This window comes from Paenibacillus sp. Leaf72 (assembly GCF_001422685.1).
Classification (GTDB): Bacteria; Bacillota; Bacilli; order Paenibacillales; family Paenibacillaceae; genus Pristimantibacillus.
In genome coordinates, this window is record NZ_LMLV01000033.1 from 115,344 (window position 1) to 230,686 (window position 115,343).

General features: G+C 47.3%; 88 protein-coding genes, 1 tRNA gene and 1 riboswitch (2 of these 90 cut by a window edge). Of the genes, 21 read left to right on the forward strand and 68 right to left on the reverse strand.

The window, feature by feature from the left end:
* The 3 genes in view from ASF12_RS27875 to ASF12_RS27885 are tightly spaced (each overlapping or abutting the next) and all read right to left on the reverse strand, a layout consistent with a single transcriptional unit that may run on beyond the window.
* Positions 1 to 212, reverse strand: the beginning of a protein-coding gene (locus ASF12_RS27875) for a hypothetical protein (protein WP_056041707.1). It extends 394 nt beyond the left edge of the window; the window shows 212 of its 606 coding nt (coding positions 1-212); it begins with the start codon at positions 210 to 212; the stop codon falls past the left edge of the window.
* On the reverse strand, positions 161 to 1,330 hold the full coding sequence (locus tag ASF12_RS27880; protein ID WP_056041709.1) for a glycosyltransferase: 1,170 nt from the start codon (positions 1,328 to 1,330) through the stop codon (positions 161 to 163). Before ASF12_RS27880 ends, ASF12_RS27875 begins: the two co-directional genes overlap by 52 nt.
* Positions 1,327 to 2,742: an aldehyde dehydrogenase family protein gene (locus ASF12_RS27885; protein ID WP_081419093.1), complete on the reverse strand. Its 1,416-nt coding sequence runs from the start codon at positions 2,740 to 2,742 to the stop codon at positions 1,327 to 1,329. The genes ASF12_RS27880 and ASF12_RS27885 overlap by 4 nt, the downstream gene beginning before the upstream one ends.
* Before the next feature lie 240 nt (positions 2,743 to 2,982).
* Between ASF12_RS27885 and ASF12_RS27890 the strand changes: the two genes are divergently transcribed.
* The gene (locus ASF12_RS27890) at positions 2,983 to 4,497 is read left to right on the forward strand and encodes a phytoene desaturase family protein (RefSeq protein ID WP_056041714.1); all 1,515 of its coding nucleotides are present in this window, start codon (positions 2,983 to 2,985) and stop codon (positions 4,495 to 4,497) included.
* A 187-nt stretch (positions 4,498 to 4,684) separates the two neighbouring features.
* Here ASF12_RS27890 and ASF12_RS27895 read toward each other — a convergent pair whose 3' ends face one another.
* Positions 4,685 to 6,664, reverse strand: a complete 1,980-nt coding sequence (locus ASF12_RS27895; protein WP_056041716.1) for an AraC family transcriptional regulator — start codon at positions 6,662 to 6,664, stop codon at positions 4,685 to 4,687.
* A 388-nt stretch (positions 6,665 to 7,052) separates the two neighbouring features.
* On the opposite strand from ASF12_RS27895, the gene ASF12_RS27900 reads away from it, so the two are divergent.
* Together ASF12_RS27900 and ASF12_RS27905 are read left to right on the forward strand one after the other, a co-directional pair.
* Positions 7,053 to 7,982 (forward strand): tyrosine-type recombinase/integrase, encoded by a 930-nt coding sequence (locus ASF12_RS27900; protein ID WP_327204954.1) that lies wholly within the window; start codon positions 7,053 to 7,055, stop codon positions 7,980 to 7,982.
* Between the two features lie 43 nt (positions 7,983 to 8,025).
* Entirely contained in the window at positions 8,026 to 9,024 is a 999-nt protein-coding gene (locus tag ASF12_RS27905; RefSeq protein WP_056041718.1) for an ATP-binding protein, read from the forward strand.
* Positions 9,025 to 9,029: 5 nt separating this feature from the next.
* Here ASF12_RS27905 and ASF12_RS27910 read toward each other — a convergent pair whose 3' ends face one another.
* From ASF12_RS27910 to ASF12_RS27980, 15 genes are all read right to left on the reverse strand, one after another.
* Positions 9,030 to 11,531, reverse strand: coding sequence for a tetratricopeptide repeat protein (locus ASF12_RS27910; protein WP_056041720.1), 2,502 nt, complete (start codon positions 11,529 to 11,531; stop codon positions 9,030 to 9,032).
* A gap of 412 nt (positions 11,532 to 11,943) precedes the next feature.
* Positions 11,944 to 14,718 (reverse strand): alpha-mannosidase, encoded by a 2,775-nt coding sequence (locus ASF12_RS27915; RefSeq protein WP_056041721.1) that lies wholly within the window; start codon positions 14,716 to 14,718, stop codon positions 11,944 to 11,946.
* Entirely contained in the window at positions 14,718 to 18,014 is a 3,297-nt protein-coding gene (locus tag ASF12_RS27920; RefSeq protein ID WP_056041723.1) for a beta-galactosidase, read from the reverse strand. Before ASF12_RS27920 ends, ASF12_RS27915 begins: the two co-directional genes overlap by 1 nt.
* Positions 18,011 to 19,330, reverse strand: a complete 1,320-nt coding sequence (locus ASF12_RS27925) for a glycoside hydrolase family 125 protein (RefSeq protein ID WP_056041726.1) — start codon at positions 19,328 to 19,330, stop codon at positions 18,011 to 18,013. Before ASF12_RS27925 ends, ASF12_RS27920 begins: the two co-directional genes overlap by 4 nt.
* Positions 19,331 to 19,357: 27 nt before the next feature.
* Positions 19,358 to 20,275 (reverse strand): carbohydrate ABC transporter permease, encoded by a 918-nt coding sequence (locus ASF12_RS27930; protein ID WP_056041728.1) that lies wholly within the window; start codon positions 20,273 to 20,275, stop codon positions 19,358 to 19,360.
* A 71-nt stretch (positions 20,276 to 20,346) separates the two neighbouring features.
* On the reverse strand, positions 20,347 to 21,255 hold the full coding sequence (locus ASF12_RS27935; protein ID WP_056042068.1) for an ABC transporter permease: 909 nt from the start codon (positions 21,253 to 21,255) through the stop codon (positions 20,347 to 20,349).
* A 108-nt stretch (positions 21,256 to 21,363) separates the two neighbouring features.
* Positions 21,364 to 22,839 (reverse strand): ABC transporter substrate-binding protein, encoded by a 1,476-nt coding sequence (locus ASF12_RS27940; RefSeq protein WP_056041730.1) that lies wholly within the window; start codon positions 22,837 to 22,839, stop codon positions 21,364 to 21,366.
* 127 nt (positions 22,840 to 22,966) lie between these two features.
* Positions 22,967 to 24,493, reverse strand: coding sequence for a response regulator transcription factor (locus ASF12_RS27945; protein ID WP_056041732.1), 1,527 nt, complete (start codon positions 24,491 to 24,493; stop codon positions 22,967 to 22,969).
* Positions 24,486 to 26,306, reverse strand: a complete 1,821-nt coding sequence (locus tag ASF12_RS27950; RefSeq protein WP_056041734.1) for a sensor histidine kinase — start codon at positions 26,304 to 26,306, stop codon at positions 24,486 to 24,488. Before ASF12_RS27950 ends, ASF12_RS27945 begins: the two co-directional genes overlap by 8 nt.
* A 401-nt stretch (positions 26,307 to 26,707) precedes the next feature.
* The gene (locus ASF12_RS27955; protein WP_056041735.1) at positions 26,708 to 27,409 is read right to left on the reverse strand and encodes a class I SAM-dependent methyltransferase; all 702 of its coding nucleotides are present in this window, start codon (positions 27,407 to 27,409) and stop codon (positions 26,708 to 26,710) included.
* A 72-nt stretch (positions 27,410 to 27,481) separates the two neighbouring features.
* The gene (locus ASF12_RS27960) at positions 27,482 to 28,252 is read right to left on the reverse strand and encodes an ATP-binding cassette domain-containing protein (protein ID WP_056041737.1); all 771 of its coding nucleotides are present in this window, start codon (positions 28,250 to 28,252) and stop codon (positions 27,482 to 27,484) included.
* A complete protein-coding gene (locus tag ASF12_RS27965) occupies positions 28,245 to 29,312 on the reverse strand; it encodes an ABC transporter ATP-binding protein (protein ID WP_081419094.1) in 1,068 nt (355 codons plus the stop codon). The genes ASF12_RS27960 and ASF12_RS27965 overlap by 8 nt, the downstream gene beginning before the upstream one ends.
* Positions 29,313 to 29,317: 5 nt before the next feature.
* On the reverse strand, positions 29,318 to 30,136 hold the full coding sequence (locus tag ASF12_RS27970; protein WP_056041738.1) for an ABC transporter permease: 819 nt from the start codon (positions 30,134 to 30,136) through the stop codon (positions 29,318 to 29,320).
* On the reverse strand, positions 30,133 to 31,074 hold the full coding sequence (nikB, locus tag ASF12_RS27975) for a nickel ABC transporter permease (protein ID WP_056041740.1): 942 nt from the start codon (positions 31,072 to 31,074) through the stop codon (positions 30,133 to 30,135). The genes ASF12_RS27970 and nikB overlap by 4 nt, the downstream gene beginning before the upstream one ends.
* Before the next feature lies 1 nt (position 31,075).
* The gene (locus ASF12_RS27980; protein ID WP_235533307.1) at positions 31,076 to 32,704 is read right to left on the reverse strand and encodes an ABC transporter substrate-binding protein; all 1,629 of its coding nucleotides are present in this window, start codon (positions 32,702 to 32,704) and stop codon (positions 31,076 to 31,078) included.
* 167 nt (positions 32,705 to 32,871) lie between these two features.
* Positions 32,872 to 33,069: riboswitch (cobalamin riboswitch) on the reverse strand.
* A gap of 129 nt (positions 33,070 to 33,198) precedes the next feature.
* On the opposite strand from ASF12_RS27980, the gene ASF12_RS27985 reads away from it, so the two are divergent.
* From ASF12_RS27985 to ASF12_RS27995, 3 genes are all read left to right on the forward strand, one after another.
* Positions 33,199 to 34,317 carry an NADH-dependent flavin oxidoreductase gene (locus tag ASF12_RS27985; protein ID WP_056041742.1) on the forward strand — a complete coding sequence of 373 codons (1,119 nt, stop codon included), beginning with the start codon at positions 33,199 to 33,201 and terminating at the stop codon, positions 34,315 to 34,317.
* A 279-nt stretch (positions 34,318 to 34,596) separates the two neighbouring features.
* Complete coding sequence (locus tag ASF12_RS27990; protein WP_056041743.1) at positions 34,597 to 34,908, forward strand: ArsR/SmtB family transcription factor; 312 nt, start codon at positions 34,597 to 34,599, stop codon at positions 34,906 to 34,908.
* 86 nt (positions 34,909 to 34,994) lie between these two features.
* Positions 34,995 to 36,098, forward strand: a complete 1,104-nt coding sequence (locus ASF12_RS27995) for an NADH:flavin oxidoreductase (protein ID WP_056041745.1) — start codon at positions 34,995 to 34,997, stop codon at positions 36,096 to 36,098.
* Between the two features lie 339 nt (positions 36,099 to 36,437).
* On the opposite strand, the gene ASF12_RS28000 is transcribed toward ASF12_RS27995, so the two are convergent.
* Genes ASF12_RS28000 through ASF12_RS28025 form a run of 6 tightly spaced genes read right to left on the reverse strand, consistent with a single transcriptional unit; the run spans position 36,438 to position 48,369 of the window.
* Entirely contained in the window at positions 36,438 to 37,178 is a 741-nt protein-coding gene (locus ASF12_RS28000) for a nucleotidyltransferase family protein (protein WP_056041747.1), read from the reverse strand.
* A 27-nt stretch (positions 37,179 to 37,205) separates the two neighbouring features.
* Positions 37,206 to 38,390 carry a GHMP family kinase ATP-binding protein gene (locus ASF12_RS28005; RefSeq protein ID WP_056041750.1) on the reverse strand — a complete coding sequence of 395 codons (1,185 nt, stop codon included), beginning with the start codon at positions 38,388 to 38,390 and terminating at the stop codon, positions 37,206 to 37,208.
* A 52-nt stretch (positions 38,391 to 38,442) separates the two neighbouring features.
* Complete coding sequence (locus ASF12_RS28010; RefSeq protein WP_056041752.1) at positions 38,443 to 39,309, reverse strand: hypothetical protein; 867 nt, start codon at positions 39,307 to 39,309, stop codon at positions 38,443 to 38,445.
* Positions 39,299 to 44,872, reverse strand: coding sequence for a non-ribosomal peptide synthetase/MFS transporter (locus ASF12_RS28015; protein WP_056041753.1), 5,574 nt, complete (start codon positions 44,870 to 44,872; stop codon positions 39,299 to 39,301). The genes ASF12_RS28010 and ASF12_RS28015 overlap by 11 nt, the downstream gene beginning before the upstream one ends.
* A complete protein-coding gene (locus tag ASF12_RS28020; protein ID WP_056041755.1) occupies positions 44,865 to 46,196 on the reverse strand; it encodes a glycosyltransferase family 4 protein in 1,332 nt (443 codons plus the stop codon). The genes ASF12_RS28015 and ASF12_RS28020 overlap by 8 nt, the downstream gene beginning before the upstream one ends.
* Positions 46,197 to 46,203: 7 nt before the next feature.
* A complete protein-coding gene (locus ASF12_RS28025; RefSeq protein WP_081419096.1) occupies positions 46,204 to 48,369 on the reverse strand; it encodes an HAD-IIIC family phosphatase in 2,166 nt (721 codons plus the stop codon).
* Between the two features lie 296 nt (positions 48,370 to 48,665).
* On the opposite strand from ASF12_RS28025, the gene ASF12_RS28030 reads away from it, so the two are divergent.
* A complete protein-coding gene (locus ASF12_RS28030; protein ID WP_056041759.1) occupies positions 48,666 to 49,055 on the forward strand; it encodes a VOC family protein in 390 nt (129 codons plus the stop codon).
* Between the two features lie 2 nt (positions 49,056 to 49,057).
* Here the strand turns inward: ASF12_RS28030 and ASF12_RS28035 are convergent, their stop codons facing one another.
* The 11 genes from ASF12_RS28035 to ASF12_RS28085 form a co-directional block, all read right to left on the reverse strand.
* The gene (locus ASF12_RS28035) at positions 49,058 to 50,689 is read right to left on the reverse strand and encodes a pectate lyase (protein ID WP_162241942.1); all 1,632 of its coding nucleotides are present in this window, start codon (positions 50,687 to 50,689) and stop codon (positions 49,058 to 49,060) included.
* Positions 50,690 to 50,938: 249 nt separating this feature from the next.
* The gene (locus tag ASF12_RS28040) at positions 50,939 to 51,859 is read right to left on the reverse strand and encodes a nucleoside hydrolase (protein ID WP_056041763.1); all 921 of its coding nucleotides are present in this window, start codon (positions 51,857 to 51,859) and stop codon (positions 50,939 to 50,941) included.
* A 27-nt stretch (positions 51,860 to 51,886) separates the two neighbouring features.
* Complete coding sequence (locus ASF12_RS28045) at positions 51,887 to 53,404, reverse strand: ABC transporter substrate-binding protein (RefSeq protein WP_056041765.1); 1,518 nt, start codon at positions 53,402 to 53,404, stop codon at positions 51,887 to 51,889.
* Between the two features lie 79 nt (positions 53,405 to 53,483).
* Positions 53,484 to 54,368 carry a carbohydrate ABC transporter permease gene (locus ASF12_RS28050; protein WP_155973508.1) on the reverse strand — a complete coding sequence of 295 codons (885 nt, stop codon included), beginning with the start codon at positions 54,366 to 54,368 and terminating at the stop codon, positions 53,484 to 53,486.
* A gap of 36 nt (positions 54,369 to 54,404) precedes the next feature.
* Entirely contained in the window at positions 54,405 to 55,274 is an 870-nt protein-coding gene (locus tag ASF12_RS28055; RefSeq protein ID WP_143088637.1) for an ABC transporter permease, read from the reverse strand.
* Positions 55,275 to 55,468: 194 nt separating this feature from the next.
* Positions 55,469 to 57,103 (reverse strand): response regulator transcription factor, encoded by a 1,635-nt coding sequence (locus tag ASF12_RS28060; protein ID WP_056041767.1) that lies wholly within the window; start codon positions 57,101 to 57,103, stop codon positions 55,469 to 55,471.
* Positions 57,104 to 57,133: 30 nt separating this feature from the next.
* Positions 57,134 to 58,870 (reverse strand): sensor histidine kinase, encoded by a 1,737-nt coding sequence (locus ASF12_RS28065; protein ID WP_056041769.1) that lies wholly within the window; start codon positions 58,868 to 58,870, stop codon positions 57,134 to 57,136.
* A 470-nt stretch (positions 58,871 to 59,340) separates the two neighbouring features.
* Entirely contained in the window at positions 59,341 to 61,140 is a 1,800-nt protein-coding gene (gene uidA, locus ASF12_RS28070; protein ID WP_056041771.1) for a beta-glucuronidase, read from the reverse strand.
* A gap of 68 nt (positions 61,141 to 61,208) precedes the next feature.
* Complete coding sequence (locus ASF12_RS28075) at positions 61,209 to 62,561, reverse strand: ABC transporter substrate-binding protein (protein ID WP_056041773.1); 1,353 nt, start codon at positions 62,559 to 62,561, stop codon at positions 61,209 to 61,211.
* A 27-nt stretch (positions 62,562 to 62,588) separates the two neighbouring features.
* Positions 62,589 to 63,419, reverse strand: a complete 831-nt coding sequence (locus ASF12_RS28080) for a carbohydrate ABC transporter permease (RefSeq protein WP_046229276.1) — start codon at positions 63,417 to 63,419, stop codon at positions 62,589 to 62,591.
* A 13-nt stretch (positions 63,420 to 63,432) separates the two neighbouring features.
* On the reverse strand, positions 63,433 to 64,386 hold the full coding sequence (locus ASF12_RS28085) for a carbohydrate ABC transporter permease (RefSeq protein ID WP_327204955.1): 954 nt from the start codon (positions 64,384 to 64,386) through the stop codon (positions 63,433 to 63,435).
* Between the two features lie 188 nt (positions 64,387 to 64,574).
* Here ASF12_RS28085 and ASF12_RS28090 point away from each other — a divergent pair, with 188 nt between their 5' ends.
* Positions 64,575 to 66,380 carry a sensor histidine kinase gene (locus tag ASF12_RS28090; RefSeq protein WP_056041775.1) on the forward strand — a complete coding sequence of 602 codons (1,806 nt, stop codon included), beginning with the start codon at positions 64,575 to 64,577 and terminating at the stop codon, positions 66,378 to 66,380.
* Positions 66,373 to 67,977: a response regulator transcription factor gene (locus ASF12_RS28095; protein ID WP_056041777.1), complete on the forward strand. Its 1,605-nt coding sequence runs from the start codon at positions 66,373 to 66,375 to the stop codon at positions 67,975 to 67,977. Before ASF12_RS28090 ends, ASF12_RS28095 begins: the two co-directional genes overlap by 8 nt.
* A 122-nt stretch (positions 67,978 to 68,099) precedes the next feature.
* Here the strand turns inward: ASF12_RS28095 and ASF12_RS28100 are convergent, their stop codons facing one another.
* From ASF12_RS28100 to ASF12_RS28140, 9 genes are all read right to left on the reverse strand, one after another.
* Positions 68,100 to 69,038 carry a glycoside hydrolase family 43 protein gene (locus ASF12_RS28100; protein ID WP_162241943.1) on the reverse strand — a complete coding sequence of 313 codons (939 nt, stop codon included), beginning with the start codon at positions 69,036 to 69,038 and terminating at the stop codon, positions 68,100 to 68,102.
* A 13-nt stretch (positions 69,039 to 69,051) separates the two neighbouring features.
* Positions 69,052 to 69,501 carry a MarR family winged helix-turn-helix transcriptional regulator gene (locus ASF12_RS28105; RefSeq protein WP_056041780.1) on the reverse strand — a complete coding sequence of 150 codons (450 nt, stop codon included), beginning with the start codon at positions 69,499 to 69,501 and terminating at the stop codon, positions 69,052 to 69,054.
* Positions 69,502 to 69,711: 210 nt separating this feature from the next.
* Complete coding sequence (locus ASF12_RS28110; RefSeq protein WP_056041782.1) at positions 69,712 to 70,380, reverse strand: NAD(P)H-dependent oxidoreductase; 669 nt, start codon at positions 70,378 to 70,380, stop codon at positions 69,712 to 69,714.
* Positions 70,381 to 70,619: 239 nt separating this feature from the next.
* Positions 70,620 to 72,887, reverse strand: a complete 2,268-nt coding sequence (locus tag ASF12_RS28115) for a helix-turn-helix domain-containing protein (protein ID WP_056041783.1) — start codon at positions 72,885 to 72,887, stop codon at positions 70,620 to 70,622.
* A gap of 210 nt (positions 72,888 to 73,097) precedes the next feature.
* A complete protein-coding gene (locus ASF12_RS28120; RefSeq protein ID WP_056041785.1) occupies positions 73,098 to 74,615 on the reverse strand; it encodes an extracellular solute-binding protein in 1,518 nt (505 codons plus the stop codon).
* Positions 74,616 to 74,652: 37 nt separating this feature from the next.
* Positions 74,653 to 75,534: a carbohydrate ABC transporter permease gene (locus ASF12_RS28125; RefSeq protein WP_056041787.1), complete on the reverse strand. Its 882-nt coding sequence runs from the start codon at positions 75,532 to 75,534 to the stop codon at positions 74,653 to 74,655.
* A 21-nt stretch (positions 75,535 to 75,555) separates the two neighbouring features.
* On the reverse strand, positions 75,556 to 76,464 hold the full coding sequence (locus ASF12_RS28130; protein WP_056042076.1) for an ABC transporter permease: 909 nt from the start codon (positions 76,462 to 76,464) through the stop codon (positions 75,556 to 75,558).
* Between the two features lie 379 nt (positions 76,465 to 76,843).
* Positions 76,844 to 77,002: a type ISP restriction/modification enzyme gene (locus tag ASF12_RS36700; protein WP_162241946.1), complete on the reverse strand. Its 159-nt coding sequence runs from the start codon at positions 77,000 to 77,002 to the stop codon at positions 76,844 to 76,846.
* 826 nt (positions 77,003 to 77,828) lie between these two features.
* Positions 77,829 to 80,594 carry an adenosylcobalamin-dependent ribonucleoside-diphosphate reductase gene (locus ASF12_RS28140; protein WP_056041792.1) on the reverse strand — a complete coding sequence of 922 codons (2,766 nt, stop codon included), beginning with the start codon at positions 80,592 to 80,594 and terminating at the stop codon, positions 77,829 to 77,831.
* Between the two features lie 302 nt (positions 80,595 to 80,896).
* On the opposite strand from ASF12_RS28140, the gene ASF12_RS28145 reads away from it, so the two are divergent.
* From ASF12_RS28145 to ASF12_RS28155, 3 genes are all read left to right on the forward strand, one after another.
* Complete coding sequence (locus tag ASF12_RS28145; RefSeq protein WP_081419099.1) at positions 80,897 to 82,747, forward strand: SNF2-related protein; 1,851 nt, start codon at positions 80,897 to 80,899, stop codon at positions 82,745 to 82,747.
* Entirely contained in the window at positions 82,740 to 83,939 is a 1,200-nt protein-coding gene (locus ASF12_RS28150; RefSeq protein ID WP_056041794.1) for a YqhG family protein, read from the forward strand. The genes ASF12_RS28145 and ASF12_RS28150 overlap by 8 nt, the downstream gene beginning before the upstream one ends.
* 178 nt (positions 83,940 to 84,117) lie before the next feature.
* Entirely contained in the window at positions 84,118 to 85,014 is an 897-nt protein-coding gene (locus ASF12_RS28155) for a hypothetical protein (protein WP_056041796.1), read from the forward strand.
* On the opposite strand, the gene ASF12_RS28160 is transcribed toward ASF12_RS28155, so the two are convergent.
* On the reverse strand, positions 85,005 to 85,199 hold the full coding sequence (locus ASF12_RS28160; protein ID WP_056041798.1) for a YqzE family protein: 195 nt from the start codon (positions 85,197 to 85,199) through the stop codon (positions 85,005 to 85,007). The two genes, ASF12_RS28155 and ASF12_RS28160, sit on opposite strands and share 10 nt — an antisense overlap.
* A 179-nt stretch (positions 85,200 to 85,378) precedes the next feature.
* Between ASF12_RS28160 and ASF12_RS28165 the strand changes: the two genes are divergently transcribed.
* Positions 85,379 to 86,116, forward strand: coding sequence for an N-acetylmuramoyl-L-alanine amidase family protein (locus ASF12_RS28165; protein ID WP_235533308.1), 738 nt, complete (start codon positions 85,379 to 85,381; stop codon positions 86,114 to 86,116).
* Here ASF12_RS28165 and ASF12_RS28170 read toward each other — a convergent pair.
* Positions 86,069 to 87,013 (reverse strand): divergent polysaccharide deacetylase family protein, encoded by a 945-nt coding sequence (locus tag ASF12_RS28170; protein WP_235533309.1) that lies wholly within the window; start codon positions 87,011 to 87,013, stop codon positions 86,069 to 86,071. The genes ASF12_RS28165 and ASF12_RS28170 overlap by 48 nt on opposite strands.
* Positions 87,014 to 87,216: 203 nt before the next feature.
* Between ASF12_RS28170 and ASF12_RS28175 the strand changes: the two genes are divergently transcribed.
* The 3 genes from ASF12_RS28175 to ASF12_RS28185 all read left to right on the forward strand — a co-directional run bounded on the left by ASF12_RS28175 (position 87,217) and on the right by ASF12_RS28185 (position 89,012).
* Entirely contained in the window at positions 87,217 to 88,047 is an 831-nt protein-coding gene (locus ASF12_RS28175; RefSeq protein ID WP_056041802.1) for a hypothetical protein, read from the forward strand.
* 231 nt (positions 88,048 to 88,278) lie between these two features.
* On the forward strand, positions 88,279 to 88,848 hold the full coding sequence (locus ASF12_RS28180; protein WP_155973511.1) for a hypothetical protein: 570 nt from the start codon (positions 88,279 to 88,281) through the stop codon (positions 88,846 to 88,848).
* An 80-nt stretch (positions 88,849 to 88,928) separates the two neighbouring features.
* Positions 88,929 to 89,012 (forward strand) — tRNA-Leu (locus ASF12_RS28185).
* Positions 89,013 to 89,098: 86 nt separating this feature from the next.
* On the opposite strand, the gene ASF12_RS28190 is transcribed toward ASF12_RS28185, so the two are convergent.
* Positions 89,099 to 90,109 (reverse strand): LLM class flavin-dependent oxidoreductase, encoded by a 1,011-nt coding sequence (locus tag ASF12_RS28190; RefSeq protein ID WP_056041805.1) that lies wholly within the window; start codon positions 90,107 to 90,109, stop codon positions 89,099 to 89,101.
* Between the two features lie 365 nt (positions 90,110 to 90,474).
* Here ASF12_RS28190 and ASF12_RS28195 point away from each other — a divergent pair, with 365 nt between their 5' ends.
* A complete protein-coding gene (locus ASF12_RS28195) occupies positions 90,475 to 90,891 on the forward strand; it encodes a MarR family winged helix-turn-helix transcriptional regulator (protein WP_155973513.1) in 417 nt (138 codons plus the stop codon).
* 169 nt (positions 90,892 to 91,060) lie between these two features.
* On the opposite strand, the gene ASF12_RS28200 is transcribed toward ASF12_RS28195, so the two are convergent.
* From ASF12_RS28200 to ASF12_RS28230, 7 genes are all read right to left on the reverse strand, one after another.
* Positions 91,061 to 92,251 carry a Ger(x)C family spore germination protein gene (locus tag ASF12_RS28200; protein WP_056041808.1) on the reverse strand — a complete coding sequence of 397 codons (1,191 nt, stop codon included), beginning with the start codon at positions 92,249 to 92,251 and terminating at the stop codon, positions 91,061 to 91,063.
* Complete coding sequence (locus tag ASF12_RS28205; RefSeq protein ID WP_056041810.1) at positions 92,244 to 93,347, reverse strand: GerAB/ArcD/ProY family transporter; 1,104 nt, start codon at positions 93,345 to 93,347, stop codon at positions 92,244 to 92,246. The genes ASF12_RS28200 and ASF12_RS28205 overlap by 8 nt, the downstream gene beginning before the upstream one ends.
* A gap of 26 nt (positions 93,348 to 93,373) precedes the next feature.
* Positions 93,374 to 95,026 (reverse strand): spore germination protein, encoded by a 1,653-nt coding sequence (locus tag ASF12_RS28210; RefSeq protein ID WP_056041812.1) that lies wholly within the window; start codon positions 95,024 to 95,026, stop codon positions 93,374 to 93,376.
* Positions 95,027 to 95,175: 149 nt separating this feature from the next.
* Positions 95,176 to 95,358, reverse strand: coding sequence for a hypothetical protein (locus ASF12_RS28215; protein ID WP_056041814.1), 183 nt, complete (start codon positions 95,356 to 95,358; stop codon positions 95,176 to 95,178).
* A 142-nt stretch (positions 95,359 to 95,500) separates the two neighbouring features.
* Positions 95,501 to 95,857 carry a HesB/IscA family protein gene (locus ASF12_RS28220; RefSeq protein ID WP_056041816.1) on the reverse strand — a complete coding sequence of 119 codons (357 nt, stop codon included), beginning with the start codon at positions 95,855 to 95,857 and terminating at the stop codon, positions 95,501 to 95,503.
* 1 nt (position 95,858) lies between these two features.
* On the reverse strand, positions 95,859 to 96,791 hold the full coding sequence (locus tag ASF12_RS28225; protein ID WP_442952560.1) for a transposase: 933 nt from the start codon (positions 96,789 to 96,791) through the stop codon (positions 95,859 to 95,861).
* A gap of 219 nt (positions 96,792 to 97,010) precedes the next feature.
* Positions 97,011 to 98,411: an MFS transporter gene (locus tag ASF12_RS28230; protein WP_056041819.1), complete on the reverse strand. Its 1,401-nt coding sequence runs from the start codon at positions 98,409 to 98,411 to the stop codon at positions 97,011 to 97,013.
* Positions 98,412 to 98,580: 169 nt separating this feature from the next.
* Here ASF12_RS28230 and ASF12_RS28235 point away from each other — a divergent pair, with 169 nt between their 5' ends.
* Positions 98,581 to 99,243: a helix-turn-helix transcriptional regulator gene (locus ASF12_RS28235; RefSeq protein WP_056041821.1), complete on the forward strand. Its 663-nt coding sequence runs from the start codon at positions 98,581 to 98,583 to the stop codon at positions 99,241 to 99,243.
* Positions 99,244 to 99,324: 81 nt separating this feature from the next.
* On the opposite strand, the gene ASF12_RS28240 is transcribed toward ASF12_RS28235, so the two are convergent.
* The 12 genes from ASF12_RS28240 to pelA (ASF12_RS28295) all read right to left on the reverse strand — a co-directional run bounded on the left by ASF12_RS28240 (position 99,325) and on the right by pelA (ASF12_RS28295) (position 111,694).
* Positions 99,325 to 99,633, reverse strand: a complete 309-nt coding sequence (locus ASF12_RS28240; protein ID WP_056041823.1) for a hypothetical protein — start codon at positions 99,631 to 99,633, stop codon at positions 99,325 to 99,327.
* A gap of 251 nt (positions 99,634 to 99,884) precedes the next feature.
* The gene (gene cntE / locus ASF12_RS28245; protein ID WP_056041825.1) at positions 99,885 to 101,075 is read right to left on the reverse strand and encodes a staphylopine family metallophore export MFS transporter CntE; all 1,191 of its coding nucleotides are present in this window, start codon (positions 101,073 to 101,075) and stop codon (positions 99,885 to 99,887) included.
* A gap of 62 nt (positions 101,076 to 101,137) precedes the next feature.
* Positions 101,138 to 101,881 (reverse strand): ABC transporter ATP-binding protein, encoded by a 744-nt coding sequence (locus ASF12_RS28250; protein WP_056041827.1) that lies wholly within the window; start codon positions 101,879 to 101,881, stop codon positions 101,138 to 101,140.
* Entirely contained in the window at positions 101,868 to 102,689 is an 822-nt protein-coding gene (gene cntD, locus ASF12_RS28255; RefSeq protein ID WP_056041829.1) for a staphylopine uptake ABC transporter ATP-binding protein CntD, read from the reverse strand. Before cntD ends, ASF12_RS28250 begins: the two co-directional genes overlap by 14 nt.
* Before the next feature lie 4 nt (positions 102,690 to 102,693).
* Entirely contained in the window at positions 102,694 to 103,587 is an 894-nt protein-coding gene (cntC, locus tag ASF12_RS28260; RefSeq protein WP_056041831.1) for a staphylopine uptake ABC transporter permease subunit CntC, read from the reverse strand.
* Entirely contained in the window at positions 103,588 to 104,520 is a 933-nt protein-coding gene (gene opp1B, locus ASF12_RS28265) for a nickel/cobalt ABC transporter permease (RefSeq protein WP_056041833.1), read from the reverse strand.
* 26 nt (positions 104,521 to 104,546) lie between these two features.
* Positions 104,547 to 106,181: a staphylopine-dependent metal ABC transporter substrate-binding lipoprotein gene (cntA, locus tag ASF12_RS28270; RefSeq protein ID WP_056041835.1), complete on the reverse strand. Its 1,635-nt coding sequence runs from the start codon at positions 106,179 to 106,181 to the stop codon at positions 104,547 to 104,549.
* Between the two features lie 31 nt (positions 106,182 to 106,212).
* On the reverse strand, positions 106,213 to 107,526 hold the full coding sequence (locus ASF12_RS28275) for an opine metallophore biosynthesis dehydrogenase (RefSeq protein ID WP_056041837.1): 1,314 nt from the start codon (positions 107,524 to 107,526) through the stop codon (positions 106,213 to 106,215).
* 46 nt (positions 107,527 to 107,572) lie between these two features.
* Positions 107,573 to 108,370, reverse strand: a complete 798-nt coding sequence (locus ASF12_RS28280) for a methyltransferase domain-containing protein (RefSeq protein WP_056041839.1) — start codon at positions 108,368 to 108,370, stop codon at positions 107,573 to 107,575.
* Positions 108,371 to 108,397: 27 nt separating this feature from the next.
* Entirely contained in the window at positions 108,398 to 109,228 is an 831-nt protein-coding gene (locus tag ASF12_RS28285) for a hypothetical protein (protein WP_056041841.1), read from the reverse strand.
* Positions 109,229 to 109,507: 279 nt separating this feature from the next.
* Positions 109,508 to 110,527, reverse strand: coding sequence for a DMT family transporter (locus tag ASF12_RS28290; RefSeq protein WP_235533310.1), 1,020 nt, complete (start codon positions 110,525 to 110,527; stop codon positions 109,508 to 109,510).
* A gap of 216 nt (positions 110,528 to 110,743) precedes the next feature.
* Entirely contained in the window at positions 110,744 to 111,694 is a 951-nt protein-coding gene (pelA, locus tag ASF12_RS28295) for a pectate lyase (protein ID WP_056041843.1), read from the reverse strand.
* Positions 111,695 to 111,963: 269 nt separating this feature from the next.
* On the opposite strand from pelA (ASF12_RS28295), the gene ASF12_RS28300 reads away from it, so the two are divergent.
* The 3 genes from ASF12_RS28300 to ASF12_RS28310 are packed head-to-tail and all read left to right on the forward strand — an operon-like array spanning position 111,964 to position 114,417.
* Positions 111,964 to 112,755 (forward strand): helix-turn-helix domain-containing protein, encoded by a 792-nt coding sequence (locus ASF12_RS28300; protein WP_056041845.1) that lies wholly within the window; start codon positions 111,964 to 111,966, stop codon positions 112,753 to 112,755.
* The gene (locus tag ASF12_RS28305) at positions 112,752 to 113,387 is read left to right on the forward strand and encodes a GNAT family N-acetyltransferase (protein WP_056041847.1); all 636 of its coding nucleotides are present in this window, start codon (positions 112,752 to 112,754) and stop codon (positions 113,385 to 113,387) included. The genes ASF12_RS28300 and ASF12_RS28305 overlap by 4 nt, the downstream gene beginning before the upstream one ends.
* A 25-nt stretch (positions 113,388 to 113,412) precedes the next feature.
* Positions 113,413 to 114,417 (forward strand): alpha/beta hydrolase family protein, encoded by a 1,005-nt coding sequence (locus ASF12_RS28310; protein WP_056041849.1) that lies wholly within the window; start codon positions 113,413 to 113,415, stop codon positions 114,415 to 114,417.
* 128 nt (positions 114,418 to 114,545) lie between these two features.
* Here ASF12_RS28310 and pelA (ASF12_RS28315) read toward each other — a convergent pair whose 3' ends face one another.
* Positions 114,546 to 115,343, reverse strand: partial view of a pectate lyase gene (gene pelA, locus ASF12_RS28315; RefSeq protein ID WP_056041851.1) — the 3' portion only. The gene runs 153 nt beyond the window's last position; the window shows 798 of its 951 coding nt (coding positions 154-951); its start codon lies off the right edge, out of view — the gene reads right to left on this strand; the stop codon is at positions 114,546 to 114,548.

A 115,343-nucleotide genomic window follows, 5' to 3' on the forward strand; every position in this document is an offset into this window, starting at 1 on the left:
TCCGCTTTGCGCACTGTCCCGCCTGCTCCTGCTCCTGCTTCTGGTCTTGCAAACCAGCGCTCTGGCAAGCTCGTATGAAAATAGGAGACGCCGAGATGGACGAGCAGCCATCCGCCAATATTCAGAGCGAGCACAGCCAGCGACGGCAATGCCTGCGCGCTCATAGCTTGCCTCGTTCCCGGCTGCCCATTGAAACGACTCGCCTTTTCCAAGAAACCTTCCTCCTAATGAAGGTCGAGAACAGCGAATAAGCGAAAAATAACAGAAACAAACTGAGCGGCAATGGGTACAGCAGTGCTGTCCAGCCCTTAAAACTCCCGGTTTTGCGCAGCCATAGCCCGAGCTGCAAGCTGTATGCCGCATAGCAGGCGACGCCTGTTCCCAGCAGCCAATAATCCGCCTCGACCTGCCCCCCAATTGAAGCAAGCATAAGGGTCACAGCCGATACGGCTCCGGCCAGCCACAGCGATACAGCGCAGGCTACGAAGGGCGCGTTCGATGCAGCGCCTGCTGCGAAGCTTTTGCTCCAGCCGCGGAACATGCTGTTCAGGCCGTCCGGGTACATTCTAAAGGAAATTTTTTCGCAGCCCATAAAATTGGACACCGGCATTTGATCAGAGCTAAAGGCTCGCCCCAGCTCGAAATGCTCCAATACTTTGCCCCGTACTGCCTCATGCCCGCCGATGCGGAAATAGTCATCCCGGCGGCATATGAGGCAAGGCCCAAACGCTCCCGCCCGGCTGTCGCCGTCGCCAACCGAAGCGATGACAATCAGATTGAAGAAAGCAGACAGCTGCTCATAAGCACGCTCCATTCGGTGGTAAGGCTGCACCGATACGAGTCCGCCAGCCTCCTTCTGGCTGGCGGCCAGCAGTTGTAAAGCATCCTTTTCCAGTTCCACATCCGCATCCAGAAAAACAAGCAGCTCGCCTTGCGCTGTTTTGGCTCCCGTCCAGCAAGCCCAGCTTTTGCCGATCCAGCCGTCTGGCATCTCCTCCGCCCGAATGACAAGGGCGCCATTCGCGGCAGCAAGGCTTGCCGTTGCATCCTCCGAGCCGTCATCGACAACGATTACTTCTACATGACTTAGCTTCTGCCGCTGCAAGGCGTGCAGCAGCTTGCCGATATTAGCCGCTTCATTGCGTGCCGGAATGATGACAGAAATGGAGATCGGAACAGCGCTATTTTTCATGCCTGCTCCGTTCGCATCATCTGCCCCATTCCATTCATCTCCCTCATGAATGTCCCAATCCGGCAGCCGGCTTACCCGATTTTGCAGCAGCAGGCCGCACAGCCAGCCGAAAACAGCCCAAATGATCGAGAAACTCATCGCTTCCCCCTCCTTCTCCCGTACATATAGCCAATTGCCTGCTTTAGGCCGCTAAATGCCTGCTCCCGGTAAGGAAACCAATTGATTTGCGAGCTTCTGCGCCCAGCATTGACCATGACCGACTTTGAGCGGCAAAAGGCAAGCAGCCCTTCTTCGCCATGCGTACGGCCGAAGCCGCTCGCCTTCACCCCGCCAAAGGGCAAATGCATGTTGCCAATATGCCTTACAACGTCATTAATCGAGCAGCTTCCCGTCTCCAGCCGGGCTGCGAACGCTAGCCCTTTTTTTCGATTAGCCGTAAAAATGCTTGCGCTAAGCCCATAAGGCGAAGCATTTGCCAGCCGGATTACTTCCTCCTCTGACTGAAAGGCCATAATCGGCAGCAGCGGGCCGAAAATTTCCTCCTGCATAAGCTGCATCTCCTCCGTCACTCCGGTGAGTACGGTCGGCGGAAACAGCGGCGGCTCCGCTCCGGGCGGCAGCCCTCCTGCCGCAATGCTGGCGCCTTTGGCTACAGCATCGTCCAGCAGCCGTTTCACTTTATGCCAGCCTTCTTCCGTGGCTAATGCTCCAATCTCGGACCAAGAACCGCCTTCGGCTTGCCTTAGCTCCCGCGTATAAGCGACGACCGCGGCCAGAAAGGCTGCATAAATGCTTTCATGAACGTAAACCCGTTCCACGCTAATACATACCTGCCCGCTGTGCAAAAAAGCACCCCATACCGCTGCGCGAGCGGCTCTCTCTATGTGGGCATCGGAACATACGATCATCGGGTCCTTGCCGCCAAGCTCCAGCACGCAAGGAATGAGCTGCGCCCCTGCTCGCGCCAGCACACTGCGCCAAGCCGCTTCGCTTCCGGTAAACCATAGCTTGTCAGGCCGTGCATCAATTAAGCGCTCCGCTTCCGCCTTCCCGCCTTCAACCAATTGAAGGACACCTGGCGGAAATGCAGCTTCCTCGATTAGCGCAGCAATGCGCTTGCTTAGCAGCGGCAGCTTCTCCGATGGCTTGAGCAGCACCGTATTCCCTACAGCAGCTGCCGCGAGTGCCGGAATGAGCGTCAATTGAAGCGGGAAATTCCACGGGGCAATGATAGCCGCCACGCCGCAAGGCTCATATGTAATGTGCGAGGAGGAGCCTGCGAGCCACAGCGGGGTGCGAACGCGGCGGGAACGCAGCAGCTTGGTCGTATTTTTTTCATAATAAGAAATAGCTTGAATGACCGTCAGCAAATCCGTCGTCAGCGCATCCATCGGGGTCTTGCCTGCCTCTTGGCCAAGCAGCGCAATCCACTCGTCCAAATCGCGAACGAGCAGCTGCCGCACCGAGCGGATATGCTGAATTCTATCCCGCACAGGAAGCGCCCTCCAGCTCGGAGCTGCTGCGCGGGCAGCAAACATTTCTTGCATCATTTAATCCCCCCAGCAAGGGCCGCCTTTATACGATTGGCAAAATGATCCTAGCAGGTTTTAATTCGCCAATAATGGGCAACACCTTAAATACAGGACCTACAGGAATGTAACTGCTAGATTTGAAGCTAGCTAACTATTAATTAACCCTAAGGTATATTATAAAACATCTTTTTCGTTTATATAACCAAGTTTTTAAAAATATCCATTTGGCTTTAGTAAACAGGGAGGCGGAAACGAGCGATGAGTAAAAAAATCGTAGTAATTGGCGGAGGCTTGGGCGGCCTATCCGCTGCCATCAGGCTAACGGTTGACGGCAATCATGTCACCGTCCTGGAACAGCAGGAACGTGCAGGCGGCAAGCTGAATATCCGCTCGGGCAAAGGTTTTTCCTTTGATACGGGCCCGTCGATTTTGACGATGCCCTGGGTGCTGGAGCAGCTGTTTGCTAGTGCGGGCAGACGTCTGGAGGACTATATGACGCTGGAACGGGTGGAGCCGCAGTGGCGGACTTTTTTCGAGGATGGATCGCAGCTTGACGTGACTGGCGATCTGCCAATGATGCTGGAGCAGCTTAGCAGCGTAGCGCGAGAGGATGCCAAGGGCTTTCTGGCCTATTTGCAATACTGCCAGCAAATGTATGAGCTCAGCATGAAGAGCGTCTATGGAAAAAGCCTCAGCGGCCTGCAGGACTTGCGGGGGCAGCATAGCATGAAGGAACTGCTGGCGATGGACCCGCTTCGCACGATGCATCAGAGCACGAGCCGCTTTTTCAAAGACAAGCGCTTGCGCCAGCTGTTTGATTTTTTCATTATGTATATTGGTTCATCGCCTTATGCAGCCCCAGCCGTGCTTTCTCAGCTCATCCATGTGCAGCTTGGACTCGGCATTTATTACGTCAAGGGCGGCATGTATAATATTGCGCTGGGCATGCTGAAGCTGCTGGGCGAGCTTAGCGTGGAGGTGCGGACGAATGCGCCTGTCGCAGCAATCAATACGCTGGGCAAGGCAGCAACGGGCGTTACACTTGCAGATGGCACGGTGCTTGCCGCCGATCTCGTCGTCTCCAATTTGGAGGCGATTCCGACCCATCGCAAGCTGCTCGGCCACCATCCGGGAGCTGCCGCAGCGACAGGCGGCATGAGAAAATATGCTCCAACCGTATCCGGCCTCGTGCTGCTGCTTGGCATCGATAAAACCTATGACCAGCTGCGCCATCACAACTTCCTGTTCTCGCGCAATCCAGAGCGGGAGTTCCAGGATGTGTTCGTCTCCGGCATCCCTTCGCCTGATCCGACCGTCTATATTGGGGTGTCCAGCATTTCCGACTCGACACAGGCGCCTGAGGGACAGCAAAATTTATTCGTGCTCACCCATGTTCCCCCGCTTAAGCCAGGCGAGGATTGGGAGATTTACAAAGAGACGTACCGCGAGCTTGTGCTGGATAAGCTGGAGCGAATGGGACTGGATGACCTGCGCTCGCACATTACGTTCGAATACAACTTTACGCCTAATGATTTGGAGCAGCTTTATGGCGCCAACGGTGGTTCAATCTACGGCGTTGTCACCGACCGCAAGCTGAACGGCGGCTTCAAAATTCCGAGCAAAAGCGAGCTGCTGGACAATTTGTATTTCGTCGTCGGCTCCACTCATCCCGGCAGCGGTGTGCCGATGGTTACGTTGTCGGGCCAGCTTACAGCTGACCTTATTAAAGAGCGGGCGGATAGCCGCTCTGGGGGCAGGACAACAGCTGGGTAGCCATTTTAAAATGACCGCTGTAAAATGGGAAAGAAGGTATCTCCCCCTAGCGCAAGCTTTGGGGAAGATACCTTCTTTTTTTCGAAATGAAAGGGTCATCATCTGTTAATTATTTTTACCGCCATCCATTGGCAATCGATTAAGCTGAAACGCTTAATTACTTTTGAGCTGCTCCGTTCACTTGTGTTCAGTTGTTTTCCCCAGCAGCAGCAGTCAGGCTATCGACAATAATCGGCAGCATGGCTTCCAGTGTGATAGGATCGTTAAAGGCTGCAGAATCCTTGTCGAGATAAAACACCCGATTATTTTTAATTGCAGGAAGCCCCTTCCACAAATCGCTATCATACATAGGGCTTGTATCAGCGGTTCCGGTCGCATCCGGTGATGTAAAGATATAGTCGCCAGCAAACTCAGACAGCTTCTCAAGCGATATTTCCGCCCAACCAAGCTTCAGATCGAATGCTGGAGGGGCCTGCAGCCCGAATTCATCATATAAAATTTCTGTTCCCCTGCCATAGCCTTCACCATAGACATACACACTTTTATCATACTGGCTGAGGACAGATACGGTTTGGTCACCGACTGCCTTTATAACCTGTGGTTTATATTCGGCAATTTTTTGTTCCCAAGCATCGACCCATTGTTGGGCTTTATCGATACGATTCGTTAATTTACCGAATTCAAGCAATTGCTCTTTATAGTTTTTCTTACCGTATTCTATCGTTACGACTGGCGCGATTTTACTCATGTCTTCCAGTTTATCTGTACCTTTAATAGCAATGATAAGATCTGGATTTAAGGTGATAATCTTTTCAACATCAAAAGCAGCCGGAGATCCAATATCCTCTACATCGTCGATCTGTCCTTTATAATAAGGATTTCCCATCGTCATTGTTGGCGCTCCAACCGGATTAATGCCAAGCGCCATGAAATATCCAACGTAGGCATGGGTCAAAACAACTATTCTTTGCGGGTTTCGGGGGATATCGACCTCGCCATCTGCACCTGTGTACGTTACCGTTGCTGAAGCTGTCGAGTTCTGATTTGTGTCCACCTGTCCATTGTTACCACTAACTGCTGCGCTCGAGGCTGAACCAGAATTTGCAACAGAGTTGGTACTGTTCACTGACCCTGAGCATGCGCTTAGAAGTAGAGTAAAACTAAGCAGCAAAGTTAAGGCGGTTGATTGTTTTCTGTTTCTGATCAATTCAAAAGCTCCCTTGTTTGTATATTGATAATGGTTATCACTGCGCTTATTAATATACCGTTTAAGCTTATGAGGAACAATGGATGATTTAAGCATGAGGGATGGATTATGCTGCTTAGTATTCAAATCAAGATAGGTTTGACGATAGTGAACAGGAGATTGTCCGGTTTGTTTTTTGAAGATGCGGCTAAAATAATACACATCCGTATAGCCGATGTTTAAGGCTATTTCTTGCAGCGTTGCTTCTGTACTTTCAAGCAGGCTTTTGGCTCTGGTAATCCGCAAGCGAATCATATATTCAATGGGGCTGCATGCCGTGCGCTGCTTGAACATTCGCGATAAATGGCTGGGACTGCAATCCAGCATCGATGCCAGCAATTCCATCGTCAACGGCTCAGTATAATGGTCATGCAAATATTTTAGCAATTGCTCAGCCGGGTCTGCCCGAATGATTCGAACATCCTGTTCGCGCAGTTGGCTTACAAGCTCATATACGAATTGATAAAACAATGTCCTTGCATGCAGCAGCTCAAGATCACCGGGCGTCAGCCACTCTTGGGCCGTTCGCTCCAGCTTCTCATACAACGACAATGGATACAAAGGAGCATAACCATATTGAATCTGCAAAGGATTTCCTGCGGTCATGATACTGCGAATTTCAGGGTTTGCCTGTGGCGGAAACCAGGCTTTGTACAATATAAGATAATATTCGAACCGCCCTTCCTTTGGCTGTATGTTCAGGCACATTCCTTTGCCGCCATGCAGCACAAACATGCCGCTCACGGCATAATCCACATCATCAAGCGTAATTTGTGCTGAACCGCGAATAGCAAAAAGAAACCCGTTGGCAGGCAGCAGATATGACCTAAGCTCACCGTCACTGGTTATATTTATATGTCTGACATCCATCAGCTTAACTGAAGCAGACGTCCAAATTAACATATGTTCGTTTAATTTCACTCCGTCACCACCCGTTGCTGTTACGTCGATGATTTTTCGACTTCTCCCTATATACTACTGATAACGATTCTTATGTGCAATGATATTAATGAGAGTCCACTAGCGTCCGCCAAAAACAATAGCGCCTCCTACCCATGCTGCCCCCTAGCCAGAGATATTCTCTTTTTCGTTCACCTTGGATCGTCAAGCTATACAAGCATTAAACGAATATACAAAAAGGCATTTCCCTAGAGAAAGCTTCTGGGGAGATACCTTTTTTTCAGGAGGAATTTATTTTACTTGCTCTGCTAAATTTCCGATTTGAGCGATACATTCCTATGGCTAAACGACAGAAGGCTATGCGGGGTGTTACAATAGCAAAATCGACAACTAGCGGAGGAATGCAACTTTGAACGTCACCGATCTATCTGCCTATGCACAATCTTATTTGCAGCAAATTAAGATGGAACGCAATTTAACCGACAAAACGATAAAGGCCTATTATTATGATCTAAGCGACCTCATTAAATGGATTAGCGATTCCGCCCAAGGCGATATCGAGCCCCAGCATGTCAATTCGTATTTCCAATCGTTGCAGGCTAAGCAAATGAAAGAAACGAGCATTAAACGTAAGCATTTTACCATAAAAGCTTTTATCAAATATTTGACTACACAAGGTGTTGTCTTTGAATTACCTAGTGCCATTGGCAGATCCAGCTTCAAGCTTTCAAAGCGGATTCCCAAAACTTTAACGATAGCAGATGTGACTACCTTACTACAAACGACAGAGAAAGAAATGCTAAATCCACGCACTAATTATCGCAAAATTATGAGCAGCCGCAATTCCGCCATTATAGAGCTCCTATTTGCCACAGGAATACGCATTGGGGAGCTAGTTGGCATTCAGCTTGAGGATCTTAATCTTCAAGAGCAAACGCTGCTGATTTACGGCAAAGGCCGAAAAGAACGCCTGCTCTACATAGCAAGCCATGAGGTGATTCATAAGCTGGAGCGCTGGCTATCGCTTCGGTCACAGCTGGAACCTAAAGCAAAAGCTTTTTTCATTAACAAATACGGCAATGCTTTATCCATCTATGCGATTGAGGATATTTTTTATAAGTACAGGGATATAGCGAAAATCAATGAAAAAGCAACACCGCATTACTTGCGTCATACGTTTGCTACTCACTTGCTCAATAACGGCGCCGATTTGCGCTCCGTCCAAGAAATACTCGGCCATTCCAGCGTCAGCACCACCGAAATCTACACCGAAGTGTCCATCGAACGTAAAAAACAAGTTCTAACTAAATATAACCCTCGAAATAGCCTTGAAATCTGAGAAAAAACCTCCTAATAACTATAAATTATTTGGAGGTTTTGTTGTGTTTCAAATCGAACTAGTTTGTGATTTTAGAGAATCATTTCCTTCGAAATTCGTTGATGGTGTAGAAGTTTTTAATGATCATCCAAAAAAAGACAGTGTACTTGAAATACTTGATGCCATTAATGAGATAGGGTACCCTTGTAATATTTTCGGTGGAGTTCCTGAACTACTAAAAGCTAGTCAAAACAATAATCGTTATGAAGATAAAATATTTATTAATCTTTCTGATGGACTCAATCAATCCTACAGTCGAGTTCAGGTACCCATGTTGTGTGAGATCCTAAAAGTAAAATATAGTGGTTCTCCTCCCTTTGTAGCAGCCCTTATGAACAATAAACATTACTCAAAGCTTGCATTAAATGAGCTTGATGTCCTTATTCCAGCCGGTTTTCTCATAAATAAACATACCCAATTGAAGGCTGAGCTTTTTAAGCGCTTGAATTTTCCAATTATAGTAAAACCTAATACAGAAGGTTCCTCTCTAGGCATCACTTTAAAAAGTGTTTGCGATACTATTGAAGAAGCGCACTTGCAAATCGAAAATTTGTTAGCAGAATTTGAAGAGGTTCTTATAGAAGAATATATTGCCGGATATGACGTTACTAATCTAGTTATAGGTAATAAAAATGATATCAAATTAAATGAAGTTATTGTCATTCAATCACATCAGGGACTTATTAATTATAGAGAAGTATTTGGAATATATGAAAAAGCTAATAAGCTGTCCACACGCTTAATTGGAGAGGAAGTATTTTCTTCTGAACAAGTCACAAAAATTCAATTAACGTCTGAAAAAATTGCTGCACATATTGGTGCTATAGATATTTGTAGAATTGATTATCGTGTTACAGATTCAGGTGATATATACTTCCTAGAAATTAATTCAGTTCCAAGGATTAGTACAAGCAGTGAAGTTGGTTTTATTTGCAGTAAAAGAAACATTTCCTTTAAAGATGTCTTACAATATTATATAGAATCAGTTTTAAGCAGGTTCTAAAAACTTCAATCATGTGTAAATGTAATAAACCAAGGTTCAAAAATAGCTTCTGCACAATATGTACCCCCAGTTTCACTGGTAGTGTTTATACCAGCAAAGTGGGGGGACAATTCTTTAATGAGTTGATTCGCTCTATAAGCTGTAGACGTGTTTTTCGCATATGCGTAACCCATTTCAATACATTCCTTAGCCAGATCAATTTTGCCTAACTGTTTATTTATAATCGCCAAGTTTATGCATATCTTTCTTATGATAGTAGAATCTATAACATTTCCTGATTTGATTATTTCATAGAGCTTATCGGTCTCTGTCCCAGCCTTTTCATATTCTTTCTCTTGGCTGTAACAAACAGCTAAATGAGTTTTTATAGTCAACTCGGCGTACCTTGAATTGTTCCAGAATTTTGCTTTGTTCAAATACTTAATTGCTTCAGCATATTTTCCTTTTACCATTGAGCAAATAGCAAGATTGTTTAACGGGTATGATATTTCGTGAATTTTGATTGGCGAAAGCAACTCAATTGACTTGTTAAAAGCATCACAAGCTTCCTTAGATTTGTTTTGTTTGAACCATTCAAAACCCTTATTGTTTTGTATAAATGCTTTCTCAACGCTATCTTGATTAAGTTCAGCAATCTTCTCAGCAGCCTCTAAAAAATCAATAGCTTTATTGCCGCTATAGAAGTTTATACATGTTCTTAATAAATAACCAGTTGCTCTACTCTGCATACGCTCTTCTGTTAAGTTTAATGCTATGTCATTAAATATTTTCAAGGCGCCTTCCCGACCATCGGGCGTCTCTAGTAATGCTAGTTGCTTCATGTTTAGTGACATGATTTCCTTTTCTTGTTCCCCTTCAGCATTATTTAAAGCTTGCTGAAAATAATTAATTGCTACTTGTTTATTCATCAGCATGTTTTCAGTCTTTCCATAAAAATAATAATAATTGTAACGAAGTTTTATTTCTAGAGATTCTGCATCTATGAAATTAAATATATCTTTTGCATCAGCATATTTACCATTTTCATAATAACAAGTAGCAATTTCAAGTAAGTTCTCACTCGTAAAGTTTCTAAAATGGGCTTTTAGTCTGTCAAATATTAATATAGCATCGTTAAACTGGTTATTTTGAAACCTGCTTAAACCATAATTAAGATTTATCTCCTCCCAATTGCTTACTTCGCCCCTAAATGCATGCCATGCAATTAGATAGCTAATATCGTCATTCGATAAATTATTTTCCGTCAAAAATACAACATTCGTTTCTAAGAAATTATATAAATGGAAATTTACTAGAGGTTGGTAAATAGGACTCTCTAATCGCATTATCAATGCTCGATAAATTAAATCATGTTCTATTCGCACTTTTTTCACATTATTTTCAATTGAGATATTAATAATTTTAGTGTTGCTTAATTTTTCTAAAGACATCAAAAAATCTATATGTGTTATTTCACTCATTTTAAACAGTTTTTCGTTCAGAAAGCGTGTAATTTCCTCTAACACGTTAGTATTAATTATTTTTCCAAACCCAAGAATCCCTCTTAAGATCATCTTTTCTACTTCTGATAGCTTATCTACATCAAGAGATGTAGTTTTCTTTGATATAATTTCTTTGAATTTTTCAGCTACAATTCTTGCATTATTTTTCTCTACGGACCCTGTAATGCCGTCATGATAATATAAGTTGCGTAGTGTTGACCGTAATTTTTCCGGTGAACCTTCACATGCAGAAAAAAGAGCGGATAGATCTTCATCATCAGTATGATTTAAATCAAAAATATGAAGCAGTATCTCATTAAAATATTCTTGATTAGTGAACGGATTTATTTTTAAATGTTCAAGTTTAATTTTCTCAATAAGTATTTTGGAAATATCAGTTCTTTCATTGAATTTTTCGTTTGTTGTGGTGAGCAGGAAGCAAATTTTAGAATTACCTATGTATGAACCAAGCAATTCTGAAATAATTTCTAATGACTTACTATCACAATTCGTAAAGTTATCAATGTATATAATCATGTTTCCATCAGAGAGGATATGATTAATATAATTTTGTATTACTATAAATCCTGATTGATGTTTTTGTTTTTCGCTTTCAACAAATGCAATAGTTTTATCAAAAACAAAATTCAACAAACCATCTATATCTACTTCTATTCCTTTTGTTTTAAAAAATATACTAATAACATTTTTTGTAATATCAAGGGCGGAAGTGTAATTGTTTTTGATAAAATCCTTAAAGGACATCTTTGTGCTCTCTTGGAGTAAACTTAATAATTGTTTAAGACAGTTAATATTTTGGTCTGCACTAGACAGATCAAGCCGAATTATTTTTTGATTCGATACTTTTTTTAAAGTATGTTCAATCAAATAGGATTTTCCTACTCCGCTAGGTCCAGAAAGCCACATTACATTTGAGGATAATTCATGATTATAAAAAGATTTTAGTTTTTCTTGTTCTAATTTTCTATTTACAAATTTAAAATTGAAAAACTTTGTGTTATCCAAATAAACACCCCTTAAACAATGTTTTCAAAACTCAAAACCTCCAAATAATTTATAGTTATTAGGAGGTAATCAGCCCGACTGCCTCCTCCTTCTCAACCTGTTAAAGTTAAAAGTAGTGAATTCGGCCTAACTACACCCCATATGTTACAACTAACGACAAAATTTACTCTTTATTCCTAGATTATAAGTCACATTTCTTCAATTGTTTGTCGTTTTATGTCGTATCATAAAAATATTCCTTATGTACGTAATCTGCTATTTCCACTCCTTCTCAACCTATCTCATTCTTCTTCGAAAAAACTCATCCAAACTAATAGTTTTCTCAAAACAGCACAAAAAGGCCCTTATGCCTCAACACTACAGGCAATAAGGGCCTTCCTTCTAATCTTTTTGAATCCTAATGTCTGATTTGTTACAGCTTAAACCCAACCGTCACAATCTCACAAGGACCAACCGCCAAGGCTGCCCCCTGCTCTGCGCTCACTTCAATCGCTTCCCCTACGCGCTCCAGCACATCGCTCTTATAAAGCTGCTTGAACGCATCAGCATTGCCGCCGCCAAAGCCCGTATCCGACAAGCTCAGCTCTGCCGCCTGCTGCTTCATATTAAACCAGCGCAGCACAGCATCGCCGGACTGCTGGCTTACTTTCAGCGAGGAGAATGCCACGCCTTCGCCTTCCCAAGCAAGCAATCCGCCAACTGGTGCAAGTACGCCTGCATGAACCGCTGTCTGGCTTACCGTCCAAGGCACTTGGAACTGGTACGCCTGCGCATAAGCACCTGATGAAGCGCCATCGCCGTTATGCGGAATGATCGACAAACGGAAGCTTTGCTCGCCTAGGCACTGTGCTTCTGGTGTAGGGAATACGCCCCAGTCGCCAAGCTCGGATACCGAACGAAGCAGCGTAACTGCAATCGTATTGCGGCCATCGCGCAGCACTTCGTATTCGTTCAAGCCAAGGTTCGCTACAACAAGTCCGCCCTGCTCGCCGCTCACATCAACAAAAGCTTGCTGATGCTGCGTATTGCTCGGATTTTCCCATTCTGCCGAAGGCTCATTGTCACGCACAGCTACTTCAAAAATCGAGTCCACATGATGAACCGCTGTCTCTACATCCGTCGGGAACAATACGCGCACGCGATGATCCTTCGCCTGATTATTGAACGAAGCTTGTAAGTCTAGGCTTCTGGAGCTGCTGGAAAGCGCAATAACCGTCTTAATCGTCAACGGTACCATGTCCGCAACACGCTGTGCTTTGCGCTCAGGGTAATAAACAGCTTCCTGCTTCTCAATTTCAAACGTTTCATCGGCAGAAGCCGGAACCGCCCATTCATGTACAATTTCATAAGCTGTACGGTAAGCACTTTGCTCCACCAGACGAATCGCTGCTTTCACGCCTTGCGTCGTAATCGCCTGCTCGCCATCCGGCTGCTTGTACATATATTCATTGCCGATATCGCCTGTGTTCTCATAGACGCCAAGACCGCGATACACTTGACCGCTCTGCTTGTCCGTCAAATCGAACGAACCATCTTCACCGATGGCGACATGCAGCCATTCATTTTCCAGCACGGCCGAATCCGCACTCTGAGCCGCTGCAACCGCAGTCGCTTCGCTCGCTGGCGCTGCATCAGCTCCAGCGCCATTGCGCACCCATGCGTAAGACGACAGTCCAAGCGCCGGCACGTTCACCGCATCAAACGTCAGCTTAACTCGGCGGCACATATAAGGCTGGCGGAATTTGTCATCCGGCAAATCATAGCCAAATTGCAGCCCCAAATCCTGCACAAAGCAAGCAACTGCTGCGCCGTTATGGTCTACAAGAACTCTGCCTGAAATATCTACGGCATTCATCCGGCGGTTAACCTCTGGAAGCGGCAAGCCTTCACGGAAATACAGACGTTCAACATCAAGCTCAATTTCAACAACACCGCTGCGATCCCAGCCTGTCGTATTATAAACAACGAACGGCAGCGCAGCTTCGCCATAAGAAGCGAATACCGATGTATCCACCGCTTCGGCAATTGCCTGCGTACTATCCGCAACAATCGTTTCAGCAACATGGCGGCTCTTGTCAAAACGAGTGACCATCTCGCGGTGAACCTCATCCACACTGCAGCCGCAAATGCTGTCATGCGGATGGTTTTGCATTAGCGTTTTCCACGCATACGTAAACAGATGATGCGGGTATTCCTGTCCAAGCTTGTGCGCAATCGTCGCAAGCGGCTCCGCTACCTTTTCGAGCATCGCTTGGCCAAGCTGATTCATTTGCTTCAAATAAACACGAGCCGAAGCCGTGTTCACAAGCGTAGACCAGCCATCCGTACGTTGGCTGCGCAGCTCGCCCTTCACGACCGAAAGCTCGCGATCTAGACCGCTGTTTACCGCTGCCAAATAATCTTCAAAGTTGGAGTGGATAAAATCCGTATCCGGGTACAGCTTTCTTGCGGTCGCCAGCGCCGCGGAAAGATCCTGTTGAATAGGCTGATGATCACAGCCGTTCATGAACAGCAGCTCGCCAGTAGCCGCATACTTCTCGGCTTCCTCCAGCTTTTTGTCCCAATAGATTTTCGCCTCTTGCTCGTCTACCGGAACCTCCATGCCGTTGCAATACCAGTTGGCAAAAAGAATGCCCAATACGCGCGAGCCGTCAGGACCTTCCCATTGCAGCTCGGAGAATGAGGACTCATAGCCCGTATCCGCTACTGTATTGTTAAAGCCCGTTGGCTTCACGCCTCTGCCAAATACCGCATTATCAATGCCTGCTTGACGCAAAATTTGCGGCGCCTGGCCGATGTTGCCGAAGGTATCCGGGAAATAGCCGACCTTCGCAATGATGCCGTAACGGCTCGCATCCTGATGGCCGAGCTGCAAATTGCGCAAGTTCGCTTCGCTGCTCGTCAGGAAGGCATCCTGCAAAATGTACCAAGGGCCGATCGGAATACGTCCTTCTTTAATATATTTTTCAAGGCGTTCCCGATTTTCCGGGCGTACCTGCAAATAATCTTCGAGAATGATCGTCTGGCCGTCCAAATAAAAGCTTTTGAAATCGGGGTCCGTATCCAGCGTATGAAGCAGCGTATCCATCAGTTTAACGAGGAGCACATGATGCTTCTCATACGGCAAATACCATTCGCGATCCCAATGTGTGTGGGAAATAATGTGGGCCTTTCTTTTAGAAGCCATTACTGCGCACCTCTTCTTTCTTCATGTTGATCGGGCAGCGAAACCGCTACCTCTACTTGATGCGGGCGATAGACGGCGAGCAGCTTACCGCTTGCATCCGTTGCGAACAGCACAGAGCGTTCCTTTTCCAGTGAAAAAGCGTACCGCCCCTCCGTCGCCGGGTCTTGCACTTCAATCCTCGCATCGAATCCAGATTCGGATACGAATACGAATAGCGCGCCGCTCTTAAATGTAAGCTTGCGCCCATAAACGCCAGGCAGCTGGCCGCCTTGCAGCCAATTCAGCTCCTGCTCGCAGCCTGCCGAGTCAAGCGCATAGCGATACAGCTCCTTAATCGGCTCCGTTCGCTCGTTCAGCTCCAGCGGCAGCGGACTCCATAACAAGCGTCCCTTGCCTACGGCCAGCTCAACCAGTTGGTCGCCATCATTTGCTGCTCGATGAACAGCGGAAGCATCACCGGCAGCCGCTTCACTCGAAGCAGCACTGCTAATCGGAACCTCTTTCCATACTTCGGCTATCCGGCGATTGCCATATGAAACAGGAAAAGTGGCTTCGCCAATACGCAGCTGTTCCTCGCGCTGCACATTGCGCAGCTCCGCCCTGCCAAGCAGCCCAGAGCAGCGATCGCTCGCTTTCCAGTAAGCGTCCAAGCTTATTGGTCCCATCCATAATAACGTAACGCCCGCTCGCTCTACAAGTGCAATAAGGCGACCAAATGCGGCATCCTCCAAGTTATGCGCACTCGGCACAATGAGCAGCTTCGGCGGATTCGCCTCCAGCTCCTGCAGATGATATTCCGAAGCGCCGCGGAATGGCGTATTCAGCTCATAAGCAAGGACCCGCGTCGCGCGCGTTGTCGCATCAAACGCCAGCTTCCGATTGGAGAAGTCGTTGGAATACGGGAACAATACCGCCGTATCCTCCAGCTGGCGATCCACGAATAAATCTCGAATTTGCTCCATAAAGCTGCCAAAATCATACGATACATCCGCTTCCGGCTTTTCCGTTCCATCCGCCCGCAGCGCGCCGATATGCGATTCATTGGCATTGTCCATATAGAAGTTCGTATTCCAAATCCACTGTACGGCCCCAGCGCCGCCTGTCGCAAAAGCATACGCATATTTGCGCTCCAGCAGGCTGTGAAGCTCAGCTTCCGAACGCTTCGCTCTGCCATCTGGCGTCTCCACATACATAATGCCGGTTTCCTGCACCACATTCGGTTTGTTCGCTGTTTTTGCAAACAAGCTGTCCCACACGAGATTGTCGTTGAGCCACCAGGAGTGAACTGTCGTATAATCAGCGGCTTCCTCGTAGAAAAATGGCGAAGGACGCTGTGCGCCAAGCGCCTCATCCTGGCCGACCGTTACCATATGGTTCGGACATTCGTCTTTGATCGCCTCATACAATTGCTTCGCCCAGCGATTGTGCATGTCCATCGAGAACAGCACATAATCGAGCCAGCGCGTGCCATTTTTCCCTTGGTGCATGTCCTGCACATCGAAGTTGATTTCTTCCGGCTCCGGCGGCACAGCCGCTTCATAGCTAGGCAGCTGCTCCGGGGACATATTCCACTGCTCTTGGAGCCGTGCAAGCGATCCATGACGCTTTTTCAGCCAAGCGGTATAAGCCTTCTGTTCAAAAGGGTCGCGCGCTGAACGAGGTCCATTCGAGAAAATGCGCGGCGGATCAAACATCGATGGCTCATTGATCAAATCCCAGTCGACATTCATCGTCTGCTTGTGGCGGGAAACGATAGCGCGCACGAAGCGCTTCTGCGCCTCGACGCTGCGCGGATCGAGATAAGGGTTTAACCCTTCCCACGTTTCCGGCGTAAAGGAGAAGAAGGTAAAGGTTACCTGCAAGTCATGACATTTTGCCGTCAGCAGAAAAGCATCAATTGAACGCAGTGCCTCTTCTGACGCATGGCCATCCACCTGCATCACATTGCGGTACGCGGTCCAAATGCCCGTGCGAATCCAGTTGATGCCCGCTTTGCGCATTTGCGCCATGTCGCGGTCCCATACCGAAGCATTCGGTAGAAACAGAAATTTCCGCGCCACGTCCGACGTCATATACGTCATGCCGACTACAGGCAGCGGACGCCCATCCTTCTGAAAATAATCCCGTCCGCTCGTCACCGGGCTTCCCTGAGCGAGCAGCTTCTGGTCAAAGCCCCAGAAGCCTTGGCGCAAAATCCGCACCTCGCCCAAAGTCGATTCTGCTCGGCATACAACCCTATAGTAGCCGCTTTGCAGCTCAAGCGGCACGGGCAGCCTTAAAATCTGCTGCTGCTTGCCCGCCTTCTGCTGCAAGCGGTATGCCCATTTCTGCTGCGAGTTTTCATGCTCGACCGTTATAGCAAAATCCCACTCCGCGGCTGGGTACAAGTCATTCTGGCCAACTCTAGCCGTTCGCCGCCCTAGAGCAGCCTCATTTTCAGCTGACTGGAGCTTTGTCTCCTCATATGCCGAAACCTCACCACACTCAAGCTCGCGGCGAAGCTGCTGCACCTGCAGCGTCAGCATCGCTCGTTCGCCCGGCTCGAAAGAAGCATAGTTCGGCTTCAGCCACAGCTCCGTTACGCCAGCGGCGCAAAAAGCGGCCCAGCGTCCAAGCTCGACTGCTCCGCCTTCCAGCCAGAACGCATTCGTCAGCGGCTGGTTAATGAACAGCCAGCGTGCGCCTGCGAAAGCTCCCTTCGTGTTCTCCCACAGCACGACAGGCGCTGCTACCTCGCGCCCTGTGGCGGAAATGCCTTTCAGCAGCGGATAAATATGCGCGTCCATTGGCCCGGCAGAGCCCATTTGATGCGGCAAATCGCTGCTTTTCGTTACATGCGGCACCAGATTCCAAGTTGGCGTCACGCTAAACAGCGCTTCCTTGCCTGCGAGCAGCGGAAGATCCTCCGCTGCTGCAAGCGCAGCTATCGGAGCAGCGGCCACTGGCAGCATTTCATGAATATGAAGCTCGCGGTGATAGGCTGTCTGCTCCGACTCTACCTGCCACTCGCCTGCCTCGCTGCGGCGAACGGGGCGCTTAAACGGCGCGCCGCCCAAGCTGATCAAGCTGCCGCCGCGCCGCAAATAGCCGATAATCGCGCTCCATGCTTGTTTTGGAAAATAAGGGGCATGCATATTAATGAAGCAGCCTTCTTTCGCAGTATCAAGCGCATCCGCAAGCTCGTCTGCCCGGACAACGCGGCCTGCTCCTGCGAGCAGACCATCTAATTGGGCAGAAGGTTCCGAGGCTATCGGAAAGGTCGGATCATAAAAAATGATGGCATGGTGCTTGCTCATAGCAGTCCATCCTTCATCGCCCGATAAACGAGCTGCGAGAACAAGCTGTTCGACCAAGCGAACCATTTCCGGGTGAAGATGGCTGGATCGTCCGAATGGAAGCCTTCATGCATAAAGCCGGTATCGGCATCAGTTGCTTCCAGCATGGCGATCATGGCCAGCTTTTCCTCGTCGTTATCCGCAGTAATGCCCTGCATCGAAAGCGCCATATGCCAAATATAGCCTGGCGGCGTATGCGGGCTTCCGATGCCTTTGGCGATTTTTCCTTCATAATAAAAAGGATTTTCTTTGCTCAGCGCGAATTTGCGCGTGTTTTGGTAAATTGGATCATCAGCGGTCGTGTAGCCCAAATAAGTAATCGAGAGCAAGCCCGGCGTTCCAGCGTCATCCATCAAGCAATAGTTGCCGAAGCCGTCCGTTTCATAAGCATAAATAGGGCCAAACTCCGGGTGACGGTAAATGCCATACAGCTGAATGCCATGCTCGACATCATCTTCAAGCTGCTTGAGCTCCTTCACAAAAGCCATATCGCGGAATACCCACTCGGCCATCTCTCTCATCTGCCGCAGCGTCACAACCGCGAACATGTTCGCCGGAATGTTGTAGTGGAAGTCGCAAGCGTCGTCGCTTGGGCGGAAGCCCGACCAGATCATTCCGGTATAATTGACCGGCATGCCCATTCCGCTATTGCGCAGCGAATCGGTAGGAATGCCATTGTCCCTTACAAAACGGTAAGGGGAAAGCTCGAAGTGGCGCTGCTCGGTTTTCCAAAGCTCCACAATGCGGCGCATCGCTGCCTTAAAGCCGGAGTCAAAAATATCGGTCTGCTCTGTCTCTTTCCAGTACGCATAAGCTAGGCGCATCGAGAAGCAGATCGAATCCAGCTCGAACTTGCGCTCCCATACCCAAGGCGACATGTCCGTCTCATCCGTCGTATTCCAGTGCCAGTCATTGGCCGACTCATTAAAGGCATTCGCATAGGGATCAATTTGAATATTGGCCATATGGCGCTTGATCAAGCCGCTAATGATACGCTGCAGCTCAACATCATTTTTCGCCAGCGGCACATAATGAATGACCTGCTCGACCGAGTCGCGCAGCCACATCGCGGGAATATCTCCCGTAATGATGAAGGTTGTGCCATCATCCATTTTTTTCGTCGTCGTTTCCAGTGTGTTAGGAAAGCAGTTTTTGAACAGCTGAAGCAGCTTCGGGCGGTGCGCCAGCTTCTGCTCTGCTTCTTCCAATACCTGCTGAACCGCTTGCGGCAGAGCAAGCTCTGGCAGCGGGATTTTTGGCAATCTGAATTGTTCCATGGTGGGTGTAGCTCCTTTGACTATTATTTATTCCTTCACAGCGCCTACCGTCAAACCTTGAATGAAATAACGTTGGAAAAACGGATAAGCGAATACGATCGGTCCGGTTGCCAGCACAACCATCGCCATCCGCGATGTATCCTGTGGCATCGATTGCAGAACGCCTACGCTTAGCGATGCGTTTTGTGAGTTTTTCATAATAAACTGCATGCTGTTCTCAATCCGCATCAGCATCGATTGTAGCGGCACCAAATTTGGCGAATCAATGTACAGGAGCGCATTAAACCAGTCATTCCAATAGCCTAGTGTACAGAACAGGCCAATGGTCGCAAGACCTGGCAGCGATAATGGCAGAACAAGGCGGAAGAAAATGCCGAACTCGCCAGCGCCGTCGATTTTGCCTGATTCAATAATCGCATCCGGCACCATCGTCGAGAAAAATGTCCGCAAAATCATAATATAAAAGGCATTAACCGCAAGCGGTAAAATGAGTGCCCACAACGAATCCTTCAGCCCCAGCAGCTGCGTCATGACGATATAAGTAGGTACAAGGCCGCCATTAAACAGCATTGTGAAGAAAGCAAAGAAGGCGAAAAAGTTGCGATACTTAAAGTTGCGCCGCGATATTGCATAAGCGAACAAAGCGGAGCATACGACACCGATAATCGTGCCTACAATTGTAATCGTAATCGTCACGCCATAGGAGCGGAGAAGTTGGTCGCCTGCCTTGAATAAATAGCGGTAAGCTTCCACACTCCATTTCTCCGGAATAATCTGATAGCCATTGCTTGCCAGCGTCGCCTCATCCGTGAAGGAAATAATCGTCACGAACAGGAAAGGAAATACGCATAACAAGGCAAAAATGCCAGCCACGGCATGAAAAATAAAATTCCACGCTGGCGAGAGCTTATGAAAATCACGGCTCTTAATCGTTCCAACAGACACAGCCGTTTCCCCCTTTTGTTTTGGACTTCTGTTCCTAGAAAATTGGTTAAGCAAGGTTGCTGACGTCCATCCTAAAACAATGCGTTGTCTTTATTAAACTTGCGTACAATGCCATTGGATGTAATAACAAGAATGAAGCCGATAATCGACTGGTACAAGCCTGCAGCCGTCGTCATGCCAATTTCTCCCGTCGACTTAAGCCCGCGGTAAACATAAGTGTCGATAACGTTCGTCACGCTGTAGAGCGTACCCGAATCGCGCGGCACTTGGAAAAAGAGGCCAAAATCGGCATAGAAAATTTTCCCGATCGCCAGCAGTGTCAGAATGGTCATAAGCGGCATCAGCATCGGTAGCGTCACATTGCGAATTTGCTGCCATTTGTTGGCCCCATCAATCATTGCCGCTTCATAAAGCGACTTGTCGATTCCCATAATGGCTGCCAAATAAATGACGCTGTTATAGCCGACCGATTTCCATAGGAAGACGACGACAATCATAACCGGCCAATAACCCGGGCTCGAATACCAGTTTACCGGGTCCATGCCCAGCATCTCGGCGATTTGGTTGAACACCCCTCTGTCCAAGCTCAGAAAGCTGTAGACGAAGTAGCCCACGATAACCCACGATAGGAAATAAGGCAAAAACATGCCCGTTTGATAAAGCTTAGCGAGCCGCTTGTTCGTAATTTCGGCAAGCATAATCGCCATCGCTACCGCAATGACAAGGCCCAGTACAATAAACACGACATTGTACAGCACCGTATTGCGGGTAATGATATAGGCGTCATTCGTACTAAACAAAAACTTGAAGTTTTGAAAGCCTACCCATTTGCTCTCGATAATGCTGGACAGAAAGCCGTTACGGCTGTAGCGGTATTCCTTGAAGGCAATAATCATGCCCGCCATCGGCAGGTAGGAAAATAGAATAAACCAGGCTGTAGCTGGAAGCACCATTAGCAGCATAGCGGTATTTTTGTTCATATCCTTGAAAAAACGTCCTATAGCTCCCACTTTCTTCACCTCTTCGCAGTCGGATTAATGAGAGAAGGCATGAAGCGAATACGATCCATTCGCCCCACGCCTTCCGCTTTACTTGCCGTTCGCGGCTCTCCACTCATCAAGCTGGCGCTGCGCTTCCTCAATAATTTTATCCAGGCCTGCCGCTTTAAACTTCTCATTGGCACGCGGCAAATATACTTCAGGGTCAACCGTACCAGTCATTAGAGCTGCCCAGTACTCTTCTTTTACGTTTTGTACGGAAGCAATTTCGGTTGTCACCTTTGATGTATCAAAGTTGAAGCCAAGCAGCGGGGCTACTGTACCCGCATCATTAAATTTCTTGAACTCTTCCCATTTGTTCGTCGGATCTGTCGTATTCAAATACGTAATCATCAGATTGCCGAGCGAGAAGGTTGGCATATCGTAGTTTTTCGACTCGTCCAGATTGTCCATGACGGTGTCGCTCACTTTTTTGTAATGCACGCCTTCAATACCGGAATCGATCATATTGCGCAGGACAGGGTCCGTATTAAGCAGGTTTAGAAACTCCATCGCTTTTTCTGGGTAAGCCGAGTTAGCCGAAATAGCTTGCATCGAGCCCATAACCGACCAGTTGTAAATGAGCGCATCGCTCGCTGGTGTCGATACTACCGGGTAGCCGTAGCTCGCCGACCACAGATTGTCCGCGAACGGCTGCGAAGTGGCACGGTCTGCAAACCATTTGCCCGTCGTTTGCGCATCCGTCATGGAATCCATCGTTGCAGCTTCCGTCGGGATGTAGCCTGCTTTGTAATATTTGTGCATCGTGCCGAGAATTTGCTTCATCTCTGGCGTGTCGAGCACGTTTACGATTTTGTAATCTGTCGTGTCCAGGGCAACCGCCATTGGCAGCTTCTCAATAATGTAGTCGTATTTCACATACGGCATTTGGTTCTTATCTACCGCAAGCGCGTATACGTCTGGTTCATTTTCTTTAATCGTTTTCAGCAGCGGCTCCAGGCTTTCCAGCGTATACACGCCAGACATGTCCAGCTTGTACTTGTCGAGCAGCTGTTTATTGAAGCGCCATACTTCCTGTGCTGGCAATTCTTTATTGGCAGGGATGCCATAATTGTGGCCATCTACCTTTGAGCCTTCTAGGAAAGCTGGGTCCAATGCGCTAACGATGCCTTGGCCTTTTTCCTTGAGCAAATCGTCGATTTGCAGGAATGCGCCTTTTCTCGCATTTTGCACATAATCGAATGCCCATGACGCTGTGAACATAATGTCAACCGGATCGCCGGACGCTGTCATGACTTGCAGCTTCTGAGCGTAATCGCCCCAGTCCACCATGTTCATTTTAATTGTAACGCCAATTTTCTCAGCCGTGTATTTGCTCACCTCGGCCATAACTTTATCTACATCTTTTTGCGGCGTACCAATGGTGTACCAGATAAGTTCAACCGGTTTTTCAGCTGTTCCCTCTTCACCGCTGCTTTCATTTTTACTTCCGCAAGCGCCAAGCACAAGCGATGCAACCATCAGCAAGGCAAGCAGCGGCATAAATCTTTTTCTCTTGTTACTCATTTTGTTTCCTCCCCAATCTATGTTCTGTACTCTATGTTTTAAATTAACGGATGCGGCTATTTTCATATAGACCACAAACTAAAGGTATGATGTACAAATTAAAGAAAAAAACTACTCCATCTAGCGATTAGAGTAGTCCTTTGTATTCCGTCGGGGAAATTCCGACGTATTTCTTAAATTGTTTGTAGAAATAGCCTGTCTCCCAATAACCGACGGTTGCTGCAATTTCCTGCACCTTGAGCTGCGTCTCCTTCAGCAGCTGCTGGGCTTTGCCAATACGGTATTTATTAATATATTCGGTGAACGTTTCATTCGTCTCCTTCTGGAACAGATGTCCGAGGTAAACCGGATGAATATTATATTGCTGGCTCAGCAGCTTAAGCGACAACGGCTGGGCGTAATGCTCATGCACCTCGCTCAGCACCAGTTGAATGACCGGGCTTTTCACATCCTTCAGCAGCGATTCCACCGTCAAAGTCGCCGCTTCCTTCACAACCGCCATCAGTCCGTCAATCGAAGGAAGCTGCATAATTTTCGTAAAGCCCGCCTCATAAAGCTCCGGCTGATCAGCTTGCTTGATTTCCTTGAGCTCCATCTTGAAGCGGATCATCAGCTCAATTGCCATGCTTTGCATAAAAGCAGGGGTAATGCCATCCCTAACGTGGCAGCGTTCGAATTCGGCCTCAATGGCTTCATGCAGCTTCTCTACATCCCTTGCCTTAATCAGCTTCGCAAAGGTTGGCCAATCGAGCGGTGCAGCGGCCTCATTCACCGTCCCTGGCGGTCCTGCCTGCACAAGCAAATCGTAATCCAATATTTCAGGGTCATCATATAGCAGAAAATATTCCTGCGCTTTCTTCGCATTCGCATAGCTGCGCGGTGCTTCTTCCCCCATCGGTTCAGCGCTGCCGATGGAGAGGCGCATGGCGCTTTGCGCCAGCTTCGGCTGCATGCCGCGCAGCTTCTCTATCGCCTCGCGCTTGCCCGCCTCTGGCTCATCGAGCATAAATACGATGACCAGATCGCCATCGATATCGACAAACGGCAGCATCGATGGGTCTTGCACAGCCAATCGCTCAGCCGCTTCATAGGCTGGCGAGCCTGTCTCCTCCGTCCGTACTACAGCGGTTACCACATAGGGCCGGTCGAGACTGAGCTGCAATAACTCCATTCTCTCCTGCAGCTCACTGGGCGCAATGCGTCCCGTCAACCAGCGATACAATATATTATCGCGCAAAATACGAATATCGTATTCGCTGAACAACCGATCCGCCTTGCTTGCATTCAGCTTGTCAATCGTGCCCGCGAGCGTTTCCTGCAGCTCGTCGAGATTAATTGGCTTGAGCAAATAGTTTTCAACGCCAAGCTTGAGACCCTCTTTTATATAATCGAATTCGTTATAACCGCTTAATATAATAACTTTAAGATCCGGGCGAAATTTACGCGCTTCCCGAATGAGAGCGAGGCCATCCATCGTCGGCATCGAAATATCTGTCAGCAAGATGTCTGCGGGCAGATCCATTAAAGCCGCCAGTGCCTCCTGGCCATTTTCCGCGCTGCCGACGATTTCCAGGCCAAAGGCCGACCAGTCAATAATGTCATATAGTCCATCAATAATGAACGGTTCATCATCCACAATGAATACTCTATACATGCTCTGCCTCCTTGTCATAGGGAAAGGACAGCGTGACCGTCGTCCCCTCTCCTTCTTTGCTGTCGATATCGAGCCCGTATTCGCTTCCGTAGAGCAATTGCAGCCGCTCATGCACGCTTCTAAGCCCGAAAGAGCCGCCTCCGGCTTCCTCTGGCAGCGCCAGCCTTTGCCTGATTTCCTCCAGGCGCTTGCTGCTGATGCCGCTGCCGTTATCGGCAATCGTCACCCAAATCCGCTCCTCCTTGCGCCGCACATCCAATTGAACTTCATTGTCCATGCTGCGCGGCCGCAGGCCATGTACGACATAATTTTCAATAAGCGGCTGGAGCGCCATCCGCATCACCTGTCTGTCGCCGAGCCCCTCCTCGCAGCTGATGGCAAAGGAAAGCCTGTCCTTATAGCGAATGCGAAACAGCTCCAAATAAAGGCGCGCCGTTTCCAGCTCATCCTTTAAGGTGTTGCTCCCCTTCGGCTGCACAAAGCTCTTGAACAGCACCGACAAGCTGTAAATCATCTCTCCTACATCCTTCGCCCCTTGCGAGACGGCCCGCATGCGAATAACCTCCAGCGTATTATATAGAAAATGCGGATTGACCCTCGCCTGCAAAGCCGCAAGCTCCGTATGCTTTTGCTTGATTTCCGCCTTGTACACCGTGTCGATATGGCGGCTCAGCTCATCGAGCATATCATTGAAGCTGCGCGAAATTTGCCCCAGCTCATCGCCCCGGTCATCCTGGATGCGCGCGGTCAGCTCGCCGCTTTCCACCTTGCGCATGAAGCGAATAATTTTATTCGTCCGTTTGGCAAAATTGACGACGGCTAGCGTCGGCACCAGCAGTACGACGGCAATGCAAAGCGCGCTGATCAGCATAATCATCTGCTTCAGCCCGTGGGCCGCTGCAGCGACCTCTGCCTTCGGCGCTACACCGACGACGATAAAGCCCGCCTGATTTTGCGTCAGCGTCGTGACATAAGACTCCTGCTCCAGCATCGCCGTTCCATAGAGCGTGTCCAGCTTATCCATATAGGGATATATTTTTCCGTAGTAGGTATCCGAGGAATCAAACAGCACTTCCCCAGCCGGGTTCAGCACAACAATGTAGCCTTTAAGCTGGCCCTCATAATTTTTCAGCGCCTGCCTAATTTGATCCGATTTATAGTAGACGAGCAATTGGCCTAGCCCCTTCAGCGTCTGCTTGTCATTAATCGGGAGCCGAAAGGCATACAGCTCGGGATCACTTTGCTCAATGGCGCGCCGCACCCAAATATTTGGAACGGACACACGGGTGTCTTCCTGTGCCATCGCATCGGGAATATAGGAGCGCGAGGCGTTGGACGAAATCAGCCTCGTGACATGATTTTTCTTATACACATATAAAAACTGCCGATTGGAGCTGTACAGCAGCAAATTTTCAATATCCGGGTCGTCCTCCAGCTTATTATCAAAATAGTCGAGCCCTTTCGGCAAACTCGTACTTGTCTCATCGATATTTTGGTCGAGCCTGAATTTCATATAGTCATCGAAGGGATTTTGCAAAAAATAAGATAAATTCAGCGACAGCGGCTCATTGCGGTATACATCCACCATCATGGACTGGACAGAATCATATTTGCGGGTCATATAGCTGTTTACGCTGTCCATCGCTTTTTTCTGGTTTTCCAGCTCATTGCGGACGATCGATTGCGACATAAAATCATACATAAAATAAGCGAAGGTGACAATCGTCCCCGTCGTAATCAAAACAAACAGCAAAATCATTTTCATAAACAGATTATTTCTGACGTATTGGTCGTACAGCCGTTGCAGCTTCAATAGCAGGCTCCCTCCTTGCGCAGCACTTGAGGAGCCTGCACATGCATTATAAGTTATTACTATACTCTGAGTTGCAAGAAATCGACAAGTACCCGGGTGTAAAACGGAATAGATGCTTTCGTACAAGCGTAAACGGCTWTCGCCGTCCTCTGGCGGCAAAGCTACGTTTCGCGTAGAAATATAGAGAAAGGATGAGAAAATCATATCCTTTCCTATATTTCAAGCGTAAACGGCTRTCGCCGTCCTCTGGCGGCAAAGCTACCGTTTCGCTGTGAAATATAAGCCCATTCCATTATAAGGGTGAAACTTATAATCTCTTATATTTTAAAAAAAGCAGCAGATGCTAGCGATATTCGCTCACATGCTGCTGCTTTTTCAACTTGTACTCTATGTCTGGTGCGTTACGTATCCCAGGAAATCAGGGCAACATCATGAATCGCCCCGCTTTTGCGCTGCACAGCGAACGTGTCCATTTGATGGGCGATTTCCATTTCCTGCAAAACATCGCAAATCACCTGTGCGCGGCTGCGTTCCAGCTGCTTTCCGCCATACATAGCCCGCAGCGGATGGGCAAAAGGCAGCCCGATCGACTGCACGAGATAGACGCGCCTCCTCGCAGTAAGATTCATCTGGGCAAGGCTCTCCTTCATATCGCGTATCCGGTAAAAGGCATTGGCGCTGAACAGCACATCACAAGCCAGCCCCGACGACTCTTCCCACTTCGCATGTATCGCCTCCGGCACAGCTTGCGCCAAACCAGACTGCTCCCAGCTTCTTGCCAGTATTTCATACATCGCCGCCGAAGGCTCCACGACAGTAAGCTTGCCCACATATGGAGCAAGCAGCTGCGTAAATCCGCCCGTTCCTGGGCCTACTTCAAGGAGTTCATCCTCGCTCCGCAAGCTTGCTATAACGGTGCCCATTAGCTCCGCCGTATACGGCGCAAGCGGATTGCGTTCATCATAAACAGGCGCATGCTGCTGCCAGTAGCTTTCTTCCTCGGCATCATTGCCGACGCGGGAATCGCTTTGGGCTGCCTGCTCCCAAGCGAGCGTCCAGTAGGCTGCGGGCGTCAAGCCAGCTTCGTTGTACCATTCCTTCATCCCACACACGTTCCTTTCCTTTTGCAAAATCTATATAAGTTGAACGATTGATTAGCATGAGGGCTATGGTCGTCACTGCGAGAAAGCTTGAAAAGCATTCACCAGTTGCTGCGTATAAGGATGCTGCGGGCGCTGCATTATACACTCGCTCTCATCAAGCTCAACGATACGTCCCTCTTTCATAACCGCAATTCGATCGCACATATGCCGCACCAGCGCCAAATCATGCGAAATAAACAAATAAGTCAGCCCATATTCCTTGCGAATGCGCTGGAGCAGCTGGGTAACCTGCGCCTGCACTGAAACGTCAAGCATCGACGTCGGCTCGTCCAGCACGAGAAACTTCGGCTCCAGCATCAAGGCCCGGGCAATGACGATTCGCTGAATTTGCCCGCCGCTTACCTGATGGGGATACCGCGTCAGCACCTCTGCCCGCAGCCCGACAACCTCCATTAGTTCAAGTGCCTTCTCCCTGGCTGCTGCCTTATTCATAAGTCGATGCAGCATTACTGGCTCAAGCAGGCTTTCCAGCAGCGTCCGCCGGGGATTAAGCGCGGAGTGCGGATGCTGAAACATGATTTGCAGCTCACGGCGCAGCGGCCTCATCTGCTTCATGGAATACCCGCTTATATCGGTTCCTCTATATATAATACGGCCGCCATCAGCCGAAATCAGCTTTAGCAGCAGCCGCGCAAGCGTTGATTTTCCGCTGCCGCTCTCCCCAACTAACCCCAGCGACTCGCCTTCAGCGATATGAAAGGTTGTTGGCTCCACCGCCTGATGACCTTTGCCTGTTAGCCAGCTGCTGCGATACCGTTTGTGCAGCTCAATGATTTCAAGCATAAAGGAAGCACCTCGCTTTGTGCTGGGAGACTGCTTGCGGGACGGCTGTATGCAGGGCGGTTGTATGCGGGGCTGCCGCTTGCTGACCCTCAGCCATGCCGCTTACTTGGTCAACTGCCTTATTCGTTATGACGGTGTGAGCTGCCTTGTACAAGTCAGGCTGCTCGGCTTTGCAGCGCGGCATCGCAAAACTGCAGCGCTCATAAAACTTGCAGCCAACAGGCTTATCCGTCAAACCTGGCGCTGTTCCAGCTATCGGTATCATTCCTCTGCTGGGCATAGATGCGATTAATCCGCGCGTATAAGGGTGCATCGGCTGTGCAAACAGCTCCTTCGCTGGTCCCTGCTCAATGATTTGACCGGCATACATGACGCCCACTTCATCGCAAAGCACCCGCGCTGCATCCAGATCATGCGTAATGAGCAGCAGCGCCGCACCTGTGCGCCTCGCCATATTGGCCAGCATTTCCGTCACCTGAACGCGGATTAAAGCATCAAGCCCTTTCGTCGGCTCATCGGCAATAAGCAAAGACGGGCTTCCGGCAAGTCCCATTGCCGCCAGCACACGCTGCTTCATTCCACCGCTCAGCTGAAAGGGATAGCGCCGCAGCTGCTGCTCGGCATCCGGCATATTCATGGCATGCAGCAGACCAGCAGCCTGCGCGTTAAGCTGCTTGTTCCCCGCTCTACCTGCATAAGCGCGAATCGCCTCGCGCAGCTGACTGCCCAGCGTCATCACCGGATTGAGCGAGCTTGCCGGATTTTGCGGGATGAGGGCGATTTCCCTCCCCCGTATTTGCCTCATTTCTTTTGGGCTCAGCTTTAGCAAATCCATGCCTTTATACAGGATGCTCCCACTGATAGAAGCCTGTGCGGGAAGCAGCCTCACCAGCGAAAGGCCCAGCACCGATTTGCCGCTCCCGGTCTCGCCAATCAGTCCAAAAATGCGGCCACGCTTCAGCTCAAGCGAGGCCCCATCTACCGCCTGCACCAGTCCTTCCCTTGTCTGAAAGGATGCATTAAGCTGCTTGATTACGATAAGCGTTTCGCTCAACTTCATTCCTCCTACAGCAGTGAATGCTCTTTCTCCGTCCGTGTATCCAGCTTATCCCGAAGCCCGTCACCCAGCCAGTTGATACATAGCGATACAACTGCTATACAAAGACCGGGGGCGATCATCAGATGCGGATAGCTGCGAAAATACGGCCGGGCATCATTCACCATCACTCCCCAATCTGCCGCTGGCGGCTGCAAGCCTAGACCGAGAAAGCTAAGCGAGGCGATAGATAGAATAACTCGCCCAATCCGAATGGTGAACAGCACGATAAGCGGCCCTAACAAATTTGGCAGCATATGCCTGACGATGATATACGCATGGCCCGCTCCTAAAGCACGGATGCCTTCCACGTAGCTTTCTTCGCGAATTTTCATAACCTCGCCGCGCACAACCCGAGAGAAATCCGCCCATGAGGTGAAGAGCAGCGCGACAAACAGGCTTTTCACCCCAGGACCGAGCGTACCTGCAATGGCCAGCATAAGGGCAAGACCCGGCAGCCCTTGAAAAATGCTAACGACAATTTGAATGGCTTCATCGGTCCAACCGCCAGCATAACCGCTAATGGTGCCCAGCAGCAGGCCAACGAGCATTGTAGCGAGCGTAACAGCGACCGCGAGCAAGATCGACACCCTTCCGCCATACAAAATGCGGCTCAGCACATCCCTTCCCAGCGTGTCCGTTCCTAGCCAATGTGCGGAGGACAACGGCGCAAGCCTTTCCGCCATATTAATCTGATTCGGGTCATAAGGAGCAAGCAGCGGTGCCAGCAAGCTGGCAAGCAGTACGAAGGCAAGCACGCCCGCGGCCACCCCGTAGGACATCTTCATCGCAGCTTCCCTCCCAGCCTGATTTGCGGATGAGCGAGCCCGTAACATAAATCTGTCGCCAAATTAAACAGCACGTAGATGAGACCGGTAAATACGACATAGCCCTGAATGACCGGATAATCTCTGCGAAAAATACCGTCCATCGCAAAGCGCCCGATGCCCGGTACCGCAAATATAACTTCCACGATGACGGAGCCGCCAACAATCGCTCCAAAATAACTGCCGATAACCGTGAGCAACGGAATACAAGCATTGCGCAGCGCATGCCGAAGCACAATAAAGCTCTCACGCAGCCCCTTCGCTCGGGCTGTCAGCATATAATCTTTATTCAGCTCCTCCAGCAGCGCCGCACGCGTCAGCCGCATCAATATGGCGCCTGTACCGGAAGCAAGCACCGCCGCTGGCATAAGCAAATGCTTCCAGGTGCCGTAGCCGCTAGTCGGGAGCAGCTGCAGCTTCTCCGACCATAAGGCAATGAGCATGATCGCCAGCCAAAATCCAGGAATGGAAACCAAAATCAGCGCAAGCGCCCTGCCGATATGATCGAACAGCCGATTGCGCCGGATCGCCATGAGCATGCCGGATGGCACTCCAAGCAGGACGGCGAACAGGACAGCTAGCAAAGATAGGCTTAATGTTGCTGGCAGGCGGCGCAGCAGCTCGCCGCTAACCGATTCCTTCGTCATATAAGACGTGCCAAGATCACCTTGCAGCGCCTTTGATAACCAATGGCCATACTGAATGAGCAGCGGATCATTCAGCCCCATCTCTTCTCTTTTCAAAGCAATTTGCTCTTCGGTCGGCTGGCTGAAGCCGTTCATGCTCAGCAGTTCGACAGCCGGATCACCCGGAGAAGCGACGCTTAAGGCAAAGGCTATAAACGTAATGCCAATCAGAACGGGAACCGCCGCCGCCAACCTCCGAATGAAATAGGCCATCTTATTGCACCCGCTCCAGCTGCGGCAGCGTTGTACCATACACAAGTGCACCGTATCCGGTAATTTCTTTGCTGTACGCAATTAAGCTCGCATCATTAAACAGCGGAATCGTCGGCAATTCCTCGGCTGCAATATCCTGCAGCTCGTTATAAATCGCAGCGCGGTCATCCATATCCAGCGTCGTCTTCACCTGCTTCAACAGCTCATCCACATGGGCATTGCTGTAACCAAGCGTATAACTGATATTGCTTGAGCCTTCGCTCGCCATATAATTGTTCAAAATCGAATAAGGATCGCCATTCGGCAGCCCCTGAATGGCCAGTGCCAGATCGAAGTTTCCTTGTGCCTGTGCTTCCTTGTATGCCGCACCATCCAATATTTGAATCGTCACGTCCAGCTGCAGCTCTTGAAGCACAGCCTGAAGCAGCTCGGCTTGCGCTTTATACGGATAACGATCGAGTCCATAGGTAGGCACAATTAGCGTAACCGCCTGCCTGCTGTCCCCAAGCACCTCATGCGCCAGGGCGATTGCCTTTTCTGAATCATGGACGACAGGAATGTCCTTATAAAACGGCGATGTCGCATTCAAAATGTTCGCCGTAGCGGTCGGATAGCCCAAATACAGCTCCTTCACCAGCTGCTCGCGGTCAATCATCAGGCTCAGCGCCTGACGCATTTTCACATCATTGAATGGCGCTTTGGCACCGTTCGGATGCAGGTAATGGGAAATCGTCGATTTTGCCGTCGATACAGCAAAGCGTTCATCCTTCAGCAGCTCCTCGGCAAGGGCAGGAGGAATAGCGCCCAAATCCATGACGCCCAAAATCTCTCCAGATTTCAAGGCAGCAAGCCTTGTATCAGGGTCCGGTATGACGCGGACGCGGATTTTTTGGGCTTTTGCTTTTTCGCCATAATAACCGTCGTAAGCCTCTAGCAGTGAAAATTGATCCTTCTCATGCTGCACAAGCTTGAAAGGGCCTGTCCCTTGCGGCAGGCCGTTAAAGTCGCCATTTTCGTCAAAATTATTCGGGCTGTACATCGGGCTTGAAAAGTTGATCATCGAATACAGCAGCGTCGGCTGCGGATTGTCGAAAACAAGCTTAATCGTGCTATCATCAACCTTCACGACTTCCTGAAGGCTTGGGTATGAATTGTTGATGTCGAGCGTATAGAATGGCGAGCTTTTCGGGCTCACTTGCTTGTAACGGGCAAAATTTGCAAGTACCGCGTCCGCGTTGAATGGCGCGCCATCATGGAAGGTGACGCCTTTGCGCAGCATGAAGGTCCATTCCTTGGCATCAGCAGACATTTCCCACGCTTCCGCCAGCTTTGGAGCAGGCTTTCCATCCTCGGAAGCGGAAATCAACGGCTCCCATACATACAGAATGGTGCTCGTGTAATAAGCATCCTGCGGTCCCGGTGCTAAATCCCGCGGCGCAGCCAGCACGATTTCTTCAGAAGCAGCTGCTGTAGAGGCGGACGGAGCAGCAGACTGCTGCGACAGCTCATTATTGCTGCCTGATTCATTGGAACCGTTAACGCCACTGCACCCCATTAGCGCCAGCAGCAAGCATAGGCTAAATAAAACACCTATTGTTTTTTTGTTTTTTGCCATTTGTGTACGTTTCATCTTCTCTATTTCCTCTCCCTCTAGCAAAATCATCTTCCTGCAAAAATCCGCAAAAAAAGACAGCTCTACCTCCAGTCATAGGAAAGATAGAGCTGCCTGTTATTGTTATTTTCCATCATAGCAAATAAGCATGCGCGCTAACACTTCCCTATCCTCCGTAGGTTACAGCAGTGTTGTCAGAACAGGCAGGTCTCCTGGCTACCGGAAATTGTACTGGAAGCTGCCTTCCCAATCCCGCTAAGCGAGATCAGTGGCCTTGTAGCTTCAGCTAATCCGTAACAGTGGCGGGACCGCGTCGGTTTTGCACCGAACTTCCCTTTTAAGCTCCAGCCGCAGCTGTTGCACCTTATTCCCACAATTTTTCAGTTGTTTGCAAATCTGGTTGATTATATACCAGCCCTTTCATTTAAGCAACCTTTCCACTCCACTTTCCTTTCGTAATTATCTGATATAAAATAAAGCACATAGCATTTCGTAACTGGAGGGAACTACTGATGAAACCACAATTTCAGCCTTTATTTGAACCATTCACTTTCGCGAGCGGCATGTCTGTACATAATCGAATTGTCATGGCGCCCATGACAACCTGCTCGTCCAATCCGGACGGCACAGTGCCTGATGAAGAGCTTGCCTACTACAGCCGCCGCAGTGCTGGGCCCGGCATCGTCGTTACAGCGTGCGTCTACGTGAGCCGCAACGGCAAAGGCTTCCCCGGCGAATTTGGCGCGGATACGGACGCAATGATTCCAAGCCTCAAGCGTCTGGCCGATGCTATTAAAAGCCAAGGTGCGAAAGCGATTTTGCAAATTTTCCATGGCGGAAGATCATGCTTCCCTGGCCTAGTGCCAAATGATGATTTGGTGAGTGCCAGCAGCATTGCCCAGCAGGAGGGCGGAATTGTGCCACGCGAGCTGAACGAGGAGGAAATCAAGTCGATTATCGCCGACTTTGGCGAAGCGACACGCCGCGCGATTGAGGCTGGTTTTGACGGCGTTGAAATTCACGGTGCCAACGGCTACCTGCTGCAGCAATTTTACTCCCCGGCTTCCAATGTGCGTACCGACGACTGGGGCGGCTCTGTTCATAAACGTATGGCGTTCCCGCTCTACGTCGTTGAAGCTGTTAAGAAGGCAGCCGCTATGGCGCCGCAGCCGTTTCTTGTAGGCTATCGCTTCTCGCCGGAGGAGCCGGAAGAAGAAGGATTAACGATGGAGCATTCGTACCATCTGGTTAACGCTCTAATCGAGATGAAGCTGGATTATTTGCATGTGTCGCTTCAAGATTTCTGGTCGAAGCCGCGCAGAGGCGAGCAGGATTCGCAAAGCCGCATGGCATGGTTCGTCGAAAAATACAGCGAGCACATTCCGTTCATCGGTGTCGGCAGCATCACAACCGCAGAAGAAGCGCTTGAGGCGAAAAACTCCGGCGTGCCGTTTATCGCCCTTGGCCGCGAGCTCATTATGGACCCGGATTGGACGGAGAAAATCAAGCAAGGCAACGAGCAGGATATTGTGACTACGCTATCCAAGCAAGATCAGGAGCGCCTCGTCATCCCGAATGGCTTATGGGGAGCGATTACGCATGCGCCAGGCTGGTTCCCGATAACGGAATAAGCGCAAAATCCAACCATTCGCTCACAAATAGGCACAAGGTGAAACGGCTGTCGCCGTCCTTCGGCGGCGCGGCTTGTTTCAGTCCGAGAAATATAGAGAACGGATCGCGTTAGGACATCCTTTCCTATATTTCAAGGTGAAACGGCTGTCGCCGTCCTTCGGCGGCGCGGCGCGTTTCAGTCCGAGAAATATAGAGAACGGATCGCGTTACGATACCCGTTCCTATATTTTATAAAACAACAATTTGACATTTCTATAAAAATAGATATACTAAGCCTCATGGATACTTTGTCAATACTTAAAGCTGTGTCTAACGAGAAACGGTACCATATTTTAAAATGGCTGAAAACGCCTGAGGAGCATTTTGGGCCTCAATGCCATCTAACCGATGCGTGTCAGTTTGCTGGAGGCGTATGTGTCGGTTCTTTTGCAGAAAAAACAGGACTTGCGCAATCCGTTATATCCAGCTATTTAGTGAAAATGCATAAAGCAGGCTTACTGGAGTCGAAACGGATCGGGCAGCACACCTATTACAGGCGTAATGAAGCTAACATTCAGTTTTTCAAAGAAATGATTCAGGATGAGCTATAACCTTGCTTACTCCTGCTCATTTCATGCTTTTATATCTATTTTTATAGAATTATAGATTTTTTATTCAATTAGGAGGTATTTTATTCATGAGCTCAATTCAATCGTTGTTCAAGCCTTTCTCAGCAGGTCCACTTACACTGCCTAACCGTATTGTAATGGCACCAATGACCCGCGGTTTTTCTCCAAATGGCGTTCCGGGCGAAGATGTAGTTGCCTACTATAGACGCCGCGCCGAAAACGGTGTTGGCTTAATTGTGACAGAGGGTACGCTGATTAACCATCCGGCTGCCACTGATAATCCAAACATCCCTAACTTTCATGGCGAAGCTGCATTAAATGGCTGGGCAAAAGTCGTTGAAGCCGTTCACCAAGCTGGCGGCAAAATCGTTCCGCAAATTTGGCATGTTGGCACAACGCGCAAGGTCGGCTCCCATCCGAACCCGGAAGCACTGCCGATTGGTCCTTCAGGTGTTACCGCCGAGGGCGAGGTTGTTAATGAGCCTTTGACCGAAGCCGAAATTAAAGGCCTTGTTGCAGCTTACGCGCAAGCAGCTGCTGATGCAAAACGGATTGGCTTTGACGGCATTGAGCTGCATGGCGCACATGGCTATTTGATCGACCAATTTTTCTGGGAGAAAACGAATAAACGGACGGATCGTTATGGTGGCGATATGCTGTCCAGAACACGTTTTGCGGTTGAGATCATTGAAGCTTGCCGCCAAGCTGTAGGGCCTGATTTCCCGATTATTATCCGTCTGTCACAGTGGAAATCGTCCGAGTATACAGCGAAGCTTGCGAGCACTCCTGAGGAATTGGGACAATTTCTTGCTCCGCTTGTTGAAGCTGGCGTAGATATTTTCCACTGCTCAACCCGCCGCTTCTGGGAGCCGGAATTTGCAGGCTCGGACCTAAACTTTGCAGGCTGGACGAAAAAGCTTACCGGCAAACCAACGATTACTGTTGGCTCCGTAGGTTTGGACGGCGACTTCATGAGCCTCTTCACCGAAGGCAAAGGCGCAGAAAACGCCAATGTGGATGATTTGGCCTCACGCCTGGATGCAGGCGAATTTGATCTCGTAGCTGTCGGCCGTGCCCTGCTCGTCGATCCTGCCTGGTCAGATAAAGTCCGCGACGGACGGCAAGATGAATTAATTCCGTTTACGCCGGCTGCTTTGCAGACGCTGCATTAAGAACCTATTGCTCGCAACCTAATAAATCCCCAGCTCCTCCTTTTTCACGGATTGGAGGAGCTGGGGATTTTAATGTTTCTACCTCCACAAAGATAGACTTGGCGGACTCAGGAGCCGCTATTCCAACGGAATCACGGGTTAAGGCGCAGGACGCGGACTCAGGAGCCGCTAATGTGCCACCAATAGCTGTTTTGACGGGATAATGAGGGTTATAACGGATTTCCTGTCCGCTCATAGCCTGGAATCGGCTCAACAGCCAGAATAGCGGAACCTCAGTCCTCCAAATAAGGAGTAGCAGGGCGACTTAGGCTTGCATACACACCCTAGCTATTTTATCTACTAATTCTGCCTCGCGAATAACGCTCTAGCCTCTTGATAGCTCTCCAATGTCCCGATATCAAAGCGCTGCCCTTCAAACCTGTAGGCATGAACCTCTTTATGCCGAATCAGCCAAGGCACAAAATTGCCCGGTGCATCAGCGTTGTTGCCCTCTACCAAATACTGCTTGATTAAAGGCAGTGTTGACTGCCCGTAAATATAAAACGGCGGACATGCCAAATTGGATTTGGGCTGTTCAGGCTTTTCCTCAAAAGCAATGACTGTTCCATTGCCATCGATTTGTATGACACCTGTGCGCCTCAGAAAATCGATGTCATCTATCTCATGCGCTGCAATCGTATCTGTACCTGCCATTTGATAGAAATGAACCATTTCCGTTAGTTCAAAGTCGAACAAATTGTCGCCGGCCATGACTAGAACATCATCGTCCAGCTTTTCCTGTTCCAGGACAAACTGCAAATCGGCAATAGCCCCTAAGCGATCCTCATTGCTAGTCGTTAGATCATCGATGACTTTAATCGGCTTAAAATAGTCTGATTGGCTCGCCCAATTAACAAAATGCCCATAAAAACGATGGTTAGTCACAATAAAAATCTCGTCAATCAAGCTAACCCTTTCAATCTTCTCCATAATATGATCCATGATTGCTTTCCCTCCAACCTCCAGAAGAGGCTTTGGAAAGTCCTTGGTCAAAGGATAAAGGCGAGTTGCGTAACCCGCTGCTAAAATAATGGCCTTCATTCGTATTTCCCTCGCTTCTAACCCCAGTTATATAATTCGCGCGCCATCATCGGTTTTGCTGAAGCTAACCTGATACAAATCCTTATACGCTGGATGCTGCTTTGGATATTGTGCATCAATGGCGGCTTTGATCTGCTCCTTATAAGCGGGATCTACGAGCCCAATACAGCAGCCTCTATAGCCCGCTCCGCTGAATCTGGCTCCATATACGCCTTCTGTATGCTTGAGGATACGGAAAATGCTGATCAGCTCGGGACAGCCGCAATCATAATTATGAATGGAGCTTTCTCCCGATTCAAGCATCAGGCTGCCGAATTTTTGCAGGTCCCCCTGTTTCCACGCCTCGGCGCCTTGCCTCACACGTTCATTCTCGGTGAAAAAATGCTCTGCCCTCTTTTGAAATCTGCCTTGCAAGCCTGACTTATGCTCCCGGTAAACCTCATGCTCAATATCTCGGAGCTGGGTCCCTTTCAGGTTTTTCATCGGCAAGCCGGCCATCTCGTGCAGAAGCCATGCGGCCACTTTGCATTCATCTACACGGTTGTTATAGTCGGTCCCGATTAAGGCTTTGCTCACACCGGAATAAACAATAACGACTTCAAATTCCGGCATCGCTTGCGGCCTTTCGATTAACTCATAGCTTTTGGTTTTGGTATCCATCACGGTCAAATAGCCTTCGCGGCTTAAAATATTGATCGACTGGTCCAGTATGCCATTGTTCAGCCCAATAAAATGATTCTCCACCCAGTGACTGTAGTTAATGAGCTCAAGCGAAGGAATTTTGATCCCGTTCACGTCGCAAAGGGCCAGCAAATAGGCGGTAGTTACCGCTGCTGAAGAGCTCAAGCCGCCAATCGGATGCTTGCCTCTAACTAATGCGCAAATGCCGTACTTTAAAATATTTTGCTTTCTTAAAGCCAGGACGGCCCCCCTTAAATAATTGCCCCAAAATCCCGGCACCATCGCCGGAACCTGATCCAGATGAAAATATTCCTCGTCGGGGAAATCCAAGCTTTGCACTCTTATATATTCCTCTTCATTCTGAACATAAACCATATCCACCGAAATATCCAGCGTCATCCCGGCTACCAGCCCGGCTTGATGATCGACATGAGCCCCGAAGGGACAAAAGCGAAGCGGCGATTTAATCGTTTTTACCTGATTTTTAAGATGAGGATATTTGAGCTTTAACCGTTGTTCCAAATGGTCCATTTCCTACACTCCCTCTTTTTGTGAAGGCAACGTATATCGTAAATATAGGCAATCAGCCCTTCTTCAACCGTTTTAGCAGCAGCGCTCTTTTCTCTGGCGAAATATTGTCCAAAGCAGAAGCGCGCTCCTTCCCGGCACCTTGCTCGGGCGCCGCCTCCGCAGCCGTCTCCCGAAACATCGCTTCGAACGCTTCCCCAACAGCAGCTATAGGAATTTTCGTCAAATACTTTTCCTTATACGCTTTCAAATGGGGCTGGCTAACTCTCTGCTCGACCGTCCGCAGCCCTCTTGTCGACTTCATATGGGCAATGGTTACATCCGCCGTCAATTCAGTACCGGTGTAGGATACCAAATCTTCCTTGATTGCATAGACCTGATAGCCGCCCTTATTGATCAAACGTGACAATGCCGGGCTTTCCTTATGATTTTCCGTCCCGTAATACATTTCCTCCCGCCATTCCCGTATGAAGGCAGGAGCCTTGGCGATGGAATTGATCACAAAGAAGGAGGCGATATATTCACAAAAGGCTTCCTGCTCTTCGCGGCGGCAGGCGACGAAATCAACGTCTTCCGGTATTAAGTAGGTGAAATCGGCAAGGAACAGGCAATCAGAATCGATCATGACGGTTGGCAGCGAATCCTTTTCAATGACCTGCAGCAGAAAAGCGGTTTTGGAGTATACATTTTTGCGCCAGTCCTCATCGTGAAGCAGCACATGCTTCGTGTTCAGCTCGGTTGATACAATTTCCATCTGCGGAAAAACAGACAAATATTTTTTATCGTCCTCGGATAGTCCCGTATCGTAAACGTACAGCTTATGAATCCGGCTTAAATCGACATTGTCATAAAAGGAATTAACAAACAGCTTTCCAAAGTCAAAATAATCACTGTTCAATACGGTCATTACATTAAATATCATAGCTCTTCCCCCTGCTAAAAACTTTCTTACTCGCCAGTTGTTTATTTATCCGCTCCAGTTCCCGATCTTCCTCCTGCTGTATGCGATCCTTATCCCTTATAAACAGCGGCCCCGGAATGGCATCGGGTAAAATATCGTCCATATACCGGAGCGGATTATACCTTAGTCCGAGGAAGCTCCATGCCGCCATAAACAAGCCGATTAAAATAAACAGCAGGCCGATTCCCCGTGTCGGTCCCGTGCCTACGAGCCAGCCCAGGCTTTTCACAAGCTCCGGATGATCGACAAACAGCGGCTTGAAAATGTTGTCCGACAGCAGGCCGCCAATATAGTAGCCCAGCGGAATGGTAGGCAAAGCGAATAGCTGATTGATCGAAAAAACCCTCGCCAGCAGCTCGGCCCGCACCTTGGATTGGATCAGCGTCTGCCAGTGGGCATTTGTCATCGACAGCGAAACACCGTAAGCGAATACGCCTGCCATAACCAGCCCAACGATCGGCGTTAGCCCCATCACGATATAGGAAAGGCCGATTAGCAAGCTAAAACCAATCATGCCCTCCGCCCTTCTGCGGGTACCGCCCCATAAACCCATTGCGATTCCGCCTGCCAGTCCCCCTATGCCGATGGCCGAGGTCACCATTCCGAGTACAACAGTTGATCCAAAGGTTAAAACGAGCGGAGTTATGAGGACGTTGGCCATGCCCAGCATCAAATTGGAAACCATAAAAAACAAAATCAACGCCACGAAGCTTTTGCGCTTCCTTATAAAATTCCAGCCTCCGGCCATTTGGGCCCAAAAGGGCTCTTCAATTTTGCGGAATAAGGAATTCGGAAATCGAATAAAGAGCAATGTCGATATAGCAAACAGAAAGGATAGGAAGTCGATGAAAAGAATGCCCGGCAGCTCAAACGTCAATACGAGAACGCCCCCGAGCAGCGGCGCCAGCACTTCACTTGAAGAGGTAGCCAGCTGCACAATTCCATTGGCTTGGCCGAGATAGCGCTTTGGCGCAATTTGGGCAACTGCCGCCAAGTAGGCCGGACGCTGAAAGGCATTGGCGATCGATATAGCCGCCACCGCGACATAAATATGCCAGGTCTGCAGCGAGTTGCTGTAAAAGAACAAGGCAATCATAATCGTGACCAGCGCGGAGCAAACATTGCTCCAAATGAGAATAAGCCTGCGATCCTGCTTGTCCGCTAAAGTGCCGGCGAAAGGAAGCATTAATATACCCGGCAGGCGATGGAACACCAGCGTTGCGGCAAAATCCATAATCGCGCCTGAATGGCTGTAAACCCATAAGCCCATTGCAAATCCCGTCAAGCTGGAGCCCATCATCGAAATAAACTGACCAAATACAAAAATGAAAAGCGTTCGCAAATTCGGCAGCACTTCCGGCGATGATGCCGTTTCCCGGGTATTTGGGTTCTGGTTGTCCTCGTACCCCTCGTTCTCCTGTTTCTCCTTCTGCTGCTGCCACGCTTTCAGGCCGGCTCCAATGCTATCCGCTACGGCATGGGACTGGTGCTTAAAGAAATAATGTCCCGCATTCGGAATCAGGTCGATATCCACATGGCTGCTGAAAAACTCCCAGTCCTTATACTGCTCCTCGTAAAACTCGGTCGTCCTGTCCCGCTCGCCGACAATGCAAAGCAGTGGCGCCTTTAATTTCGCAGGCTCAGCAGCGGCGTACCGATCCGAGTAATACCGCTCGCTTTCACGACGGTCATGCCTGAGGCTGCGGATAATAAAATCCCGTTCCTCCCCTGAGAGCGTCTCGCTGAAGCCGCCCAAAGAACGGAGCATATCCATATAGGCACGGTTTGAAATACGGCGGTCCCGTGGCAATAGCTTGTTCCACAGCTTGAACAGCTTGCCCGGCAGCTGCGATACAGGAAAATTCCCTCCCATCACGACACCAGCAAGGCTCATATTCTCTTGCTCCAGCAGTCTAGCTATTTCAATTGCTAGAGCGCCTCCAAGACAATGCCCGTAGACGACGATGGATGGGGCGGATACTTTGTCCTTTATTTCCTGCACACAGCGCCTTGCAACTTCTTCCAAGGGCTCAAGAGCTTCATCTTTTTTGCTGAAGTCATGCCCAGGAACTTGAACCGCATACAGGGCGTAATGATCCGCCAGCGCATCCGCTAGCGGCTGATAGGAAATCGCGCTCCCCCCGGCAAAAGGAACACATACGATGGCCACCTCCTCGGAGGCGTCCTTTTCTCTCGAAAGACGGTGGAGAACATCCCCGCTGTCCGTACTGCCTTGAGAAACGATAGCAGACAGTTCCCCAATCGTCGGATATTTGAACAGGTCGATAATGCTCAGCGCATGATCGATTCCCCGAACGACCTGGACCGCCTTGAAGGAATCCCCTCCCAAACTAAAGAAATCATCGTTAATTCCTATTTTCTCGATGTTCAAAACCTCGGACCATACAGCAGCCATCCTCACTTCCAATTCGTCCCGCGGCGCTTCATAGTCGCTTTCCGAAGCTGCTTCTACGGCATTCGGAGCAGGCAGAGCGCTGCGTTCCACCTTGCCATTAGCGTTCAAGGGCATTTTATCCAGTTCCATAAATACGGCAGGAATCATGTAGCCTGGAAGCTTTTCCTTCAGAGCGTTCCGCAGTGCGGATAGGTTAACCGGCTGTGAGCCGTCCTGCACATAATAGGCAACGATCTTTTTTTCGCCGCTGGCCTCTTCACGGACGGTCACAAAAGCATCCTTGATGCCGGGGTATTCGAGCAGCGAGGATTGAATTTCTCCCAGCTCAATTCGGAATCCCCTGATTTTCACCTGCTCGTCAGCCCTGCTCAAAAACTCAATATGGCCGTTTTCCAAATAACGGACAATATCTCCGGTCCGGTAAAGGCGTCCGCCCTTCTGCGCGTCAAATCGATTCGGAATAAACTTTTCTGCGGTTAACTCTGGCCTGCCTAAATATGCTCTGGCAACACCAGGTCCGCCAATGAATAACTCCCCGGGAACTCCTATAGGCGCGAGCTGCAAATGTTCATCCAGCACATAGATGGATACATTCGGCAGCGGACGGCCCAGCGGCAATACCGATGTATGCTGCACAGGCCTTTTGTCGGTTACGGTATAGGTCAGCATAGACACCGTCGTTTCAGTCGGCCCGTAATGGATCTGGATCTGCGTCTCAGGCTTCGCTGCCTTGATGTCATCAATCATGTCCCAATAGGAGGGCTCGCCAGCAAGGATAAGCCGTTTATTAGGAATGATATCGTGGAGGTTCGCCCGTTCCCGCAGCGCCTTGAAATGGCTTGGCACCATTTTGATGACATCGATTCCGTGTTCCCTGAAATATTTGGCATATTGCTGCGAGTCGACGGACTGGTCATAGGTCAAAATATGAAGCTGCCCGCCCGTATTTAAAGCAGCCCAAACGTTAATGGTGGCGAGGTCAGCCGCAAAGGTGGAAGCAATCGCGTATTTAAGCCCCGGCTCGACATCCAGCCGCTGCATCACGCCAAAATAGTAATTCAGAAAATTTCCATGCTCGACCGCAACCCCTTTTGGCTTGCCTGTAGAGCCCGATGTATAGATGATGTAAATAAGATTGGCAGGCTGCAGCGGCACTGCCATATTGTCACCGCTTTGCTCTGCGATTGCAGGCCAATCGGCATCCAGATAAACCCATTCGGCAGTTGCTGCATCGCCTAAAGAAACTGTTAAATGCTTCTCTGCAACGACAATATCAATTGAGGCATCGTCCAGTATGTACTTGATGCGGTCAACGGGAAACAGCGGGTCGAGTGGAACGTAAGCTCCGCCTGCTTTCAAAATGCCCAGAATGCCTACTACGGTTTCCAGTGAACGCTCCGCAAACAAGGCTACACGTTTTTCAGGGCCAACTCCTTTCGCGGATAAATAGCGGGCAAGCTTGTTGGCTCTTTGATTGAGCTCCTCGTAGGTGTAGGATCTGCCCTGGCAAGCAACCGCTATCGCATCTGGGCTTATCAGCACCTGCTCCTCAAAGAGCTTGTGAACATACGGAACATCAGGATGATTTTTGTATTCGGAAAAGCTCCATTCTGAGAGCAGCGTTTGTTTTTCTAGTGGGGTAAGCGTCTCAAGTTCATGAGCCTTTAAGCTTAAGCTGTCAGCCATGGAGGAAACGATCTCCATGTAATGGCCGGCCATGCGCTGTATCGTTTCAGGAAGGAATAGATCGGTGTTGTAGGTCAAGAAGCAAGTCATTTCGCCTTCAATATATTTGACGGCAAGATTCAAATCAAACTTGGTCGTATTGTTGCTGCGCAAAAAAGGACGGACTTCCAACTCACTCAGCTGAAGAACGGTTTTCTCCATGCTTTGATAATTAAACATCGCCTGAAAAACCGGGGAATAGCTTAAATCACGCTCAATCTGCAATTCCTCCACCAGCTTTTCAAACGGAAGCTCCTGGTTTGCGACTGCGCCCATAACCGTTTTTTTGACGGTTTGCAGCAGCTCCCTCATTCGGGGATTGCCAGACAATTGAATTCTAATCGCGAGGGTATTGATGAACAAGCCCATTAGGTCTTCCACTTCTTTATGGGTACGCCCCGCAATCGGCGAGCCGATAACGATATCATCAGCCTGCGTATAGCGATTAAGCAGGATAGCAAAAGCCGTTAATGAAAAAACAAAGGGGGTTATCGCTTCCGCACTTGCAAGCGTATGGATTTTGTCCGCTATTCCCTCTGGAATAATAAATTTATGAACTTTCCCATTATAGGTTTGAACATCTGGACGGGGAAAATCCGTCGTCAATTGCAGACACGGAGGCGCTCCTGCGAGTGTCTCCTTCCAGTATTGGACCTGTCTTTCTGTTACTTTTCCCTCTAATAGATTCCTTTGCCATACGGCATAATCCATATACTGTACGGGAAGCTCTGGAAGCTCCGGCTGCTGCCCAGCAGCATAGGCATTGTACAGCACTTCAATTTCCTTGTTCATGACACGGAGGGACCACATATCCGACACGATGTGGTGAACGACGATAATCAGGTAATGCTCCTTTTTTGAGACAGACAGCAAAGTCACCCGTATAGGCAAATCGTTGGCCAAGTCAAAAGGGTTATGGACCTCATCGTGGACAAAGTCCTCGATTTCCCCCTCCAGCTTCGTTCTGGTGAAGGCCTTCACGGATTTCTCAGCAATCGTCATAACCGGCTTGGGGTGACGGCAGCAATAAACCTCATCCTCACGATTTTGGTAAACCATTTGCAAAATCTCATGCCTGTTCATAATCGCATCGAAGGTTTGCTGGAGCGCGTTCACGTCCACCCTGCCCCTCAGCTTGGAAACGAGATGGGTATTATAGGCGGCCTTGTTCGTATGCCACTGGTCAAGAAACCAGAAGCGCTTTTGCGCATAGGAGGCGATAAAACGGTCTTCGCCGTTCCTCTCCAGCCGGGTTATCTTCAAGCTTGGCGCCGGCTGCTCTATACTTTGTTTTTTCATCCTCAGAGCCAGCAATGCCTTCTGTTTGTCCGAAAGGCCACTCCATTTATCAGCAAGCGCTTCGTTCTCCAATCCTTTACTCATGGTCATTACCCCGGCTTTGATTTTTTTTATTTAACCTTAAGGCGAGCAGCGCCTTCTGCGCAGGAGTAAGCTTGTCGGTCATTTGGGCAACGGCATTCTCTTTAAAGGCAGGGACAAGCTCTGGCTGCTGCGTATTTTCCGCTCCGACTTGCAAATTCAGCAAATACGCTTCAACCTGCCTGCTGCCTCCCCTATTTTCGATGTAATCCAGCGCAGCCTCTCTGGAGCGCCGTGATATATCCTCATAGTGCTCCCTCTCACGCAATAAACGCTCCAATGCCTCTTGCCAAGGCTTTATATGCTGCTTCGGAATGTCCGATACGGGCAGGCTGCGCTCATCAACGGCTTGCTTGTAGCCCTTAATCGGATTTACCGGAAGCACATACTCCACTCCCAGCTTAGCTTCAGGATTTCCTCCGACGTCACTTGCCAACACCGGGATGCCTCGCAGCATAGCTTCTACGATCGTTCTTGATTTGGCCTCAGCCCACAGCGACGGTACGAGCATAACGCGGGTTTGGCAGAAAAGCTTATTCATATCGTCTACTGGATCAAAAATACGAACATTTTTGAGCTCCATTAGCGCTTTCATATCATCGGAGGTTGTACCCCATGTCGGTATGGCTGCAAATGCGTGGTTAGGAAACGCGCGCGCCAGCTCTAGAAAAATGGAAATCCCCTTGTAGGCACATGGATTAACCATGGCAATATAGCCTTTATCGAAATTTCCAAAGTCGGGAAAAGGACCATCGCCAAACAAAGAAATGGGCAGCACCTCTGCTTTGAGCTTGGCCCACTGCCACATATAGTCCTTCAAATAATCGCCAACGACAACAATGGCAGCCGCTTTCCGCAGCAGCTCTGTTTTATCAGGCGCCTCCAAAAAACAATCCGGCCCAAAGGGCAAATAGAGGGTTGTCCTGGCAAGGTACACGACTCTGGAAGCCGCATGGTTCACGGCAGCCTCCAGCAGTAAATGCCCGACGTCCTCCGTCGAAATTAAAATTCTGTCGGGCGCAAATTCGTTCAGTTGCCTGATCAAATAATTCTTCAACCTTGCGCTGTCCATCGCTGCTCGTACTTTCACAGCATGAATAGCTACACCTTTAAGGTTGAAAACGGAAACTTCGGGGCTTGAGGATATAACCTCAAGCTCACCAACACCCCGCTGGTCTTGTTCTGAGGCGCTATTGACCAATGCTGTAGAAACGACGCGGCAATCGTGCCCTAAGCGGCTTAACGCTTCCATAAGCGTTCGGTTGGACTTATTGGCTCCACCCAGTGCAGGATAATAGGATGCATTTTGAGCTAGTAAAAGCTTCATATTTGCCTCACTCGCTCTCTTCCCGAAGCAGCAGCTCGATTTCTTCTTCCGTCAGGTTTTCCAAGGCCGCTAATTGTTCAGCAATTGCGTCCTCATCAAAGCTGCTGAGCAAGCTCGTTTCCACCGCCTCGGCAAGTCCGGCAATCGTAAGCGAACCTTCGAACAGCACCGTCATCGGCAAATCCACTTCAAATTCCTCCCGAATTCGGGACAAAATCTGAATCGCTTTGATCGATTCTCCGCCAACCTCAAACAAATTATCCATTACTCCGATTTGCTCAATGACTAAAACATCTTCCCAAATGGTTAATATTCTTTGCTCAAATTCATTTCTTGGAGCTACGTATTCTGCCCGTTCGCCAGTCTTGCCCTGCGAGGCCGCCTCTACTTTGGCGTGGATGCTTCTAGAAGTATTCAAGTGCCGCCCAATATCATCCAGCACATCTAAAATAGCCGTATCCGCCCCGCTCGCCGTTTGTTCCGCAGCTGCATGTACCTCCTCGCGGTAGTGGTCGGCTTTTTCCAGGTAGGAGGCAAAGTTTATGGTTCTGGCAAAGGCCGCCGTGAACGCATATACTTTGTGATCAGTCGAAGCCGTGACGTCCTGTTCTCCGATTAAGCTTAAAAACTGACCAGCTGGCTGGTTTTTGGAGGTTGGAACAAAAACGACCTCCACTTCACCCAGACCATTGTCCGCCGCCCATTCGCCAAGTCTAGCAAGCATCGTATATTCTATACCTTTGCCTAGAGCTCTGCAGCTAAGAAGGAAGCTGTCCACCCTAAGCTTTGAACCCTGCTCGCGGCAAACGGCCAAGCCGACCATTCCATAGTCTCCAAATCTATCACTTGCCGTTACCGTGAAGCAGCTTACATTGTCTTCGCTGCATCGTTTTCTGAGCTCGGCTTCCGAATGCCTGACCGTAGTAAAATTAAATTGATTCACCCTTTGAGTCAATTGAGCGGCTCTTGCCAGCTCCTCATCAACCAAAGGAGCAATACTTACGTTCAGCTCCAACCCGCTTATAAAAGCTTCGTAGGACAGCATTTCCTGCTGGAACTTATTCCGCTCCGTATTTTGTTTAACCTGTTCCGTACGGCTTTGGTCTGCCGCAGTCGTGTTTATACGGTCAAATGCCCAAATGTTGCTTAAGTAAAGCGGAATGTCCTCGTCCTTTTCAGGCAAGCATAATGTCAGAACTTGGGGACAACGTGCTTTAACCTCCATACATTCGACAGGGTTATCGTCGATAAAGATGAAGCTATCGAGACCCAAATTCAGCTCTTTAGCCAATGCTTCCAAATTATCCGATTTGCGCTCCCAGTTGATTCTCGAAGCCGCGATGTGTTCGGGTTTGATCAGCATATCAGGCCGGTTCAACGCCTCTATGACATCGCTTTCATTATTTTTGCTGCAAAGACATAGAAGCATCCCTAAGCGCTGCTGATCCAGCATAAATGCCTGCAGTTGCTTCCGATACGGGTCCACCGCTATTCCTTCAACGCCGTCTTCACCGCAAATGCCCTTCCACAGCGTCTGGTCGCAATCCAGCACGATCACTTTATATGGCAGGCTCACAGCCGAATAGATTTTTCTGGCAATGACCGTACCTAACGCATCAAAGAAAATTTGTTTGTATGGAATATGTCCCATTTTATCCGAATGAAAATCATAATAATCCGCTACGGGATAGAGATCCAAAATGTCAGAAGAAGCCACTGGTAAAATGCCGTTCAGTCCTTGAAGCCCTTGATATAGTCGGTCCTCTATTTCCTTATAATCGCAAGCCGTCTCGGAGCTCCATTCCATCAATGGCGAAGGAGGGCAAATACACACAATATGAATGGCTGATGTGCTCTCTACTGATGTTTTCAATGCATTCAGCAGATCAACGATGTTACGGTCAAGCTTGGATTGTATTAAAGCATCCTTCCTGATCTCCGTTTCCAAGCCGTCCTCCACCCTGAACCAATCATCAAAACGAATGAGAATGACGTTGATCCCGTTGTTTTGGCGCATAGCGCTATAAGGATCGAGCAGCTGCTTGAAAACCTGATTCTCATATTGAATTGCAGCGTTTATTCCGAGCTTGTCCAACCAAAAAACGAGTGACCTTCTGACTGGTTCTGCGGTAAACGTTGCCGAAAATACGAGATTTAAATCACGACTGATCATATTCACGAAACTTCTCCCCTTGCTTAGATTTAGGATAGCATTTTTACAGCCTTCTCTAGCTTTAAGCCGCTACATCTGGGAGTTTATAAATTTTTACAACAAAGTCAATTTTATCGTAGTCTATCGTCGAATCATTGTCAACGAATTCCCTTTTTTTGTCGAGGATGTCAATTATCTTGTTTATTTGACAGCAGAGGATTATATTATATTTGTGAAGTGGGCGATGACCTTAAAGCCGTTGTATGTGATTAAATGTGTGGAATAGAGCAGCTAAACTTTAATAGGAGTTGAGTTATATGAAAGTACATCATATAGGGTATGTCGTAGAGGATTTAGATAAAGCTTTACAGGAGTTTATCGCGCTAGGGTACGAGGTGGACGGCGAAAAATGCCATGACGATCAACGGAATATTTTAATTCAATTTATTAAAAATGGCAGCTATTTGGTAGAGCTGGTCTGTCCGCTGAATGACAATTCTCCGGTTAAAAATATTTTGAAAAAGGTTGGCAGCACACCCTACCATTTCTGTTATGAAACGGCGAACCTCTTGGAGAAGACCGAGCAACTGAAGAAGCTGGGCTATCTCGTCATAGCCGAGGCTTTGGCAGCTCCGGCTATCGGCAATAAAAGAGTCGTATTCCTGTTCAAAAATAATATGGGCATTATAGAATTGGTCGAGGAATAGGCTCAGACCGTTTCCTTGTACAGCTGAGGGGACTTCCACGTTTTTACGGAGCCATCTTCAGCTTCCATATTGGCATGAAAAAATCCTTTACCGTCTATGAATGCTGGGACACCGTGCTGCTTTCCCTCAATTGCAGCCTGCAGCGCTAGAAGGGCGAGCGGTTCGGCTGTATCAAAATTCGCATACTTGCTGTGTCTGGCAGGGACAAAATAGCCGAAATGAAATTGTTTCTCTATGATATTGTCTCCTATTTTTCTAGCCATCTCCAAGTATTGCGAATGTCCGAATGTTGAATAAACATCAAGCATCGCATAAAGAGCTCTTGGATCGTCGCACTCTGTCGAAAAATCCAGAGCGGCATCCACTTCAGGTTCACTGCCCATATCTCCAAGTCCATTCCCTTTGGCGATGCTTCTTGCCGCTTCCCATAGGCTTTCGTCACCCGTTTGTATAAATGTCCTCACGCAGGAAAGCAAAAATTTGCTAGTAGCGGGAAACTGGCCGATGATGACGCCTTTATCTCCATAATAGCCGTCCCGTTTAAGGGCATATCCCGATAAATCCGTACCGTCGGTGAGCATCGGCTTAAACGCATTCCTTTCAGGAACGTAGCCGTATTTCAAAAAAGCGCCGAGCCCTTGCCTTGACCATTGTGCCAGCTCCTTCACTACTTCCCCCAGCCCACTTGCAAGCTGAAGCTGCATCATCGTATTTTCATAATAGACGGTAGAGGCTTGCGCTTCCAAAAGCATTTTGCCTTCCAGCGCTGCGTCTCCAAACTCGGGACCGAATTGCCGCCCAGCCCTGTCCCCGAAACGGGAATGTGTATTGCTGTCGTCATTCGTATGATACACTTTTCTCGCTTGGTTGAACTGATACGCACCTAAGCCTGTATCCGCATTTCTAGCCTTGTTATACTGGCGGGCAAGCCTTTTCAGCCATAACAGAGCGCCTTTCTCGCCCGCCAGCTTGTACAGCATTCCTGCCGCATATATCAGATCATTTCCCGCGTTCAGAAAGGACAGCCCGCTAACCTCTGAGAACGGCTCCGCATCCCGGAATTCGTGTGCCCACAGCCTGCTGCTTTTCAAGCCGAAGCTGCCGTGTCTGCTAATCTCAAGGGTACTCCAGTTGAAAACATGTGCATTCCATAACGCTCTAATGTATTTGACGGTAGCTGCAGGGTCAACCTCGTACATGAGTTCATAATACGGAAAATGGTTTTTCAGTTCATGCACCATACCGTTTTTTTCCTCTGCCCCGGCAACCTGCAGCGTTTTCAGATCAATCAGCCGATGCCCGCCCCATTGCAGCAGGCCACACTCACTTTGAAGATGGTCAAAGTGAAATTTGATTGCTAATTTAGCGGCATTTTCATACTGCTCATCGCCTGTAAGCCTCGAAAGCCCCACAAAGGTACGAAACAGGTTTTGCTGGCTCGCCAAATTGGACATGACCACCTCGCGCCCTCCGGGAAATCGCCATGTGACGGGCTCCTTTGTCCTAACATCGATTCCGTCAGCGAACAACGGGCTAGCCTCCCAGCCGCTGCGGCCCCTTCCCTCCTTAAGCACATTGTCTGCAAATGATATGACCGTGTTCAATCGCTGCTGATCCCTCGTACTCTTTTCCACCAATACACACCATCCTCTTGGATTTCCGGTATAAAAGCTTCGATCTCCACTATGATTCTCTCTATGGTCAAAAACAGCTTTTTTGCAGGTTCATAGCTAATATACCATAAATTTACCAGATTCTGTGATAGATTAAAACGCGGAAAAGCCGCTTCCCTCGCAGCTTCATGACAAAGAACCCCCGCGCAGCGATCCAATCGGTGCGCGGGGGCTCAAAAACAAACAAGCTACGGACCCTTAATCTAGCTTCTAGCTGCCATACGTCAATGCGAGCTTAGCGAACATATCTTCCAGAGTAAAGCGGACATCCACAAAATGATAGACACGGATCATTCTTTCCTTCTGATCATGCACATAGTACATATCCTCGGTTATTCTCGGAGCAGGCTTCATTTCATACCCGTATTCGTGCTCATCCAGAAGCAGGCTTATGGCAGGTGAGTCGCCGAGCGACCACATTTCACCTTTGGGCCACGGGGAGTCCTTGAACGCTTCTGCTGCCCAATTGTTGAAGTCGATCAGCTGCTGGAACAAATATTGCCCGATTTCACCGTACGGCTTAACCTTGTACATCATCTCCGCAATACTTACCCTCATCGTCGTATAAACGGTGTGCGGCACCTGCCACAGCTCCACTGATGATTGGAACACCACATTAGCGGCAGCAATATCGTTAAACAAGTTATACTCCCAGCCACCGAGCGGCCAGTGCCCGCCGCCAATCCAGACAACTGTCAGCCTATCCGAGATGCGCGGTTCCATAAGCAATGCTGACGCCATATCTGTAAGCGGTCCAAGGAATACGACATACAGCGGAGAGGAATCCTCCTTCATGGCTTCATGCACAATCGCAGCAGCCCCCTCGGAAGGGACGGGCGTTTCTTCGTTCTCCAATGCGCTGACCGCCCCCTTATAGTAAGGGACCTCCTCTTGCAATCCCATAATCGAGAGCACCTTCTCGATCTCGTCATAGCTTTGCTGCATCGTGTCCTTCCGGTTCATCATCGAAGCCGTTTTTTCAAATTGGGCAGCTATAATACCTTTTATCCTGAAACGAGGAGTCAGCAAGGCATGGACAATGGCAAATTGATCATCAGCTTCATTTTTCGCGTCGGTATTAATGATTAGCCTGATTTTCTTGGACTCCGGTACATCAAACGGCAATTTCATACTCCGCCACCTCCGTTTTTCAACTTTTTATTTGCCGTTAGCAGCCGCCCATTCATCAAGCTGCTTTTGTTTCTCAGCAATAATCTTATCCAGCCCAGCCGCCTTCAGCTTCTCGTTATACTCCTCAATGAGTGCAGGATCCAGCGAGCCGGATTCCAGCCCGACCTTGTATTGATTGACCACGTTAGTCGCCGCGGCCACCTCCGTTTTTACCGGCGTCGCATCGAAGGAGAAACCGAGTGCCGGAGATACCTTCGCGGACTCGTTGAATTTTTTCGTCTGCTCCCAAATATCCTTATCCGTACCTTCCCACACATATGTTAAAAAATTGTTGCCCACTTCCCATTGGTTGAACTGATATGTCGTTTCCTTCACGCCTTCTGGAAGCTTGATCGTTCCGTCCTCATTCTTCACATAGTGCTTGCCTTCAATGCCGTTCGCCAGCAAGTTCATCACTTCGGCATCCGAATAAAGCAGGTTAAGAAGCTGCATAGCGCGTTCCGGGTTTTCGCTGTTGCGGGGAACCGACATCATAAAGCCGCTTGCTCCATTCGATTGGATCACAGGCTCAGACAGATGGACACTGGTCATTTCATAACCGGTAGTCTTGGATTCCTGTGCCTCAAAGCCTGGCTTCATATTATTAAAATAACCAAGCGCTTTGCCTGCTTTTACGAGACTTGAGCCCTGCTCCTGCGTCGTTGCTACGTCCTGCATAATATAGCCGGCTTCATACCACTTGCGTGCAAGAGTGACCTTATTTTTGAAAATGTCTGTTTCCAGCAGATTTACGACTTTCAGATCATTACTGTCCAGCAAAATCACGCCAAGGCTGTCTCCAAGCGGATCGATCTGCGGTGTATACATTTGATAAGCAACCGTGCCTGTTTGCGTGCTTTGAACGAGAGGCACAATGCCCGGTTCCTTATCCTTAATCGTCTGGAATACTGTAACAAGATCCTCAAAAGTCTTGACTCCCGAAAGATCAATGCCGTGCTTGTCAATCAAATCCTTACGCATGACCATGCCATAATCTGCGCCCACGTCGCGTATGCTCGACACGCCATAAATACTTCCGCCGATTTTCGTACCATTGTAAATTTCCGAAGGCATCGTATTTTTAATTTCCGGCGCATACTTCTCAAGAAGCTCGTCAAGCGGCAGCAGCTGTCCTTTGGCAACCTGAGAGCTGTAATTAAAAAAAGAGGAAGTAACAAGCAGGTCCAGAGGCTCGTTGCCTGCCAGAAGAAGATTGACCTGCTGGTTCCATGCTGCAATATCAATTGGCATCAGCTTCACAGTCGCATTAATTTTGGACTTGGTAATTTTGTTTATCTCCTCCTGCACCGCCGCAACATCCGACATCGTGCCGAGATTAATAAAGGCCATCGTCAGTTCCACGGCTTCGCTATCGCCGGCTCCAGCTTCACTTCCAGATCCGCCAGGCGAAGCGTTGCCTCCATTTTCCGAACTGCCGCAGGCTGCAAGAAGCAGGCTTAGTACAAGCATAATCGATAAAAGCAGTGTCGTTGTTTTCTTCTTCATCTTCGATTTCCCCCTGTGTGCTGATGATCATAAATCTATACCAATCGGACCTGCGAGATCCGAGCTTGGCTGCCTCTAACTAACCTTTAACAGCTCCAATGGTAAGGCCTTTAACGAAATACTTTTGGAAAAAAGGATACACACACAAAATGGGCAATATTCCTGCAACTGCCATCGCCATCCGCACGGAATTCATAGGAAGTCCCGCCGCAGCCGTGCTGTTGTTGCCCCCAATGTTGGTTTGCTGTAGAAATTGGATATTACTCAGCATCCGGTTCAATAAATTTTGGATACTGTATAATTCAGGCTCCGTCACATAGATCAAGCCGTTGAACCAGTCGTTCCAATAGCCAATCGTCAGCATGAGACCGATAGTGGCCAAAATCGGTAAAGAAAGCGGTATCACGATCTGGTAAAAAATTTTAAACTCCGTTGCCCCGTCAATATAGGCCGATTCGATAATGGGAACCGGGATTGAGGTGCTGAAAAACGAGCGGATCAGCAGAATGAAGAAGCCGTTTGTAAGCAGGCCAGGTATGATCAGCGCAAGCAGTGTATTTTTCATGTCGAATACCTCGGTAAACACGAGATATGTCGGCACCAGCCCCCCGTTGAACAGCAGCGTGAAAAATACGATAAAGGACAGCGTCCCCCTCAGCGGCATATCTCCCCGCGACAGCGGATACGCCAGCAACGCTGAAATGAGCAGCCCCACGGTTGTCCCGATAATTGTAATCGTTACCGTTATGCCGTAAGCCTTAACCAGCGACGTGGATTTATTCCACAAATACTCGTAAGCCTCGATGCTCCATGCCTTAGGCAGCAGGCTGTATCCATCCCTCACAATCGCCTGCTCCTGTGTCAGTGATGATGTGATTAACAGCAGAAACGGAAATACACAAGCAGCTGTCAGCAAAATAAGGATGGCATGTACAGCATATTGATTCATATGGTTCGTCTTCATGAAGTTACCTCTCCTAACAAGAACCTTTTTCTTATTCTAAAACAGCGCCTGATCTCTGTTCTTGCGGCTCACAGCGTAATTAGCGGCCAATACGAGCACAAAACCGACAAGCGATTGGTACAAGCCCGCAGCCGACGACATTCCGATATCTCCCAAAGTCATGAGTCCTCGGTATACGTATGTGTCTATAACATCTGTCGTTGGCTGAAGAGGACCTGAATTAAGCGGAACCTGATAGAACAGCCCGAAGTCAGAGTAAAAAATACGTCCGATCGCAAGCAGTGTCATAATGGTAATGGTAGGCATGATGAGCGGAACGGTAATGCTGCGGATTTGATGCCATTTGTTTGCGCCGTCAATCGTCGCTGCTTCATAATATTCGTGATCAATGCCAATAATAGAAGCTAAATAAATGATGCATAAATACCCTACATTTTTCCAAATATTAACAATTGCGAGAATATACGGCCAATATTTAGCCTCTGTATACCAAGCTATCGGATCCATACCGAGCAGCGGCAGCAGTTGTTTATTGATGAAACCGCTCTCTACATTGAGCAGCGACAATCCGAGATAGCCGACAACGACCATTGAGATTAAATACGGCAGCAAAATGGCACTTTGATAGAAGCGCGACGCAAGCTTCTTCTTTACTTCATTTAATAAAATCGCTACCGCGATAGCCAACACCGTATTAATGACGATAAATGCGCCATTGTACAAAATCGTGTTGCGCGTAATAATCCAGGCGTCCTTCGTTTCAAACAAATATTCAAAGTTCTTAAACCCGATCCAATCGCTCCCAAGAATTCCTTTGGCATAATTAATGTCCTTAAACGCTATGACAACTCCAAACATGGGCAGATAGTTATTGATAATCAAATAAATCATGCCCGGAATGATCATCAGGAACAGTGCGCGGTAACGCTTTAATTTTCTCAAAATAAAATTCAGCCGCCCGCTTTCTTTCCGCTCTCCTGCACGAACAGCCTGTGCGATTTGCGGTGTTTCCATCGCCTTCCCTCATTTCGTTGTTGTATTCTATCTTGTAGCTCTATTGTAGGGTGTACGGAACATAGGCAATAACCACTATCCGGACTTTACAGTTTCGAAATCTCGACCTCTTTCGACTGGGCTTGCTTGCGGTAATCGCCTGGATTCATACCTGTCATTTTTTTAAACAGAGTGGAAAAATAAGATAGATTGGAATAGCCTGACTGCAGGGCAATATCACTAACGGTGTAATCTGGCAATGCTAACAGTGCTTTTGCATATGCAATGCGTTGTAATTGTACATAATCCGAAATGGACATGCCCGTTTCCTTCTTGAATACCCGATTCAAATAATCAGGGTTCAAATATACGCAGCCCGCTACCTCTTCCCGGGTCAGATTTTGCTCGCCTATATGCTCTTGAATATAGGCCTTCACGCGGTCGACCACTGAAAGGCTTTTTTGAGTGGCGTGAATTTGGCTCATCGACACGTCAATGAGATAAAGGATCCATTCCTTGAGTGACGACACGGAGCGGAGCACCTCTTGCGGCTTGTCTGTAAGCAGACTTTTCGCGAACACATCATTGGCCTGTAATCCCTTCACTTGCAGCACAAAAAACATCATCTGCAGAAAATTTTGATAAAACAGCTGCAAGGCCTGAGCGTCGACGCCGTACTTCCTGTCCCTCAAATCATCCAAATAACAAGCGACAGCCTCCGTCAACTTATCCTTGGCTCCCATTTTCATCCACTCTTCCCACGAACTCATGGAAGGCGGCTGCAGGGTTCCCACTTTAGACTTCTTGTAATGGCGAAACAAAAAGGTTTGATTGGCATGCGTCACATTGTCACGGTCCATTTGAATAAGATTGTAATAGCTTGTCACCATTTCAGTAGCATACACAGGCTGACCGATGTAACAGTTTAAATCACAGCTAAAGTATTGGCTGCAGCCGCGCACATAGCTGATGCAATCGTCCAGCATCGCTGTATCCATCCTATCTGTTGATGCTTCAAGCAGCACAAGCAGCCCACCATTAGGAACGGATATGACGGCGGACCCGGCTTCATTTTTCAAAATTTGCTCATTCGCTGCATTTCGCAGCGCATACTCCATAATCTGCTCATCCCGCTGACTGAGCGGTTTATACCATTTTTGGACGCGAATTAAGATCGGCAAATATTTAGACCTCACCAGATTAGGCAGCTTGCTGCTCGCAGCATATTCGGAGATTCTTTCCGGGGAAGAGCCTATGCTTTGCTTGATGAGCTCCTGCCAAAAACGCTCTTTCATCAACGGCTTTTGTGATTCCCAAAGCTGAGCATAATGCTTGTAATCGCTTTCATACATTAGAAGCTCCTGTGTTTTTTCGATTTTAGCTAACGCTTTACGGATTACTTGCTCCAGTTCTTCATAATCAACCGGTTTAAGCAAATACTCGAAGCTGCCCAGCTTGATCGCTTTCTGCGCATAAGAGAAATCGGAATGCGATGTCAAAAAAATCGTCTCTACCTTTGGATCATGCTCCCTTACCCATTCCAGCAATTCGATGCCTGTCCCTTTAGGCATTTCGATATCGCACACCATTAAATGAATCGGCTCATTCAAATAAATTTGCTGAGCCTGCTTCAGGCTTAGCGCGGTATGCACATGTTGAACCTTCAAGGATTTCCAGCGGACGCCTACCTCCAGCCCTCGGATCGCATGAACCTCATCATCTACAATTAATACGGTAAACATATAAGCCCCCACCTTCTGGATGTAGTATGATCATGAATGTCCAGCAGCGGGCATTGGCAGCGACATCGTTACGATAGCCCCGCCGCCGCTCTGATTGTTCTCGAAGGTTATCGCTGCGTCCGATTGATAGAGCAGCCTCAGCCTGCGCTTAATATTCCAAATGCCGACATGCTCGCCCTCTTCGCTTATTTTTTCCTCATCGGCATGCAGACTACTCAGCACTTCTTCGGGAAAACCGGAGCCGTTGTCTTTTATCGTGATTACAATACGGTTCCCGTTATCCGACTCCAGCAGCGCTGCAACAACCTCAATTGTAATTGGCTGATCGATATCAACCGCATGTTTAATGGTATTTTCAACGATTGTCTGAATGACAAGAGGCGGAATTTCAACCTCCTTCACTTCGTCCTTCATTTCGATGCTGCTGCTCAGCGAGTCAGGAAACCGAAGCTGCTGGATACGCAAATAATTGGCAGTATGCAGCAGCTCTTCTTTTAACGGTACGACATATCGGTTCGTTCGAAACATGTAACGGAAGTAGACGACCAGACACTTCGACATTTCCTGAATCAGCTTGTAATCCTTGACCGTTGCCAAATTGTAAACAATGTTTAACGAGTTCAAAAAAAAGTGCGGATTAATTTGCAATTGAAGCAATTGAAGCTCCGACTTCTGATGGTTTAATTTTTCTTCATATACATCGATCTTCAGTTCGCGAATTTCCGCAATCATACGATTGAAAGTTTCATTAACGATTTCAAATTCGGTGGACGTACTGCTCTGATGCAGTCTTGTACCCCAATGACCGTCTCTCGTCTTCCTCATCGCCACGACCAACTGCTTCATCGGCTTAAGAAACACATAGCGTATAAAAAATAAAAATACGACAAAAAAAACGACAGCACCCGCCGTTATGAATGAGGATACCCTCTGTAGAAAAGGAAGCTTTTGCTGAATAACATCATCCGGCACAAGCGCCATAAGTTTAAAATCGCCTTTGTCCGACGATTCATCCATCATTAAAAATGATCTCTCCTTGCCCGTTATCGTATACGCTTCTGAGGAGCTTGCCAGTTCAATGCCTTCCCTCTCGATCATCTCGCTTTGGCTCATTGGCTTGAGTTCGCCCGTCGTCAGCAGTGCGGCTCCCGCTTCGCCGAGATCGATCAGATTTAAAGGCACCATCAGCTTATTGCTGTTAACCCACGCCCCGACATACACCCCCCCGCTGCGTATAAGACGCAGCAGCGCATAATTATGGTTACGTCCTTCCCACACATGCCAGTCAGGACCGCTGTAGGCCCCCGGCTCCCCCTGCAGCATCTGCATAATTTCCTGTTTGGTTGCGTCCCGTTCTTCAAACGATGAGCCGAACTGCTGGGTCATAATAAGCTCACCGTTTGTTATCGAATAAACAAAAAAGAGATCGATTGAACGATGTACGCTACTATCTGTCATAATCGTATTGAACAGTCGCAATTTGCTCATCATATAGGTCGTTTCGTTATTTTGTCTCGGCAATTGAAATCCGATCAGATCGGTATCATTTTCCGTAAAATCGAACAAATACTCATCCACTTCATTCAAATTGCGGTCGATTTCATTCATATACAGACTGAGCAGATTTTTGTTCGATTGGGCGACCTGATTACGGACAACCCCCACTGAATAAATGCTATTCACAATAATGACGATTACAAGCGGAACGATCATAAAGAGGATACTGGCAAACATTTTAAACCGCAGCGAATTTAGATATGCACGCATCAGGCATCTGTCCCTTCAAGCTGATTAACTCGTAGTTTTCGTAGCGAAATATTCAGTCTCTTTCAAAGCTGCAGCAGTCGCCTATCCTAATTGTACCCCCAAATCCTTCATAACGCTTTTGTTATGACGACCTAAACATTATGAAAATCGGACTAGAACCGGACTTCCTACCGGAATAGAATGAAACGAATGATGCAAGCAGCTATGTGAAAAAGAGAAAGCGCCCCTATCTTTGAGAAATGGTGTTTGGCTAAAACAACATCGCTCAGAGAGAGGAGCAACTTTAAGGTGAAGTCTATCACAAAAATCTCAAATTTGAACACGGAATTTCCTGTCATAAATGCATAACAAGAAAAGCAATCAGGCCAGCCCGGTCTTGGTTGCTGATGCCAAAACCGGGCTGGCCTGATTGCTTCAGGTGTAGGGTTCATTAATGACACTACTCATCGTCGTCGTCGTACATAAGCAATTTAGCTCTTATAATAATAGTCTGGAATGGCTTCCCACCGTTTCTTCAGCTCGTGCGCCGCTAATTTTGGTTTGCGGTCACGCGTAAACACCCCTTTTTTATTCCCTTGAACGCGGAAGATGCCCTGACTGGTGCTGAAATCGGCAAAGTTCCATACATGCTCGCCGACAAAATTGCTGCACTCGTCGAAAATCTCATGATTTGCCCGTAAAAATTCGGTCTGAAATTCCTCGGTAAACATGACGGGATCAACATCATGGAAGCCTGCGATCGTATCCGCGCCATATTCCGTCATGATGATTGGCTTCTCTGGGCAGCGCTTCCTCCAGCCTTGGAGCTCCTGGCGGAGTCTCGATTTAGCAATCTCCCATTCCCCGCCTTCAACGTACCAGCCGTAATACCGATTCAAGCAGAGAACATCTACCAGATCCGATACCTTGCAATGCTCCGGGCTCCCTTCCTGAAGCGTCACCACTGTGACGGGACGTCCTTGCGGGTCGCATTCCTTCGCATATCGGAGCAGCGGCTCGAAATACTCGCGCGCCCCTTCCTCGGAAGTCGCAGGCTCATTGGCGATGGACCACATCACAACGCATGCATGGTTCTTGTCTCTCGCTATCAGCTCGCGAATGGCTTCCCGATGCGCTTCATAGGTTCTCAGCTCTTTCCATGTGTCCCGTCGCTTCCCACCCGTCAGCGTTGGAATGAAATTCAAATGCAGACCGACGGCAGCCACCTCGTCGATAACGACGAATCCTTCCCTGTCAGCCAGTCTCATGATTTCTTCCGAATATGGATAATGGGATGTACGGAACGAATTGGCGCCCATCCACTTCATCAATCGAAAATCCATGACATTCGCCGCCTCGTTGATGCCACGTCCATGAATCGGCGAATCCTCGTGTTTGCCGAAGCCCTTGAAGTAGAACGGTTTTCCATTGATTAGGAATTTGCCGCCCGCCACTTCCACAGTCCGGATGCCAAAGGGTTGATCATACTCATCGATGATTTCTCCTCCTTGAACTAGCTCCACCTTTAACGTGTACAAATAAGCATTCATAGGCTCCCAAAGCTTAGCATCCGCCAGCAAGAAGCTCCCTTGCGCCCCTTCTCCTTGGGCAACGATGCTTCCCGCTTCATCTAGGATATGGATACGCACGTCGGACTCTCCGGTGCTGTCAATCTTGCAGCTCACTTCCGCGGAACCGTCATCCTTGACGCTTGATATAATCTGTACATCTTGTATATAGCTTTGAGGTGTCGTGTAAATTTTCACAGGACGATGCAGCCCCGCATAGTTAAAGAAATCGAAATTGGGATTATTCCGAGCGACTTTGCCCACTCCTTCAATATCGCGCTCCACGAAATGTCCCACGGGCAGCGTCGATTCGTCCAAAATATTATTGACGGCAACTGTCAGCCTATTTTTATGCGGCAACAGATGACCGTTCAGTTCCACTTCGAACGGTGTAAAGCCGCCCGTATGCTCTACGGCCAGCGTTCCATTGATATACACCTTCGCTTCATGGGTGGCCGAGCTGAATCGAAGAACGATTCGCTGCGAGGCCAGCGTCTTTGGAATAATGATATCCCGTTCGTACCAAACCCATCCTACATGATTTCGTATTTCGGCGTTCACGCCGATATCGTTATAGGAAGACGGAACAGCCATCGCAATCGTGTCGCTTAGCGACTGCATCTGCCATCCTTCCAGTAAACCGATTCCGGGATCTGTTTTGAAATTCCAAATGCCGGACAAATCGATAACGCTGCGAGAAGACGTATTAATAGGGTATAGCATCCTTATCACTCCTCATAATGGATAATAGATGTGCAGCGCGAATACCCATCCGCGCTGCACAGAACCTTTTACTGCTTGGAATCAATAATTTTCTGAACCTTTTCTTGTGTATTGCGAATCGTCGTATCAATGTCGACGCCGGATAACATCATTTTGTCGAATTCCTCCAGGAACACCTTTTCTAACTCCGCATGGTAAGGAACAGCGACAGCTGGGGTGGCCTGCTTCGTGTTTTCGAGAACGTACATCAAGGATTCCTTATCGATTTTTTCAGGCGTTTTCGTGCCCGCAATAATGTTGTCTACAACCTTGTTCAGATCGGCTTTTTTCCACGCTGGGAAGTTCTTGCCCTGCAGGACGATTCCTTCCGTAGTGAACCAGCGGATAAAGGTGTAAGCAGCTTCTTTATGCTTGGACTTGCTGTATATGCCAAATACGTCGCCACTGACGTTGCCTGTGAGCGGATCCCCTGCGTTCATCGTCGGAAGTGGTGCGAACACGGTTTTGAACGTTGCAGGTACTTGCTCCGTTCCCCCTGCTTCCGGCACCAAGAAAGATGCCATCGTAATCATGCTCGTATCCTGGTTGAAGTATTGTGGACGGTAATTTAGCTTCTGGCTCACAATTTCTGAGTAAGGCGTCGCCGAGCCTTCTCGTTCCCCTTGCAGGCGAACTTCCAACGATTTCCTTATTGCAGGAGTATCGATGTTTGCTTTCAAGCCATCGTCCGTCGTGAGATTAGCTCCGGTAGTCGATTGCCCCATATTCTGAATGAAATAACCGAATTGAATCCAGCTGTGGAAATAGGTGCCGTATTGCGTTTTGCCGTTTGCCGTCGTCGTCATCGCCTTGGCATACTCCATATACTGGTCCCAGGTCCATTCCTTCGGAAGCTCCAGTCCCGCTTGCTGGAGTCGGCTCTCATTGATGAAAACCATAGGTGTAGAAAGCTTGCCTGGCAAGCCATAGGTTACATCTTTGATTCGTGTGTCCGTGGAGTACTCGTCCGCCAGAGAGAAACCTTCCTTCTCTATATACGTATCAACTGGCTCTAACAAGCCGAGCTCGGCGCGCTGGCTGAGAAATGCCATGTTACTAAACATAATAACATCCAGATCGTCGCCAGAAGCCGCGGCTAAATCCAGCTTTTTATAATATTCATTCGAGTTGTTGTCTTCTGCGGAGTTGAACTCCACCTTGATCCCAGGATGTTTCTTCTCGAACTCCTCGATTACGATATCCCAATTATCAGCTTTCTTCGGATACCAAGTATGCAATTTAATGGTGACTGCCCCGTCTGAAGAGCCCTTGCTTCCCGTCTCCTCCGCCGTACTATTGCCGCCTGCCCCCGAGCATGCTGATGTTGCAAGGGCAACCAAAACCGAAACGACAGTCGCCTGAATCCATTTTTTCTTTAACATCGAAATTCCCCCTTGAATAATAGTTTTCTATCCTTTGACACTTCCCGAGGCCACGCCTTCAATCACTTGTTTCTGGCCTACAATGAAGATGATCAACAGTGGCAAGATCGCAGAAACGGCTCCCGCCATCATAAGCGAATAAAACTCTCCATTAAAATCGGCAAACTTCCGAATCCCCAGCTGAAGCGTGAACAAGGCTTCAGAGCGCAGGAAAATAAGTGGATTCTGATAATCGTTCCATGTCCAAATGAAACGCAGAATCATATAAGTCGCAAGCGCCGGCTTAACTAACGGCAGCCCGATCCGAAAGAAAATAATCCAATGATTCGCGCCGTCGATTCGCGCAGATTCGATAATCTCATTATGGACGCTCATGAAGAACTGGCGCAGCAAGAACGTGCCTAATACTCCCGATGCTGCAAGCAATACAAGACCGAAATGGCTATCGAATAGACCAAGCCAGCGAAACATCATAAATTGCGGAACAAGGATGGCCTGAGAAGGAATCATGTAAGTAGCCAGCACTAAGATAAACATAGCTTCCCGGCCTTTGAAGATCACCTTGGAAAATCCATAAGCGGCCATAGCCGAAATGATTAACGACAATGCGGTAGCCATCAGTGTCACTTTAATGCTATTCAAGTAATAAAGAGTGAATGGAACAGCACCTGACCAGACTTGTGTGTAATTTTCTATCATGTACCATGTTTTCGGAATCCATTGTATGGGGTATGTCATAACCTCCAATTCAGGCTTGAACGAGGCCGATAACATCCAAATGAATGGCAGGATAAAAAATATCCCGACGATTCCCATTAGAGCCGTGACGATCAGACGGCTCGCGCTGACGGATTGCATATGTGTATTCCCCCTAGTAATTTACCCATTTCTTCTGACCCACCCATTGGATAAGTGTCACGAATAAGATCAGCAGCAGCAGCACGATCCCCATCGCAGACGCATAGCCGGATTGCAGGTTAACAAACGCCGCTTCGTAAAGGTAATAAACGATGACCGATGTAGAGCCGGCAGGGCCGCCGCTGGTCAACACCATAATGAGATCGAAAACCTTAAACGAGCCAACCACACCTGTAATAAGCAAAAAGAAGGTTGTCGGAGAAAGCATGGGCAAGGTAATAGTGAAAAACTGCCTCAGAGGAGAAGCTCCATCTACATCGGCCGCCTCATAAATATCCTTTGGAATCCCCTGCAAGCCTGCCAAATAAATGACCATATTAAAACCAAGCGAAGTCCAAACCATAATAATCATGACTGCAATCAGTGCGAATTGCGGGTCCGCCAGCCAAAGTGGCGGATTCTCAATGCCTATCCCCCGCAAAAATCCGTTAATTGGTCCGCTGTTGGGATGGAACAAGACTCGCCATAATAAAGCGATTGCCACGAAACTTGAAATGAAAGGCATAAAGTAGATGACTTTGAAGAAATCTTTAAAGTAGGTTGCTTGGTTAATCAAAGCCGCGAGCACCAGCGCGAAAAGCATCGATACGGGAACAACCGCGATCATGATGACATTGTTCCGAAGCGCTCGATGGAACCCTTCATCATGCAGCAAATTATTATAATTCTCAAATCCGATAAAATTTAGCCCATCGAGCCCTGCAATGAAGTTCCACTCGGTAAAACTTATCAACCCTGACAAAATGATCGGGATAACGACCAGCGTCATAGTCAACAACAGCATTGGCAAAATAAATAGATAACCATTAATCATGTCGTAAAACCCTTGCTTGCGGATTCGGAGAGCCTTGCCTGTTTTCGCCCCCTGATCCAAACCATTTCTCGTTGTCTGCTCCAAATTTGCCACCTCACTGTCCTCTATGTCTTCCTCATTATAGGTGCCGCGTTCCATGCAAACATGCAACGATTTTTTCTATAGCAAAAAAGATTTGCGATATTTTTTCCCTCATTGCAAAAAATGTTGAATGAATCGTTCATCAGCATGCTGTAGTATGGCTTTATAAAGAAGAATGGCAACGAGGGGTGCACAACATCATGCGTGTTATATTAAAGCTAAAACATTTATCCTTGCGGCAAAAGCTGATTCTGACATCTATTGCCTGTCTGGTATTGCCTACGGTAGCTATGCTGTATATTAGCAGCTACTACTCCAAGTTAATTATTCGAGAGCACACCCTTGAGAAAGCAACGCAATCCCTTGCCATTGTACAATCTCAAGCCAATGCAATTATGGAGGAGCTTGTGTCTATCTCAAATTTCGTCCAATTCGATCCCGAGATTAAAACCTTGCTGGAGGAAGCCCAGGATCATCCGATTGCTGCTAGACAACTAACGACCCGGCTAGAGCAGATTGCGGGAGAGAAGCCTGATTTACGGCTTACGCTGCTGACAAGGGATGGCCGCGCTTATTCCGATTATTCCTTTTACGATTTCGAGCCACAGCAATTTACTCAGCAGGACTGGTTCGCCAAGGCATCCCGACTGATGGCATACGAGACGTTGTTTTTGGGTGGATTGCGGAACTACTTGCCGCCGCTGGATCAAGATCAAGGATATGTTTATTTGACGGCTCGGGCTTTGACGGAGGCTGTTGATCAAGCCCCCTTCGCTTATTTGATTGTCAGTCGAACGGAAGACTCCATTCGAGATCTGTTCGCTGGCTTGGAAGAAGATGTTTACCTGCTGAGTGACGAAAATATCATTCTATCCAATCGAAACGCCGACGTAATTGGTCAGCCATTCCACACGATCATGAACGAGGAGACAAGCTCTTCACCAAGCTTTATTCACCTGCGAGGAGAGAATCAAATTCATCTCTCGCTTCCACTCCGTTATGCGGACTGGAGACTGGTAAGTCTGGCTCCTTACGAGCAGCTTACCGGTAAATTAAATACCTTCTATCAGTCCGCCTTATTGCTTCAATCGCTGTTTGCCATCTTTTTCTTATTTGCTTTGACCTATCTATTGGGTAGATTCACGAAACCGGTTCGATTGCTGGGCGAGGCGGCCAAGAAGGTGGAATCCGGGGATTTGCAATACCGCTCCAATATTCGCGGCCGTGACGAGATTGGGCGGCTCGGACGCTCATTCGACATGATGCTGGATCGGATTCAGCAAATGCTCCAGCAAGTTGAGATCGAACAACAATTGAAGAGGCAAGCGGAAATGGCGATGCTCCAGGCGCAAGTACATCCGCACTTTTTGTTCAATGTCCTAAGCTCCATACGCTTGAAATTATTGTTAAAGCATGATGAAGACACCGCTCATGCGGTCGGCTCCTTAGCCTCGCTGCTGCGGGCAAGCTTGATGAGGCAAAATGAATTCGTAACGCTGTATGCCGAGATTGAAACGACGATGCAGTATATTGATTTAATGAAATTTACAATGAGATTCCCGACCGAGTGCCACCTAGACATTCAGCCAGACCCGTTAACCATAACGGTGCCTAGATTTATTTTGCAGCCAATCATCGAAAATGCTTATAAGCATGGATTTACGCAGAGCGGCGGTATCATCACGATTAAGGTAGCCACGGATGCTCATATGCTGCGTATCACAATCGCAGATAATGGTCTGGGCATGACACCAGAGACGCTTCAGACTTTGAAAGATCGATTCAATGTTCAGAAGCGGGACGTAATTGAGAGGATGATGGCGGAGGAGCGTACAGCCGCCTCAGGAATTGGATTATTTAATGTGTACAGCAGGTTGAAGTTGATTTATAGTGACCGTTTTGAGATGAACATTCACAGCGTGTACGGCGAACAGACGACAGTCGTATTAATATTCCCTGCTGCTGAGCCAGCCGAATCTGTAGAGGTAGGTGAACACCATGTTTAAAGTTGTTATTGCAGACGACCATTACCCCGTGCTTGATTATTTAAGCAATATCATTCCTTGGTCCAAGCTTGGCTTTGAGCTTTCCGCGCTCTGCTCCAATGGAGGTGAAGCATGGGAAGCCTGCCAGAACCAACAGCCGGACATTCTTATTACGGATATCGGTATGCCAGTGATGGATGGTCTTGATCTCATCGAGAAGGCGCGCGAGGCAAATCCTCGTTTGAAGACCATTATTTTATCCTGTCACGAGGATTTTCAATATGCCCAAAGAGCCGTTAAGCTTAACGTCAACGATTATATCCTGAAGGAAAGCCTTCGCATGGAGCATGTCGTTACGGTTCTGCAGCAGCTTGCTTGCACGTTAGCCGAAGAGAAACAAGCCGAGAACAACCGTCTCCAGCTGCAGAACGTCGTGCAGCAAAATCTGTCCGCCATTCATACCCGATTTATTCGCAAGCTGCTGGAGCAGCCGATATGGAACGAAGCGGAGTGGAACGACGAAGCAGAAAGGATGGGCATCCACCTCCGTGATGGCATGCCATACCTGCCTGTTGCGGTGCTGCCGGAGCGCTCCTTCGAGCTCGCAAGCCGGTTTGGCGGAGCCATGAATATGCAATTTGTCATCGACAACGCCTTGCAGGAATTGGTTCAATACGAAGGTGTTATCTTGCTTGTACCGAACGAACGCCAATACTTCCTTCTGTTTCCTTTCCCGGCCACATTGAAACGTAATCTTCATGAGGACATCCGCTCCGAGCTGAAGCGTGTTCAACAATTAGTGTACCGACATCTCAGTATTGGGATATCATTCTATCGTGGTGATGTGGCTCGGGATTTCCTGCAATTGAAGAAGCAATTACAAGATTTGATGAATGTGAAGATGTTCCGTTTCTATGCAGGAGAGCTCGTCTTTGCGGAGCTGCGGCCGCTCCAAACGACGAAAGAAGATTTGTTCCTGCATTATGCCAAGGCCTTTCAGGAGCTGAAGGACAGCATGCTTGGGGGAGAAAGGGCGCTCATCCAATCTACGGTGAAGCGATGGGGAGCATTCATTCAAGATCGTGTTTATCCAGTCGAATCTGTGAAAAGCTGGGTACTAAAAATGGCATTGGAGCTAGAGCTCAAATATACGGTGATGCAAAACTTCGTGATCAACTTCAACAGTGAGCTGCAGCAGCAGCAAATCGCTTCTATCGAAACGCTGAATCATCTTTTGGAATGGCTTCAGAACTTTCTCGAAGAGAAAGCTACCGATATTCAGATGCTGCGCGACCATACGGTACGGAGGGAGATCGCGGAAGCCCAGCGCTACATTCAAACCCATATTGGAGAGAAAATCGCAATGGATGAGATGGCCCATCGGTTGAATCTGAATCCGTCGCACTTCAGTCGTATTTTCAAGCAGGAAACCGGGGAAACCTTCGTCGAATTCGTCACGCGGACGAAGATGGAGAAAGCGAAAGAGCTATTGAATCAGTCCGACATGACCGTGGTAGAAATTGCGGAGCAGCTAGGCTACGAGCATACCAGTTACTTTATTAAGCTGTTCCGCAACGCCTCCGGCATGTCTCCAAACGAGTTTCGTAAATCAATGTGATCACATACAACTTAAAAAATAACCCCATTAAATATAGAATCCAGCTCATATGCGAGCTGGATTCTAATAAGATTATTTAATCAGCAGATTCTACCATAAAAAAGAAAGAAATTTATGCTTAGTCATCCCCACTTAGCCAGGATAGCATCGTACTCACTCTGAGTGACCGGCATCACCGTTCCATGGCGTTTCTTTAAACGACCAAAAGAATATTCTTCTGCCGCCGGCTTCCGCCAGCACTTCCCGGTTGTATCGCCGATATTCGTTGTAACGAGTGGCAAGTAGCCACGATTCGTTCCATACTGATCAACAAGAAGCCCCCACTTCTCTTCGCCGTTAAACTTGAAAAACTCTGGACCCTCTACATCCTTTCCAGTTAGTCCCAGACCTAATGACTCAAGTGTAGAAATAACTTTCCATTCCCCCATAAGTCGCTCGCTGGATTCGATCGTGATTTGCCCATCGCCCGAAGCTCGATAATACATACCGCCTGCTTTAATAATAGTGGTGTCGATAATCGTACGCTCTTCACCTCGAGTGATGTACAGTTCAGAAGGTGTAAAGGTTCGAAAATCCCGTGTTTTGCTGGCGTAGATGTGCAATCCTTTTTCCTTGCCGTTACTGGACACCATGCTGGAAGCCCAGAAAACCAGGTAATCATCTTCCTCTTCATCATAGATCGCTTCCGGCGCCCAGGCACAGCCCGCTTCCTTTGGAGCGACCTTAACCATTCGAGGCTCAGACCAATTTACCAGATCGGACGACTCCCAAATCATGAGGGAGCGGCTTCCAGTGACCGTTGCTTGAGACCCTTGCCAACCGCCGCGATGATAGATACTAAGATCAGTAGCCATTAAATAGAATTTGTTGCCGTCGATGCTACGAAGCAAATACGCCTTTAATAAATCGTTCAGAAATTGCATTGATGAAATTTGCAGCAAAAAAAGACCTAATTCAATAAAGTGCGTAGAACCGCAATTTGGGTGCACCCCTTCGAATATAGATCTTGCAAGCCTGAACAGTATACAGGTTTCTTGAAATAGGAAAAATAAGCTGCACAACGGCTGGATTTACCTATTGACGGCATTCGCTCGCCTTAATCTCTTTGACATTCTTATTTAATTTTGATAATACTGCCCTAAAAGCAACAAGTTCTTCTTCACCAATATCAGCGAGCAATGCCCTTGCAAAACTCTCTTTCTCTCTTTGTGCATTTTCAATTAAGTGTCGCCCCTGTTCTGTTAGTCGGACTAGAATTATACGGTTATCATCCTCTTTTCTTCTTCTTAATATAATCTCGTTTTCTTCAAGCTGTTTAATATGTCTAGTAACGGCTGACTTATCAATGGTCACTTTTCTTTGCAAATCACCTTGACTGATTTCGAACTCTTGGTAAATTAATGAGAGTATTTCAAAACGAGATTGACTGATACTAATGCAGGCATCAAATGAGGTATTAATCGTTTTGTTTACACCATACATTTGGAATAAAATTGCGGCTTCCTGAGCCCAATCTGTTTTCAAGAAACATCCCATCTTTCATTAAATAGATATTTGGCAAATTTTTTTGACAATGTATTAGACACTATACCGCTTAATTTCTTTTTTTACAAGCAGCTAGGCAGCTCGCCTATGCTCCACAAAAACATGTATAGCTTATGCCTGTTCCATAAAAAAAAGCCGCTCTAATAGCAGCTTCTTTTACTTCGTCTAATTAAATTATACTTTGTTTGTTTATCTCCACTCAACGATGTCACTCAGGATTTGCCTTGTTTTTGGACGTTTAGGCTCCTCTAGCCGATATCCGAAAGCAACTAGGCAAGCTACCCCAAATTCGTTATTATGAATAATTCCCTCTTCTTCAAAAATAGCAGCCACCTTCTCTCGGTCGATGCCTTCAATTGGGCATGAGTCAATCCCGATTTGAGCCGCAGCTGTCATCATATTACCGATAGCAATATAACTTTGTTTACATGCCCATTCAAAAATGAGCTGGTCATCATCTTGAAGTTCTGTTTCAGTAAACGTTTTATAAATGCTGGAAACAAATCGGGCAATGTCTTCCGGCATATGTTGAATATCCTGCATCATTTTGTTTACGTAAGGAGAATCGAATCTAAGCCCGCTTTGTTTTCTAGCCAAAACAAACAGTAAATGGCTAGCAGTCGAAAGCTGTCCCTGAGCGCCGCTAGAAACCGGTCTTAATTTTTCACGAAGCGCAGAATCTTGAACTACGACAAACTTCCATGGTTCAAGACCAAATGAACTTGGTGATAATCTGCCCGTTTCCAAAATGAATATAAAATCATTATCGGGGATCTGTTTGGCTGTATCAAAGTTTTTACATGCAAATCTAAATTCATAAGCCTTTAAAATTTCTTGTTTTTTTTCTTCGGTATTCATACAGAACCATCCTCCATACATGCTTTTTTTATTTGCCTGAAAAACTTAAAAGCGTTAATCTTTATATTGTTTATACATCAACCGTTTACACATCAACTGTTGATGTGTTAACAAGCGTTCTTTTTATTTTGGATGCTAAAGGGGATGCTTTCTGATACAAAAAAGGTGAGGACTGGTTTAATTACAGTCCTCACCTTTACGCGAAAAAACGAAGTCATTACTTCATTTGATAACCGATTTTAACCTTCCTCTCTGTACTGCCCCGGTGTCTTGCCCACAAGCTTGCGAAAGGAACGTATAAAATTGGCAGAATTATTATACTGCAGCCGTTCGGCGATTTCTACAATCTTCAGGTCGGACTCCTTCAGCCATTTCTTCGCTATAGCAATCCGATGCTGTGATAGATATTCCCCGAAATTAATGCCCGTCTCCTGACGGAACACACGGCTCACATAATGCGGGTGATAGTTGATGCGCGAAGCGCATTCCTCTAGCGTAAGCGCCGAATCAAATTCTCTTACTATAATATCAATTATTGCATCGGAAATATGCTTGAATTGAGAGTCCCGGCGAGTGCCTAACTCCTGGATATATGGCAGCACGAATATGGACCAGAACCAGTGCTCCATCTCCTGTACGTTTCGAAGCTTGAACAGCGACTGAATTAACGCCGCTTCATCCTCCGGAATCCGCTCCATTGGAATAGATAACTCCTGTCCAAACTTGAGAAGGGCAATCAGAAGCCGCAGCAATGACAATTGATAATCACGATGCTGCTCTTGAGGCCAAAACAACTCGCCAATTAATTGCTTCAAAGCGGCTTCTGCCTGCTCCTCATTTCCAACCCGGATTGCATCTAACAAGGCTTGCTCACCCACAATCGGATATCTGTTCAAATGACTCTTCTGCGGCTGCACATCTTCAATAAACAGGATCGATTCCTGCCCTAATCCTACTCTGGCCTTAAGGGCGGTCGTTGCCTCGTGAAGGGCTTGCTGCGTCTCTGCAAACGACACGAACGGACGGCTAATACCGATACTGATTTTAATCTCCAAGTACTGGTATATGGCCTTCTGAATTTCGTCTAACAAGTTGAAAATCTGCTCTTTAAAGCGCTCTCCCGTCTGCAAGGAACCGATCAGCGTCACTTGGTAGTCCGATTTGACAATCGGCTCCAGCCTTTGCTCGGAAAGAATCAATTCGCCAACGATGTTGTTAATAGCAAACATCAGCAAGTCCCGATTTCCTTCCGCGTATCTCGTATCCTTAAGCGTATCGATTTGAATCGCAACGACGCACATAGATGGCCACGGCTGCTCCAAACCATACAAGCTCAGCTTCTCTAAAAAATCATTAGGCTGAATCGTGCCGCCAAATAACTTTTGCATAAAAAATTCTTTAAGCTGCGTTTGCTGCCCCTTCAACTCATTCATAATAAGAGACTGATTACGAATCAAATAGTCAACGCGTTCGCCGATTACCTGAAGCTCACCGCTCGACTTCACCTTTTCATTCATTGCAGGAACAACTGTTAAAGAAGAATATAGGGATTGAATCGGACTGTACATTTTTTTGGAGCCAAACCAAGCAACGATGAGCGTTACGAGCAGAATAATCAAGCATACGAGCATGGTAATCCAGCCGATTATTTTATTTTGCTCGTTTACCTGCTCATTGGAAATGACGGATACATAGCTCCATCCGTTATAGGGGGATTTACGAAAAGTGACCGTAACTGCCTCTCCGTACCGATTAGTCGCGTATTGACCGATAGTTTCATTCGTATCGATAAATGATTTCAGATAGGGTTCATCCACGATTCGGCTTCCCAGTTTGTCGTGGTCACGGTGAACAATAATCGTGGCATTCTGATCCACGATAAATGCGCTGCCGAACTTACTGTTCAAAAACTCGTCCATATTTTTCATCACATCGGAGGACAATACCACACAAATAATACCTGTCGGGTTGGGAGAGTTGAACGGATACTTTTTCACAAAATAAACGGACTGGAACGAATCAGGGAATTCTACTGATCCGCTGCTCCAGAACGAGCCCTTCGCGTTCCGTGAAAACGATTCTAGTACTGGCCTAAATTCAGGAAAACTGTACTCGTTTACGCCGCTGCTCGAAACGATCCAATCGTTGTTCAGGCTAAATAGAAACACTTCCTTGATGCCTAGCTCATACGTTTGAATCTGCGAGATGCCTTTATATAGCTCTTGCACCAATTGGAAATCATGATTGGATAAACTTCGATTGAAAGCGCTTGTAACATTTTGCGACTGGAGCAGCTGTGTTGCAGAATTATCGATCGTCCTGAGTGTTTGCTCCGTACGCACCTGCATTTGTTTTAACAGCAGCTTGTTGCTCTCGTCCACTTTTTCCTGCACCGTTCTGGAGGCGTTAAAATAAGCGAACGTACCTAGCGTAATAACTGGAAGCGTACCGATTAATATAGACAACAGCATCAGCTTCAATAAATAAGACGGGGACCGGAATCTCATAATGCCTCCAATTGGTCGTTTCCTGATATTCCTTAAAGTGTACAAGAAAACTCCTTATTTAGCCATCATGCAGCTCCTGACTTCCCATACGTTCCTGTAACCTTCCGCATCCATTATTCATGCAAAACGACTAGCAAGTCAGTCTCCGTTTTGATTGTTCTTGATCTAATTAATGCTTCATTGCATTCGGCTCTGAGCTTTGCTCTTAAGTCATTTCCCAGCCTGCTTGGCGTATTCGGCGTTCATTTCTTCAATCACTTTGCTGCCGCCGCTTTGAAGCCATTGCTTGACCGCACCGTTCCAATCGTCCTCGTTGATCGCGCCCATAATGAATTTCACGGTTGCATCAGCAATGATTTTGGACAACTCCTTGCCTTTCTCAATATCCGTGTTTGAAATAAACGGCGCAGCAGGGTTTGGCACGGCGAACGTCGCATTGTCCTGAAACAATTTCGAACTAAGCAGTTCCAGCTCTGTCCCGTAATTGACAACCTCATCCTGTAGAATCATAAATTGACCGCCGTCGGTAATATCTGCTCTGAGCTTCGCATCTGAACTCGGAGTATACACGCCATTCTCTAGCGTATATTGCTGGCCATCAATACCGTATTTCATCAGGTTCTGATTTTCCTTCTCAGACACTTTATCAAAGTATGCCAATATTTGCTCTAGTTCTGCTTCCGTTTTGACGCTTGTTTTCGGAATCATATACATGCCGAGATAACCAGAACCAGCGCGCGTACGATCACCCAACGATCCTTCGATACGGTTAAGCAAGTTGATTTTGGCATTGGGAACGACCTTCTTGATGTTGTCCTCAATGTTTTTACCGTCTAGCATATTATCGATCCATAGCCCTGCATGGCCTTTATACATGACCGAACGGCCGTCCTGAACGGTTGCGAAGTCCTGATTAATGATTTTTTCGTCGTACAGCTTTTTGTAAAACTTCATTGTATCCAAATAGGCTTGCGTCATATGAGCTGGAACGAGCTTGCCATCCTGAAGCTCCCACTCGTTAGGTCCGCCCATATAAACGAGAATGTCTTTGAACCCTGCGATGTTGTTTCCTTGCATGCCAACAGCGAGTCCAATCGTATCCTGCTTGGCATTTTTGTCTGGATCTCCGGTTGTAAAGGCTTTCAGAACATTGTAAAGCTCATCGACGTTTGTAGGCGCTTCAATCCCCAGATTGCTAAGCCAATCTTGGCGGATCATCAGCCCGAAGCGAGCGAGATCACGTTCGCGATACAAGCCGTACACTTTCCCGTCAATCGAAACGTTGCTTAAGACGAGCTCCGACATTTTGCTTAGGTTTGTATAATTCTTCAGGTACGGATCGACTTCCCAGAACATGCCAGAACGGGCGGCGTTAACGATGTAGGAGGCTTTCGGCTCCAATGCCACGAACGTTTTTGGCAATTCGCCGGATGCGATAGTAGCGCTGAGCTTATCCGTATAAGAGGCGGATGGAACCCAGGAGACGCTTAGCTTCGCGCCTGTTTGCTCCTCCAGCATTTTCAGAACAGAACTATTGGCCGGCATTTGCTCCGCACTGTAGGTTGGGAGCATCATTGTCAGCTGAAGCGGTCCTTGTGCATCTCCTGAATTGCCGCCGCTTTGCGGATTTCCATCATTGTTTCCTCCGCAGGCCGCAACGGTCAGCGCGATTGCGACCAGCAATGCCCCTGCTTTCGCTAATCTTCTTTTTTGATATTTTCTGTTCATACTTGCATCCTCCCTTTATCTAAATACTATTATATCTTCATCCCTTAACCGAGCCTAGCAATACCCCTTTTGCAAAATGCTTTTGCAAGAACGGGTATACAAGCAGAATCGGAAGAGTTGAGACCACGATTACCGCCATCTTCACAGCTTGATCCGGTGGAGCGACATAGTCCGTTTCCATTGTACTGGAGTCCCCAATACCGCCCGAGGCCAGGATGACGATTTGCCGCAAGAGCACCTGGATCGGCCACTTGGTATGGTCATTAATGTAGAGAACCGCGTTAAAGAACGTATTCCAATGGCCAACCGCATAAAATAACGAAAAAGTCGCGATAGCGGGCATGGATAGCGGCAGCACGATTTTAAGAAAAATGCCAAGATCGTTGCAGCCGTCTATTTTAGCCGATTCCTCCAGCCCATCCGGCAGCTGTTGAAAAAAATTGCGGATAATAATCAAGTTAAAGGCGCTGATCGCTCCGGGAATAAGCAAGGCCCAATAGGAATCGATCATGCCGAGCTCCTTCACCACGAGGAACGTCGGAATCATGCCGCCGCTGAACAGCATGGTGAAAACAACCAACATCAAGATCGGCTTTTGAAAATCCATATCCTTGCGCGCTAAAGGATAAGCCATCAAGCATGTGAAAAAAAGGTTAATCAGCGTGCCTACAACCGTAATATAAACCGTTACCAGCAGGCTTCTGACAAGTGTTTGAGTAGAAAAAATGTACTTGTATGCATCCAAAGAAAATTCAGTCGGAAATAAAATAAAGCCTCGCATTAACAATTCCTTCTGGGTAGCAAATGAGCCTGCAATGACATAAATGAACGGAATGACAGTCATTAAAGCGAACACAAGCAGTAGTACAACGTTCACGCTATCGAAAATCCGGCTCCCCCAGCTTTGTTTAATTCGCATGGTGGTTTCACGCTCCTCTCTCTAATAGATGCCTTCTTCTCCGAATTTTTTGGCTAGTCGGTTGGCCACAACGACAAGGATCAGACCAACAATCGACTTAAATACGCCTACCGCCGTGCTGAAGCTGTATTGTCCTTGGCTGATTCCGACGGAGTATACGTACGTATCGAACACCTCTCCAACCTCACGGTTCATGGCGTTAAGCATAAGGAAAATCTGCTCAAAGCCCGTGTCGAGAAAGTGGCCGAGACGCAAGATGAGCAAAATAATGATGGTGCTGCGAATGGCCGGCAGCGTAATATGCCAAAGCTGGCGAAGCCTGTTCGCTCCGTCCATCCGGGCCGCTTCGTAGAGCTGAGGATCCACGCCGGACAATGCCGCAAGGAAAATGATCGTGCCCCAGCCTGTTTCCTTCCACATGACCTCAGCCGTAATAATCGTCCGGAACCATTCATTGCTAACGAGAAAATTAATCTTTTCGCCTCCAAAGCGGACTAGCAGCTCGTTCATAATGCCGCCTTCCGTCGTCAGGAACATGTAGGAGATACCTACGACAACAACCCAAGACATAAAATGCGGAATGTAAATGAGCGTCTGCACGATACGCTTTGTAAATTCCAATCTCAGCTCGTTGAGCATAAGCGCAATAATAATCGGCAGCGGAAAGAAAAAAACAATGTTGTAAGTCGCAAGAATGAGCGTATTCCGAAACAGAATCATAAAGCTGGAATCGCTGAACAAACGCTCGAAATGCTTCAACCCTACAAATGGACTGTTCCAAAAACCGAGAAAAGGCTGAAAATCTTGAAAGGCGATGAAGATTCCGTACATCGGCCAGTACTTAAATATAAGAAAGTACAATAATCCGGGGAAAACCATCATATAGAGCCACCGATTCCGCATAAGTCTGCCGACCAATGTAGACGACATGGATGTCCTCAGCGCAGGGACTCGCACTGACTCTGTATTTCTTTTTAACATGCTGCTGCCTTCCTTTCTTTGCATATGTAATTGAATCTGCAGCCTCATCATACGGGGCAACCGTAATTGCCGTCGATAGTCCCTACTTGATCTAATTGGCCAGTTATGTGCCATTTCTGCTGTAATTGCAGGGCATTGTCATTAGTTGAGGTCGCTGTCTTTGGATGCTTTTTCGTGTTTTTGCCCATGAAAAAAGAGCCCGCAGTACGCAGACCCTTAATTTCATATCCCAACCTCACAACCGATTTGGGTGGAGTGAAGCATATCCAGCAACGTGAGCCCGATTACCGAGTCAAAACGATTTAAAATATTTTGTTGATGAATTTCTTCAATGACTTAAAAAAATTGAAACGCAACCGGAGATACTACTCGTTAATCTCTTACCGATAAATTGTACATAATATTCAATCGAATGCAAAATTCCATAGACGTAATAAAAAATGTCTTCCTTCGAAATAATTGTACTACTATATGTATAAAAAATAATTCACCACAACGAAATATTGATGTGTATTTCACTTGTGAGCCTACGACTATTATGCCAGGCAAGATCGAATTGCCATCTAGAAATAGAGAGCATCAAGTGATAAGACAAGGTCAAACACTTTATCCACTGTAATTTTTACCGATGATGTGTATGTTTATAATACTTATACTAAGAGAGGTGGTGAAGAAAATGAATTTAGATATCTTATCAAGTCAAGAATTGTTCTTTGTGTTCTCAAAGAATCGATCAGAAATTGAAAGACATAATGAGATAATGAAAACAGGTATAGATGTATTAATGAAGCAGGTACTCCAAGACGTGATTAATAAGTACCAATCAACGAACGATCTGGTACATGATGAATTAGGAAGGCGTGATTTATTGAAATACCTTCAGTAATCATGGACCTGCTGTCTTAGAAACAAAAGAGAGCACTAGTCAGTTGGGAGTGAAACTGATTGGTGCTTTCTCCTTATTAGTACATGGATTAATTACTCCCTGTTCGAGCGGAGGCGATTCATCTACTTGTGTCGTTGATGTGAGATTATCTATTAAAAATATATGCTGTAACCTTGAATTAAGCCTCTGCCTTAACTACCAATCGGCAAACCTAACCCCATTAATCCTGATTATGAAACCAGCCTGAAGCTGCTTAAGTGCTGCCGCTACAGTCTGGTTTTCACTTTGAATGTTTATGCACTCACATCTATCGACGCATAAATATATAGCATTGTGTATGCATTAGCTTATCTCAATATATATGACGAATATTTCTCACCTTTTATGCAAAATCACAATAAAACAAGACTTTATCTATAAGAAAGCTTTAATTACATCGGCTGTACCCGCAATTGCTGCACTGCTTGCAGCCTTCTATATTAATCAACGACGCTGACCCACAAGAAGGGCAAAGATCGAGCGAGCTTGCGCTGCTGCGTCTTTTTGCTGAGTCTGGAATGACGTTAGCAGCCGCTATTGATGCAGCTGTTGCGGATGAAACTACTTTTAAGCCCTTACTGGCTTCAGTTCCTTGAGCTGCTTCACGGCTTTCCTCTGACCGTTCCACATCCAACTGCTGCAGGTCAGTAGCCGCTATATGCTGCTCCAACGCCTTCGCCACAGCATCAGCAATCGATTCCACGCGGTTTGCGCCAAACCCAATCGCACCTGTGCCGCCGATCCCCTTCAAGTGCTTGATTAACAGCTCCACCTTATGACCATGATCGCCATAACGAAGGAAAAGCGAGCAGACGCGGCCCAGCGCTTCCGCCATGGCGAACACGTCGGAGCCAGCTTTGCCGACATTCAGAAAAATTTCGCCCGGCAAGCCGGAGAGATCATTGATCGTAATGTACGCCATGCCGAACGGCGTATTTACTTTGTAGGTGGCACCGCGCAGTACCTGCGGGCGATTTTTGTATGCTTTGTCCAGCGTTTTCGGACTAACAGCGGTTGTAGCTGTAGTCGTTGTTGAGCCTGCTGCATCCTGTACACTCTCAGCTCTTGGAGCATCTTGAGAAGCCATTCCCTCAATAATAGCATTGGCACCATGAACATTCAATCGAGCAGCTTTATCCTCGCTACCCGCTCCTGATAACGGCTGAGGCTCCACTTCCTTCTCTTGTTTTTTCTCCTTCTCATCCGTAGTCGACAGCACCTGCACATCCCTGCTGCCGTCGCGATAAATGGTCACGCCCTTGCAGCCAAGATCGAACGCCAGCTCATAAAGCTCCTTCGTCTCTTCCACTGTAAAGTCATTCGGGCAGTTCGCCGTCTTCGAAATCGAGCTGTCCACCCAGCGCTGAATTGCCGCCTGTACCCGAATATGATCCTTCGCAGACAAGTCCATCGCCGCTACAAAATAATCCGGCAGCTCCTCGCCAGGATGCGAATCCTTCCACTGCTGGGCAATCGGAACGAGCTGCTTGTCATAGCCAAGCCTGCTTTGGCGAAAATATTCAAAGGCAAAATACGGCTCAATGCCCGTCGAGGTGCCGACCATCGTTCCCGTGCTGCCCGTTGGCGCCTGCGTCAGCACCGTTACATTCCGAATGCCATGCTGCTCTACAGCAGCTCCAACCTCAGGATAGTGCGACGTCAAGCTTCGCATAAAGCCGCTTTGCAAAAATTTATCTGCCTCAAAGGCAGCAAAAGCGCCTTTCTCCGCCGCAATTTCCGTCGAAGCGAGATACGCCTCGCGGGCCATAAACCCATATAGCTTATCGAGAAAATCGAGAGACTCTGCGCTGCCATAACGGATTTGCAGCTTAATCAGTAGCTCCGCAAGCCCCATCGTGCCGAGCCCGACGCGGCGCTCGCGCTTCTGGTTCGCTTCATTTTCAGGAAAATGATACGGTGTGGTGTCAATGACGTTATCGAGAAAACGCACCGACCAACGCGTCACCTTCGCCAGCTCCTCCCAGTCGACATCATGCTGCTGCTCATTATAGAAACGCGACAGATTGACCGCTGAAAGATTGCAGACACCCCAGCCCGGCAGGCCCTGTTCACCACATGGATTAGTACTAGTAATCCGATTGAAATACCAGCTATTCGACATCTGATTATAATACTCCATAAAAACCACGCCGGGCTCTGCCGACTTCCACGCTGATTCAATTATCATGTGCCAGATATCACGGGCGCGGACCGTTTTGTACAAAATCACCTTTTTGCCAAGTGCCCGCCAAGCATCCAAATCCCCTGTCCAAAGCTCGTTGTACTGTGCATCCTTCGTATCGGGGAATACAAGCTCCCACTCTAAATCTTCCTTTACGGCTTTCATAAAAGCGTTGCTGACGCATACTGATAAATTCGCGTTCGTCACCTGGCCCATCGTCTGCTTGACTGTAATAAAATCCAGCACATCGGGATGCCAGTCGTTGATCATCAGCATTAAGGCGCCGCGGCGGCTGCCGCCCTGCTCAATCAACCCCGTCGTATAGCTGAACAGCCCTCCCCATGATACCGCCCCGCTTGATGCGCCATTTACCCCTGCGACAATGGCGCGGCGCGGGCGAAGCGACGATAGATTAATGCCAACGCCGCCCCCGCGCGCCATAATTTCCGTCATTTCCGTCAACGTCTTCATAATGCCGCCACGGCTGTCTGCCGGAGAAGGCAGCACATAACAGTTAAACAGCGTTAATTCCTCGCTGGCACCTGCCCCCGCTGCAATTCTGCCACCCGGCACGAGCTTCCAGTCGTCCAAAATATAGCGAAAACGTTCCGTCCATTCCGCCCGCTTCTCCTCGCTGCCCTCGACTCCGGCCACCGCCTTCGCCAGACGATCCCACATTTCCTCCGGCGCCTGCTCAATGGTCAGCGTCAGCTTCTCAACTGCAGCCGTTATACGCTCACCGTTTCGGAGCTGCACCTCCACCTGGTCCCCCTCACGGGCAACGATCTCTCCGACTTCCTTCGTCGGAAACTTCGGATCATCTTTTGTCAGCACCAGCACGATGTCTCCGGGCTTTGCGCTGTTGGAATCAGCATTTTTCCAGGCATAACGATCGAGAAAAATTTTCTCGCTGAGCCCCTCCAGCCTGCCGCTGCCTCTTCTATTTTCATTTAAGGTTTGTTTCTTCTCCATAAGTAACGCCGCCTCTCCTCACATTTGCAAAAACCCACCTATTTGCCCGCTAACACGGTGTCCCACAAATCCGATATATTGTGTCTAAATATCATTATAACATACTACATATTGTGTTTCTCCTTCATTTCCAGCCAAAAACGCCCAATTTTCTCGTTGGCCAAAGCCTGCGCTTTCCTTTGCTTGTCCTCACGCTTTTTTTGGCCCTTTCTTATGAATAGGCGATGAAAGGGCCATACTAGAAACAAAGATTGCAACCTACTCATTTTGTTCGATTGGACGATGAATGATTGGCTTTAACGATGAAAGGAGCTGCTCCCTTGTCTTTAGATAATAAACAACCGCTACACGGATCTTCCGCCGCTCCAGATGCTGCTCTCGTCACCCGCAAGCTTCATCCGCTCGTAGATTTGCAATATGACCGTTCCACCTTTGACGAGCTGCAAAACCGTATCGCCAAAAACGGGCCATGGGACGACTGGACGTTATATCAACTATCGATGGAGGCGGAGCAAGCAAAAAGAATTGAAAGCTTCGAGCAGCTGCAATGCTTGCGCAGTCTGCCAATGCTTGAACCGATGCCTCATCAAATCTCGACCGCGCGCAAGGTGCTGCATGAAATGGGCGGACGCGCCATTCTCGCTGATGAGGTTGGCCTTGGCAAAACGATTGAAGCGGGGCTTGTGCTGAAGGAATACATCGTTCGCGGACTCGTACGCCGTACGCTCATTCTTGTGCCAGCCTCGCTTGTGCTGCAATGGGTGCGCGAGCTGAATCAGAAATTCGGCATTTCCGCCGTCGCTCAGAAAAAAGCCCACACATGGCATTATGACGTCGTCGTCGCTTCGATGGATACGGCTAAACGCGATCCGCATCGCGACGTCATTCTCGGTACCGACTACGATATGGTCATCATCGACGAGGCGCATAAGCTCAAAAACAAAAAAACGACCAACTACCAGTTCGTCACCGAGCTGCGCAAAAAATATTGTCTGCTGCTCACCGCAACGCCGGTGCAAAACAATTTGGATGAGCTGTACAATTTGATCACTCTGCTCAAGCCTGGCCAGCTCGGCCGCCAAAGCGAGTTCGCCGCCAACTTTGTCGTTGACAAGCGTCTTCCGAAAAACGAGGAGCAGCTGCAAACGGCGCTGTCCAGCATTATGATCCGCAATCGCCGCGGCGACGGCGGCATTTCTTTTACGAAGCGTTTTGTGAAAAATATTCCGCTGCAGCTGTCAGCTGACGAGCAGGCGCTTTACGACGCCGTGACCGCCTTCGTGCATGAACGTTACGATGAGAGCGGCCCCGACCTGAGCAGCATGCTGTCCTTGGTCACGCTCCAGCGCGAAGTTTGCAGCAGCCGTGATGCTGTCTTCCTGACTCTCGTCAATATGTTCAAAAAGACGGCTGAGGATTCACCCGTCCGCGCAAAAATATGGGAGCTCGTCGAGTTTATCAAAAAAATTGAAGCCAATACGAAGGCGGAGAAGGCGCTTGAGCTCGTTAAGGAAATGAACGATAAAGTTATTATTTTCACCGAGTATCGGGCTACGCAGGAGTATTTGCTGCAATATTTCCGTTCTCACGACATGATTGCCGTCCCTTACAGGGGCGGGATGAACCGCGGCAAAAAGGATTGGATGATGGACCTGTTCCGCGGCCGGGCCCAAGTATTGATTGCAACAGAGGCGGGCGGCGAAGGCATCAATTTGCAGTTTTGCCACCATATGATCAACTTCGATCTGCCGTGGAACCCGATGCGCGTAGAGCAGCGGATTGGCCGCGTCCACCGGCTCGGACAAACCGAGGATGTCAAGATTTACAACCTATGCACCCTCGGGACGATAGAAGAGCATATTGTGCATTTGCTGCATGAAAAAATTAATATGTTTGAGCTTGTGATTGGCGAGCTGGATCATATTTTGGAGCGTTTTGAGAAAAAGGATGGCTCGCTGGAGCAGCAGCTTGCCCGCATGCTGCTCGAATCAGGCGGCAGCGAAACGGAGCTGCGCGAGAAAATTAGCGATCTCGCCTCCTCGATTACGCAAATTCGCGATGAAGTGCAGCAAGGCCCTGAGCTGCAGGCAAGCGCGCAAATAGTGTCACAAATGACAGCCCTCGGGCAGACGGTGGAGATTAGACATGAATGAGAAGCAGGTACACAAGTTTGTACAGCGATATTTGGAGGCGACGCAGTGCCAGGTTTTGGAGAAATCGCCCTGCCATTTCACCGTAAAACTGTCTCCTGATGCGGATCGGGAGCTGACGAACCGCCCGTACTACTGGAGCTTCGTTGACCGTACGAATGCCGCTCCCGAGACGATGACCTACCTGCTCGTAACCGACCGCGAAAAATATGACGCCGCTCAAGCCGGGACACTGCCCGCGCAGCAGCGCTTGCCGGGCGGTGCCGTTGGGACGGCGGACATAGTAGCTGGCGCTGCAGGAAACGCAGGTGCAGCAGCGTTTCCCGGTGCAGCAAGCAGCGTGAGGCCTGATGCGGGCATAGGCCCCGCAAATACAATTGCAAGTCCAACCGTCCACGGTGATACGGCAGGTTTAGCATCAACCTCGACGGCGCCAGCGAGTTCTGGTCCTGCAGCCGGCCCTGCCGAAAGTGCCGATAGCAGTGCCAGCACAGCGGCAGCCGACACGGGCCAAGCGGCAGCAGCTGATGCAGCGCTTGGCCGCTCGCTCGGCTTCGTGCACGGCAATATCAATCAGACGGGGCTGCGCATTCCGCGCGAGGAAATGTATTTCGGCTCGCGCAAGCTGGATCAGCTGTTTGGTGCGGCAAAATCGAAGGGCAGCTACGTCTTTCTTTTTCAAGAACCGGAACGCGGTGCCGCCTCTCCCTACAGCTCTACCCCTTACACCGCCTGGCTCGGCATCAATATGCGCGTAGAGTTCGCCTGCGACCGCAAGCGCGAGGAAATACACAGCTACGGCATTTCGCTGGCAACGGGGCATTGCACCGAGCAGTTCCATGATCGGCTTCAGCGCCTCAGGCTCACGCCGCGCCTGCCCGCGAACATTCATTTGGCGAAAAATGGCCTTTCCTTTAACAAGGCGCTGTCTATTATGGAGCAGGCGCTCGAACGCAAGCTGAAAAGCTACGATTATGAATGGGCAGGCGCCGCAACCGAGCGGCTGGAAGAGGAGCTGGAACGCATCCGGCTGTATTATGAGCCGTTAATTGAGCATGCGGCTGACGATGAGCTGAAGCAAAACGTACGCGAGCAGTACGAACAGCGCCAATCGGAAATTCGCTGGCAATATGAGCCCCGCGTGACGGCTTCCGCCATTAACTGCGGTATTTTCCATCTGGAAGGTATCGAATAGACGAAGATCAGACCCGATCCGCACCATTGCGGCAAAAAAAGAACGGGACAGGCTGCTGCATGCCTGACACATTCCAACAGCCTTCTCCCGCTCTGCCTTTTATAATGAAGCTGCGAGTTAATAATAGGCAGCATTCGCCACTTTAGCGATCTGCCTCATGAAGAAAAGGGTGAATTTATTGCTGAGCCAAATTCGGAAGCTAATGATCGGCGCATTATTATTAAGCGCTTTATTATGGACAAGCAGCCTCCAACTCCTGCAAGCTGCCGCCATGCCGGAGCAGGAACAAGCAGGCCAATCGTCCCTCCTCGCCCATGCAAAGGCATGGACCGAACAGCTCGCAGCTCAGCCTGCTTTCAAAAGCTGGCAAGGCGCAACGCTCAGCATATCCGCACTTGGCCCTGGCACACACAGCTGGATGGCCAGCGTTATTCAGCACAAAAAAACCGTCGGCTACCTCGTTGTCCATGCAACGGAGAGCGGCGGGTTTGTTTTAGGTGAATATGGGCTTGGCGACTATCTGTATAATTTAACGACGCTGCAGCAATCGCTTCAGCGGCTTGAACTCATTCCATCTGCCATTACGAGTACGCCGCTATATGTCCATCCCCTGCTGTCCGTGTGGAAAATTTCCGGCAAGTCCACTGCATTTACCGATGCCATGAGCGGTGAAGCGCTGCCGCTGAATGATTCTCTCTGGAGCGCCGAGGCAAGTCAGGAGCTCAAGCTTATTCAAGTACAAACGCCTATGACCGCCACTGCGGGCATTGCCAAAGCGGTATCCAATTCCTCATTCAGCCCTTACGAGAAGCTGCAATGGCTGACAGATGCTCCTGTAGACAAGGCTGAATCCAAAGGCTCAATAAAGCTGCTGCACATTTTGGACAAAAAGAAACACCTTACCTATACAGCGGCAAGGTTTAATGGCGACATGCTGTATGTGTGGTCGGCAACGGGCTATCACAGCTGGAATAACGGCGCTGTCTACGTTGCCCTTGAAACAGACGAGCTAGGCGAAAGCCAGCGTTATGTGCCGCTTTCGCTGCTTCTTGAGCTAGGCGACTTTTACCGCTGACGCTCGCTTTTTCCCCGCCACCACATCATTAGACTGACAGGACCCCAGCCGAACCAGCGCGTCAGCCATGGCTCCCTTATCGCCTTCGCTGACGCTTTCATTTGCTTGCGTTCCCCTTTTGGCTTTTCCATATATTCCACAACCTGAACGGTCACATATTTAATTAAATCATCCCCGCTGGCCATTTCTGTCGCTCTCCTTTTTTGCTTAAGTATCAAGACAGTCGCTTCTTAGAACAGTTGTTTCTCACAACCATTGATGATATCAGTTTGCCCTGTCATCTCCAAACATAAACATGCATGAGATTTCCTCCATTGAGCCACGATATAGCTAAGAAAAAAGCCTTTCAAAAGGAGGATGGCATGTGCTTGCTTGCTTTAGATGTTTGATCATTACACTGCTCTTCTGCCTTCCTGCCCATTCCGCATCAATGGCAGCAGAAGAACATAACGCTTCAAAAGACGATGCGGCTCCACCCTCCCAACAATCCGCCCCACATGCTGGGCATTGGACTATGCCTTCTTCCGTCGTACTCATTGATGCAGGACATGGCGGCATAGATGGCGGTGCAACAGCTGGAGGCGTAGTGGAAAAAGACATTAACCTTGCTGTAGCCAAAAAGCTTTATTTGCTTCTAAACAGCCAAGGCATTACCGCCGTGCTGAATCGCACGGACGATTATGCGCTTAGCGACGATAATCGCTGGCATATTAGCGGCTCCCGTCATCGGCGCGATTTGTCGCAACGGCGGCAGCTTACTGAGGAAATTCCTACGCAGCTGCTCGTCAGCCTGCATGTCAATTCGACACCCGACCGCTCGGAACGCGGGCCGCTGGTGCTGCATCAGAGCAGCGGAGAAAGCGCCCTGCTTGCTTTCTGTATTCAGGACACGCTTAATCGCCAGCAGCGTACACGCTTTCTCCCAAGGGAAGGCAAGCCGTTTTATTTACTTAGACGCGTATACCAGCCAGCCGTTATTGTAGAAATGGGCTTCGTCAGCAATAGCGATGATCGAACGATGCTCACCGACCCCCGCGAGCAGCTGCACATCGCATCAGCGATCGCTTCCGGAATTCGGCAATACAAGCTGATCACCAAATGATTGCAGCACCATATCCGATAGCTTGACGATGGAAACAGCGGTGTTCATGGCAGGTATCGACTGTCTTAGAACAGCCGCTGTTTTTTTGCCTGGAGGCCCCACATGACCGATTACGACGCAGGTAACATGCGTAGCGAGATGCTTTTGCACTTCATTCATTTGCTTGCTAATATGCTGCACCGTATACACATCATCGAGAAAAACATCGTTGGACAGCAGCGGTACGCCAACCTCCTTGGATACCTTCGGTACAACGGTCTTATAGGTCGTCCGGCTATCGAGGAAAAACAACCCGCGCTGCTTGCAAACGTCAAGCACGATACGCATAATCCGCTCATCCGCAGTCACCTTGGATCCCATATGATTATTCATGCCAATCGCATGCGGCACATTGTCAATGGCCGCATTGATACGCTTGCGGACTTCGTCATCGCTTAGATCTGCCGTAATGGCTCCGGGACCGAGCCATTTTTTCAAGCCCTTATTTGGCTCCATTGGCATATGCACGATGACATCATGCCCCAGCCGATGCGCCTCCTCTGCATCTTTTTGCGTAGAGGGCATAAACGGCATCACCGCCGCTGTAAACTTGATCGGCAGCTTCAGCATTTCCTCCGTCCCCTCCATATCATTGCCGAAATCGTCAATGACGATGGCAAGGTGGCGCCGCTCCTGTGCAGGGGATTGCGCTTCATTCGATGGTATTTGCGAAACGGACAGCGTCTCCGAGACTAGCTGCTGCTGTATCTGCTGTTGTTGCTGGAATGCATGCGAATGCTGCTCGGCAGCAAAAACGGAAGCGGTTCCTGTCCCATTGCTCATAGACAAAACCAGCATCGTTAATCCAAGCAGCCTAACCGCCTTCTTTTTCCATAAATAGCTTCTCTTCACGTTCACACTTCCACACTCCTCATTCGCTATCTACGCGTCATCACTCATTCCCTTTCATTGTTTGTGAACTTGCGCCAAAATATGCTGAATGCTGGAAATTAATTCGCCGTTATTCTGCTTCCTTTGTCACATATCGCCAAAATCACCAATTCCATAGTAAAATAGCTAGGAAGGATGCTGGATATTTATTTATGAGGAGGCGATTCGTTATGCTCGCTTTAAATAGCTCGATTTGGTCGGAACTGGAAGGTCCTTACGGCTTCGCCGATTCTGTACCGGAAATGCTGCAGCAGCTAGCGCAAAACTATGACTCAGAGGTCAAAGACGAGCTTTACTGGGAACATCTTTATCATCAAAATACGATTTATCCGTGCACCTACGCCGCGGTCCCTTATTTGGCTGAAATCGCCCGGCTCTCGAACGATCCGGAAGTGAAGCTGGATATTTACATCACGTGCGGCTTATTCGAAGCAAACAATTCTTGTCATTTAACATCGGAAATGCCGGCTGAATTTGAGGAATTAGTACCTGATATTACTGCAAAGGTACGGACTGATATTTATCTTTCTTATTATGATGCCATTAAAAAGTTTAGTGAAATGTCCGAGCAGATTGCCGACTATGCGCGGCCTAATAAAGATGACTCAGAGAAGCGTTATATCGCAATCGCAGATGCTGCTTTTCAAGGGGAGCAAGCCGTTGCCAATATGCTGCAAACCCACAGCGAGGGAGATGAATATGTCGCTGCATGCCCTGCTTGTGAGCATGAAACGTACATTTGGCCGGATGAAAGCGGGGAGAAGCTTGTCGCGTACAAGGCAGATCCCGTTTTTAACGACAAGGATACGCCTGTGAATATTACCCCTGCTGATCCTGCAAGCTCGGAGGAATCCAGCCTTCGTTATGTACACAGCCGAGCTGAGCGATTGGGTGATGAGCAGCTTAAGGTGCAGCTGCCCTATTTGGCTGGACACACGAATTGCCCTGCCTGCGGCGAGAAATTTCATATTTGGAAACAGCTGCTTGCCCTCTATAACTAAAAATAAAGCTTTTTCTATTTCATGTTTCCACCTCATTCTACATAAAGGCAGCGTGATCTTTTGCATAAATCATTTTATATTATTTGGACGGTATTGCTTTTATTAATCGGCTCCATTACGCTAGGCTATTTCATTAATAAGACGCTCAACCCAAGCCGGGCTTTTTCGGTTGGGCTAACCTCTAATACGGAAGCAATTCCTACGATTGTGGAGGAAGAGCCTGCTTTTACAATGGAAGAGGAACTGGATGATGAGTATGTATTGGATGAGGAGCCGATAACGGAGACACCATTGGAAAGCGCACCTTTTAAAATATGGGATAACTTGGAGGAATTTGAAGAAAAATTTAATGAAGCTGCACTAATTATGCATCCTTCCATGACGTTGGGAGAAATGACGGTTAAAGAAGGCATTGGAGGGAACTTACTTTTCACTTATGATTTTTCTGATACCCATACGTTGGGCGGAATGATTAATCCAATAGACGGGAGTATAGGAGGAGTGACCATTTACATAATCAACGATGAGACTCCTGAAACATTAGAAAACTTTTTGGATACCGTCAGCATTGCTGTAGCCTCCACTTATCCCCTGTCTGAAATCAATATGAATGTTGAAGACATTCTTATTGATTTATTGTGGGAGGATGTTCCTTATCAAGATTTTTACAACATGGATAGCATCGTTGATTTGAACGGAATCAATTACTCCATCAGCAGCGAAACAGGCTATGGCATCTGGTTCTCCATTCAAGATAGCCAGTTTACTGGAGTTCCTAAATTATATGACGCAACCGATTAGACTGAAAATTTCAACTTCTTAAAGCCAACTTGACTTCCCCCATGACAACATGCTAAATTAAAAATGTAAATTTTGCATGTGCGGTCGTGGCGGAATTGGCAGACGCGCTAGATTCAGGTTCTAGTGGTGTAACAGCCGTGGAGGTTCGAGTCCTCTCGACCGCATTAAATCTTCAACTAACAGGTTCGTGAAATGGCTCTTAGAGCGATTCACGAACCTGTTTTTTTATATGCTTTTGAAATTCAAGCTGCTACACGCTCATCCCAAATGCATCTGCAATCAGCCTGTAGGAATGGATTCGCGCTTTCTCATCATAAATCGGGCTATTGATGAGAATCTCCCCAACATTGTATTCCTTGCTCATCAGAAGCAGTTGTTTCTTTACCTGTTCTGGCGTACCGATAACCCGCCGCTGGCGAGTTTGCAGAATATGATGCCGATCCTGCTCCGTATACGGATAATCGGCTGCAGTCTGCACAGAGGGCAGAAATGGCACCTCCAGACCTGTTTGAATACCGAGGAATAACAAATCGCTGCTCATCGCCAATCGATTCGCTTCTTCTTCCGTTTCAGCGCAAATCACAATAGTTGCAATTATAGAACGTGGATGATTTTGTAATACGTTGTTAGATTTAAAATGCTCGTTATAATGCTGCATCGCCTCTTCTCCGCCAGGCGTGCCGAAAAACTCCGCGAACGCATAAGAAGTGCCCAGCCTTGCCGCTATTCTTGCACTTTCACCACTGGAACCAAGCAGCCATATTTCAGGTGCCGTCGAAATAGCAGGTGCAGCGAGCAGCTTCTCAAACGGATGCCCAGCAGGCATTGAACCATGCAAATAGCCGATAATATCCTGCACCTGCTGAGGGTATTTATTCACATCAACGTATTTATCCTGTTGCAGCGCTCTGGTCGCAAGCGGCATACCGCCCGGTGCCCGACCCAAACCTAAGTCGATACGGTTTGGATGAAGCGCCTCCAGCAGCCGAAAATTCTCTGCAACTTTGTAGGCACTGTAATGTGGAAGCATGATACCGCCAGAACCGACACGAATACGGGAGGTTGCAGCTGCCAAATGGGCGATTAGCACCTCCGGACTTGAGAAAGCAAGCGCACGCATGGAATGATGCTCGGACACCCAAAAACGGGAGTAGCCTAGTTCCTCCACCGCTTGTATGAGACGAGTCGATTGCTGCAGTCCTTCTGTGGCTGTTTTGCCTTCAGGGACAAGTACTTGGTCAAGCACACCTAATTTAATCATATTAATCATTCCTCCTTTTCCCTGTGGGCTTACGGGCAAGATCCAAGACAGAAACGGGTATATTTATATTTCCATTACTATCCACTTGACGATTCGACACTACGACAAAAAATAAATGCATTCGCACGCATACATTATTGCACGCAAAATATGACATGTCAATATCATGTAATTCTTTTAAAAGACTACCTATTACAGGTTTCAAGGTTTCCTTGAGCCCTTATTCCTTATTATTGCCTTTTCAAAGTAAAACAAAATGGACTTGAAACAAAACAAACGTTATCATAGATTAAATGGATTTATGTATAACCCCGTGCCATACGATAATCATAGGTCTTCATTTTATAGAATAGGAGAATCTTATTATGAATAACGAACTTTTAGATAATTGGTTATCCCTTTCGCATATTCAAATGAAAATAAATAATAAACTCGAAATTGCATTTCAAGATAAACATAATATAACCTTGAAAGAATTTTATGTGCTCTATCATTTATTACTAGCAGATGATAAAAAATTGAGACTACAAGACCTGCCTGACTTGGTTGGGCTAAGTCAAAGTGCTGTATCCAGGCTTGTAACCAGGCTAGAAGCAAAAAATTGTAAGGGCCTTGAACGAGATGTTTGCGAGGGCGATCGCCGCGGTGTTTATACACGTCTATCTGCAAGAGGTGAAGAAGAAGTAAGGAAATGTATCGATACCTTTCATCAAATTTATCTCTCTGCTGCTTCTGAACAGAATATTAAACAAGAATTACAAATACTCATCAAAAAAATATAACCTTATCCATAATTAATCAAAACCCAACGTATATACGAATCCAAGTTTTGCACCTCTACTGACGATCCTTACCTCCCTCTTCATTAGAGGGAGGCCTTTTCATGACATTCATTCACCATGAATGAACCGCTTTTTATCGTTTGTATGCACCCCCTAACTGAGCATAAGTTTATTTTGTCGAAGAACCAAAATCAGTAATCTTCAATTTAATTTCAAAGGTTACGGGAACCCGGCTGAACACTTCGTCCCAGTTGTCCTTAACCTTTTTCCATTTATGCGGATATTTAATAGCGAGAGATTTCCCGAATCCAGCTACGTCTACCTTATATTTAGACTGCATTTTCTCCATCACATGATCAATCATCGTCGTTAATCTTTTTTCAAAAACCTTCTCTGCTTCCTTTAAATAAGTTAGCTTGGATGGATTTTCTTCCGTATCCCAATTTTCAATCAATCTCCCGTCTGATTCAATGGCAACGTGAAAGGAAATCTCATCACCCTGCAGTTTTGCAGTCATTTTACTTTTCATGGATTTAATCTCATAGGTAATGTTCTCATTTCTCCAATTATAACTTTTGATTACTCCTCCTTGACCTGTTCCTTGAATCCAGGATAGACTTTCCACATTTTCTTGATTCAAATCGCCAATCCATTTGCTCGAATCCCCCTTAATGATACCGGCACCTGAGAATTCTATTTCCCCCTTTGAACTAACAATATTTTGCAGCAAGAAGCTTTGCTTGGAATGAATCAATCCATCGATTCGAGTCAGATTGACCTCATTCATTACCTTATTGGTTCTGAAACTATTATTGATCATCGAGTTTATCCGAAAAGCGGGAACTTCTTCCGGTTGATTACTAATAAAGGTATCATAAGCCTTCCCCTTGCTAAAAAATACCCGGCAGCTAGGACGTATATCATTATCACGCAGCACGAAGTCCATTAGTTGGTCCATCTTATGCTGTTGTGCCACTTTTGTAGATACTACTATGACTTTAAGATGGTGCCCGATGACTGGACGTTCCCTTCTTGTTGAGTATTGGCGCATAATTTCAAAGACAGAATCCCCTGTTAGGCGCAAATTTGAATACTTCAACAGCTGCTTCTCTTTTGACTTTTCTTGCCGTTCGAACGATTTTATTGGAACAATTTGTATGGTAGCTGTAATCAGATTTTTTTTCTTATAATTGGCGCCTTGTCTTTCCAGATTGCGTTCAACTTCAGGCCGTTCCCCTACATCCAGAGCCAGACCTGCATAAACACTTAAATCCTCAATTTCTTTACTGCTCCAGCAGCCTTGAGTGACAACAAGTGACGATAAAAGAAGTAAAGAAAACAAGTTTTTAAATCTATACATGATGATTCAAAACCTTCTTTCTAAAGAGCAATATGACAGTAAGTAAGACAGGCACGAGAAAAAACAAAAAGATCCCCATCTTGCCTATCGTATCACCTAGCTTAAAAACTTCATTTATTCGCACAGGAAGCATCGTAGTGATAAATATAACGGGGATTAATCCAAATATCACCGGGTGAATTTTAAGATGAAAAACCTGTGAAATTCCTAACGAAGCATTAAAGTAAAAACTGGTGAAATTGCAAAATAACTGCATCATCCAAATGACTAGAAACGGAAACTCAAAACGTTCAAAAATTAATCCTGTAATTTCAAAGCTGCGAAGAAGATCGATTGTAGGCCAGGTGCTATTCAGCACCGAATCAATTGACATTCCCCCTATAACGACAACTACAGTCATAAGGTATAGCACAAAAGGAACGCCTATTCCTGCAACAGTTGCTTTGACTGCCCGCTCGGGATGCTGCATATGGGCGACGAGAGTCATGATTACTTCGCATCCTGTAAATATAAGTACAGTTGATTTCAACCCTTTGAATACGGGGAGGACTCCTTCGCTCAAAACAGGACGTAAATTATCAATATCAAATAATCGAATACTGAGGAAATACGAAAGCACCAGTATTAGAATGCTGATTGGGAAAATAATTTGAAAAACTCGTGCAATGGAATTAATCCCTCCAAAGCAAATATAGGTGCCCACCCAAATAAAGGGAATGACAATAGCCCAGATCGGAGTTCCTTCCAGCAAGTAATACATGGTTATCTCTGCAAATATCCTTACCTCAAAACCCGCAATAATAATGTAATAGCAAATCAAGCAAACACCTAAGATTCCGCCAGGTATAGTGCCTACAATTCTTTTAGAGTATTGATATACCGTGTTATTAGGAAATTGCTGACTTAATTTCACCATGACCATCGTTACCAAAATGACGATAATGCCGCCTAATAGCACAGAAAGCCAGACATCCGGTGTTTGTGCAGCTTCGATCACACCTCGGGGCAAGGTCAAAATACCAGCCCCCAGCACTGAATCCGTAATAAAGATCGATGTTTGTGTTGTGGTGATTTTATCATCGTTGCGAATAAACACGTTTGCGCCCCCTCTCTAAGCCGTTACTATCTTCGCTTCTTATCTTGCGTCTTCATCATGTCCGGTCGTTTATTCATAAAAGGCAGCGGGGAACGCAGAAATAAATCCTTCCAGTCGTTAAAGCGAAACGGTGAGATCGGAGTCACATAAGGAACTCCAAAGCTTTTCAGCTTGCTTAAATGACCGCAAATTAACAATATAAACAAAATGGTTCCAAACATCCCTAGCACTGCCGCACATAACATGCCAGCGAAACGTAATATACGCAGTGTAATCCCTGCGCTATATACGGGTATCGAGAAAGACGATATAGCCGTCACAGCGACTACGATCACCAAAAAAGGACTGACAATTCCTGCCTGGACCGCTGCTTCACCAATGATCAAACCGCCAACAATGCCCATTGCCGGTCCAATAGGCTTAGGCAAGCGAATGCCTGCCTCACGCAATATTTCAATCGATATTTCCAAAATCATCACTTCTATCAATGAAGGAAAAGGGACACCCTGCCTTGTTTCAATGATCGTAACGGCAAGCTCTGTCGGGATTAAGCCCGGATGAAAGGAAATAAACGAAATATACAAAGCTGGTGCCATAAGGGCCAAGAACGCTGCGAAAAATCGCAGCATGCGCAAAAGAGTCCCCGGCAGCCAACGATCATAATAATCCTCAGGCGATTGCAGCAGCATGCTAAACGTCACTGGAACAATTAGAGCAAAAGGAGTGCCGTCCAATAGAATGGCAATCCTTCCTTCTAACAATCCGCTAATGACCCGATCCGGGCGTTCTGTATTTTGAGTTTGCTGAAATGGGCTTAGGTAATCATCTTCAATGAGCTGTTCCACATAACCCGATTCAGCAATGAAATCCATATTGATTTTTCCAACTCGATCTTTTACCTCCTGAAGCAGGTCTGGATTAACAATTTCCTTCATGTAAGCAATAACCAGCTTCTTTTTAATTCGAGTTCCTACCTCGTACATATTTATTTCCAGATCTTCACTGTAGCCTTGTCTGCGCAGCATCGATGTGTTCTCACTTAATACCTCGGTAAATCCGATACGAGGACCTCGAAGCAAAGCCTCAGAGCTTGGTTCATTGATTGCCCTGGTCTTCATTCCTGACGAGCTGATAAGCAGGGCGTGAGGCATGCCTTCAATGAACAAGGCTGTAAAACCCATCAAAATGGATTGTTTTAAATCATGAAGTTCTGCAACTTCATAGGCTTCGCAAACAGGTAGTACTTTATCTTTAAGATACGAGGAGAACTCCAATGGATTAACGAAATGGCTCCCGTCAGTCATATCATGCTTAACATCTTTCATTAAAATGTTCATGACCTGCTTACTGACCAGCTCTTCATTTTGCATCCCATCTACAAAAACGAGCGTAGCCCGAGCATGAAATTCTGTTATTTGAAATTCACGAAAATGGACATCACTGTTACTGCCAATAGCTTGTTTAATTGCATTCAAATTTTCATCATAATCTTCGGACAAATTCGAAGGAGCGGCATGGTGCTTACTCTTCCGTTCTTTTTGGATAGGAGCATTCTTTTTTGTAACTAATGACCGCAAATATTTATTTAGATAATAAAGAGTAATAGCAATGATCAGGCTTAAAATAGCCTGCGCACAAACTTTCCAATCAGGGAGGTGCGATATTATAACAGACCACACGCTATTCCATCCTTCCTAAATAAAGCTCAATTTTAACTTGTCCCTTTATTTTCTTTTCATGCACCATTTTTCAGAAAATCAAAAAGCCCGATTTAGATCGAAGTTGACGATCTAAATCGGGCTAGCGTTCATTTTTTCACAAATTCGGACTAATGGTTGATATCACATTTGTTCAATATGAACGAAATTTGATTTTCAAGTCGATTGATCGCTTCTTGTGCTTCTTTGTCCTCCGCTTGCTGTTCACGAAGCGATTCGAGCTCCTGCTTAAGTTGATGCAGATCATCTCCCGCATTTGCACAATCATAATTACTCTCGAGGCTGTCGAGCATGTTTTATCCCCCAATCCATAGGTAAGTGTACTTGAGTATTATGATGAATTTCCATTCATTTATTCATTTCCCTCAGATTTCACTATCGCCTATGCCTCGACCTTGTTTCACACCCCTCTATTCCTAAATTTTAATTGTCAGTTCAGTCACACTTTTTACGGCTTCCTTTGTAGGTTGCTGTTCTGAAGCTCGCGCCGCAGCCGCAGGAGGCTTTCGCATTAGGGTTGTCGATCGTAAATCCGCCAGTCATGCCTTGATTTTGGTAGTCAATTTTGATCCCTTCTAAAAATTCGATGCTCCGTTTATCCCATACGATATTGAAGGTTTCAGTCGGCAATACCTCATCTTCTTCCGTCAATAGGTCGTCTAGTTTAATATTGTAAGATAATCCGCTGCATCCGCCGTCTTCAATACCTACTCGAAGAAACAGATCAGCAATATTTTTATCCAAGATCATTTGATGGATAGCCGATTTGGCCTTTTCACTGATTTCTATCATCTCAGTCACTCCTCACTAAGTATCGCGATAACGAAGCTTGAATGGCTTGTGCTCGTTCATAGATCAGCATACCGGGGAGGTTAAACGGGGGATCCCCACCTTCCAACAATAAAGCCCGAGCAGCTGCGGTATATTTCTTGGCCATTTTAATTTCAGCCATTCCACCAATTGATGTGTCGGCTTCATCTGATTGCTTGCTGATGTTTTTTTCAATTAGCCCGATTTTTCTTTCAAAATCTCTTATAGCTCGCATATTCTTTTTCAGTCGCTTTTTTAGTTTGCGATCAGCACCCTCTATTGGTGTAGAGATATAGCGGTATTGCCAGTATTGGTAAGGTAAACCGGGAAGCAAGCCTTCAAAGGCCAATCTCAAACTATACTGGCCATCAAACACGATACCTACAATAGGAAATCCTAGTTTAATGACTGGCAAAATGAGAGCTTGAAGTTCCGCAACCGTTCCACTTTCCATATTTTTTGCAGCAATTACCGTGCCGCTAAATACTTCATATAAGATGTAGAACGTTTCGTTCCCCTTTTTTTGCTGCACACCGTGCATCGACAAAAGGATGCTGCCATTGAGCTCAGTCGTCACATGAAGTGCTGCAGTGAGTTCGCTTACCGTCATATGTGGCGTAAAGCACAACTCTCCTAAAAGGCTTAGCACATCCCCACCATAGGATGACTGTTTCATACCGAGCATTTCGGCTTCCGCAGATTTGTAGAAAATGCCTTTGTGCGAGCAAATCATATTTTTGCATGTGTAGGCTATACTCCATGCTTCAATGACACCGTTTAACGTCGTAATTTCTTTGTGCCAAGCCGTATGGGCACGCTGTAATTTCTTCTCACAATGCGGGCAAAAAGTAAATTCGGATCGAAAATATATTTTACGATTTTCCTCTTGCCGGTTTTTCGAAAGCAAGGCGAACACTCCTCAAAAGGTCTCACGATATCGGAGGCGTTGTGAACTTCCAGCCCGCATTCCTCAGCAATTGGGATAGCCAATTCACGCAGTGGTTGAATCGCCTTTTCCCCATCTGCCTTATCACCTGCATATAACCCGGCAATCACTATAACGCGTTTGTTATGCATTGCTTCAGGCACACTAGGCAACGAAGGCAGCTGGAAGGTCATCCTATTAAAGGACACTTCATTTGTTTTTCAAGCTTGAAGTTTGAAGACTTGCTCTATTTGCTTCAGTTGCTGGTGTAATCCGCGTGCTAGCCAATAAACTCATAACGATTAACAAGAGATGAAAGCCCATCGTTACCGTTAATGCAGCTTGCATCGACATCCCAGCAGCTTGACAGACAACTAGGATGGAACCGCCTATCCCAATAACGACGCCCGGTGTAAAAGAATCTGCAAATTGCAGATTTGCCGAGGTTTTGCCAACCCCTTCTTTTCCTGTTTGGGAAAAGGCCACAACGCCGCTAATCGGATGCGCCAATCCAATTCCGATCCCCGCTATAATTTGGCCAACAACCGCCACAGCAACGGTTACAACGGGTACCCAAAATACGAAGGCAATCCCAATGGCAAGCAGCAGCACACCAAGAATAATTCTGGCATGACGTCCACGCCCCTGGTCTGCCGAATCCCAACGTCCTTGCAGATAAGCAATGACGCACCAGCTCAGTGCGGCGCTAGCTACAATTAATCCGGCCTGAGAAGGTGTAATTCCTTTCACATCTATTAAAGCCAATACCAGAAAATTTTGTGTGCTCGTATAAGCGGCAAAGAATAGCCCACGTGTTGCGAGAATAGCCGGCATGCCTCTTCTCATAGCAAGCGTTCCCTTGGGGAGCAGTTTGCGCAGCGGATATACCATTAGCACTAAGCCGATAATGCCTAAAACAAACCCTGTAATGGTCGGCAGCTTGCTGAGACCAACTAATAAAATCCCCGTACCGACCGTCAATAGCAACGCCATCCATGTAGCGGCAGCTCCATTTTCCCCTTGTGTCCCCTGCGTTTTCAGCTTCCTAAAAGCAGGCAGGCTAAGCAGCGCTGAAACGATCAGGATCGGTAATATTCCCCAGAAAACGAAGCGCCAGGACCATTGATCGGCGATAAGGCCTGCAACGTATGGGCCGAGCATAGATGGAAGCACATAGGCAGTACCGAATGCTCCGAGTATTTTCGCACGTAATTCATCGGGGTAGCTTAAAGATATTGCCGTGTAAACACAAGTCATCATGGCACCGGCACCTAGGCCCTGCATGGCTCGCGCCAAAATCATCATATACATATCGCTTGCTGTCGCCGCAGCGATCAGTCCAACGATGAATAATAACAGGGCGTAAGTGAACGGTGCTGCTGGCCCTTTTCGATCAATGATACGACCAACGACCAAGGTGCCAATAATCTGCGCAAGCAGATACGTGCTGAATATCCAGCCAAATAGGTCAATGCCGTTCAAGTCGCCAGCGATGGAAGGAGCAATCGTCGTTACCGAAAGGCCTTCGAATCCAACCGCCATCACGGACAGGATAATTCCTATAGACAATGCAAAGTAACGCGGGCTGAAAATACTTTGATGATTAGACATTAAAATTGACCTCCAAACAAGATTGTTATGTATACACCGTATCCGGATACTTAGTAAACATTTTTCTTTACAAAGTATACGGTACCGTTCACCTTTGACTTTGTCAACATTTTTATTTAAAATGTAAGGAGCGATGTAGTAGATCCAGTTGCTTAATAAGGAGGGCACCATGAGCCGAAATCAAACAAATAAAGATTCCTCGACCAGAACCCGAAGAGCGATCATTGATCTGCTAAAGCAGCAGGGCGGGATGGATGTGATGGCACTAGCCTCCGAATTTATGCTATCTGGAATGGCGATTCGCCAGCATTTAAATGCCCTGAAAGAAGAAGGATTAGTTACACATGAAGAAGAAGCCCGCCCCATGGGCCGGCCGGCAAAGCTATGGAGATTAACTCCCGAAGCTAATCGTTTTTTTCCAAGCGGTTATTCGGAGTTGTCCGTCAGTTTGATCCATTCGATGAGAGAGGCTTTCGGTAACGAGGGGTTAGACAAGCTGCTCGCTGTCCGGGATAAAAATATGCAAGCGCAATATCTTCAGCACCTTGGTGACGCATCGGACATAAGGGACAAGCTAGAGAAGCTGGCCGAGATTCGAACAAATGAAGGCTATATGGCCGAGATTAAGGAGCAAGACGATGGGAGCTATCTATTTATTGAGAAGCATTGTCCGATTTGCGAGGCTGCCGTAGTCTGTACCGGGTTATGTAAAAATGAGCTGCATTTATTCCGAGCTGTTCTCGGAGAGCAGGCGCTTATCGAACGGGTGGAGCATATTTTGGTGGGAGGCCGAAACTGTGTCTACAGGGTTAGCATAGGCAAGCAAGCCTAATTCTGCTTAAATAAAGACCCGCAAGACGGTCGCTTGGCTCACCAAGCAGCTGTTCTTACGGGTCTTAGTTTACTATTCAGCCTATTTTTTTGAACGTTTATTAGCAGATGCTTTAGCCCGCTTTGCGCGTCTCGCACTCGAAACCATAACATTTTTCTCCGTATGCGTGAAATGCTGCTTGTAGACAGGACAACAATGATGCTGCTTCACGGTTTCAATGTTTTGAACGACATTCACAAGCTGTGGGTGATAGTAGTTCTCGTATTGTACAATCGGAGGATCATAGATCGTCTGCGTTGGACAATCGGGACAAAAGTTCATGTCATTCATACCGCCTACATTACCCATATTGCCTATAACACCCATATTATAGTAATTATTTCTGTTCAAAATAATTATCCCCTTTCGGTTTTGGAATACACGTTATTGTATTCGCAGAAAGAGAATGCGGCTTGTATGTTTGACATGGAAGGCTATGGCCTCCCCTATTTCTGCGGCTTGGAGTGCGTGATACGAGCTCAAGCCTTGCTTTCACGCAGCAGCTCTATTTTGATCCTATGCATAAACGGCTGCCGCCGTCCTCTGGCGGCAAAGCTACCGTTTCGCGTTGAAATAGAAGCCCATTATAAGGATCGTACTTATCATTTCTTATATTCAACAAAAATTTTACGTCGCTCATAAGAAAAAACAATCATCGACACGCCCAATATCGCGCATATCATATACATAAAGGAATAAGAAAAAATATCCGCTATCGGCCCCATAATAACTCCTCCAAGCGAAACGCCCAAATCCGCCATCGCAATAAATAAACCAATTAATACATTACGATTCAATTGCGGCAATACAAACGTTAAATAAGTTGTTAATGTAGGATAAAGCAGCGCCTGAGCGATCCCCATCAAACCTGCACCGACATAGAAAAACCCGGCTCCACCCCTTGCAGAAAAGCCCACACATAACGCTGCTGCAGCTAGCATCAGCATAATAACCATGATAAAAGCAGAATGCCATTTTCCGTCTGATGGAATTTTCTTTCGTAATACAAAGCGGGCCACTACTACCGCTCCTGCCTGCAGCATGAGATAAATAGCCGCATTGCCACCTTCGACTTGTGCAGCGTAAAGCGGTATGAAGGTGGTTACCGCTCCAAATACAAGGGAAGCGATCAGCATCAGCACACTGCATTTGAACAAATGCGGGTTTTTGAATAACTGGCCAAAGGAAGCGGACATTTTTGCCCCCTGCTCTGACTTGTCGGGAAAAGGCTTGGCCTCTTGATTGTCCATTTTGGCGCTATACCCTACTACGCCTGTAAGGACAGCAATGGCAATCATCGCCACAGTAAAATCATTCATCTGCCCTGTTTGCCAAATGCCTAAAGCCAGTAATGGACCAATAATACCCGGCATCGAAGCGCATAAGGAATACATGGAAATCCCCTGTGAACGATCCTTTTCTGGCAGCGCATCGATAATGCCCAGTTGCAAAGCCATGGAGAAAAAAGCCGTACATACGCCTTGCAGCATGCGAGCGACGAAATAGCCCTCTAATCCCGTAAACGTATATAGGATTAAAGCAAAGCCATTCATAATAAGAATGGTGCGCAGCACACGGATGGGTCCGTACCTTTGAATCATTTTGCCCGCCCATGGCCGAAAAAACATCGTTGTAAATAAATACGCCCCCATAATGATACCAATCGTTGTATTGGTAGCGCCAAGCGATTCTCCCTTCAAGGGGATAATGACATTAAGTATGGAGTTTGCACTAAAATACAACAGGGTCAAAATATATAATCGAACAAAAGGCCATGATAGAGCTCCTCTCACCACTTCTGCTCCTTCCTCTATTCTCCTTGTGACTGGCTCTGGAACTCTCTTTGCTGCTAGCGTCAGGTAATGATCATCTGCAGCAATCTCCTTGCATACGCTGACTGGACGTCTTTTAATTGTTCCATATGGACCATTTCTTCGATTTGACCATTTCTAATCATCAAAACTTTATCGCAAATATAAGCGGCAGCCTGAATATCATGGGTGATGAAAATATAAGCCATGTTGTAAATTTTCCTCAAGCTTTTTAGCAATTCCAGCACCTGCATTTGCACGGAGCCGTCCAAAGAGCTAATCGCTTCATCAAATACGATACATTTTGGTTCTGTTGCAACGGCTCTTGCAATGCATACGCGTTGAGCTTCCCCACCCGATAGCTCATGCGGATATTTTTTTCGATAGGACGTGTTTAAGCCCACCTGCTGCAGGAGCAAATCCATTTTGTCCTGAGCTTCAAGGCGACCTCTGCTTTGCTGCTTCAAAGGCTCCATCAGTGCCTGTTCTACTGTATAAAAGGGGTTAATCGAGGAGGAATAGTCCTGAAATACGGCGCTAATCTGTCCCCGTCTCGCTCGTCGATCCTCTACGTTGTTCCCCTCAAATAAAATCGTTCCGCTATCAGGCTTTTCAAGCCCCAATAATAATCGTCCCAATGTCGATTTGCCGCTTCCGCTTTCCCCGATAATGCCCAAGCATTCACCCTGCCCGCATTCGAAGCTAATGTCTGTCAGCACCTGCTGTATTTCTTTTGAGAAAAATCCGCCTTTTAAATAGGTTTTATGAACATGGTCAACGCTGAGCAAGGCTAACTCCTCCCATTAATCGCTTGAAATGATCATTCAGCGCTTGCTTCGAGGATACTAAATATCGGGTATAGGCATGCGCAGACTCCGAGAAAATAAACGGGCTCGTCCCGCGATCCACAATTTCCCCTTCTTTCATAACCAGAACGTCATCCGCTATTTTTCGGACGATGCCTAAATCATGTGAAATAAAAATCATCGAGCAGCCCATTTTCTCCCGCAATTGAATAAATTGTTCAACGACCTCGAACTGCGAGATCGTATCAAGAGCCGTCGTCGGCTCATCCGCGATAACGATAGCAGGCTCTAGCACCAGAGTGAGCGCAATCATAATCCGCTGCAGCATGCCGCCGGACAACTGATGCGGATACATATTCATCACCGCGATCGGATCTTTCAGCATCACGCTTTCCATAGCACGTTTCATTTTAGCCGTTATTTCTTCTCGGCCCCAACCGAAATGGCAGGCCAGCGTTTCCCGCAAATGAACGCCGACCACGCAAGAAGGATCAAAGGCACGCATTCCATTTTGCAAAATCATACACAGCTGCTTGCCTCGTTTTTTCCTCATTTCCTTTTCTGAAAGCTCGCTGAGATTGACCCCGTTAAACAAAATGTCCCCAGCTTGGCGGATGCCAGGCTTGTTTAATCTCATGATGGCTCTGCATGTGAGGGATTTCCCGCTTCCGCTTTCGCCGACAATGGCTAGGCAGCGGCCTTGCTTGACATGAAAGGAGCTGCCCGGAACAATGACCTGACCCGTCTGGCTGTCCCAAATTTTCAAATTCGCCACTTCCAAAATAGCCATAAAATCAAGCCACCTCCTTGCCTTGTAGTCTAGCAATGGCAGCAAGTCCCCGTGCTTGCTGTTTATATTTGGAGGCCAATAATTTAGGATCCAAAGCAACCTGAAGCGCATCCGATAAAAAATTGATCGCCGATACGACTATAATAATCGTTAAACCGGGCGCGAGCATAAACGCTGGCTTTGAGAACATTACTTCCCTCGCCTCATTTAACATCATGCCCCACTCCGCATTCGGAGCCTGAATGCCTAAGCCAAGAAACGAAAAGCCTGATAATTGCAATATCATGGAACCGAAGGAGCTGCTTGCAATGACCGCAATTTCCGGAAGCGCTACTGGAACAATATGCTTGGCTATGATTTTGAGGTTGCTGACACCAAGCACTTTGGAAAATTTCACATAGTCGGATTCAGCATATTGCATCACAGAAGTTCTAATGATTCGCGCAAACCATGCCCATTTCATCAAGACGAAAGCGAGCAAAATATTTTCAAGGCCTACTCCCAAAATACCGATCACGGCCAAGGTCATGACATAGCCAGGGAAAGAAAGCATCACATCACAAATTCTCATCACAATGGCATCTATGATCCCTCTAAAGTAACCGGCTATTAAGCCTAAAACCGCTCCAATTCCGACTGATACGGCCAATGCAGCAAGCACCCAAAGCACACTAGGACGGATTCCAAAAATTAATCTCGATAAAATGCAGCGCCCAAGGTGATCGTTGCCTAACAAATACTCCCACGATGACGCAGCATATCGAAGCTCCATATGCACTTCTTCAGGATCATGCGGAGCAAATAAAGGAGCGAATATGCCGGCAGCCAGGGTCAAAACAAGAATCGATAAAGAAGCTGCGGCCAGCTTATCTTTCAACAGAAATCGCAATCGTTTCATTTAGTGTCCCTTCCTTAATTTAGGGTTCATCGCCGCATTCATAATGTCAGAAACGGTGTTGAACAGCACAAAAGCCATGGCGAGTACAAGGACATACGCCTGAATGATCGGGAAATCCCTGCTAAGAATGGCTTTAACACTCAGCGTTCCTAACCCCGGCCATGCAAAAATATTTTCCACAACGACCGTGCTGCCTAAAATAATCGGGATCGCCATACAAAACACTGATACAGCAACCTGCAATGAATTTCTCAATATATGCATCGTTATTTTCATCTCTGGCAAACCGCTTGCCCTGCCATACAGCACGTAGTCTTCATTCATATTACTTAACATCGAGCTTCGAACGATTCGAAAATAAATGCCTGTATAACTGATCGTGATTACAAGAACCGGTAAAATATAACTTGCGTACGAATCCATCCCGCTTGTCGGCAGCAAATCCAATTGCACGGAAAAATACCAAACCATAAGCGCCGCAAGCCAATAAGGCGGCATGGAGGTTAGAAAAAAGGAAACGCCTCTAATCGATTTATCGGTCATTTTCCCTTCTCTAAGGGCACTAATTACACCTAATCCAATGGACAGCGCAATAATGGCAGCCGCCGACACCAACGTCAGCTTTAACGTATTTAGAAAAGCGGGAGCCAGCAAGGACCACACGGTTTTGCCGGTAACATACGAGTTCCCGAAATCAAGCTGCAGGCATGACACGAACCAGTTCAAATAGCGGATTAGAAATGGCCGATCCATCCCAAGCGCTGCTTTCGTTTCCGCTATTAATTCATCCGTAATGGCCGGCACGCCTTGCGCGTGCAATATGACTTCAGCCGGATCTAACGGGGACAAATTGTTCAAGCCAAACGTTAAAAAAGATATGATTACAAGCAACGGAATCGAAAGGAGTGACCGTTTGATAATATAGCTGACCATAGCAAGCTCCTTGTTTTGGTTATCATCTATTCAAAATGCATTTGCTCAAAGGGCAGTTCAAATTGGGTTTGCTTAAATGAAATACCCTGCAAGTCTTTGGGAGCTACAATCGTAACGCTGCCATTGGTAATGGGAATAAAGACGGCTTCATCATGAACGATCGTTAAAATATCCGCATACAACGATTTCCGTTTTTCCTCATCCAGCGTGACCATTACTTCATCAATTTTCTTGTACAGCTCATCCGCTTGGTTGATGCCGCTTGTCGTGTGGTAATAAGCCGACTCGGAAGTAAAAGCGGAAATGGTGCTCTGCGGGTCGTAGGCGAGTCCCCATGTTTGATTGAACAGCAAATCATAGTCTCCCGTAGCTCTTCTGCTTGCAATGGAGGAAGATTCTTCGCCGATAAGCTCCAACTGGACCCCGATCTTTTTTACTGTGTTTTGAATGAACTCGGCCTCTGTTTTTTGCGAGGAGGAGCTGACGTCATAATAAAGCTTCATCGCTAATGGCTTGCCGTCCTTCATTCTAATCTCGCTGCCATTCTTCTGCATCCAGCCTGCTTTCTCCAGTAGCTGCTTCGCTGTATCCAAATTAAAGCCGCGTTGCTTTAGCTCGACATTGGCATAATGGACGTTAGCGGAAAATAGCGTATGGGCTGCTGTTTCCGTACCGCTAAAAATTTGCTTGCTGATCGTTTCTCTGTCAATCGAATACCAAATGGCTTCACGAACAGCCGTTTCATGGGCGGGATTATCCGCTTTGCTGCTGTTGGCAACGATCATTTTCGTATTCATCGCTTTGCTTCTGACAAGCTGGAAGTCGCCCGAATCCATTAACTGATTCATCGCCTCCACATCAATGCTGTCTGAGCCCCGATCATCTGTAAATATAAAGTTGACCTCTCCCTTTTGCAGCGCCAAAAAGGTTGTCTCCCCTGCCGGAAGCACCTTCGCTGTAATGTTCTTCACCTTTGGCGCACCGCCCCAATAGCTATCATTCGCTTCGAATACCGCATATTGATCGGTTTTATGTTCGGTCAGCTTATAGGGCCCCGTGCCGTTATGGCCGCTTACGCCATCTTTCGTTTCCCCATTAACAAAATCTTTGGGCGAGATGAATACATAGGGTCTAGTCATCGATAATTCAAGCAATGCCGGGTAATACGGCTCGGACAGCACCATTTCAAACGTATACTCATCGAGTACGCTTACGCTCACAATTTTCGTCGAAAGCTTGATCCAGGCATGCTTGCTTGCATTGCTTTGCACCGCTTCTATATTCTTCTTTACCGCATCGGCGTTAAATGGCTCGCCATCGTGGAATTTCACATCTTTTCTTAAATGAAAGGTGTATACTTTGCCATCGTTAGACACTGTCCAGGACTCGGCAAGCAATGGCTTGATACCATCCTCCGTGTTTTCAACTAATGATTCGTACACCATCCCTTGCGCTGGCAATGAGCCGGGATACAGATGGGGGTTCATATCATTAATATCTTTTGCTGTGGCGTACACCAGTTCCTTGCCTTGATCCGCTGCTTCTGTTTTTGCAGCATTTTCAGCATTTCCAGCATTACGATCATTACCGCCACTGCAGCCTGCCAATAATACAATTGAAACGATTAATGCCGATAATAAAACAACGATTTTTCTTGTCATGTCATATCCTCCTGTATAAGTGCGCACTCCATCACCTGTGTTCTATGCTGCTGCCGATTTCACTGCAGATCATCTTCAAATCTTCTTCAAAGCTCTGGACAACGAATGCATCCGATATTTTTTCGCCTTTAAGCGCTTGGGCAGCTTCCTCGATTTTATGTTCATAGGCTGCAATGAATTGATCAAGGGTTGGGCAGCTTGAGCCTGCGAATCTTGCAATGCCCTGAATGATTTTTATCCGATAATAATCCTCCTTGGGCATTCGTGGAATATCCCAATATTGCTCTTGGTTGACGAAGATTTGACGAATGGGAACGGCGGAAAAATCGAAATATTTCCCGTCCTGATCCGGCTCCGAGAATGGGTCGATTAACAGCGACGTATAGCGTATGTACAATAAATACTCTTGATGGATCGTCTCCAACTGAATAAAATTATCGATATCATGACGCGATAAGCTCTCTAATCTAACCGGATAATTATCATCGATCATGAACTTCAGCAGATTTACACCATTCAAATTCAGCTTTTCGATCACATTCGTCATCTCTTTCCACCCGGCCAGCATATCGCGAATTAAATATTGCGTAATAGGTCCTTCGGGAAACATTTTATATACATATTTCCTTACAGCTGAATGGCCGAAGATAACGTTTAGTGAGAAAGGGTTCATAAACAATGGCGGATGGACATAGAGAGAGATGTTTCTCGTCTCCGCCTCTATGGGACTGCTCATGACTTCCAGCCTAATGCCCAATCGTTCAAATAATGCACAGAGCCTTTCTACATGGGGTGAAGCATTGTTCGAGGAGCCAATGAAAACCTTTTTCTTAACCCCTGTCGTCAACACATGATTGGTTGGCTCGCCGCTCTTCCAGCGTGTATCGCCAAGGTAGGTAGAAAAGCTGATGATGTCCACATTTACATTTGGCAAAATCGTATTCATATAATGGCGTACTAAGCTGTTGGAGCCGAAGGTGGGCGAAATTAATACGATGCACCTTACTTGTTGGAGCAGTTGATCATTAAGCTGCTTCAAAACCTCCATATACGCATCGGTTGTGACAGCAAAGATCAGCGTATCCCATTCTCCCGTCATGCTGCCATATCCATCATAAACATGATCGATGATACAGCTGCCTTCCATCTGCTGATGCTTTTTATTTTGAACGTCTACCCTCACTTGATTTTGGCTGTGCTTAAGTGCCGTAAAAAAACGTTCCGAACGAGCCGACTTTCTGCCAACAATGCCAATACAGCTGTTCAAATCCTTTTTTAGCGTGACGGCAAGCTGAATAGAAGCGGGCCCCGTGCCTACGATTAACACGCGTTGGAATTCACTCATATAAACCTCCTATTGGATCATGATTAAGCCTGTGCTTTTTTTAAATCTAAGAATTACGCTTGTACAAAGCTATATCAAACACATGGTCAGGACGCAATATGGTGTCAACCAGCCTCCACCTTCCTTCATCCACCGCTTGCATAGGGTAATTGAATAAGGACTTCAGTTGATCGCCGTATCTCATCGCCACGACCACTTGCTCATTCGTTAAGTCATATAATTGCTCCAGCAGCTCGTATTTATTGGAAACGGTTGAGCTGAAAATAATATGGGTCACATCCTTGATGATATCAAGCTGCTCTATGAACGATTTTTCTAACCGAATGTTTAATTCGCTTCCTAATTTATGTATCACTTTTCGTCCTAGCTCGATAGCTTCCTCATCGATATCAATGCCGACTACTTGTGCGCCCGTCCGCTTTGCGATAAATAATGGCGTCATGGGGAACGAGCCTGAGCCAATCAACAATACGATGGATCCCTCCGTGACCTGAAAGCTGCCAAATTCTTGTTCAATGCAGGACTCGATATTTTTAAAATAATCGGTATTGTCCACTTCTCCATCCAGCAGCTTCAAGGCGCGATATTTTTCCATAATAGCGACGCATAACGAAGACATCTTCCTTAGGTCAGCGAGAAGCAGAGGAAGCTCATTACCGACTTGCTGCTCCAAGGCTTCCCATGATGCTTTGTTCCCCTCGTCTAGGATGAAAGCTGAATAGTCATCTATGACCCGCTCTAGCTCCGAGCTTTTATGAGACGTGCCGTCATATCGCTTTACTAAATCCGTAAACCGTTCTCGAAACAAGGTCAAGCTTTGTTCAAATGTCGTTAACTGATTCATTCCCTTCTCCCCCATACCCATTAATCGTTATACAGAAATAAATGCTTTGCCTTGTGCTACGATTCCAACAGATCCTTCAATTTTCAAGCTTGTTACTTCATCTTTATAGCAATCAGCCATTACATGAATCGTGCCGCCGGGCTGCTTAACTGGTGCAGCAATAGCTCCTTTGTTTTTCCAAGACAGATATGCGCCAAGTGAAGCCGTACCTGATCCGCACCCTCGCTCCCATATCATGCTGTCTAAAGAAGGAACGTAAATGAGCGGAGCCATTTCATTAGAGTCAGATTTAAACAATAATATGCCGATCAAGTTGGCTCCTAACGTTATGCCAAGCAGCTTGGCTAGTGATTGTGCTCTGTCCTTCTCGGCCCTGTCGAACTGCTCTACTTCAATGACAATATGAAAAAAATCATCATAGCGCACAATGACAATATTCAAATCATCGCCTTCATACACAACGGTCTTCTGCTCGATTTTTCGAGGCATAGGCATCGCCACTTGGCAAAAAAACTCCTCTTGCATTTTTTTCACTTGGCATGTCACTAATTGATCGGTTCCCGACGCTTCTAATACGATTTCCATTAAATCGCTTTGATTGATTCCTTGTTCAGAAGCAATAAATGCAGCCAGCGCCATACACGCATTTCCGCAAAACTCACCTCCCGCCATTTGCAAATAGGCAGCAGCACCGTGCTTGGGCTGTTCGATAAAGCCTACTTGTTCAGCATAAACATGGTCATAAGACATCATTTTTGAAGCAATTTGCTTGTACTCGGAAGCGGCATGATTGGTTTTCACAAGAATGGTCATATTTTGCGTGGGGTTGAACTTTACAAAATCGATTTCTCGTTTCATCATAACTACCCTCTAATTCAATTTTTTTGATCCAGCGCTCCTCTTGCTTTATTGTTGCTTAATAGTAATAATTACTATTAACATTCGAGTACATCATAACCATAATTTGGAGCACTGTCAATGATGAAAATAGACAGATTGTGCTCGGACTAGCAGCTCCAAAATGGAACAATCAAAAAAACCCGTCAAGAGCCTTGATCTCACAAGGCTCTTGACGGGTTTTAACTTCTGACGCTTTGACGTATTTTACGCTGAAGCATCGTCTATTAACGACTACTATCAACGACTGCTTCGCAAGGCTTCGGAACTTTGAGAGACTATGACCTCTTTTCTTGTCCGATTGACCATATAAATGCCAAGAGAAACGAACAGCAGGGCCACGAGATTTTTAAACTCCATAATCTGTTCACCGAGAAACAATGCGGATAGCAAGGTCCCGAACACAGGAATCAGGAAGTTATAAACGGACACCTGCCCGACTTTGTTATATTTAAGCAGCAAATTCCACAGACAGAACGCGGCCGAGGACAGCAGCGCCAAATAAATAAGGTTGCCTGTCGACTCCGGTGTAAAATGCGTCACACGGCCCCCAAGTCCAAGGCCCAGCAAGGTTAGAGCCAAGCCGCCAATGAGCAAGCTGTAGCCTGTCACTAGCAAAACATCAATGGTAGCTGTCAGCTTTTTGGCATAAATGGCCGTGATGGAGAAGATGAGGGCTGCCACAATGACGAACCCCTCCCCTTTAAAGGAAAAGGAAAACTCCAGCAAATCCGTATGGAAATTCACAACAATAACGCCGATAAACCCGAGCAGGCAGCCGAAAATTTTATTTTTGCCCAGCTTGTCATTTTTATAAAGGTAATGGGCCAAAATGACGCTGAAAAAGGTCGTCGTTGCATTCATAATCGAGCCTTTGACGCCTGTTGTATTGCCTACTCCCACATAAAAAAATATATATTGGAGACCTGTCTGCAGCAGGCCCAGAACGAGCAAGCTTGTTAGCTGGCTTTTGGATAAGGAAAGCACCTTCTTGCCCGTGGCCCGGAATAACACCAGCAGCAACAGCCCTGCCAGCACAAAGCGATAGCCGGCAAAAACATATTTTGAAGCGATGTCCTCTGGCATAATATCAAAGGCGAGATAGCCCAGCTTAATAGTCGGATAGGCACTCCCCCATAATAAGCAGCACAAAGTAGCAATTAACGCTACAAATTTCGGATCGCTAAACCTGCTCCGATTACTTTGTTGCATTCCATTGCGTTGTTTCTGTTGATTCTTTTGTTCCTTCTGTTCCTTCACAGCCAACCTTCTCCTCATCCTTTATATCTCAAGCGTCAGCTCTAATGGCGCGCCTTCAACGACCATATCATAATTCGGCACGGCTTGTAAGGAGAAAAATCGAATAAGCCCGGAAAAACCTTTTATAATAAAGGTCCTCCGGGCTTATGGCACAATCAGGAAATCGCTTTCAATTCAGCTCTCCGCACCTTCTATTTCGAAAGAGCATCCCTCTACTTACTTGGATGGCCAGTTGCCATACCAGGCGTAGCCTGTTCTTCTTTCCTGGTCGATATCGCTGAGCTTGTACTTCACTACACCGTCACGGCCCACAAAGATTGGCTTGTTGGTACCAATCTCATAGAACCGCGCCCAGATTGGGGTAGTAACGCTCGGATCGCTGATTACAACAACATCATTGCTCGTTTTCTCGACCCGGATTCCCTTAATTTGTACCGCTTTGAACCAATCTTCAGCCCCTTTAATCGCAGCGGCGATTTTCGTAGTGGACGTTCTCGTTTTCAAAAACTTCACAATGTTTACGCTCTCCTGAGCGGTGAGTGAAGGCACTTCATAAATTCTTGCCCCCGCCGGCTTCAATGTGCTGGAGTCATGCTGCTGGCCCCATGCTGTCAATTTGCCGCTAACTGTAACTTGCGTGTTCAAAATGCAGTCTACCCCTTTATCTACCGCCTGCTTGCTTTTGGCAGCGAGCGTGCTGTCGATAAAGGAGAAATCCCCTTTTTTATTCGCAATTTCATCCAATAAAATCAGGACATTAACCATTGCATTATCATTATAGGTAATATGTTTATGATAGCCAGAGCTTTGATAAACTTGTGGGAATCCTCCATTCGCATATTGCATATTGATTAGAAAATTAATGCCCTTGATTGCCGCTGTGGAATATTTGCTGTCCTTCGTTTTCTGATATTCGGTCGCCAATCTGCGAATTTCCGAGTAAGTTGCCTTATTGTCGATTGTTGACTTGGACCACTCGCCACTAGTTTCTGAGTAATCCTTTCTCCAGCCTCCATCCGCTTGCTGGTTTTTCAAAACATCGGAAAGGCTTGCTGTCGTGCCCGAAGCATCTGCCGCCATCACTGTCGTAAGCGGTTGCATGATTACGGCTGGAACAGAGAGAAGCATGCTAAGAGCTAAAGCTGCGGTTACTGTACTTCTTTTCATTGAACAAAATCCCCTTTCTTTTTTCCTAATAGTTGTAATTAATGATATTTAATTACTTTTTTAGTTTACTGAGTCTCGACTCAATTGTCAATAATATCCTTGTAAAAAATTGTATTTTTGTGTAGAAAGCTGTCTGTCGTTGGCGATTTTCTAACCATCCATAAGCCAAATGAAAATAAATGGAGCACAGGCTTGACCTTAGGGCTGACCTAAGGTATATAGTGAAGCTAATGACAATGTTCCCCCCATAAAATAGTAGGAGCGACATAATGAAAAATGATATTACAATTAGCAGTCTCGCAAAACTCATGCATGTATCTGTTCATCAAATTCGTTATTTTGAAGAAAAAGGAATTCTTCAACCTGCGTATATTGATAACAACCAGTATAGAATGTACGGAATAGATCAGATTTATCGGTTGTCCCATATATTACTGCTGCGCAGGCTCGGTATACCTGTCTCGTCTATTAAGGACTGCTTCTCTACCTATTCTTCCGAGCAATATGAGCAATTGCTGCATACGTCTTTGCTCGAAACCGATCAGGAGATTGCCAGGCTCCAGGAGCTCCAACTTTTAATTCGCAAAGTGCTTCATGAACAGCAAGCATTTAGCACACAGAACAAGCCCTATCAAATCAAATGGCAAAAACCTGTTCATTTGAAGTGCTGGTTCGCCAAGGCTGAACAAACTAAACTTCATGCGAGGCTGCTGTCTGAACAGTCGGACCCTGTTCCGGACTTGTTCGAGTCGGATATTTATTATGTGTATGAACAATCATCTACCCTTAAGCTATGCACCGAAACACCCGAACCCAGCGACCTTGTCCTGCCTTCAGGAGACTATCTTTCCGCCCATTTCCAGGTTAACGACGAGGAAGAGCTTGAACAACGAATCGAACAGCTATACGGTCATGCAGCAGCACAAGCTTATGTTACGGAGGGACCGTTAATTGTCATTGAAAAATCTTATTTATCTTTGTTTAGCCACGACAAACTCCATTATGAGCTGCTCATCCAAGTTGAAACAGCCTTACGTGCCGAACAGGAGACGAAAATATGAAGGTTTCTTCTATTACAATTGAGCCGATGCAGGCCAAATATAATCGGCAAGTCGGCCAATTGCTTGTACACGGCTTTAAAGAGAAATTTTTTAAGCTTTCTAAGCTGAATGACTCTATTCTTGCGCTCTTTTTTGAGAAGCTTCTGGAGCACTTTCCCAATGAGCCCGCAACACATCGAGTAGTAGCGCTGCAAGCTGGTAATATCGTAGGGACATTGTCCATCAAGTGGTGGCCTGAGTCCGAACTGGAAGGAAGCACACCACAGCCTATGCTCCCTTTATGGCGGGAATTCCGTATATTTGGTAAGGGAGCTTTACTCAAACTGCTGCTTGGTTTGTATTTTCTATCGTACAAGCCGCAACCAGGCGAATGTTATATCGCAGACGTAACCGTCCATCCTAATTATCGAGGCGAAGGCATCGGCAAGCTGATGCTGGGGTGGGCGGAGCTTTATGCCCGTGCCCATCCTTCTTTTAATGTCCTGAGTCTGCACGTTTCGAGCCATAATCTGGGCGCCAAACGGTTATATGAACAGCTTTCCTATCACATGCATCGTAAAGAACGCAGCCTGCTAAAGTATATGTTGTTCCATGAATTGGAATGGGAATATATGAAAATTAAGTTGAAATAAAATGAATACCTATTGAGGAGCCGCTATGAAAAAGAAAATGGGCATTGTCCTTATCGTTATTTTATTGATTATAGGCAGTTCGACTTTCTATGTATTGCAGCAAAATAGCTTTGACATTGTAGAGCAAACGATCCAGATTCCCAGCCCCGAAGGCCAATTAACAGGCATACTCGCCATGCCCAAACACGCTTCGGGAAAGCTTGGGCTTGTATTGTTCGTGCATGGTGACGGCCCGATTAATGCCTCTCATAATGACGGATACAAGCCGCTTTGGGAGCGGCTTGCTGCCCACGGCTACGCTTCTTTGTCCCTCAATAAGCGGGGAATTGACGGCTCTGCCGGCAACTGGCTCGATCAGAGCATCGATGACCGGGTAGAAGAGGCGCAGCAAGCTTTAGCGTGGGCCAGAACACAGCCCATGATTGATCATACAAGAATCGGTGCATGGGGTGCCAGCCAAGCCGGATGGGTCATCCCAAAGCTTGCAGGGGAAGAACAGCTTGCTTTCAGCATTTTGGTATCCCCTGCCATCAATTGGCTGTCTCAGGGTCAATATAATACGCGCGAACAAATGAAAAAGGAAGGGTACTCAGAGGACGATATTACAGCCCGGCTAGCATATGAGCAACAAGTCAATGCGCTGTTAAAAAACAAAGCCCCGTACGAGAAATATGTAAAAACAGCTCATCAAGGCGAAATGATGTCACAGGAAAGATGGGCATTTGTGAGCAAAAACTTTTTATCTGACGCCGCTGGCGATCTGGCTAATTTCCGTTCACCCGTGCTTCTGCTGCTCGGAGAGGACGATATTCACATAGATGTAAAAGAGACTGAACAGGTGTACCGCGAGGGCGTGGCCCCTTCGCTGCTCACTGTCGCGGTCTTCCCGAATACAGAGCATTCGATGCTGAGCACGAGCACGGCAGATTCGGAGCTTAAAGCAACTTTTATTAGTCTGTTTGCGCCAAGAAAAATAACCGTCAGCGAATATATGAATCAAATCGAGCTTTTTATAAAACAGCTTCCCTGACTTGATCTGAATGTCAGGAACGAAACCAAAAGGATGCTGCAGTAAAAATAGGAACCAGCTGCGCAATCTCGCGGCTGGTTCCTATCCCTATCCCTATCCCTATTCCTATGACAAAGGCAATTGCACCATTACTTAGCCGGCCAGTTGCCATACCAGGCATAGCCTGTTCTTCTTTCTTTCTCGATGTCGCTAAGCTTGTACTTCACTATGCCGTCCCGGCCTACAAAAATCGGCTTGTTGCTGCCTATTTCGTAAAAGCGTGCCCAGATCGGCGTCTTCACATTTGGATCGCTAATGACAACGACATCGCCGCTCTTCTTCTCGACCCGGATTCCCGTAATCTGCGACGCTTTGAACCAGTCTTCAGCGCCCTTGATGGCCGCAGCGATTTTAGCATCGGATGCTCTTGTTTTTAGAAATTTTACAATGTTTACACTCTCCTGAGCGGTGAGAGACGGCACTTCATAGATTCTAGCTCCGGCTGGCTTCAGCGTGCTGGAATCATGCTGCTGTCCCCATGCCGTCAATTTGCCATTGACAGTAACCTGTGATTTCAGGATGCAGTCTACTCCTTTGTCCACCGCTTGCTTGCTTTTGCTAGCCAAAGTGCTGTCGATAAAGGAGAAATCGCCTTTCTTGTTCGCAACCTCATCCAGCAAAATCAGCACATTAATCATCGCATTATCATTATAAGTAATATGTTTATGATAGCCGGAGCTTTGATACACTTGCGGGAAACCGCCATTGGCATATTGCATATTGATCAGGAAATTAATGCCCTTGATCGCCGCTGCGGAATATTTGCTGTCCTTCGTTTTCTTATACTCACTAGCTAATCTGCGAATCTCCGAATAAGTTGCCTTATTATCAATCGTAGATTTAGCCCATTCGCCGCTGCTCTGTCCGTAATCTTTTCTCCACCCTCC

Bases quoted from the DNA above. Each gene is read 5' to 3' on its own strand.
- ASF12_RS28000 (WP_056041747.1), bottom strand. From the start codon at position 37,178: ATGAAGGCCATTATTTTAGCAGCGGGTTACGCAACTCGCCTTTATCCT.
- ASF12_RS28050 (WP_155973508.1), bottom strand. From the start codon at position 54,368: ATGAAGACGAACCATATGAATCAATATGCTGTACATGCCATCCTTATT.
- ASF12_RS28125 (WP_056041787.1), bottom strand. From the start codon at position 75,534: ATGCGAATTAAACAAAGCTGGGGGAGCCGGATTTTCGATAGCGTGAAC.
- ASF12_RS28195 (WP_155973513.1), top strand. From the start codon at position 90,475: ATGAATAACGAACTTTTAGATAATTGGTTATCCCTTTCGCATATTCAA.
- ASF12_RS28055 (WP_143088637.1), bottom strand. From the start codon at position 55,274: ATGATCATTCCGGGCATGATTTATTTGATTATCAATAACTATCTGCCC.
- ASF12_RS28280 (WP_056041839.1), bottom strand. From the start codon at position 108,370: ATGAATCAGTTAACGACATTTGAACAAAGCTTGACCTTGTTTCGAGAA.
- ASF12_RS27990 (WP_056041743.1), top strand. From the start codon at position 34,597: ATGGATACTTTGTCAATACTTAAAGCTGTGTCTAACGAGAAACGGTAC.
- ASF12_RS28075 (WP_056041773.1), bottom strand. From the start codon at position 62,561: ATGTTAAAGAAAAAATGGATTCAGGCGACTGTCGTTTCGGTTTTGGTT.
- ASF12_RS27965 (WP_081419094.1), bottom strand. From the start codon at position 29,312: ATGAAGTTGAGCGAAACGCTTATCGTAATCAAGCAGCTTAATGCATCC.
- cntA (WP_056041835.1), bottom strand. From the start codon at position 106,181: ATGACAAGAAAAATCGTTGTTTTATTATCGGCATTAATCGTTTCAATT.
- ASF12_RS28275 (WP_056041837.1), bottom strand. From the start codon at position 107,526: ATGAGTGAATTCCAACGCGTGTTAATCGTAGGCACGGGGCCCGCTTCT.
- ASF12_RS27970 (WP_056041738.1), bottom strand. From the start codon at position 30,136: ATGAAGATGTCCTACGGGGTGGCCGCGGGCGTGCTTGCCTTCGTACTG.
- ASF12_RS28130 (WP_056042076.1), bottom strand. From the start codon at position 76,464: ATGTCGTCTACATTGGTCGGCAGACTTATGCGGAATCGGTGGCTCTAT.
- ASF12_RS27925 (WP_056041726.1), bottom strand. From the start codon at position 19,330: ATGGAACAATTCAGATTGCCAAAAATCCCGCTGCCAGAGCTTGCTCTG.
- ASF12_RS28150 (WP_056041794.1), top strand. From the start codon at position 82,740: ATGAATGAGAAGCAGGTACACAAGTTTGTACAGCGATATTTGGAGGCG.
- ASF12_RS28095 (WP_056041777.1), top strand. From the start codon at position 66,373: ATGTTTAAAGTTGTTATTGCAGACGACCATTACCCCGTGCTTGATTAT.
- opp1B (WP_056041833.1), bottom strand. From the start codon at position 104,520: ATGGTCAGCTATATTATCAAACGGTCACTCCTTTCGATTCCGTTGCTT.
- ASF12_RS28190 (WP_056041805.1), bottom strand. From the start codon at position 90,109: ATGATTAAATTAGGTGTGCTTGACCAAGTACTTGTCCCTGAAGGCAAA.
- ASF12_RS28215 (WP_056041814.1), bottom strand. From the start codon at position 95,358: ATGCTCGACAGCCTCGAGAGTAATTATGATTGTGCAAATGCGGGAGAT.
- ASF12_RS28140 (WP_056041792.1), bottom strand. From the start codon at position 80,594: ATGGAGAAGAAACAAACCTTAAATGAAAATAGAAGAGGCAGCGGCAGG.
- ASF12_RS27995 (WP_056041745.1), top strand. From the start codon at position 34,995: ATGAGCTCAATTCAATCGTTGTTCAAGCCTTTCTCAGCAGGTCCACTT.
- uidA (WP_056041771.1), bottom strand. From the start codon at position 61,140: ATGCTATACCCTATTAATACGTCTTCTCGCAGCGTTATCGATTTGTCC.
- ASF12_RS27980 (WP_235533307.1), bottom strand. From the start codon at position 32,704: ATGAAACGTACACAAATGGCAAAAAACAAAAAAACAATAGGTGTTTTA.
- ASF12_RS27890 (WP_056041714.1), top strand. From the start codon at position 2,983: ATGAGTAAAAAAATCGTAGTAATTGGCGGAGGCTTGGGCGGCCTATCC.
- ASF12_RS28110 (WP_056041782.1), bottom strand. From the start codon at position 70,380: ATGAATACCGAAGAAAAAAAACAAGAAATTTTAAAGGCTTATGAATTT.
- ASF12_RS28020 (WP_056041755.1), bottom strand. From the start codon at position 46,196: ATGAAGCTTTTACTAGCTCAAAATGCATCCTATTATCCTGCACTGGGT.
- ASF12_RS27885 (WP_081419093.1), bottom strand. From the start codon at position 2,742: ATGATGCAAGAAATGTTTGCTGCCCGCGCAGCAGCTCCGAGCTGGAGG.
- ASF12_RS28065 (WP_056041769.1), bottom strand. From the start codon at position 58,870: ATGCGTGCATATCTAAATTCGCTGCGGTTTAAAATGTTTGCCAGTATC.
- ASF12_RS27955 (WP_056041735.1), bottom strand. From the start codon at position 27,409: ATGAAGGAATGGTACAACGAAGCTGGCTTGACGCCCGCAGCCTACTGG.
- ASF12_RS28235 (WP_056041821.1), top strand. From the start codon at position 98,581: ATGAGCCGAAATCAAACAAATAAAGATTCCTCGACCAGAACCCGAAGA.
- ASF12_RS28060 (WP_056041767.1), bottom strand. From the start codon at position 57,103: ATGTTTACCGTATTAATTGTAGATGATGAGGTTCATGCGATCCGAGGG.
- ASF12_RS27945 (WP_056041732.1), bottom strand. From the start codon at position 24,493: ATGTATAGAGTATTCATTGTGGATGATGAACCGTTCATTATTGATGGA.
- ASF12_RS28115 (WP_056041783.1), bottom strand. From the start codon at position 72,887: ATGAGATTCCGGTCCCCGTCTTATTTATTGAAGCTGATGCTGTTGTCT.
- ASF12_RS27940 (WP_056041730.1), bottom strand. From the start codon at position 22,839: ATGAGTAACAAGAGAAAAAGATTTATGCCGCTGCTTGCCTTGCTGATG.
- ASF12_RS28300 (WP_056041845.1), top strand. From the start codon at position 111,964: ATGAAAAATGATATTACAATTAGCAGTCTCGCAAAACTCATGCATGTA.
- ASF12_RS28145 (WP_081419099.1), top strand. From the start codon at position 80,897: ATGAAAGGAGCTGCTCCCTTGTCTTTAGATAATAAACAACCGCTACAC.
- ASF12_RS28230 (WP_056041819.1), bottom strand. From the start codon at position 98,411: ATGTCTAATCATCAAAGTATTTTCAGCCCGCGTTACTTTGCATTGTCT.
- ASF12_RS27960 (WP_056041737.1), bottom strand. From the start codon at position 28,252: ATGCTTGAAATCATTGAGCTGCACAAACGGTATCGCAGCAGCTGGCTA.
- ASF12_RS28200 (WP_056041808.1), bottom strand. From the start codon at position 92,251: ATGTATAGATTTAAAAACTTGTTTTCTTTACTTCTTTTATCGTCACTT.
- ASF12_RS28045 (WP_056041765.1), bottom strand. From the start codon at position 53,404: ATGAAGAAGAAAACAACGACACTGCTTTTATCGATTATGCTTGTACTA.
- ASF12_RS28010 (WP_056041752.1), bottom strand. From the start codon at position 39,309: ATGATATTTAATGTAATGACCGTATTGAACAGTGATTATTTTGACTTT.
- ASF12_RS28040 (WP_056041763.1), bottom strand. From the start codon at position 51,859: ATGAAATTGCCGTTTGATGTACCGGAGTCCAAGAAAATCAGGCTAATC.
- ASF12_RS28175 (WP_056041802.1), top strand. From the start codon at position 87,217: ATGCTCGCTTTAAATAGCTCGATTTGGTCGGAACTGGAAGGTCCTTAC.
- ASF12_RS28015 (WP_056041753.1), bottom strand. From the start codon at position 44,872: ATGAGTAAAGGATTGGAGAACGAAGCGCTTGCTGATAAATGGAGTGGC.
- ASF12_RS27880 (WP_056041709.1), bottom strand. From the start codon at position 1,330: ATGAGTTTCTCGATCATTTGGGCTGTTTTCGGCTGGCTGTGCGGCCTG.
- ASF12_RS27985 (WP_056041742.1), top strand. From the start codon at position 33,199: ATGAAACCACAATTTCAGCCTTTATTTGAACCATTCACTTTCGCGAGC.
- ASF12_RS28305 (WP_056041847.1), top strand. From the start codon at position 112,752: ATGAAGGTTTCTTCTATTACAATTGAGCCGATGCAGGCCAAATATAAT.
- pelA (WP_056041843.1), bottom strand. From the start codon at position 111,694: ATGAAAAGAAGTACAGTAACCGCAGCTTTAGCTCTTAGCATGCTTCTC.
- ASF12_RS28180 (WP_155973511.1), top strand. From the start codon at position 88,279: ATGGAAGAGGAACTGGATGATGAGTATGTATTGGATGAGGAGCCGATA.
- ASF12_RS28005 (WP_056041750.1), bottom strand. From the start codon at position 38,390: ATGGACCATTTGGAACAACGGTTAAAGCTCAAATATCCTCATCTTAAA.
- ASF12_RS28080 (WP_046229276.1), bottom strand. From the start codon at position 63,419: ATGCAATCCGTCAGCGCGAGCCGTCTGATCGTCACGGCTCTAATGGGA.
- ASF12_RS28160 (WP_056041798.1), bottom strand. From the start codon at position 85,199: ATGGCCAGCGGGGATGATTTAATTAAATATGTGACCGTTCAGGTTGTG.
- ASF12_RS27920 (WP_056041723.1), bottom strand. From the start codon at position 18,014: ATGAGCAAGCACCATGCCATCATTTTTTATGATCCGACCTTTCCGATA.
- ASF12_RS28090 (WP_056041775.1), top strand. From the start codon at position 64,575: ATGCGTGTTATATTAAAGCTAAAACATTTATCCTTGCGGCAAAAGCTG.
- ASF12_RS27915 (WP_056041721.1), bottom strand. From the start codon at position 14,718: ATGGCTTCTAAAAGAAAGGCCCACATTATTTCCCACACACATTGGGAT.
- ASF12_RS28310 (WP_056041849.1), top strand. From the start codon at position 113,413: ATGAAAAAGAAAATGGGCATTGTCCTTATCGTTATTTTATTGATTATA.
- cntD (WP_056041829.1), bottom strand. From the start codon at position 102,689: ATGGCTATTTTGGAAGTGGCGAATTTGAAAATTTGGGACAGCCAGACG.
- ASF12_RS27935 (WP_056042068.1), bottom strand. From the start codon at position 21,255: ATGAACAAAAATACCGCTATGCTGCTAATGGTGCTTCCAGCTACAGCC.
- cntC (WP_056041831.1), bottom strand. From the start codon at position 103,587: ATGAAACGATTGCGATTTCTGTTGAAAGATAAGCTGGCCGCAGCTTCT.
- ASF12_RS28120 (WP_056041785.1), bottom strand. From the start codon at position 74,615: ATGAACAGAAAATATCAAAAAAGAAGATTAGCGAAAGCAGGGGCATTG.
- ASF12_RS28030 (WP_056041759.1), top strand. From the start codon at position 48,666: ATGAAAGTACATCATATAGGGTATGTCGTAGAGGATTTAGATAAAGCT.
- ASF12_RS28220 (WP_056041816.1), bottom strand. From the start codon at position 95,857: ATGATAGAAATCAGTGAAAAGGCCAAATCGGCTATCCATCAAATGATC.
- ASF12_RS28285 (WP_056041841.1), bottom strand. From the start codon at position 109,228: ATGAAACGAGAAATCGATTTTGTAAAGTTCAACCCCACGCAAAATATG.
- ASF12_RS28025 (WP_081419096.1), bottom strand. From the start codon at position 48,369: ATGATCAGTCGTGATTTAAATCTCGTATTTTCGGCAACGTTTACCGCA.
- nikB (WP_056041740.1), bottom strand. From the start codon at position 31,074: ATGGCCTATTTCATTCGGAGGTTGGCGGCGGCGGTTCCCGTTCTGATT.